Below are 114,117 nucleotides of genomic sequence, written 5' to 3' on the forward strand. Positions count from 1 at the left end.
GGATCGCCGGGCTCGCCCGGGTCGACCAGCAACACGCCGATCCGGCGGTCCGGATCGGTGGCCTTGGGACGGGCCACCGCAAGATCGAACGTCTCACAGGACGGGAACCCGACATCCCGGAGGGCTACACCGAGGTCACCTGGTTCCAGGAAGAAGTATTCCGGGGTATGCGGCGCCGGTGTCCGGAGGGCTGGGGCGAGGACTACCAGAAGCAGGCCGAGTACGAGATGGGCGTCATCATTCAGGCGGGGGTTCCCCGGCTACTTCCTCGTGGTCGCCGACTTCATCATGTGAGCCAAAGAGCAGGGCTTCGCCGTCGGTGGATGCTTCCTCCGGACGGGGACCACCTCGTCACCACCACGTGGCATGCCCTGTCGGCCCACCTGGTTCGCGACAGCGTGCGGACCGACCAAGGAGTACGGCCGGGACGGAAGGTGATCCCTGGTCAGTGCCGCCGAGCGCCATCCCGTCCTGGCCCAGGATGAGGACCTGGGGGCTCTCCTGCGACCTGTCGTTCCTCGGCATCTCCATGCCGCCGTTCTCGCGCACGCATGCTTTCCCACACGGTGTGCCCCTGCACGGTGTGCCCCTGGACGAGGGTGATCCGCCCTCGTCCAGGGGCACGGTCCGGCAACGGAGGCTCAGTGCGCGGCGCGGCGGGCCAGCGCCCCGCGCGAGCGGGTCACCAGCGCGGCCAGCAGGGCGGCGCCGAGGGGCACGGCGACCAGGAGGGCGGCGAGTGTCTCCCAGGGGACGACGATCGGCACGTACGGCGGGGCGTCACCGACGCCGACCCACCCCTGGTCGAGAGCCTCCTGGTAGGAGCGCATCTGCTCGCGCTCCTCGGTGAGCCGCAGCCCGACCGCGGGCAGGACACCGGCCGCCGAGCCGAGGACCACACCCATCGCGGCGACCACACCGCACTGGAAGCCGCTGAGCATGCGGCGCACCCGGGGCGGGGCGCCGACCGCGGCGAGCGTCTTGAGATCGGCCTCCGCGTCGGCCTGGGCGAGACCGGTGGCTATGCCGGCCGCACCGATGGTGACCAGGCCGGCGAAGACGGTCAGCGCGAGCAGGACGAGCCCGTTCTCGTCGACCCAGCCCTGCTCCACGGTCAGCTCGACGTTGCTGCCGAGCTTGGCGATCTCGGCGTCGAGCCTCTGCCGCTGCTCGGAGCTGGGCATCCGGTCGGTGCTGAAGACGGCGCCGAGAGGGACGGTGGTCAGTCCGGCGGCCTTGGCGGCGGCGGGGCTGAGCACGCTCTCCACTCCGTAGGAGTCGGGCGAGCCGGGCACCTGGTAGGCGGGGAAGGACTTCAGCTCGCCCGGGACCGGCTTGTTCTGCTCGACGGCGCGGTCGGCGGCCTTCGGGTCGGTGATCAGCTTGATGCCGACGGTGCCGTTCCTGTCGACCTGGGGCCTGTGGAAGCTGAGGAGCTTTCCGTCGGCGAGGGCCTTGGCCGCATCCGGGTCGTCGATGCCGAGGACCTTCAGGAGCGGGGCGTCGGCGACGAGGAGACCCTCCTCGACGTAGAGGCCGTTGCCGTCGTGCGAGAGGCAGCGCCAGTCCTTGGCGAGGGCGCGCCGCTGCTCCTTCGTGTACTTCTCCACCACGTCGGAACCGTCGGGGGCGACGGCCCACAGCGGGCACTCGTTGGCCGGCGGGATGACGACGTCGAAGCGGCCACAGCCCTCGCCCTCGCCGTACGGGGCGCAGCCGGGCTTGCCGACGACGATCCGGAACACGTCGGCGCGGACGTCGACGGGCAGCGTCCGCTGCACGGCGTCGCGGACCGCGGGGACGTCCCGGCCTCCCTCCTCGGTGACGAGCGCGGCGCCGGCCCCGTACGGCAGGCTGGCCCGGTACTCGGCCAGACTCTGGGCGTCGCGGCTCGCGGCGTACGTCGAGACGGCGACGGTGCCCGCGACGGCGGCCAGGACGGCGGCGACAGCGGGTGCCGTACGGCCCCGGTTGCGGACGGCGTCCCGCAGGGCGAGGCGCGGCGAGAGCGGCAGCCAGCGGCTGGCCCGGCCGAACAGGCCGACCAGGGCAGGCGTCATGGCGACCACACCCAGCTCGGCGATGGCCGAGCCACCCGCGACCAGGACGAACTGGTCGGAGACGACCGAGCCGTACAGGGCGATGGCCGCGCCGAGCAGGACAGCGCCGAAGCCGATCAGCGGCAGCACGCGGTTGCTGCGGCGCACGCCGCGACGGCCGGTGAGGGAGGCCAGGACGGTCTGCCGGGAGGCGGTGACGGCCGGGATGACCGCGGAGAGCAGGCCGGTGAGGACGGCGAGCGCGGCGATGGCGAGCAGTTCCAGCGGCCTGACGGTGAAGCCGCCGAACCGCTGCCCCACGTAGTCCTCGAGGAGCGGCCGGAGGGCGAAGGTCAGGACCAGGGCGAGGACGATGCCGACCAGGGCCGCCGCGACGCCGATGACCAGGCCGCCGCTCAGCACGATGGCCCGGATATGGCTGCGGGCACCGCCGTTGGCGCCGACCAGGCCGAGCTGGCGGCGGGAACGACGGGCGCCGACGGCGAAGGCGGGACCGGCGAGCAGGCAGATCTCCAGCATCGCCAAGCCGACGACCGTGCCCACGGCGGCGAGCGCGGCGGCGTCGGCACCCCCGCTGTTCTTGGCCCAGTCTTTTCTCTGGTAGAGCGGCACCTCGGAGTCGGCGGGCGGGTCGAGGACCACGACGCGCGAGGTGACCAGGACACCCTTGACGTTGATCGCCTGGACCATGTTCCACGTGAAACCACCGGCCTTCTTCACCAGGTAGGTGGTGGAGACGTCTGGCTTCGGCAGTCCGGCCTTCTCGACCGCTTTGGCGTACGGCGCCAGGAAGGCCCCCGGCAGGGCGTTGACCTGCTGTGCCGTGAGGTCGCTGGGCAACTCGTACGAGCCGCTGATCACATAGGTGCGGTCGAAGCCGCGGGCGGTGAGGGTGGAGCCGACGGACAGCCCGCTGCTCTCCAGGAACCGGGTGGTCGCGGCGATCTCGTCGTTCTTCTCGGGGAAGCGGCCCTCCTGCAGCCGCATGATGCCCCGGGTGAGGGGATCGGCGGCGGCCAGCTCACGGACCTCGGTCTGGAGCAGACCGTGAGTGGTGGTCAGCTTGGCGGTGCCGCTGCTGTCGGTCAGCACCGTCGAACCGGCCGGGATGGACTTGGTGACATCGGTCGGGCCGTCGGGCCAGGACGTGCCCGGCGAGTAGTAGTCCCCGGCCGGCGTGTTCTGCTCGCCCTCGGGATCCTGCAGGATGGCCACGCCGCCCGTCCGGGCGTCGGAGAAGCGAGCGTCGGCGGCACCCAGGGTGCGCTCCACCCGCTGCGCGGGGGTGAGTTCGGCGCTGCGCAGGGTCAGGTCCAGGGCGCTCACGCCCAGGATCGGCAGCGCGATCATGGCGAGGACGAGGAAGCTGCGGCCCTTGGAGCGCCAGGCGTCACGGCGGGCGATGCGGACCGCGGCCCGCCAGGAGTGGAACCAGGTCGTCACCGCTGGGCCGCCCGGCCGGTCAGGAGCGAGTCGGCGTCGCTGCGTAGGGTCTGGTCGACGACGGCGCCGTCCCGCAGGAAGACGACCCGGTCGGCCCAGGCGGCGAACCGCGGCTCGTGGGTGACCATGATGCCGGCGGCTCCGGCGTCGCAGCGGGAGCGCAGCAAGGCCAGCACGGACTCGCCGGTCTCGGAGTCGAGGGCGCCGGTGGGCTCGTCGGCGAGGACGAGCCGGCGGTCGCCGACGAGGGCGCGGGCGATGGCCACGCGCTGCTGCTGGCCGCCGGACATCTCGTCGGGGAACCGGTCGGCGAGTTGGCCGAGGTCCATCTCGGCGAGGGCGGCGAGGGCCTCGGTGCGGGCCTTGCGGGCCGATATGCCGTCCAGTTCGCGGGGCAGGGCCACGTTCTCGGCGGCGGTGAGGGCCGGGATGAGGTTGTAGTCCTGAAAGACGTAGCCGATGCTGCGGCGGCGCAGGGCGGCGAGCCCCTTGATGCCGAGGGCGGTGATGTCGGTGCCCTCGACGAAGACCTGCCCGGAGGTGGGGTTGTCGAGGCCGCCGGCGATGGTGAGCAGGGTGGACTTGCCGGAGCCCGACGGGCCCATGACGGCGACGAGTTCACCGGGGTGGACGTCGAGGTCGATGCCGCGCAGGGCGTGCACCTCGGTGGCGCCGGAGCCGTGGACGCGGGTCAGGTTCCGCAGACTCAGCACGGGCTGCTGCTGTTGTGTGGACATGGTTTCCCCTCGGGCGTACGCCGGCGAGCGGCCGGACGTCGGTGCGACGGACGGTCGTTGGCAGCGCCGTGCGTACGGTATGGGTCTGGTCGGGTGGTTCGGAGTCTTCAGGTGCTACGAATGGGTCGGGTGGAGCCGGTGGACTCGGTCGGCCCTGTGGGGCCGGTCGTTCGGGCGCTCAGGGCCGGTCGTTCGGGCGCTCAGGGCCGGTCGTGAAGGTCGGACGTCACGGGCGGTGGCGTGCGGCCTCCTCTGCCCCGGCCGTCGCCCCCGTCCCCGCCGCTCCCGCTACCGCCCCCGGCGAGACCGGCTCCGGCCCCGCCGCCTGGGCGGTCGACGAGAGACGGATCAGCCGGGACTCGCAGTGGTCGAGCCAGCGCGCCTCGGCCTCGGTCTGGAAGATCAGCTGCTCCAGGACGAGGAGCCAGGCGATGTCGTCCCGCTCCCCGTCCCCGTTCTTCTCCACGGCGGTGAGGGCCTGCGCCTTCAGCCGGGTGTAGTCCTGCATGGCCTTCACGGTGTGCCGGCGCTGGGACTGGATGACGTCACGGATGTCGACACCGGGCGCCCCGACGGCCATGGCCAGCTTGATGGCCAGCTCGTCACGGGCCGGGCTGGTGCGGTCGACGGGGTGCTCGAACCAGCTGCGAAGTTCGACGCGACCGCTGTCGGTGATCGCGTAGAGCGGGTGGCCGGCCTCGTCCTCACCGTCCTGCACGACCATGCCGTCGCGTTCGAGCCGGCTGAGCGTCGTGTAGACCTGACCCACGTTGAGCGGCCAGGTGGAGCCGGTGCGGAACTCGAACTCGGTACGGAGCTGTGAGCCGTAGCGCGGGCCGCGTTCGAGGAGAGGGAGAAGCCCGTGGCGGATGGACATACCGAGTATGCAATACCGAGTAAGTCCGCGTGGACAATCGTCCTGAGGCGGACGCCGGGGGTCCGACTCAAGGGGGACCCGGGCCGTCGCGAGCCGCTCAGGGGCGGCGCATCCGCGCCCCGAGGAAGCCGATGCCGAGGCCCACCAGAGCCAGCCCCACACCCAGTGTGAACACGGGAATCCGCCGGTCGGAGAGGCCGAAGGGGGCCTCGGTGCCGGTCCTATGAGCGGCCGCCGGCTGCTCCGCGGGCAAGCTCTCGGCGGCCGGGGCATCCGTCTTGAGTACCGCATCGACCCCCTCGTCCGGCTCCTCGGCGGGCTCCTCCTCTTGTTGCCGTTGCAGGTTGACATCTGAGCAGGTCTTCAACTCGTCACAGCGGGTGCCGGAAGCATCGTCCGGATCGAACGCGTCGTCACGGACAACGGTGCCTGCTACCGCGCCGGCACATTCGCCCGGGCCATGCTCGGTGCGCGGCCGGCGCTGGCAGGTCTCTCCTTGGCCATCGACGAAGCCCGACCGTTGGTTGGGTCCCGGGTCGTACCCCCGGGCCGCCCCCAGACAGAGCCGGGGATGCAGCTGCTCCACGGAGCTGGACACCTCGGAAGCCGGCCGCGCGACTGAGACCCTAGCCACGCCCACTGACAACGTGCCCTCTGACGACTTGCACCTTGAACACCGGCTGCACTACAAGCGCACCGGATCGAGCGGGGAACAGCGGGGAGCCACGGTGAAGGCGGCCCCTCCCCGCGAGACCCCACCGTGACCGTTCGCGCAGGTCAGTGCCCGAACAAACCACAAATGCCCGCAGCTTCCCAGGCTGAGAGCGCGAGTTCGCCCCTCGGCCTCTCGTCGTATCAGAGCGGGAGATCGTCGGGGAGTACCCGGAACGCCTTGTGGTGGCCCAAGGGGCGTACGGCCCGGAAGTCGCGTCGGTCGAGGGTGAGGATCGCGTCCGTGTCGTAGTCGGCGGCGAGCGCCACGTTGACCGCGTCGGCGAGGTCGAGGTCGAGCGCACGGTAGCGGACACGGACGGACTGGGCGGCGCCCAGGTGGTCCTCCGTGATCTCCGGCATGACGACACGTCCCCGGCTCATCCAGCGCCGGAGGTCGTCGACCGCGCTGAGGGCGGCCGCCCTGCCCAGCTCGCGCGTGGCGACGTGATCCAGCTCGGCCAGCAGCAGCGGGGACATGACCAGGAGGCCGGCCGCCATGATCGCCTCGTTCGCCGCCCGGTGCTCCGGGTGAGCCGAGTCCAGGGCCGCCAGGAGGCCGGACGTGTCGGCGATGACAATGATCACGCGGCGGTTCCGGAATCCGAGCCGGTCTCACGGCGGACAGCGTCGGCGACCGCTTCACGGACCTCCGGCCTGGAGGGCGTGCGTCCCGCCCCCTCGAAGGTGCGCGAGAACAGCGGCTCGTCCCAGACCCTGTTCGCCATGGCAGCGAGGTGGATGCCCTGGCGGATGATCTCGGCCTCGCTTATGCCCCGGCGCTTCGCGGCCTCCTTGATGATCGCCAGGTCTTCGGGGTCGGCGTAGACGTTCGTGCGCTTCATGGACATGTACCAAGGGTAGTCCATGTACCAACTTGACACCCGCAGGTGCCGTGAAAAATGACCGGCTCCTCAGCGTGCGGAATCCGGTCCTTCGGTGCCGGCGGCGCGTGGGACGGGCCGGTTTGGACGTCACACAGTTCCGTGAGGACGGCTTCGCGGCAGGACGCCCGACGCACCCGGTCGGTCTCGGGCACGACCCGCAGGTCGGCGGTGCGCTCGGTCAGGTGCCCGCAGTGCTCCTCCAGCCGGGAAATCCCGGCCCGGGCTTCCGCTTCCGCGCTGCAAGGACGGAGGCCCGCGAACCACGGCTGCGGCACGATCTTCGCGGGTCGCGCCACAAGCGCACCGGATCGGGCGGGGACGCTCGGGGATGCACGGGAGCACCGGCACCGCCGGCGACGCGGAGTCCAGCCGTTTGTCCGGTTCGGCGTTCCAGTGGACCTCGAATGGCCGCAGCCTCCCAGGCTGAGGGGCCGACCGCTCAACCAGGTAGCGGGAGTTCGTGCGGGCAGGTACGGGCGGTCTGTCGCGCATGCCGTACGAGGGCCCAGCGGCCCACAGGACGCCTCCCGGGATACCCTCGCAGCCTTGCCGCAGGTCGGACGCATGGAGCCGGGGGATTTGTGAGTACGGCAGAGCGAGGCTCCGTGCAGCGCAGAGTGACGGGCATGGCGCTCGCCGCCGTGCTGCTCGCGGGGGGAGCGGTTGCCTGCGGAGGGGACTCCAGGAGTGGCTCCGTGAAGGAGGAGCCGTCCGAGGTGACGCCCGTGGCAGCCGTGGCGAGGGCGGCGAAGAACTCCGAGGGCATCACGTCCCTCCGCTACCGGGTGACCGGCACCGTGCCGGAGAAGGGCCGTCTGAGGGCCGAAGCCTCCATGAGCACGGATCCGCTGACCATGAGCATGAAGATGACCGCACCCGGCAGGGACCGGGACGGCCGACTGGAGATCCGGTTCGTCGACGAGGTCATGTACGTCGGCGGGAGCGCGGTCGATTCCGGGAAGCTGCAGGGCAAGAGCTGGTTCAGAGCCGAGCCGGCCGTATGGGGACGCGGCGCGGCGGACAACAGGTCCTCCGGCGTGCTGCCTCGTCAGATCGAGGGAAACCCGATCGTGCAGTCCACGCTCCTGACGGGTTCCACGGACCTGCGGATGATCGAGACCGAGACGATCGACGGGACCAGGACCACGCATTACAGAGGAACGGTCACCGGCGACGGCCTGCGCGCCGCCCGTGAGGCCGCTGCGGACGAGACGTCCCGGGAGCGCCGGATCGAGGGTCTCGATCAGTTCATGGGGCTGGGAGTCTCCGACACGCTCACCATGGACCTGTGGATCGACGGTGACGACCGGGCCAAGCAGTTCCGCATGCGGGCCGCTCCCGGCGACACCATGGGTGGCGTCGGCGGCGGGCCGCTCGATCTGACCGTCACCTTCCTCGACATCGATCAGCCGGTGGCCGTCAAGACCCCTCCGGCCGAGGACACCGCGGCTCTTGCGGACGACACGCTGAAGAGCTGAGCGTCACCCTGCCCGGAACGGCAGCGCGGATTCCCGGCCCCGCACGGCGGGCGGCACCGACCGCGAGGAGCCCGGGGCCCCGCAGCCGGCGACTCGGGGCCGCTCGCGCCCGGGACGCTCACAGCATGAAGAAGGGCGTGTGCTCAGTGAGCAGCAGCCTCCGCAGCAGCGCGCGCAGGCGTGACGGCAGGGTGGTGCGTCGTGAAGACATCGCCGCGGACATGACTCCTCCATGGGTAAGGTACGGCTATCGACGTACCTGAAAGGAAGGTACGTCGATAGCCGTACCTTGTCGAGAGGGTGAGTGATGACGTCGAGCGAGCTCCCGCATCCGGCCGTGGAAGACCTGAGGATCGGGCCGATCCTCACGGCGCTGGCCGACGACAACCGGCGCCGGGTCGTCGTGGAACTCGCCGAGCGGCCGGACGAGGAGCGCCTGTGCGCCTCCTTCGACCTGCCGGTCGGCAAGTCGAGCCGCACCCATCACTGGCGGGTCCTTCGCGAGGCCGGCCTGGTCCACCAGCGTGACGCCGGGAACGGGCTCTACCTGCGGCTCCGCAAGGAGGACCTGGACCGGCGGTTCCCGGGGCTGCTCGAGGCCGTGGTCGCGGCGGGATGAGACGCCCCGGCGGGCTCGCGGGCGGTTCTCCGTCCCGCACGGGTCCCGGCCACGGGCGCCGGCCACGGGCGCCGGCAGGCCGCGTCCGTCCCGCCGGCCGGTCGTCACGCTGCGGCCACGGCCGCGTCGGCCGCGGCGGACCCCCACGGCGGGCGGCGCTCCCCGGGGGGCGTCGGACAGCGGCGTACGGGTCCGCCCGAACCTTGCGGCCGGCGGGAGCGGCCGGAAGGGCTCCGCCCGGCCGGCGGCGGGGGAACGCGAGCCCGTCCACGCGCCGCGCACGTCCTGGCCCCGTGGATCCGCTGCGCTACGCTCCCGCGCCATGAAGCTGAAGAGAGCGGTCACGCCGGTCCTCGTCGGCGCGGGCGGCATGACCGTCGTCGCGGCGACGGGCGTGTGGGCGTTGTCGGGCGGGCTCTACGGCTGCACCGACGCCGACCGGGAACTCGCCCCCGCCCTGGCCTCCTTGTCCATCCTCGACGCGCACCCCAACCGGACGCGGCCCGAGGACGGGCGGTACTCGGGCTGCGACGAGGACGACGGGTTCGCCTACGCCGGGCAGTCCTACCGGTTCACGACGTCCCGGGCCGACGTGCTCGCCTTCTACCGTCGGGCCGCCGCGGAGGACGGCTGGCGACTCGAGAGCGCCAACCCCTCGCCGGCCCCGGCGCCCGGCAGCCTCGCGGTCGACGTCTCGGCGCTCTGCTTCGACAAACCCGTCGCGGGCACCACCGCCCACCTCGCCGTGTGGTTCCCCGGTGATCTCGGGGACGGCGCCGGCGACTACGGCCTGGAGGTCACGGCCGGCCATGACGGATCCGCCTGGTGCTGACCCGCCGTCGCCGCGAGCCCGGCCCGCTCCGCTCACGCACCGGCGCACGGCGGTTCCGACGGGGTGCCGGGCGGGAGCTCCTCGCGTTCCCCGGCGGTGAAGGCGCGGCCCACGCGTGCGCAGAGGTGACGGAACCAGGTGTCGGGATCCAGGGCGAACGCCGTGCGGCGGCCCTTGTCCTCCACGACCAGCCGGGAGCCCCGCAGGACCGCCGTGGAGTACGGGCTGCTCGGGATCGTGCCGACGCGGACCCCGTCGAGGTCCCACAGCCCGTATCCGGTGCCGCCCTCGGTGGTGATCACCATTCCGCCGTTCGTGACGGCCAGGACGTCGTCACCCCCGGGGGCGGGAACGGGTGTGCCGACGGGGGTGCTCTTCCCCACGTCCCAGCGGTGCACCCTGCCGTCGCTGTGGGCCACGGCCAGGTACCGGCCGTCCGGGGAGAAGACCAGGTTGTCCGCGTCGTCCCCGTCGAAGGCCGAGCCGACCTCGTCGCCCTTCAGCGTCGACGTCCGGGTACGGGCGCGCAGGTCCCAGATCCGGACGGTGCCCTCGTCCGCGTCGTCGGGCGTCACCACGACGACCTGGTCCGGGTGGCCCGGACGGCTCACGACCCGGCTCCTGACCGGGGGGAAGACCGTGCCGCGCGGTGAGGGGTCCACCGTCAGCGGTTCTCCCGTCCGCACACCGCGCTCCGGGTCCACCCGGAGCAGGCCGCCGCTCCTCGTCAGGGCGACGACGTCGCCGTCGGGCAGGGGCTCGGCCGTGCCGGTGAGTTCCCGTTCCCCCGCGGTCGTCAGGCCCTCGCCCGGCGACACGTCGGTGGGGTCGGACAGCGCGTCGGCGTCGTACACGTACAGGTGTGAACCGCCCTCCTGCACGAGCACGAGGTACTCGCCGTCCTGCGTCCACACGAGGCTCGACACGTCCGGGTCGAGCCCGGCCGGCAGGCCGGCGGCCGTGGTCCCGCCGCGCACGAGGTCCACCACCCGCACCTCGTGCTGCGCCAACCGCGCGCTCCTGCCGCCGTCCGGCGACAGCAGCGACACCTCGTCGTTCTCCGAGGAGTCGGGCCGGGGCACGGCGGGTGCGTCGGCCACGACCAGGGTGTCCCCGACCGGGGACAGCACGGTCCGTCCGTCCCCCTCGCCCCGGGCGACGACGGTGAGCGTCGGGCCCTGGTATCCGGGCTCGTCGTCCATGGGCAGCCGGGTGGCGTACGTCTCGTGCGTGTCCCGCCTGCCGAGGGTGACGTCGGCGTAGCCGAAGTCGGCGTTCTCGGTCGTGTCGAACGCGTAGGCGCCCGTGGCGTCGGAGCCGGGCCAGTCGCCGAAGGCGCCGTCGGCCGGGAGGCTCCGCAGCACGCGTCCCGTGCCCAGGTCGCGCAGCACGGTGCCGTCGGGGGTTCCGGCGTCGTCGGAGTCGGTCGTCGTGACCTGGACGGTGCCGGCGTCCCGGCCGAAACGCACGGTCTGGTCCCCCGCGGTCGACACCACGGTGTCCGCCACCGGCAGCGGCTTCCGGTCCTCCAGGTCCCACACCCCGAGGAAGGCCCGCGGCTCCACCGCCGGCTCGCCGGGGGTGTGGATGTCGAGCCACCGCAGCAGCCGGCTCCCGTCCGCGCTGAAGGCCAGCCCGACGCTGACGCGGTCGCGCCCGCCCGTGAGCCGTCCGCCGAGCCGTGTCGGCCGGCCGCCCCGCCCCTCCAGTCGCCACAGCCACACCGTGCCGTCGGGCATGGCCGCGGCGTAGTGCCGTCCGTCGGGACTGATCGCGCCGCGCTGCTGCGTCGCGGGCACCCCGTCGAGCGTGTGGTGGCGCGGTGCGCCCTCCAGCACGCCGGTCACGACCGACACCTCGTACGGGTCCTTGCCGTCGGGCTTGGAGCGCACCGCGAGGGTGCGGCCGTCCGGGGTGGCGGCCAGGTCCTGGACCCGGCCCCGCCACAGGCCGCTGTGCAGGCCGCGGACGTACCGGGCGCGGGCGTACTGCGCGAGCAGGGCCTCCCGCGCCTGCGGCGTGGTGCGGTCGGCGTGCCAGGCGGCGAGCGCCCACTGCACCGCCGTGGCCGGCTGCCGGGCCTGCCGGCTGCCCGACTCCTCCGCGAGCGCGCGGGACGCCAGGGTCCGCAGCTGGGTCCTGAGCTTCCCGCCGGTGTCCCAGGCGACCGCTCCCAGTGCCGCGGCCACCAGCAGCAGCACCGTCAGCAGCGCGCCGCCCGCCAGCAGCCTGCGGACCGTCCGCCGCGCGTAGCGGCGGCCCGCCTCGATGTAGGCGCGCTCGTCCGCCGTCACGTCCTCGGGCAGCCGCTGGAGCCACTCCTCCCCCTCGGCGAGGGTCCTGCCGCGCTGCAGGGCTCCCGTCTCCCGGCCCTTCTCCTCCCAGCGCGCCATGTCCGTGCGCAGTTGCTCCTGCCACTGGCGGAAGTCCCTGCTGTCGTCCAGCCAGGTGCGCAGCCGCGGCCACAACCGGGTGAGGGCCTCGTGCGCGAGGTCGACGATCTCCGTGCCCTCGGCCGTCTCGCCGAGGACGACCAGCTTTCCCCGCGCGAGGCGGCGGGCGAGCGCCGCGGCGGCCGGGTCGAGCCGGGCGGCGGGTACGGCGCGGCGGATGTACCCGCCCCGGTCGTCGGGACGGGCCAGCTGGACGAACAGCCTGCGGGCCGGGCCCTCGTCGGCGACGGGCACGTGCGTCCGGTAGGCGTCGTCCGCGTAGCCCACCAGTGTTCCGGCGACGCCGCCGAGGTCGTCGTAGGCCGCGTGGGTGAGCATGGAGCGCTCGCGCCGCTCCCACAGCCTGGTGAGGGTGAACTCCACCAGCGGCATCCGGCCGGGCTCGTCCGCGGCGTCCTCGACGACGCGCTCGGCGAGCCCCGGCTCCAGCCACAGCCCCGGCACGGCGTCGACGGGACCCGTCACCGCGCGGTGCAGGTTCTCCGCGTCGAGCGGGGCGAGGAAGAGGACGGCGTCGCTCAGGGAGCGGGACGTCCGGGAGGTCAGCAGGACGTCGAGGGACTCCTGGCGCGCGGTGGCCACGACGCGCACGCCGCGCCCCGGGCCCGGGCCCGGGCCCTCGGTCAGCGCGAGGAGGAGGTGGAGCAGGGTGCGCGCGGCCGCCGGTTCGGCGCCGGCGTACTCCTCCAGCTGGTCGACGACGATCAGGTGACCGGCCCGGCCGGCCCGCTCCTCGAGCGAGGCGCGCAGGGCGGCGACGGCGGGCGGGGTCCGCCCGCCGTCCGCCCCGGCCGGCTCCCCGGGCCCGGGGCGGTCGCCGGACCCGCCGCCCAGCATGCGCGCCAGTCTTCCCGCCTCGCCGATGCGGTCGACCTCCCCGCCCCCCGGTTCCAGGACGGGTGCGAGCGCGTGCGCCAGCAGCGTCTCGGGCGGTGTGCCGGGCACCGGGCGCAGCACGGTCACCCCCGTGCCGTCCGCGCGCACCCGCGGCAGCAGGCCGGCGCGGATCAACGAGGACTTGCCGCATCCCGAAGGGCCGACGACCACGGTGAGGGGGCGTGCGGTGACCGACGCGAGGAGCCGCCCGGTGTCGTCCTCGCGTCCGTGGAAGAACGCGCCGTCCTCCTCCTCGAACACGTCGAGGCCGCGGAACGGGCACGTCGGGCGCAGCACCTCCTCGTCCACGAGCGCGGCGGACGGGACGAGGAACGCGGTGCCCGCCAGGTCGCCGCGACCGGCCGCCACGGCCATCCCGACGACCCCGCCCTGCACGTCGTCCCACACCGCCGCGCCGCTGTAGCCGTTGGTCACCCGTGGCGCGCCGGGGCCGGTGTCCATCTGCACCCAGCCCGCGCCCTGGACGCCCCGCAGCGTGCCGGCCGCCCACAGCCCGTGGTCGCCGCCGCCCGGGAACCCGTACGCGCGGAAGGAGTGCCCCCACACGGACGTCCCGTCCACCAGGGGCACCGGGCGGACGGCGGGGACGGGCGCGTCGAGACGCAACAGGGCCACGTCACCCCCGTCGTCCCGCCGCAGCGGCTGCCAGGAGACGACCCGGACGCGGCGGGCGGGGACGTTCCCCTCCGTGTCACGCGCGAGCGGGAACTCCACCCGCAGGGTGCCGGGGGGCGCGGTCACGGTGTCCCGCGGCAGCCCCAGCGCGTCCGCGACGACATGGGCGCAGGTGCAGACGACGTCGGCCGCGACGAGGAAACCCGCCCCCGCGATCCCGTCGGTGCCCTGCACGCGGGCGAGGCCCGACTCCAGCGCCGCTTTTTTCCCCCGTAACGCCGTCATGCACCGGATTATCGGGGTTCCGGGCGTCCCCCTTCCAGGCTTATTCCGGGCGTACGGCGAAGCCGGCCCCGCTCGCCGCCTCCGGCACCTTCTATGCCCCTGCGGCCGGTGGCCGGCCCCGCCCCTCGGTGTTCCCCCACCGTTCCCGTACCCGCTCGGCGACGGCACGGGGATCCCGCCGTACGCGTGCGTGAACGCGGGCCACCGGAAAGGGTGTCCAGCGGCGCCACCGTGGGTCCGCCGTGCCCCGACCCGGTCCGGTCAGCCCGGGCCGCCGCGGCCCGGCCCGGCCGGGGCGGCGGTCGAGGGCGTGGCCGTCGGCTTCGTGCCGGTCGTCACCGGGAGGGTGTCGCCGAGGCGGACCCGGGCGTGACTGGAACTGGCGCCCGGAGAACTGCTGGCGGCGGCCACGGGACGCGGGTCCCGGCTGGAGGGCATCACCGGCGTCCTGCTCCTCACCGACGAGGACGACTTCAACAGCCTCGCGTCGATGGTGCTGAGCAACGACGGAGAAGTCCCGGTCTTCCGTCTCGGACCACGCAGCGGCGACCACGGCGTCGTCGCCCCCTACGGCGGAGGCGGGACCCTGCTCGCCCGGCACTCACCCGCCTCGCCGTGGCCCAGCGGTACGCGCAGGGGGCCCGCATCGTCACGCGGCAGGTCGACGGTGCGGACGGCGCGCGCGACCGGCCATGACCTCGCCCGTGAACCGGGGGAACGCCCCTGCACACCGTCCGTCCCACCGCCGACACCGGTGGAAAGCGTGCGACTGCTCCCGCGGTGGCGCCGTGCTCGGTACGTCGCCGGCGCCGGCAGGTCTCTCCTCAGCCATCGGCGAAACCCGGCGGGTTCGGCCGTTGAGGCTTGCTCTGGCTGACGGACACGCGGACAGCGTGGCTGAGGCCGGTGGGGGTGCCGCGAGGCACACGCGTGCACCGTCCGCCGGCGCGCCCGCCGCCGTGGCCGACTGTCGTCGGCCGAGGCCCGGACGGGCCCGGGATCCGCCTGGTGTGGTGACCGTGCCGCAGATGCGCCACGAGGCAGGAGCAGCACTCGTCGGACGCGTGGCCGACGAGCCGGACCCCGTGTCTCGCCCGGGTCGACACGGCGGCCCGGAGCGCGTGACACGCCCCGGGGCCATGGGGGTGAAACCTGGCGGGTGGCCGATCGGGCGGTCTCGGCCCGGAAACGGTTCCGCTCGTCACGGGACGGAGGCGGCTCGGCCCCGCCCGCGGCCGCGCTCCGGCACGGCATCGCCGGGACACGCGCGCAGGAGGTTCCGCGCCGACCCGTGCGAACCTTTCCCAGGAATTCACTCCACGAAATTCGGTGCAGAATAAATCGCCCCCTCCCTTGCGGAAGTGCGCTTTCACACCGAAGGACTCCGAAGAACACAGGGCGATTAAACGTGCGCCTTCGTCTGCGCACCCCTCGATGAATCCGGCGGTCCGACATTCGCGAACAAGCCCATCATTCACCCGTCCGAGTGAGTCGAACCGGCAGTTCAAGCCCTTGGGCAAGCCGTCCGGAGAATCACTGGGAAACCACCCCTCACTCCTCTCGAACGAAACCGGGCAATGGCCTGGAATCAGCTTCCGTGACATCGGAAAAATTTGATGTAGCGTCAGATTCAACATGGGGTTGAAACCAGCCCCGATGTTCGAAAGGAGAGCATGTGAAAACCTTCGCCAAGGCAGTGGTAAGCGTAATTTTGGCGACCGGAACCGTAGCGGTGCCTCTCTCGGCCCAGGCGATCGCGGCACCGTCACAGTCGGGTCCGTCCGCCACTGCGTCGGTCGCCCCCTCGTTCCACGGGAGCGACCCGTCTTCCGTGCGCGACAGCGGGACCCGAGAGTTCCGCGACGACGACCGGTGGGACCACCGCCGCAACGACCAGTGGCGCCGTCACCACGGTGACCGGTACCGGCACGACCACAGGTACCACTGCAACTGGGGTCCCGACCGGTACCGGTATCGGTACCACCACCACCACAACAACCGCCACGCCTGGGACTGGGACTGCTCCCCCTACTGGCGTCGCTAGTCAGGCAGAGTCCGCGCCGTCCGTCGTCACCGTTGCCGACCGCGGGCGGCGCGACTGCCGTGGTGTCTCCCCGGACACGTCCGGCAGACGGGCGGGCGTCCGCGGGAGCAGAATGCGCGCCTCAGGAGCGCGCGGTGGCCCCGCGCCCGGACGTCCGCCCCTCTCCCGCGGGCGGTCGACGGCTCCCGGCTTGCGGACGTGAGCCTGCCGGGGGCCGCACCGGTCACTCTCCGGCCTGTCCGCCCGGCGCCTCGTCCCGCCCCGGCGACCGGCATCCGTCACGCCTCGTCACGACCGGGCGAGGCGTCGACGGCATCGGTGCGTGACGGGCCCCTGCGGCCGGCCGGGAAGGCCGCGTCCGCGCTCCCGTCGGGGCGCGGACGCGGCCCCTGCAACTACGCGCGAGGGGCTCTCGTACGCCCCTCCCGCGGAAGCGAGCGAGAACGCCTCGGACGGCCGGCCGCCGTCCGCCGGAGCGCACCACCCGCCCGACCGGGCCGGGTGAACGCCCTACCTCGGGGAGGCCGATCCCCCGCGCCCCGCGGACCGTGCGGCCGGGCGAGGCCGGCCCACCGTCCCGGAGAACACCGCCGCCCGGGAAGGACCCCCGACCGCTCGTCCTGGAGCGGCGGCATTCAGATCGTGCCCGTCACCTTGTACACGACCAGGACGGTTCCGTCTTCGGCGACATGAACGTTGGGAAAGTTTGCACTCAGTTTGTTGATTGCGTCCTTAAAAATTCGGAGCTCGTCCGAGTCGAGAACGACAAGCGCCGCCTTCACCAGGTCCTCAGAAAACCTTTCACTGCCTGTCAGGTAAGGCTTGCCGGGTAGCAGGATCACCGGTTCTCCGGTGCTGCCACGGACTACCGCGGTCATGGATGTACCCTGCACAAAGAGCACCTGCAACCCCTCTCGTCAGAGCAAGAGTCCAAAACTGCTGTCCTGGCATGACATGAGGATATCTTCAACTCCATCAAACTTTCGTGCATTCGCCGAGAGCGCGGAAGAGAACACCTGGGCGAGACCGGCCGACTCGGCATGACCGACGGCTATGGGGAACACTCCGCCGCTGCCGCGCTTCACACCACCGGATCCGCCGCCGCAGCGGCCCGCATCGCACGGCGGAACGCCGTTCCGCCGTCGGCGGGCCCGGTGCCGGAACGCACGAGCGGCGGGCTCTCGGGCATCCCCGCCGCGGAACCGCATGACACACCGCGGAGTTCCTGACGGACCGCGGGCACCTGACACAAGAGATCCCGGGCCACGGCACGAGGGGGACGAGCACGGCCGGAGCGGCTGATCGGCTTCCCGGCCGGCACGGAGGACACGGCTCCTCCGTGCCGTCCGTGCCGGAAGGCGTCACGCGGCCTCCGCGCCGTTCCTCGTTCCGTGGGGAGCGCACAGCGGACGAGGCGCACCGCCGGGTACGGAACACGGACCCCCGTGAGGTGCGGACCTTCACCGGCTGCGGCCGCCGTCGGCTCCCGGACCGGCGGGCGGGATGCCGCCGAACTCCGTTACGGGCAAGCCGGGTTCGAGGAGGCGCTGGGCCGACGCAATGCACGGCTGAGCCACGGGGCCTTCCGCGTCGGGAAGTGGCTGGAAAATCAGGCGTCGTGGCGGGCCGCGGCCGGCGGACCGTGCCCTTTTCCGCGGGTCGGACGTTGACCCGGCGTGAAGACCAGGCCGGTGAAGCCGCCCCGTCGACCGAAGGGCGCTCGGACGCCGCCGACCCCCCTCGACGGCGCGGGGCCGCGCCCGGGCCGGGCCGCGGGGAGGCCGGGGAGCGCGCCCCGTCCGGGAACCGCTGTACCCGACGGGCAGGTGCGACAGGGCGGACGTCTACGACTCGGGGGAGACCCCGGGGCCGTCATCACCGGCGAAGATGCGCACGATCGCTCCGGGAGGGAGGATCCAGCGCAGCCAAGAGCTACCTAATGGTAAGGCCGTTAGACTCCTTGACAAGGAACCCCTTCTCTTTCTGGAGGAAGTGCCAGCGGTGCCCAACGCCTTGCAGGAAATGATCAGGCACAAGTTGGATCAGAACGGCTGGTCCTACAACGACGTGGCCCGCCGCGGCGGCGTCTCCCGCTCGACGGTCCACCATTTGGCGACGTCGGAACGGCTGGCGCAGATGCCTCAGAAGACCACTCTGGAGGGTTTGGCCAAGGGACTCGGCATACCGGTGGCAATGGTGAAGCGGGCCGCGGCCGAGGCCGCGGGCGTCAACCTGTACTTCGAGGACGCACCCGAGATCACGGATCCAGAAGTGGAGATCCTCATCGCGAGTGTGCAGAAACTGAATCCGAAGGACCGCCGGCACGTGGCCGTCCTCGTCGAGTCCCTGCTGCGGGCCGAGGGGTCCGAGTAGCCGAGGGGCCCGACGTGGGCGGGGCCGTCCGGACACCCGGCGCACCAGCGCCGGCGGTCATCCGGTGAAGGCGGTCTTCGCCGTCCTCGTGCCGGTTATCCAGGCGATGACGGCCTGTACCGTGATGTAGTCGAGCTCGGCGACCTGGAAAACGGCCTGGACATCGACGACGTCGAGTGGGACGGCTGCCGTGTCCAGAGCGCAGTACAGCAAAACGCGATGCGACCGCGTTGCCGCTGTGTCTTTCTCCCCGTGGCCCCCGCAACCGGATGGACCGGCAATCGACAGGTGCGGCTTCATGTCCATTTATCCACCCTCACCAAGGGTCGGACGAGCTATCGATTCGTTCACTTTTCGCTGAAATTCTGGAAGATTTCCAGAAGCGCCGCCCCGAGAGCATGCGGTTCCGGGCGGAGATGTGGGGGCCCCAGTTCGCCGCCGACCTTCTTCCAGAAGATCTCGACCACACCGTGGTCGTACCAGTCCTCCGTCTCCCCGGAGGCGGGGGCGAAGCCCAGGGAGCCGGCACGCTCCGTGAAGGAGCACGTGGGCATCCTGGTGCTCCCGGCGTCCGCGGAAGGACTCATGGCGGCACCCCGCGCGACGGCCGCGTCGAGGGCCCGGCGGACGAGTGCGCCGTCGGCCGTCCCGGCGGTGCTCCAGCCGACCGGGCGACGCAATGCCGTGTCCAGGACGACTGCCGCGCAGAGATGTCCCCTGACCGTCTCGCAGACCTGCACATCGACGATCCAGCGGCGACCGGACGCCTCGACGGGAGGTCGGAGGATCCGGCGGTGCGGCCGTCCGGCTTCGCCCCGGATGCCGGCCCGGTGCATGAGGAGTTCCACGGTCGCGCGGCTGACATTGATTCCGTAACGGCGTTCGATCTCTTCCTTCACGCGGCGGTACCCGAATGTCGCATCGGAATCGCGATGGATTTCAAGGATCGCCCGGGAGAGCCACACGTGCCTGAGCGACCGGATCGACGGAGGGCGGCGGCGCCAAGAGTAGTAGCCGGATTCGGATACACCGAGGAGGGTGATGAGCATACGCGTCGAGAAACCCTGGCAAGCCATCCCGGAGATCACTTCGTAACGCCTTTTGGGGGCATCTCCTCCTTCATCGCCTCGATGATCCTCCGGTAGGTGAGGACTTCCTCCTCGAGCTCCCTGATCCGCATGCCGGCCTGCACCGGATCCGAGTCGGGGGAAGGGGAGACGCTCCAACGACGCACGGTCTGCTCCGAGATGCCGAGCTGCCGTGCGACCTCTGCTGCCGGCGTGCCCTCGGAGATCATCTCGAGAGCACGACAACGCATCTCTGCGACATGTGAATTGCCCACCGGTCCTCACTTTCCGGGTTCGGTTCTCCCACCGCGTGATGACGGCGGACCTCGTGCCGGCCCTGCCGTCGCCGGCGTGCCCCGGGCCGCGCCGGCGGTGCGCGGCCCGGGGCTCCGGCGGCTAACGGACGTGGCGGTGCATGGTCACGGTCGGCTCGAAGTCGGTGAGGGAGCTGTCCGTCCCTCCCCGGGGAGCCCGTTGCGCCTCCCGGTCGAGGACGTCTTTCACCTGGGCGGCCAGTTCGTCGGCGCGGCGCTTGACCTGTGCGATGGTCAGGCCGGACCTCCTCAGCAGTCCCACCTGGCTCTGGATGCTGCCGAGTTCCCCACGTGCCGCCCTGCTCAGGCTCATGGCGCGCGGAGTGGCCACCACGAACTGATAGGCACCGGAGAAGGTCTGGCACGAGGGGCAGTGACCGTTCGCCGCACGGCTGATGTTGGTCGCGTTGATCAGCCGGGCGTACCGGCCCGAGGCGGTGACGATCTGGAAGGACAACGCGATCGAGCGGCACGGAGCGTCGAGGGAGCACCCCACGGACTCCGCCATCGCGCGGTTGTTGGCCGTCACCGCGGCGGACGGACCGAATTCGTGGATCTCGAAGCTTTCGTCGAACTGGTTCACGTGCGTCCTGTCAGCGCGGCTGTGCGCCATGTCCACCGCGATGGCGGCGCCGTGGGAGATACCGGGGCCCGTGGTGGCCGAGGCCACGGTGGTCGTCATGGCGAGGCCGGCGGTGGCGACCATGCTGAGGCCGAGCGCCTTCTTCGTGACGGTGCCGGTACGCGGTTTGCGGTGGTTCACGTTTCTCTCCTGTGAGTAGGGGATGGTGGGCGTCAGGAAGGACTGGGGCTCGTCGACGCCGTCCCGGAGGGGGAGGGGGACACGGTCACGGACCCGGACGCCGTCGGGGAGGGAGAGACGGAAGCCGTCTCCCCGTCGGAGGGACCGGCGGTCGGGCGCGCGGACGTGCGGGTGGGCTGCGGCACGGTGGAGGCGGAGGCTCCGGCGGAGGCCGACGGAACGGCAGCCGCGCTCGTCGGCCGGGTGGGGGACGGGGCGGTGCCGGAGGAGGACACGGACCCGGAGGTGTCACGGTTGCCGGGGAGGTCGGTGTCGTGGCGCTCGGCCGTCGGGTGTCCTCCGGACGGGGAGGGCGTGGGCCGGCTGGTGGGCCCGGAGTCCGTGGACGTGTCCTGCGGGGAGCGGACCCAGGGGGCCGCGGGTTGCAGAGCGGGGGTCACGGGGGCCGCGGCGGGAAGCGGCTCGGGGGTCATCCCGTGCCACCACGCCCCGGCGAGGACCCCCGTGGCGGCGCAGGCCGCGACGGCCAGCACGAGGCGCTTCGCCGGCTTCCCCTCCGTGGCTCTCACCACCGCGCGGAACAGCCGGGCCGCCACCCGGCAGGCGAGATAGGCGCCGCCGAGCATCGGGCACAAGAGCATCAAGGTGCCGATGACTCCGACCAGTCCGGCGGCCGGATGGCCTTCGCTGAAGGCCGTGTAGGTGCCGGCGCACTGGTTGTTGAGGCTTCGCACCGCGGTCGCCAGCAGTCGCGGGAGATTCCAGACGACGTACGCCACCTCGGCCACGAGCAACGGAATCATCGTCAGCACCCAGACGGTGACGACGGTCCGGGCGGAACGCTTGAGGCCCAGGGCGGCGGGGCTCCGGCCGGGCAGCATGCTCCGGAGGATCGGCTTGACCTTGCCGTACAGGTCGGGAACACCCGCCAGGTCGCCCAGGATGTAGTAGCCGTCGAGCCGCACCACCGGCATCAGCTGTTCCAGGACCTCGAAGTGCACGAGGTAGATCGACGCGAGGAAGAACGCCTCGCCGGTGAGGAGATAGCCGGCCATCAGGAGCAGCATGAAGACGGCGTTGAAGTAGACGCCTCCCAGACCGGTACGCAGCCTTCCGGCCTTCGTGCTCCGGTAGACGTCGGTGACGTCCGTGTACATGGACGGCCAGATGAGGTAGATGCCGTACCCGATCTTGCCGGGGGCCGCACCGCTGTAACGGCAGGCCGAGGCGTGCCCGAACTCGTGGAAGAGGAGCGAGGCGACGGTGAGGGCGAACACGATGAGCATCCAGAGCGGCTGCTCGAGCACCTGCAGCACCGGGGTGATGGCGCCGTGGACCGTGAAGAGCCAGATGTCCATGGCCGCGGTGCCGGCGAGGGCCAGAGCCACCACCACGGGTCTGTGGAGCCAGGCGAAGGCGGCGGCGATACGGGCGACCTGCGCCTCACGGAAGATGACCCGATGACCGCGGAGGGACAGCAGGAGATCGGACGTGGGCGGGGCGTCCTCCTCCGAGGGGTCGCCCGAGGGCGCCGTGACGCCCATCGGAGCAAGTCTGTTCTCCAGCAGGTACACGACGTTCTGCGTGGTGACCTCGGCCCCGTACCGGCCGCTGACCCGGTGGGAGATGGCTTCGGCATCACGGATGCCGTCGACGGAGCACACGACGAGGTAAAGCAGTCGCGACAACAGGAGCACCTGTCCGTCCCCCCGGCGGACGATGTACTTGCGCTCGGTGAATCCGGATCCTCGGTACTCCCCGAGGATCTCGAGCCCGTCACCGAGCCTGGGCACGGGCGCGGGCGCGGGCGCGGGCGCGGGCACGGGCGCAGGCGCGGCGTCGGACGAGGGGGCGAGGGGCGTCGTGTCCTGAGTGCCGGCGCCGGGCGGTTCGAGGTACTGAGTCGGGGCCGTCGCCCAGGACGGTTCGTCGTGCGGAGGTGAGGCGTGATCGTTCCAGGCTCGGAAGGAGCCGTTGTCGTCTCCGGACAGCGTCATTCTCTTCTCCACAGCATGTGACGCTCCAGCGAGTACGCGGACCTTCTCCGCCGCAGGAGGAAGTACGGCGGTGGAGAAGGTCCGCGTTCCGAAACCACCGAGGAGCGTCCCCGTTGTCGGTGATGCCTGGCGCGGTGCTGCGGGGGCGGGTGTCGCGGCCCTGCCCCCGCAGCACGCGTGCGTTACTGCCGGACGCTGACGGCCTGGGTCGCCTGGGACTGCGCGACGGCCAGCGGGGAGAACTGGTTCGCCGCGGTGGACTCGTTGTGGACGCCCAGGTTCGCGACCTTCGTCGAGACCGTCGTCAGCTTGGTGAGGTTGAAGGAGAACCTCCCCAGGGCCTCCCGCCCGGGCAGCAGTTCCGCGGTCTCGCCCTCGAGCTGGTCCATGTTCATCAGAAGTGCCTTTCCTTTCGTGTGCGGAGGGACGGGACATCGCCCCTCCCGTCGTGTTCTTCCTCCTCCGGTGCAACCGGGTCCCGACGAACGGAGGTTCACCGGTCCGTCTGCACCGAGAAGGCGCGGACGACGGAACCGTCTCCTGCGTGGGGCCGGGGAACGGCCCTGCCGAGGAGACGCGCGGGGCCGGCCGGCGTGAAGCAGTCCGCAGGCACGCGCCGATCCCGTCGTCCAGAATCTCCGGACGTCTCGTCCGGAGATTCTGGACAGTAGCCGAAGGTGCAGGGAGTACGCAAACCCTCGATATCCGACATGCGTTCAAAAACTGTTCTCAGTTTGATTTTTTGTCATTAGGGGCGACCTGTCGCACGACGCCGGGGCCCGCCCGGAGCGGACGCCCACGGGCGCGGGACGCCCCCGAAGGGCAGCCCGCCGAGGGACGGCGGCACCGAGGGACGGCGGCGCCGAGGGGCGGCGGCACCGACGGCGGCACCGCCGCCTCGCCCGACGGCCCCGCCGGGGCGCCTCGGCTCAGCTCGCCGGCTCGTCGGACTCCCGGCCCTCCGGAGGGCGGCACCGGCCGGCCAGCCATCGGAACCCCGCCCCCATCTGGGCCTCGGTCAGCCCGGACCGCTCCAGCAGTTCGGGCGGCTTCATTCCCTCGGGGCTGGCGGCCAGGGCTCGTTTCAGTTTTCCGGCCCACAGCTCCTCGGGGACGAACGGGCGCCTCAGGAACCGTTCCTCGATGGCCCTTCGGCACGCCTCGGAACAAGCCGTCGCCATCCGTTGGCCGTCCATGTCGGAGGGATGGGCGCCGACCGCCGAGGAGTCCGGAAGGATCACCGGATGCGGGTAGCTGCCGCGCTGCGGCTCGACACACAGCGTCGTCCCGCATTCGTCACACTTGACAGGAAAATTCTTTTCGTCCGATTCATCGCGCATCTCCGGATGCATGCCGGGACGTTACCCGGCACCGGCGATCCACACACCGTCCGCCCCGGACTCGCCCCCGCGCGTTCTCGGCCGGAGGAAGAGAACGGGATTCCGCCCCGAGGAGGGCGCAGGAGCGCCACCCGTCTTCCGGCTGGAAGTGCTGATGATCGCAACAAGTCCGCACCCGGCCCTTCGGGCGTCGGGGGTCACCGGGCCGTCCCGCCTCCGAGGCGCCGCGAGAGCGCGGGGGCGGCGCCGAGGACCAGGGCGTCCACCGCACGGTGCGCGACTTCGAGTCCCGCGGTGTGCCCGTCGGCTGCGCCGGCCTCCGGTCCCACTCCGGCACCGGCGAGAACCCTCTGGCTCAGGGCGAGTTGCGGATCCTGGGCGGCACGTGCCCGGACGCGGCGGGCAACGGCGCCGAGGCGCGGATCCGCGCGTGCCGGGGCGGTGACGGCCAGAAGGGGCCGATCGACTCCGACGGCTTCGTCCTGAGCCGGACCGGACTGCCCCGGTCCGCCTCTGGAGGGCAGGGCTTCAAGGCCGGGCCTCAGTGCTCCCCGCGTGCGCCGGCGGCACGGGGGGATGCCGTGGCGCCGGGTGCCTGAACGGCGTCCGAGGGCGTGGCCGCCGGCTTCGTCGCGGTCGTCACCGGCACGGTGTCACCCGGGCGGGCCCGCGTATGAAACCACTCGGCGTCCTCGGCGCCGAGGCCGATCCAGCCGTCTTTGGTGTCGTCGTCGCTGAGGTCCTCGAGCTGCGGGGAGAAGAGGCCGACGTAGTGCGGCAGGCCCTCCCCGTCGCGCAGTTCGACCACGTACCGCACGCTCACCGTGGTGGGGGCTATGGTCGGGCCTTCACGGGGCACGTCGAGGGGCATCTCCTTCGGGTCCTCCTTCGCGACCACCGTCATCGGGCCCGTGGCCCGGAACAGGGCCTCGGACGCCGAGAGGATCCGCATCGCCCGGCCGCCGAACGTGAGGGTGCGCCCGTACAGGTCGAGCGTGCTCCCGACGACGGGCGTCGGGACGGCCGTGGACGGCGGGACGGAACGGGACGGGGCCACGGCCGCGGGACCGCTCCGGTCCGGGTGGTCGCGGTCCCCGTCCAGGTGCAGTCCCAGCGCGAGGCCCAGCAGCGCGAGGGCCGCGGCTCCCGCGCCGAGGGTCGCGGCGGCCCGGCGGCGGCGTGCGCGGCGCATCGCCCGGGCCCGTGTCGCGGGGCCGCCGACGACCGGAGCGGTCGCGTGCGCCGCGGCCAACTCGCGCAGCTTGGCGGAGAGTTCATCGGCCACGGCCGCTCTCCTTCCGCACCGGTCCACCGGCCTCGTCGATCCGCCCGTCCGCTCTGCGCCGGCCTCCGGCCCGGTCCGCCCCCGCGGCTTCGCCCCGCCCCTCGGCCTCGTCCTCGTACTCCGCCAGGCGCTTCGCCAGCTTTGCCCGTCCCCGGGCCAGTCTCGCCTTGACCGTCCCCACGGGCGCACGGGTCTCGGAGGCTACCTGCTCCACGCTCAGGTCGCACAGATGGTGCAGGACGATCGCCCTCCGCTGGGCCTCGGGCAGTTCGCGCAGGGCGGCCACGAGCGCGGCGTTCCCGGGGTCCGGCCCCGGCGCGGGTTCGGGCGGCGGGGTGCGCCGCACCAGTTCCAGCCAGCGCCTCGAACGCCGCCAGCGGCTCACCGCCAGCCGCATGGCCACCGTGCGGATCCACGCCTCGGGGGCGCTGTCGGCGAGGAACCGCCGCCGTCGGGCCCAGGCCCGTACGAACGCCTCCTGGACGACGTCCTGGGCCTCGCCGTGGTCTCCGGTGAAGGCGTAGAGCTGCCCGGTCAGCCGGGGGAACGCGCTCGCGTAGAAGGCGTCGAACTCGTCCTCGGTCATGCCCCCACCGGAATCTTCTTCCTTCTCTTGCAACCCGGCCGCCTCCGCCGTGCGTACAGGTCCCGTGGTCGCGCGGGTCGCACGGGCCACGCGGGTCGCACCGAACGGGGCGCGGCCCACCGGGAGGACGGCGCGCGGCGGTCGCGGGCTCCCTCCCCCGACGGTGACGGCTCGTCGGCTGCCCAACCTACCCGCACGACCCCGCAGTTGCCTGACCAGGACGGACGCCCGCACGTCCGGCCACGACCGAGTTCCCGAGCCTAAGGACCTCCCCCGTGCCACCCACCCCCGATGTGCTCCCCACCGGCGACGACGTCGCCGCGTGCACCCGCGCGGACTTCGCCGCCTACGCCCGCACGCACTGGCCCCGGCTGGTCGTGACCGCACGCCTGCTCACCGACGACGCCGGCGCGGCGGAGGAACTGGTGCGCGGAACCCTGGTGCGGATGTGCGCGCGGTGGCGCCGCGTTCCGCGCGACGACCGGGACTTCCACGTGCGGCGCTGTCTGGTGCGGGGTCACCTGCGCCGGCTGCGCGGACGGCGGGCCGCGCGAGGGCGGGCCGTACTGGTGCTGCGGATCTGGGAGGGGCTGGCGGACGCGGAGATCGCCCAGTTGCTGGGCTGCTCGCAGGGCGCGGTGCGGGCCCGCTTCCGGCACGGTCTGAAAGCGGCCGGGGCCGACCCGGGGCGGCTGCGCGAGGCGTACGCCCGTGCCGCCCTGGACGTCGTCCCGTCCGAGGTGCCGCTGGCCGCGCTCCGGGCCGCGGGCCGGGTCCGGCGCCGACGCCGTCTCGCCGTGGCCTCGGCCGCCGGCGCGGCGCTGCTCGTGCCCGCGGCCCTGCTCGCGGCCGGCCGGGCCGGGAGCGGCGGTGCTCGGGACGTGGCGTCCGCGGCGGGGGCGGGGAGCGGCGCCGGTCCGGCGACGAGCCCGGTCCGGGTCGTGGCGCCGGGCGAGCGGGTGGCCGTCGGCGAAGGGGTGCGGGTGTGGCTGACGGCCGACGGCGGCCACTGGTCGGTGCCCACGGACCTCCCGGGGGACAACAGCGACCGTCCGCGCGGCCGACCGGGCGTCTCCGTGCGGGTGGACAGCGTGCCCGGCGGGTTCTTCCTGTCGGGTCTCTTCCACGGTCTGCGCGGCGAGCCGGGCCGTGTCGAGGTGCGTGCCGGTGCCGGCGGGACCACCGCGAAGGTCCTCGTGCTGGCGGGCGACCCGGGCTGGGGCGTCTGGTACACGAGCGCGCCGGTGCCGGAGAAGAACGTGCGGATGCTCTTCGACGCGGGAGGGGACGAGCGGATCGTCACGGTGTACGACGCCTCGGGCAGGGTCGCCGCACGGTCGGACAGCACCTGGCGACGGATATGAACGGCGGGAACGGCACGAACGGCGGGAACGGCGGGAACGGCGGGGCGTCCGTGCCGCGGACGGCGCGGACGCCCTGGACGCCGCGGACGGCGGAGGAAGCGCCAGCGGCACCGACAGCGGAGGAAGCACCGGCGGCGGAAGCACCGCCGGCGGCGGAAGCGCGAGCGGCGCGGCGGCCGGGGAGGCGGACGCGGTCGGTGTCCCGTCGGCGCGAAGGGCGCGTGCCGCTCCGGATCCGGTACCGGCGCACCCGGGGCCGGCGGCTCCGCCGGCTGTTCCACGCCACGCTCGCGCTGGTCGCGGCCCTGTGCGCGGCGGCCGTCGTGGCGTACCACCTGACGACGATCCCGCAGCCGCACCCCGAGACCGTCACCCAGAGCACCGTGTTCCTCGACGCGGGCGGCGCCTACCTGGGCCGGCGCGGACCGGTCGACCGGCAGGACGTCCCGCTGTCCGCGGTCCCCCGGCACGTGCAGGAAGCGGTGATCGCCGCGGAGAACCGCTCCTTCCGCACCGACAGCGGGATCTCGCCGCGGGCCCTCGCACGGGCCACGCTGGCGGCGCTGACGGGCGGCGACCCGCAGGGCGGCTCCACCATCACCCAGCAGTACGTGAAGAACGCGCTGCTGAGCCCGGAGCGGTCGCTGTCCCGCAAGGCCCGCGAGGCGCTCATCGCGGTCAAGCTGGACCGCACCCGCACCAAGGACGAGATCCTCGAGGGCTACCTGAACACCGTGTACTTCGGGCGGGGCGCCGCCGGCATCCAGTCCGCCGCGCGCAACTACTTCGGCGTGGACGCCCGGGACCTGACGGTCGCGCAGGGCGCCGCGCTGGCGTCCATCGTCAACATCCCCTCGTACTACGAGAAGGCGGGCTCCGATCCGCGGGTGACCGCGAAACTGAGGTACCGCTGGGAGTGGGTGCTCGACGCGATGGCGGCGGGCGGGAGCATCACGGACGGGCAGCGGGCCGCGGCGCGTTTCCCGGCGTTCCGGTTCTATCCGCCGGGCGAGACCGAGGGGCAGCGGCAGTACCTGATCGACGTCGCCGCCAGGGAGGCGGCCGACCGGCTCGGCATGACCGAGGACCAGCTCGCGAGCGGCGGTTACAGCGTGACGACCACCTTCGACCTGGCGGCGCAGGACCGTGCCGCGCAACTGGTCGGGGAGCATCCCGGGGGCAAGGGCGTCCGGGTGCACACGGCCGTCGTGGGGGTGGTGCCCGGCGACGGGGCGGTACGGCTGCTGTACGGGGGCTCGGACTACGCGCGGCAGCCGTTCAACGACGCGGTGAGCGGGGCGGTGGAGGCGGGGACGGCCCTGGAGCCGTTCCGCGGGGTGAGGGGGGCGGGCGAGCCGCTGGGCGCGCTGCTGAGGACGGCGGCCCCGACCCCGCTGCGCCTGGCGGCGGCGTACGCGGCGGTGGCGGCGGACGGCGGGTACGCCACCCCGTACACCGTCGCGCGCGTCACGCGGGAGGGCCGCACCGTCTACCGGGCGCGTCCCGAGGTGCGGAGCGTGCTGGACGAGAAGGAGGCGGAGGCGGTGGAGGCGGCGGGCGCGCGGTCGGAGGCCGGGCCGGTGCCCGTCGCCGCGGGATCGCCGGGGGCGAAGGCGTTCGGCACCGACGGGGCGGGCGGCGGGATCACCCGGCGGACCGTGTGGGCCACCGGCTACGACGGCCGGCTCGCCCTGACGGTCGCGCTGTTCGCCGACCGGGTGCGCGCGGCGGGTGGCGGGAACGGCGCGACGGTGCCCGCGCAGTTGCCGAACGAGCCCTCGCCGACCGGGTTCGCGCAGCGCGTGGCGGCGGGGATCTGGGAGGCCGCCACCGCCGGGGGCGGGCCGAAGGGCACCGCGGAGAAGGACCGGAAGGAGGACGCGGAGAAGGACGGGGAGGAGGGCGACCGGTGAGAGGAGGCCGGGGAGGCGGCACGGTCCGCCCCGTGCGCCGGCCGGGGTGACCGGAGGGCGCCCCGCCGCGCGCGGTCGAACCGGGTGCGCGGGACGTACGCGGGAAGCGCGCCGTCCTCTCCCCGTGCGCGAGCGCTCCGGGCTGCCGGGGCGCTCGCGCACGGGGCGGCCGTCACGTCGCCTGTGGTTGCAGGAAGCGTGCCAGCAGGTCGTCCAGGCTCACCATGCCGGTGAGCCGGCCGGAGGCGTCGCGGACCACGGCGAGCGAGGCGCGGCGCCGGCGCAGGAGGTCGATCGCGTCGGCGACGGTGGCGTCCTCGGTCAGCTCGGGCACCGGCCGGGCCAGCGCGCGGGCGCCGGCCGTCCGTCCCCGGGCCCGGGCCACCAGGGCGTCACGGGCGTGCACCGAGCCGAGGACGGTGCCGTGTTCGCGGACCAGGAGCCGGGTGCGGCCGCTGTCCGCGGCCAGGCGCAGGATCTCGTCGAGACCGGCGCCGCCGTCGACCGAGGTGATCCCGCCGGCCGGTACCCGCACCTCCCGCACCGGTGTCTGCGGCTCGGTCAGGGAACGGGTCAGCAGCTCCGAGTCCGTCTCGCTGATCAGGCCGAGCCGCTCGGACTCCGCCACCAGGTGGGTGAGCTGCTCCCGGTCGTGGACGGGGGCCAGCTCGTCGCGCGGGCTGACCCGGCACAGCCGCACCAGTGCGTTGCTCATCCTGTTCAGCACCGAGATCAGCGGCCGGACGGCCTTGACCACGGCCCGGAAGGGCGGCGAGAGCAGCATCGCCGAGCGTTCGGGGTGGGCGATGGCCCAGGACTTGGGGGCCATCTCGCCGACCACCATGTGCAGGAACACCACCACGGTCATCGCGACGGCGAACGCGATCGCGTAGCTCAGCGAGGCGGGCAGGCCCAGCTCGTGCAGCAGCGGGTCGAGTTCGTGGGAGATCGCGGGCTTGGACACCGAGCCCAGGCCCAGCGTGCACACGGTGATGCCGAGCTGGGCGCCGGCGAGCATCAGCGACAGTTCGCGCATGCCGGCCAGGGCCGCCTTCGCGCCCTTGCGCCCCTCGGCGGCGGCCTTCTCCATGCGGTGGCGTTTGGCGGCGACCAGCGCGAACTCGGCGGCCACGAAGAATCCGCTGCCGATCAGCAGCAGGACGGTGACGAAGAGCGCCGTCGGGAAACTCATGCCTGCTCCTCCGTCCCGCGGGCCGGCTTCCGGGCCGGTTCCCGCGCCGGCTTCCGGGCCGGTTCCCCGGCCGGTTCCCGCGCCGGCCGCTCGATCCGCACGCGTCCGGGCACGTGCCGGTCGAGGGTGCGCACGTCGATCACCGCGGTGCCGCCCCGCGGCAGCTCGACGGTGAGCCGGTCCCCGATGGCCGGGAAGCGGCCCAGCCGGTCGACGATCAGGCCGGCCACGGTGTCGTAGTCCTCCTCTTCGGGCAGCTCGACGCCGGTGACCCCGGCCACCTCGTCCAGCCGGCGTCCGGCGTCCACCACCCAGCCGGTGCCGTCCGCGACGGCGATCTCGGTGACGGTGTCGGACTCGTCGGCGATGTCGCCGACCAGTTCCTCGGCGATGTCCTCGTACGTGACGATGCCCGCCACGCCTCCGTGCTCGTCCAGGACGACGGCGAACTCGTCGTCGCGCTCCCGCATCCGGGTCACGGCGTCGGGCAGCGGGAGCGTGTCCGGCAGCAGCAGCGGCCGCCGGGCGAGGGCGCCGGCCGTGGTGTCCGCGAGGCGGTCGGCCGGCAGGCGCATCAGCTCGGCCACGCCGAGGACGCCGCCGACGTCGTCGGGGTGGTCGCCGAGCACCGGGTAGTTGGAGTGGCCGTGCTCGGCGATCAGGCCGACGGCCTCGGCGGCGGTGGCGTCCCGGCGGACGAAGACGGCGCCGGCCCGCGGCACCATCACCTCGTCCAGCGTGCGCGCGGAGAACTCCAGGGCGTGGTCGAGCAGGGCGGCCGTGCCCTCGGGCAGGGCTCCCCGCTCGTGGGACTCGCCGATCAGGTGGCCCAGCTCCTCCAGGGTGGCGCCGTGGTGCAGCTCCTCCACCGGTTCGATGCCGGCCCTGCGCAGCAGCCGGTTCGCCGCCCCGTCGAAGACGCGCACGAGCGGGCCGACGACCTTGAGGTACGCCAGCGTGGAGGCGGCCAGCGACTTCGCCAGCCGCTCCGGCACGGCGATGGCGAGGTTCTTCGGGGCCAGCTCGCCGAGCACCATCTGCACGACCGTGGCCAGCACGAAGGCCAGCACGACGGAGATGCCGCTCACGGCGGCGCCGGGGAGGCCCAGGCCGGACAGGGCGGGCCGCAGCAGCGCGGACACCGACGGCTCGGCGACGAAGCCGACGACCAGTCCGGTGACGGTGATGCCGAGCTGCGCGCCCGACAGCATGAAGGACAGGCGCTCCAGCACCTTCAGGGCGCGGGCGGCCCGGCGGTCCCCGGACGCGGCCTCACGGGCGAGGGCGAGGCGGTCGGCGGAGACGTAGGCGAATTCCTGGGCGACGAAGTAGCCCGTGCCGGCGGTCAGGAGGAAGACGGCCAGCAGGCCCAGGAGGGCGTTCGCGGCACTCATCGAACACCATCCCGCCGCGTGCCGTGCTCAGGAAGTACCTGGCGGGATGGTCCGGGACTGTGTCCCGGGGGGTCCGTCGATCTGGCGGACAACTGATGGCTCCTCGTCTGGTGCGGGTGGCTGGTACGGACGCCCGGTACGGGTGCCCGGTACGGACGCCCGGTACGGACGCCCGGTACGGGTGCCCGGTGCGGACGCCCGGTACGGGTGCCCGGTACGGGTGCCCGCGGGCGTACGTCGTCCGGGCGCAGGCCTCCGGCGCGTACGTCGTCCGGGCGTACGTCCGGACAACGATCCTGGCCGAAACCTTGTTCCCGGAGCCCGTCCGGACACCGTGTCCGGTCGGACTGCCGGCGCCGGCGTCCGGGCGTCCCGCGCCGTCTCCCGGCGGCCCGCGGCCACCGGACGGAGGGGACCCGGACCGTCGGCGGCGGAGCGGGGCGAGCACTCGTTTCCGGCCTTTCCCGGCGGGCCGGCGCCGACCGTGATCTTCCCCGTCCGCGACGACCCTATGATTCTACTCGCTTGTAGAAGGTCCGCGGCAGGGCCGGACCTCGACGTACGCGGAAGAGGACATTCATGGCTTCGATCGACCTGGACAAGGTGCTCGACAGGGCCTGGGCGGACAAGTCCCTGCCCGAGATCCTGGCCGCCCCGGTGGGGGCGCTCAAGGGCGTCTCCGACCGTGACGGCGAACTGCTCCGGGAGGCGTTCGGGGTCAGGACCGTGGCCGACCTGGCCGAGCTGAAGTACGCGCGCTGGGCGCAGGCCCTCGCCGCGCTCGCCGCGGCCGAGTAGGCCGCTCCCCCGCACGGCCGCGGTGCCGCGCGCCCACCCCGGGGCACGGCACCGCACCCGGACCGGACACGCACGCACGCACGCACAAACACACGTACACACGCACGTACAAGGAGCGGACGCCCTCATGGTGTTCAAACGACTGCTCGGCTCACTCGGCGTGGGCGGACCCACCGTCGACACGGTCCTCGACCCGGGAGCCGCCCGCCCCGGTGGCGCGCTGACCGGACAGGTCCACCTCGAGGGCGGGAACGCCGACTTCGACATCGAGCACATCACCCTGGAGCTCGTGGCCCGGGTCGAGGCCGAGCACGACGAGGGCGAGAGCGAGGGCGCCGTCACCTTCGGGCGGTTCACCGTCGGCGGCGGCTTCCGGCTCGGCGCGGGGACGCGGCACAGCGTCCCGTTCACGGTGACGCTGCCGTGGGAGACACCCGTCACCGAGCTGTACGGGCAGGGCCTGGGCATCGTGCTCGGCGTGCGCACCGAGCTGGCGGTGGCGGGCGCGAAGGACAAGGGCGACCTCGACCGGCTCGCGGTCGCCCCGCTGCCCGCCCAGGAGGCGGTCCTGGAGGCACTGGGACAGCTCGGCTTCGGCTTCAGGTCCGCCGACCTGGAGCTGGGGCGCATCGGCGGCACCGGCCAGCAGCTGCCCTTCTACCAGGAGATCGAGCTGACCCCGGCGCCGCAGTACGCGCACCAGGTGAACGAGATCGAGGTGACCTTCCTCGCGGGTCCGGCCGGCATGGAGGTGGTCCTGGAGGCCGACAAGCGCGGCGGCATCCTCTCCGGCGGCCACGACGCCCTGACCCGCTTCACCGTCGGCCATCACGACTCCCGCGACTGGAACACCGAGGTCGACGGCTGGATCCGCCGGCTGGTCGAGCACCGGGCGTCGTACGCCCCTCACGGCGCGTACGGCGCCCACGGCCACGGCGACCCGTACGCCGGGCACGGGCACGACGACCACCGCGGACACGGCGACCACCACGGGGACCACCACCGTTCCGGCCCCGGCACGGGCGCCGTCGTCGCGGCGGGCGCCGCCGGGCTCGCGGTCGGCGTCGTCGGCGGCATGGTCGCGGCCGAGGTCGTCGACGAGGTCGGGGACTTCTTCGAGGGCGACGAGGAGGGCGAGGAGGACGAGGGCTGACGGCGGCCCGGCTCCGGGGGCGGACGGGTCCGGCTCACCGCCCCACGGGTCCGGCCTCCGGCCGGCCCGGCCCGCGCGGCGGGGTCTCCCGCGGCGGCCGCGTCCGGGTCACAGGGGTGTGGCCGCGTGCAGGATGAGGACCATCGTCACGGCGGAGTTCGCCGAGGACATCGCCGACACGGCCGTTCCCACCGCGGCGCCCCACATCGCCACGCCGACCGACGTGAACAGCGAGGGCCAGCTGCGCACCGCCGGGGCGGGTCCGAGCAGGGCCGCCACCCGGCGCGGCACCGGGCCCGCCGCGGCGAAGCCCGCCAGGGCCGCCGCCGGGGCGCCGCGGGAGACCAGGGCCGCCTTGCCGATCGCGCGCGCCACGGCCCGGCGGCTGCCGACGGCCCGGGCCGCGTCCTCGTCCGCCCACCGCTCCGCCGCGTACACCACCGCCGTCCGCAGCGGCCGCAGGAACGGGTTGGCCCGCGCGGCCAGCTGGACCGCGAGGAGGAAACGGTGGTGACGGGCGGCCAGGTGGGCCCGCTCGTGGGCGAACAGCGCCCGGCGCTCGGCCGGTTCGAGGCACTCCAGCAGGGCAGTGGTCACGACCACGCGGTCCCGCCGGCCGCCCGGCAGCGCGTACGCGTAGGGGACGTCGTCCCTGAGGACGGCCACCCGCGTCTCCCGCAGGCCGGCCAGCGCCCGGTGGGCACGGCGACGCACCCGCCCGTGCCGCCACAGCGTCCTGCCGCACGCCACCAGCACCGCGCCGAGGGCGGGGATCGCCGCCTTGCCGACGACCTCGTCGTACGGGACCGCCGCGCGCACCTCGGGGTCCGACCAGCCGTCCGGCAACGGGTTGCCGGGCAGCTGGGCGGTGCCGACCACCATCACCAGGCCGAGGCACAGCGTGCTGCACGCGGCCATCAGGGCCGCCACCCCGGTCAGCAGCCGGGTCGCGGCCCGTGGGTGCAGGTGCTGCTCGGCGAGGCGCGCGATCGGCCACGCCGTCAGGGGCAGCACCAGCGGCAGGAAGACGAACACCCCCATGAGGCCTCAGACTTCCCCTTCGTCCCCCGGCCGACCCAGCAGCTCCCGCAGCAGCCGCTCGTCGTCCGGACCCAGGCCGGTCACGAAACTGGCCAGCACCGCCTCCCGGTCGCTCTCGGAGTCCAGCACCTTGCGCATCCGGTGGGCGGCCAGCCCCGCCTGGTCCGACGCGGACGTCCAGGCGAAGGAGCGGCCCGCGCGCTCCCGGGTGACCGCCCCCTTGGCCAGCAGCCGGGTCAGGATGGTGATGACGGTCGTGTAGGCGAGGCCGCCGCCGAGGCGCTCCTGCACCCACCCGGCCGTCGCCGGCCCGTCCGCCTCCCGCAGCGCCGACAGGACCAGCGCCTCCAGCTCGCCCTGCCCCCGCCGGGGGCCCTGCCGCCGCTCCGTCACGCCCTGTCTCCTCTTCCACCGCCGCCCGTTTCCCGCGCGGACATCGTATAGACGCCCCGAGGACCCGCACGGTGCCCGGACGTCACGGGGGACTCCCGGGAGATCCCGCCGCGTCCCGCACGGAACCGTTCGGGATGGCCGGGGGGGGCGGCGCGCGCGGAGCGGGCGGGTCAGAGGGGCTTCGCCGGCCAGTCGAGCAGCCGCGCGCCGATCACCGCGGTCTGGAGGCTGTAGCGGTGCACCGGGTCGGACGGGTCGGCGCCGGTGAGCTGGTGGATGCGCTCCAGACGGTAGGTGAAGGCGCGCACGCTCAGGGAGAGCCGCCGGGCCGCCTCCGCGCGGACGCAGCCGGAGTCGAAGTAGGCGGTGAGGGTGTCCAGGAGCGGCTGGGCACCGCCGCGGGCCCGGCGCAGGGGGCCGAGGGCGTTCTCCACCAGGTCGGCCATGGCCTGCCGGTCGCGGGTGAGGACGGGGTAGACGAGGAGGTCGGCGGCGCGCAGCACGGGTTCGTCGAGTTCCAGGCGCTCGGCCAGGTCCAGGGCGTTCAGCGCCTCCTCGTACGACTGGACGACGCCCGCCGGGCCGGCGTGCGGACGGCCGATCGCCACCTGGCCGCCGCCGGTCGCCGCGAACGCCTGCTTGGCGAAGTGCGCGAGGACGTCGCCCTGGTCGCCGGGGGCCACGCACACGAGCCGGCCGTCCTTGGTGGTGAGCAGGACGCTGCGGTCGCCGAACCGGCCTATCAGGGCGCGCTCCACCTCCCGCAGCACCGGGTCGCCCTCGTCGTAGGCGGCCGGGCCGCGGGCCACGGCGACCGCGTGCTCGTAGGAGAGCCGCAGCCCGTAGCGTTCCGCCCGCTGGGCCAGCCGCCCCAGGTCGCTGCGGCCGTACAGCAGGTCGTCGATGAACTCCCGCCGGGCGGCCTCCTCCTGCCGGACCGCGTGCCGCTGGGCCCGCTCGTAGCCCTCGGCGAAGGCGTCGACGGCCTGCGCGACGGCGGACAGCACGTCGTCCACGGACGCGCCGCTCCCCGTGGGCCAGTGCGCCCGGGTGGCCGCCAGGTGGGCCCCGACCAGGGCGCGCAGCGCGACCCCCGTCTCCGCGGCCTGTTCGCCCAGGGCGCGGCGCGAGGCCAGCTCGTCCCGGGAGAGCCGGCGGCCGGTCGCCGAGGCGTCGGCGAGGATGCGGGCGTACCCCTCCAGGTACGCGTCGCAGCCCTCGGGCCTCCCCGGCACGTCCCGTCCCGCCATGCCCGTCCCCCCGGAGTCGAATGCGCGGTCGATGTCCTCCCGACGCATGATCGCAGGAGATCCGTGGACGCAGGAGGGCGTTCCGCCCGCGGCGGGCCTACTGCCGGTGCTCAGGTCCGCTCCCGGTGGTCCCCGGCCCCTGACCGTTGGCGGGGACGCGGGGCCCGGCCGCGCCGGAAACGTACCGCACGCGCCGGGGGCACTTCAGTGCTCCCCGGTGCGGTGGGCCGGGTGGGCCGCGTGCCGGCCGTTCGGGTGCGCGAGCGGGGCGCGCGGGTCGGCGGCCCGCGCGATGGCCGACTCCACGGCGGCGATCCGGTCGGCCAGGAGGCCCAGGGCGGCGACCGCGCGGACGAGGGGGGCGTCCTCCGGGCCGCCGAGGGCCCGGGCGCGGACGTGGGCGGCCTTCACCTCCGCCCAGCGGGAGGCCTGTCCGGGCGTGAGCGTGCCCCGCAGTTCCGCCAGCTTGAGCAGGGCGGCCTCGGCGCCGGTGGTGAGGGTCTGGGCCTCCGCCCGGTAGTGGTCGTCGATCAGGGCCGCCACCTCGGCGGCGTCCATGACGGGCTGGACGCGCTGGGCGATCTTGTTCATGTTGCGGTACGAGCCCTGGAGCCGGAAGGGCGGCTCGGTGCGGGCGTCGTCGGACCGCGCGGCGGAGGCGAGGTACGCGGCGTTCACCGCCAGGACCGTCTCGCGGACCGTGAGCAGGTGGCCCAGGACCGCGAGGACGCGGTCCAGTTCCGCGGGGGCGTACGGGTGGGTGAGGCGGTCGGCGCGGGCCGCGGGGTCGTGCCGGGCGAGCCGGACGAGCAGGTCGAGGTCGGCGCGGGGGCGCCCGGCGAGCGGGGCGAGGACCGGGTGGGCGGTGAGGGCGTTCTCCACGAAGCTGGCGGCGAAGGCGTCCTCCTTGCCGGTCAGGACGTCGCCGAGGTTCCACACGTCGGCCCGGTTGGCGAGCATGTCGGGCACCTGGAAGCGGCCGCCGGACTCGGTGTAGGGGTTGCCGGCCATGCACACCGCGAAGCGCTTGCCGCGCAGGTCGTACGTGCGCGGCTCGCCGTCGCGCACTCCCTCGACGCGCCGGGTGGCGTCGCACAGCGGGATGAACCTCTGGAGGAGTTCGGGCGAGGTGTGCTGGATGTCGTCGAGGTACAGCAGGGTGTTGCCGCCCGCCTCCAGCGCGAAGTTGATCTTCTCGACCTCCCGGCGGGCGGTGGCGTTCGGGGCCTCGGCGGGGTCGAACGAGGTCACCGCGTGGCCGAGGGCGGGGCCGCTGACCTTCACCAGCATCAGGCCGAGGCGGTCGGCGACGTACTCCACCAGGGTCGTCTTGCCGTAGCCGGGCGGGGAGACGAGCAGCAGCAGGCCGCCGGTGCCGGGGCGCCCGGACTCGCCCGTGGTGCCGAGCTGCTTGGCGAGGCTGTCCCCGACGAGCGGCAGGTACACCTCGTCGACGAGCCGGTTGCGGACGAACGCGGACATCACCCGCGGGCGGTGCTCGTCCAGGCGCAGCCGGGCGCGCTCCTTCGCCGCCAGGGCCGTACGGCGGCGCCGGTGGTCCCGGTGGGCGGGCACCTCGTGCCTGCGGAACGCCTCGGTCCGCGCGAGGAGTTCGTCGACCCGGACCGTGAGGGTGCCGCCGGTGAGGCGGGGGTGGGAGCCGAGCAGGCCCTCGACCGTCTCGGTCAGGGGCGCGTCGGATGCGTACCGGGTCAGGTCCGGGCACAGCTCGGCGGCCACCGCCTCCGCCAGGTCGCCGGGGTCGGCGTCCGTGCCGGTGGAGGCGGCGTACGCGGACAGCCACGCCTCGGCCAGCTGCCGGCGCGCGTCCAGGTCCCCGAGGGCGGCGAGGTCCTCCTGGTAGGCGGGGGTGCCCGCCGTGCGGCGGAACGCGTCGAGCAGGGCACGGGCACCGGCGCCGAGGACGAAGCCGTCGGGTCCGCCGGTCAGTTCCTCGAAGAGGTAGGCGGAGGCGGCGTCCGCGGACGGCCCGCCGATCGCCTCCGCCAGTTCCCTCCGCAGGTCGGGGATCGCGGGCGCGCGCCCGAACGCCTCCCGGGCGCGGGCGAGGGACACCGCCCGGCGGGTCCACGCCTGGCGCTCCCCGGCCGTCGTGCGGTGCGCCCAGAACAGCTGGGCGGCGGCGCGGGCCGCCGGCTCGTGGCGGAGCGGGCCCGCGCCCTCGTACAGGCGCAGCAGCGCGGCGAGGATCAGGACGGCGTCGTGGTCGTGGACGCCGCGTTCGTACCCCTCGTCGTACGCCTCCCGGGCCGCCCGGCCGACGAGGTCGGGCAGGTCGGCCCCGGCGAGCGCGGCCGGGCCGTGCTCGTCGAGCAGCCGGGCGGCGAGGTGTTCGGCGCGGTAGACCTCCGGGGACTCCGAGGGCAGCGGGCGGTCCGCGTACGGGTCGGTCGCCCCGAAGCCGGGCTCGGTGACCGGGGCACGGTAGTCGGTGCCGGTGACCGCGAAGGCCAGTCCGTCGCCGTGCGGGACGAGGGTGAGGTCGAGCGGCTGGGTGTTCACCGCGAAGCGGTGGGTGCCCAGGCGGACGGTGCGGCCGTCGTCGCTGTACAGGTCGGTGCGGTCGCGCAGGGCGCGTCCGGCCTCCTGGCGGGCGGACTCCAGGCGGCCGTCCAGCTCCTCGGCCCGGACCGGGTCGCCGAGTGCGCGCAGGTCGCCGGCGATGCGGCGGACCTTGGCGGGCATCGGGTCGGAGCCGAAGTAGGTGGCGACGGCGTCCTCGTCGGGGAGGGCGCGGGCCCGGCGGGCGACCGTCGTCAGGACCCGGTCCGCCGAGTCGGCGAGGCGCTCGGCGCGGCGGGCCCGGGCGTCGGCGAGGTCCTGCTTGCGGACGGCGAACGCCTCGTGGATCTCCTCGCGCCGGTCGGCGAGTTCGCCGAGGAGGTCGTCGAGGCCGTCGGACTCCGCGAACCGCGCCTCCAGGTTCTCCACCTGCAGGAGCAGGCGGGCGAGGTGTTCGTCGCAGGCGTCGGGGGTGTCGGCGGACGCGAGGGCGCCGGTGACGGCCTGGCCGAGCAGGGCGGACTCGGCGGCGAACCCGGCGCGTCCCTCGTGGCCGTGGAGCTCGCGGCGGCGGCCGTCGAGGACGGCGCGGGCGCGGTTGACGCCGGCCAGGACCTCGGAGATCCGCTCCAGGACGGCCGTACGGACGGTCGCGTCGGCGATGTCGAGACCCGCGACGACCTCGGTCACCGTGCCCAGCGCGCCGGCGAGTTCGTCGACGCGGGCCGCGACGGGCGCGGCCCCGGCGACGGTGGTGACGGCGGCCGCGTCCGCGACGAGCCGTTCGACGTCCGCGTGCTGGTCGGCGAACGCGTCGTCGCGGGCCAGCTGCGCGACCGCCCGCTGCCCGAACGAGGCGAGGTCGGCCTCGACGTCCGCGGCGAGTTCGTCGATCCGGGCCGTGTCGGCGTACCGCAGCTCCTTGAGCGTGAGCAGGTGGCCGTGCGCCCGCCGCAGTTCGGTCAGGCCGGACACCCAGGCGGCGGCGCCGCGCGGGACCTCCCCCCGCAGCCGGCGCACCACCCGGGCGGCCCGGTCCGCCCCCTCGTCGAGCGCCTCGGCGGCCTGCCGGGTCAGCGCCCGCACGGTCCCGAACTCGGCCAGCACCTGAGCGGCCGTCGCCCGCACCCGCGTGAGCGGCTCCCGCAGGTCGCCGAGTTCGGGGTCCCCCAGCCAGTGGCGCGTGTCGGCCGTCCGGTCGCAGGCCGCGACCAGCGCCTCGTACGCCTCGCTCGTCGGGGTGGTCACGGCGGCCGCCCCGGCGATGGACAGGCAGTCGGAGATGCCCCGTACGAGATCGGCGTTGCCGACGCGGGCGAGCGGGCCGCCGACGGGCCGGGCGGCTGCGGCACGGGTGTCGGAGAGGTGGGGGGAGCTCCACAGCTGGACGGGGTGGACGCGTCGCGGCTCGTCCTCCTCGGCGCGCAGCAGGACCAGCGTGCCGTCGTCGAGGAGGGCCCAGCCCCGGCAGGTCAGCGGGGCCGCGACCTCCTCGCGGATCACGTTGTACGGCAGCAGGAGGGCGCGGCCCGCCGCGGGCGCGCGGAACGCGAAGAGGACGTCCTCGCCGTTCGGCGAGCGGACCGTCCGCTCGAACTCCGGCGCCGCCGGGTGCCCGGGGCCGACGGTGCCGTCGATGCCGATGGCACCGTCGAAGGTCTTGTGCGTGCCGCCGGCCAGGCAGTAGCCGCCGGGGAAGACGATGCCCCGGTCCTCGGGCAGGCGGCGGCACGCCTGCCCGATGCCGTCGAGGCGGACGACGCTCCTGGTGAGCGTGTCGAACACCAGGTACCGGTGGGCGTCCTCCTTGTAGGGGCGGACCCGCAGCAGGATCAGGGCGCCCACCCGCGCGTGGGCGATGTCGGCGTCGGCGAGCGCCTGCAGCGGCTCGTCGACGGGCTCGGAGTGGATGCCCTCGCCCGTCTCCGTGTCGTCCTCGGTCTTGACGGTGAGGGCACCGCCGACGGTGGTGACGAAGAGTTCACCCCCGACGGACACGTGCGGGTGGCGGCCGGGGACGTGGTCCTCGCGGGTCGTCGCGGTCCAGGTGAAGTCGTGGGCGGGCGGCGGGACGTGGTCGCGGTCGCCGCGCGCGTCCAGGAAGGTCACCCGCCCGTCGTCGGCGAGTGCCCAGCGCAGGACGCGGATGTCGCCCGCCTCGACGCCGGTCCGGAACACGGCGAGGAGCCGGCCCTCGACGCGGCTCAGCCGCAGCAGCCGGGCCTGGTGGTAGTAGCGGTGCAGGGCCGTGAACTCCCGTACGAAGCCGGGGTCGTCGAGCAGGCCGGGCACCGCGTCGTCGGGCAGCCCGCCCAGGTCGCGGTCGTACAGCGCGAAGACGTCGCCGACGGCCGTGTCGGGCCCCCGGCCGGTGGGCGCGTGGTGGCCGAGGAGCAGGACGTCACCGACGGCGACGAGGTCGCGGGGCACGCAGGTGCGCTCGGTGCGCAGCAGACCGGTGCCCGTGAGTTCGAGGCGCGTCGCGCCGAACTCCTCGGTCCGGCGGGCGTTGAGCTCCTCGGCGCGGCGGGCGAGTTCGGCGGCCTGCGCGGTGAGCCGGTCGCGCAGCACCTCGTACGTGCCGGTGTCGAGCGCGTCGTGCGGGCTCGTGTCGGGCGCCTCGCGCGGGCCGGTGGCCGGGCCGGTGGTCATGGGGGTCCCTCTCGGAAAGTCGGAGAAAGCGGTCCGGAGCTGCCGTCCCCTGCGCGGCAGCTCCGGACCGCGGCCTGTCAGACCTCGGCGCTGCCGTTCAGGGCGGCGAGCGAGGCGTCCGCGACGCCCAGCTCCCCCGCCCTGTCGAGCAGTTGCCGCAGGGCGTCGGAGTCGGCCCCGCCCGTCTTCATCAGCTTCATCAGCAGCGCGGAGACGGACAGGTTCCGCACGTCGGCCGTGGAGACCTGGCCGAGGACGCGGCCGAGGTCGTCGGTGAAGCTCGACGAACCGTCCAGCCAGGGCCCCGCCAGGGCCTGTGCCGTCTCGGAGTGCCGGACGAACCCGTCGACGCTCCTGCCGAGCGAGATCGAGGAGACCAGGCGGTCGAGGAAGACGGACTCGCCGCCCACGATGTTGATGTCGGCGTTCTCCAGTCCGGTGGCGAGGACGGTGGCCTGCGCCTCGGCGACGTGCCTCTGCGTCTCCAGTCCGGCCAGCCGGATGTCCTTCTCCGCCTGGAGCCGCAGCCGGTACTCCTCGTGGCCGCGGGACGCCTCGTCGAGCGCGGCCATCGCCGCCGCCTTCTCCGTCAGGCCGGCCGCCTCCGCCTTCAGCTTCTCGCCGACGCCCTCGGCCTCGGCGAGCGCCTTCGCCCGCGCGCCCTCCGCCTCGGCCCGCATCCGCGCCTCGGCCGCCCCGGCCTCGGCACGACCGGTCTTCTCGACGACCTCGGCCTCCTTGTCCCGGACCTGGACGGCCGCCAGGCCCTCCGCGGCGGCCTCCGCCTGCACGCCCTCCGCCAGCCGCAGCTTGGCCCGGGCGTCGAGGTCGGCGCTCTTCAGCCTGGCCTCGGCGAGGGTGAGTTCCTCGGCGGCGCGGTGCACGGCGGCCTGCTCGGCGGCCTCCGCGGCCTTGATGTCCTTGACCAGCCTCTCCTGCGCCTCGGCCTCCGCCGCGATGACCACGGTCCGGCGCCCGCGCTCCGCCTCCTCCACGGCGCGCAGCTTCTTGATCGACTCCTCCTGCTCGGCGACCGTGCGGTCCACGGCGATCCGCTCCCGGATCACCTCGGCGATCTCCCGCCGCTCCGCCTCGACCTCCTTCTCGGCGGCGATCCGCGTCAGCCCCGTCTCCCGCTCGCGGGCGATGACCTCGAGGAGGCGGTCCTTCTCGATCCGCTCGCTCTCGACGGCGATGACCCGCTCGCGGTTCTTCGCGGCGACGGCGACCTCGCGGGCCTGGTTCTCGCGCTGCACCCCGAGCTGCTCCTCGGTCCTCAGGAACGCGCTCTGCGCCCGCAGCCGCTCCTCCTCCACCACCCGCGCCGTCTCGGCCTCCTCCCTGGCCCGTACGGTCTCGATCTCCCGCCGCTGCCTGATCTCGGCGTCGGCCTGGCGGCGCTCCAGCTCCAGGACGGCCTCGCGGGCGTCGACGTTCTGCCGGGTGATCTCCTTCTCCTCGGTGCGCCGGAACTCGTTGGTGCGCACGTGCTCGATCGCCGTCAGCTCGGTGATCTTGCGGATGCCCTGGGCGTCGAGGACGTTGGCCGGGTCGAGCTGGGTGATCGGCGTCTGCTCCAGGTAGTCGATCGCCGCGTCCTCCAGGTGGTAGCCGTTGAGGTCGACGCCGATGACCTCGATGATCCGGTACCGCAGTTCCTCGCGCTTGGTGTAGAGGTCGGTGAAGTCCAGTTGCTTGCCGACGGTCTTCAGGGCCTCGGAGAACTTCGCGTGGAACAGCTCCTGCAGCGTGTTCCGGTCACTGGCCCGTGCCGTGCCGACGGCCTGGGCGACCTTGACGACGTCCTCGACGGTCTTGTTGACCTTCACGAAGAACGAGATGCGGATGTCGGCGCGGATGTTGTCCCGGCAGATCAGCCCCTCCTTGCCGGCCCGGGTGATCTCGATGGTCTTCACCGAGATGTCCATCACCTCGGCCTTGTGGAGCACGGGCAGCACGACCTGCCCCGTGAAGGTCACGTCGACCTTGCGCAGTTTGGAGACGATCAGGGCCTTGCCCTGCTCCACCTTGCGGAACAGCACGGAGACGGCGAGGAAGAGGAGGAGCGCTGCGAGCAGGCAGACGCCGACGCCCACGGTGATGACGGTCATGGGAAGCATCCTTGGCAGGTGGGGTGCCCGAGGCCGGGAGGACCCGGAGTCGCTCGGGAGTCGGAAGATTCGGGAGGGGGCGCGTGCCGGGGTCCGGAAGCGCCCGCGCGCTTCCGTGCTCCCCGGAGGGCGTCCCCCGCGGGCCGGAACGGGGTGCGGCCGCGGTGGCCTCCGCGGCCGCGGCTCAGGCGGTCCGGCCGCGTGCGGCGGTCCGGCCGTGTGCCCGGTGCGCCGTGTCGGGGCGGTCGCCCCGGCGGGGGCCGCCGTCCGCCCGCTCCGGGCGGACCGTGCGACGCGGCCCGGCGAAGCGCGGTGGGGGCGGCCCGGGTTCGTCGGGGCGCAGCCGCCGCGGCAGCCGCAGCAGCGTCCGGGCCGCGCACCACGAGAGCGCGGGGGCGGCGGCGAGGACGGCGAGCCCCGTCAGCGCACGCGCCAGCCCCCGGGAGGCGAGCGGTTCCAGCAGGACGGCCGCGCCGAGGCTGCCGGACCAGGCGAGGGCCGTCCACAGGGAGACCGCGACCGCGACCGGTACGCCGCCCAGCCCCAGCGCGCCGAGGTCCGCGTCCTCGTCGAACGTGCGCGGTCCGGCGGCGCCCACCGCGACCAGCAGCCAGAAGCCCGCGGCCGCCAGCAGGGGGACGGTGAACAGGAAGGTCGGAAATCCCGCGGCGGCCATGAAGAACGTCCGCATTCCCCACCCCCGATCGGTTCCGTCCCGTGCCGGCCTCGGCACGCCCGGGCAGCCCGACGCCGGGCACCTGCCGGTGCTCGGCATCGAGGCTTTTCCCCCGTGCTTCCCTCACCCCCATCCTGTCGGCGCGGGGCCTTCGGCGCATTGCCGGATCCCGGCAGTCTTGGCCGGACCGTCCATGCCGGTGCCCCGCCAAGAAAGCGTCAGGAGGACGCCGGGGCGCCCCCGTCGGAGTCCGGGGCCGAGCCGGAGTCCGCGTTCGCGTACGGCTCCGGCTCCGGCTCCGGCTCCGGTGGCCGGCGTCGGTCGCCGGGCGCGGGGGTGGCCCCCGGCCGGCCGGGGACGGTGATCATCAGCAGGGTCACGTCGTCGTCGTGGGCGGCCGGGTCGGGGAGGAGGGTGGTGATCAGGCGGGACGCCGTCCGTTCGAGGGTCTCCGGGTCCGTGCGGGTGTCCTTCGGGGTGCCGTCGAGGGTGCGGGTGAGGAGGTCGATGCGGGCCTCGATGTCGGCGCCGGGGCGTTCGACCAGTCCGTCGGTGTAGAGCACCAGGGTGCTGCCCGGCGGCAGCGGCCGGGTCGCCTCCTCGAACGGCACCCCGCCGCCGCAGGCGTCGTTGACGCCCAGCGGCACGCCGACCGGTGCGGGCAGCCGGCGGGCGGGCCCGTCGGGGGGCAGGACGATGACGGGCAGGTGCCCGGCCGAGCACAGGCTGACCTCGCCCGCCTCCTGGTCGATCACCAGGTAGACGCAGGTGACGAGCTGGTCCGCCAGGTCGGCGACGAACGCGTCCAGCCCGCTCATCAGGCCGCCGGGCGTCGTGCCGGTGCGGGCCAGCGCGTGCGAGGCGGCGCGCAGCTGCCCCATGACGGCCGCCGCCTCCAGGCCCCGGCCCATCACGTCGCCGATGACGACGCCGGTGCGGCGGCCGTCGAGGGGGATGACGTCGAACCAGTCGCCGCCGACGCCGGGGTCCTGGACGGACGCCAGGTAGCGGTGGGCGCTGGGCAGGTACGGCAGGCGGGGCGGCTCGCCCATGAGGCTGTGCTGGAGGGTGTAGGCGATGTGCCGGTGCTGCTCGTAGCGCTCGGCGCGTTCCGCCTCGGCCCGTCTGCGTTCGGTGATGTCCCGCACGCTCAGGAACACCAGGTCCTCCTCCTCGGTGCGCAGGCTGCTGACGCTCACCTCGACGGGGAACTCGCCGCCGTCGCCGCGCAGCCCGTACAGGTCGCGGTCCGTGACCGTCGGCTTCGGGTCGCGCAGGCCCAGGTAGGCGTCGAGGAGGGCGCCGTGCCGCCGGCGGCGCGGACCGGGCACCAGGTCGACGACGCCGGTCCCGACGAGGTCGCCCGGCGCCCGCCCGAACAGGCGTTCCACCTGTGCGTTGGCCATGACGATGACGCCCCGGCCGTCCGTGATCAGGGTGGCGTCGGGCGCGGACTCCAGCAGCGCGCGGAAGCGCCGGTGGGAGCGCTGGACCTCGCGCTGCGCCGCGGCGCGCTCGGTGACGTCGGTGACCACGCCGCACAGCGCGTACGGCGCGCCGTCCCCGTCGTTGAGGGGGAACAGGGAGGTGAGGAGGTCCCGGGGGCCGCCCGGGAGGGTGAGCGTCTCCTCGCGCTGCACGGAGGTGCCCGCGGCCAGCACGGCGCGGTCGGCGGCCCGCACCTGACGCGCCAGGACGGGGGACAGGACGTCCCTGTCCCGGCGGCCCAGCGTCCGGTCCCGGGACAGGCCGGTGGTCTCCTCGAACCGCGTGTTGACCGCCAGGTAGCGGCCGTCGAGGTCCTTGATGAACACCACGGCCGGGGTGTGGTCCATGAACGCCTGCAGCAGCGCGTTCTGCCGCACCTGCCACTCCGCGCGCGCGTGGGCCACCTCGATCCTGCGGCCCACGGCCAGGGCGGTGAAGACGACCGCGGTGAACACCGCGACGTGGCCGCACACCAGCAGCGCGGTGCCCAGCCGCTCCCCGAACACCCCCGCGTCCTCGCCCGCCAGGACGGCCCAGCCCAGCAGCGGCGGCACGACCGCGGCGGTGGCGAACAGCCACCGGCCCAGCGTGCCCGTGGTGCCCGCGTTCGTCAGCAGTCCCGCGGGTCCCTGGTCCGGCCGGACCAGGAAGGCGGCCGTGCCCAGCAGCACCAGGGCGAGCGCGGTGTGCAGGGCCATGCCCGTGTAGGCGCCGAACCGCTCCAGCTCGGGCACCGCGTAGAAGGCCCCGTACAGCCGCAGCATGCCGAGGGCCGCGACGGCCAGGCCCGGGATCTGGCTGATCCAGGCGGGGACCCGGGGCGTGGCGGCGCACAGCGCCGCCAGGGCCCCGAGGGTCAGCGCCGCGGCCGTGTTGGGGGCCATCCGGCCGGGCGTCTCCGCCGCCGTCGCCGTCCCCGTGCTGTCGTCGGTGAAGAGGAGCTCGTCGATGCCGAGACGCGCCCCGGTCGTGTACTCCAGCAGGGTGAGCACGCCGATCAGGGCCGCCAGCGCCGCGGCGGCCCTGGCCACGGCGGACCGGGCCGGGACGGACCGGGCCGGGACGGACCGGGCGCGGCCGGGACCGGTGGCCACCAGGCCCAGGGAGATCCCCAGGGCCAGCACGGCCACGGCGGTGTTCGCCTTCATGGCCACCGGGTCGCCGGGCAGCACGCTCTTCAGCGCCTCGACGTCGGCGATCCACCCCGTCAGGCTCACCGCGCCGAGCAGGGCGGCCGTCAGGGCCGCGGCCCGGGCCACCGTGCGGGCGGCGGTCAGGACCGACGCCCGGAACGGCAGGCCGTCGGTCTGCACCGCTCCCCGTGCACCGGGCAGCTCGGGCGCCTGCTGCTCTCTCGTCACCGCGTTCCCTGGGGATGGAGGACCGATCCGCATCTTTCAGATTAAGAGCGGCAAAGGGAAAATGTGTGATGACGTGCTTTTCCGTTCCGTCCCGCCCGGCCCCTCGGCCTCACGCCTCCGTGTCCGCGCGCCTCCACGCCTCCGCGTCCGCGCGCCGCGGGATCCCCGGCGCGCAACGGTGAAGCCCGCCCCGCCGCCCGTCGGGAGGACGGGCGGCGGGGCGGGCTCGGGGGTGCCGGTTCGGCTGCGGCTGTCAGCCGGCTGCGGCTGTCAGTCGGCGGCGGGCACCGGCGGGCGGGTCCCCGGCACCGCTCCGTAGCCCATCTGGCTGGGCATGTCGCCGTCCTGGCCGTAGACCTGCACCTGGTAGTGGGACGTGGTCCCGGCCGGTGCGGCCGTGTCCAGGTAGGACACGGCGGTGCCGGGCAGGGTCGAGGTCAGCTCGTCCCACACCTGGGTGGCGGGGTTCCAGCGCTGGACCGCGACCGAGGACGGGGCGGGACACCACTCGTTCCGGCAGGACCACTTCCAGGTGAGCAGCACGCCGTCCGCCGAACCGCTCGCGGCCAGGGTCATGGAGGCGCCGTAGCCGTCGCTCGTCCATGGCAGCACCGCGGCCTCGGAGCGCACGCCGTCGGCGCCCACGGCGACCACCGCGTAGTAGGCGTTGGAGGACGGGGAGGGGGCCGCGGTGTCGGTCACGGTGGTGGCGGTCGCCGGCTGGTCCTGGACCGGGGTGCCGGGGTGGGCGGCGTCGCCCCAGTACCGGTACACGAGGTAGCCGGTGGCGCCGGGGACGGGCTGCCAGGACAGCACCGCGTGATCGCCGTCCGGCCGGGCGGCGAGTCCCGCGGGCCGGTCCGGGCGCGCGGTGCCCGCGGGGTACGGGCGCAGCGCGCAGGTGTCCTCGGACAGGCCCGAGCGGCCGCCCGTCGCGTTCACGGCGACGGTCCGGTAGCAGGAGGGCACGCCGGCGGGTGCGCCGGTGTCGGTCCACTCCGGGGAGTCCGTCGCGGGGATGTCGGCCTGCTCGAGGTACTCGGGGTCGGTCTCGGTGCGGCGCCAGATCTCGTAGCGGGCCGCGGCCGGGTCGTTGACGGGCCAGGTCAGCCGGATGCCGTCGGCGGTGCCCGTCGCGGCCGGCATCCCGGGCGCCTGCGGGGCGGGGGCGGGCTCGTTGCTGACGTCGATCCAGACGGGGTCGCTGTAGTTGCCCTGGAAGCCGCGCACCGTCAGGCAGTACCGGGCCATGCGCCAGGGGCTGGTGTCGACGTAGTACGAGTCGGCCGTGTGGAAGGTGTCGGCGCTCGCGCAGGGGCTGCCGTAGGTCGTGCGGTACAGGTAGTAGAGGTAGACCTCCGACGCGGGCGAGTCGTCCCAGTCGAGGAGGATGCCGGCGTCGACGCGGGTGGCGGTCAGCCCGGTGGGCGTGGGCGGCTTGGGCACCGGCGGGAGCGGCCGCTGCAGCCGCACCACGGTGCCCGAGGAGCGGTTGCCCGCCAGGTCGACCGCGACGACCCGGTAGTACGGGGTGGCGTCGGCGGCGATCGGGCCGTCGGTGAGGGTGCAGCGGACCCGTTCCTCGGTGTCCGGCACGGCGGCGCACTGCGGGGTGCGCAGGGCGCCGACGTCGGTGAACGGGCCGTCGGGGGACGTGCCGCGGGTGACCTGGTAGCCGGCGAAGTCCTCGTCGTAGCCCGGCCATCCGTTGGTGGTCCAGGCCAGGGTGGCGGTGGTGCCCCCCTCGGGAGCGGTGACCTCGGGCGTGCCGGGCGCGGCCGGCGCGGTGGTGTCCGGCGGCAGCGGGCGGCTGACCTCGACCGGCTCGGTCCAGGCCGAGTACGCGGGCGGGGTGTCGGCGTCGACGGCCCTGCCGACGGCGCGCACCCGGTAGTGGCGGGTGCCGCCCTCGGACAGGGTGGTGTCGGTGAACCGCGAGGCGGTCAGCGGCGCGTCGCCGCCGCGCGGGGTCCAGGGGCCCGAGGCGGAGGCGGCGGACTGCACCTGGTAGCCGGCGGTCAGGCCGTGCACGGGGCTGCCGACCGGGTTGTCGGCCCAGTCCAGCGCGACGTCGCCGCCGTTCAGCCCGGCGGTGAGACCGGTGGGCCGCTGCGGCGGGCGGAGTCCGGTGTCGGGACGGAGCGCGGAGGCGACGGTCGGGGCGTACTCGCCGGGCTCGGTGGTGGCCGGGGCGGACTCGTTGCCGGCGGTGTCGACGGCCGTCACCCGGTAGTACGCGGTGACGCCGATCGGGGCGTCCTCGTCGGCGTAGGCGTTGTCCTGGACGACGCGGGCGTCGGCGCTGCGGATCCTGGTCCACGGGCCGCCGGGGGCGGTGGCGCGGTAGACGTGGTAGCCGGCGAACGCGTCCCGCGTGCTGTGGTCGTCGTCCCAGCTCGGGCCCCAGCTCAGGTGGTTCTCGCCGAGGTCGTCGCCGGGGCCGGGCAGGCCGTCGCCGTCGAGGTCGAGGTCGCCGTAGCCGTCGGCCCCCAGGAGGTCGGGGGCCTTCGGCGCGGTGGTGTCGGCCGGGACGGCCGACACGGCGGCCGAGGCGCGGGACTGGTTGCCGGAGCGGTCCACGGCGGTGACGGCGAACCGGTACGTGGTGCCGTTGCGCAGCCCGGTCGAGGTGAACGAGGTGCCGGTGAGCAGGCCGGAACCGCTGACCCGGTGGGCGGTGTCGATCGCCACGGGGGTGGTGGTGGAGCGGTAGACCCGGTAACCGGCGATGTCCGCCTCGGCGTTGCGGGCCCAGCCGACGGTGACCCGGCCGTCGCCGCGTGCCGCCTTCACTGCGGTGGGGGCCAGCGGGGCGGTCCGGTCCGGCGTGGTCGGGGTGAGACCGGCGGAGACGTTGGCCGGGCCCGTGAGCGCCACGTAGTCGACGCGCACGGTGTGCGTCCCGGCGGGCACGGTCACCTTGACGCTCGTGCGCTGGGTGGAGGTGTAGTCGCGCCACAGGCTGACGTACCGCTTGCCGTCGATCCAGACCCGGACGCCGTCCTGGGCGGCGGTCTTCAGCAGGAAGGGACCGCCCCCGCCGAAGTTGCGGCACATCGTCCAGCGGACGCCGAAGCGGTCGTCGGGCAGGGAGACGCCGGTGGGGTGGCCCCGGCCCCAGTTCTCGTTGACGGAGGTGTCGCACAGGGACTTGCGGGGCGTGCCGGTGAGGGTGGTGTTGGCGTAGTAGTCGGCCTTCCACACCCCTGCGGAGCAGGTCACTGACGCGACCGGAGCCGCGTCCCGCGGAACCTGGGACGGGGGGTGCACGGTGGCGGCGACGAGCGCGGCTCCGGCGGCGGCCGTGACGGGCCACAGCAGCCGGTGCGACGCGCGGGACTGCGGGGGAACGGGTCTGCCCATCCGGGGCGTCATCCTTCCTCGGACCGGGCACACCACCTCGACACGACGGCTCGAGTGGTCCCCCCGGATGATCGGCCTCTGCCTCGTGATGATCGCACGCGAACAGCAGTTCGTGTGCGAAATCATGGGGAACGCGTGTACAAATCGCGTCTTGTCAGCAGGAGTTGGCCGCACCGGAGGGACGGGAGGCCTCACATCGGCCCGCGAGGAAGAAAAGTGACGATACGTCACATCATCCGGTGCCGGTTCGTTCGGATCCGGCCGGGTCCCGGATCCGGTCGGGTCCCGGCGCGGCCACCCGTCCCGCCCCGTCCCGTCCCGTCCACCGGACACCTGGCCGCCCCGCACCGCCCACCCGCCGCCCGCCGAGGACCGCCCACCGGGCACCCGGCCGTCCCGAAGGCCGTCCGGCCCTGCCGGGCGCCCCACTCGTTCCGGACACCGACCACGGCCGCGCGGGCCGGACGGCCCCGCACCGGGATGTACGGGGACGTACGGTTGCCTACAGCGACGTACGGTTTCCTATGGGGACGTATGGGGATGTACCGGGACTTGAGTGCCCGGCGGAGCCTGCCGAAGACGTGGGCACGGCGGGACCGGGGCCGCGGCCCGCGCGGGGCCGGGACCGGGACCGGTCATCACGAGTGGCGGGGAGATCCGCATGGACGTCAACGAGGTGCTGCTGCCCGGTGTGGGACTGCGCTACGAGTTCGTCAACCACGAGGGCGACCGGATCGGGGTCGTCGCCCAGCGTTCGGGCGACTTCGAGCTGGTGGTGTATCCCGGTGACGACCCGGACGAGGCCCAGCCGGTCGTGCGGCTCACCGGCCAGGAGGCCGACGCCCTCGCCGAGATCCTCGGCGCCCCGCGCATCGCGGAGCGGTTCGCCGACCTGACCCGCGAGGTGCCCGGCCTGAGCGCCGGCCAGGTCTCCGTGGGGCCGGGCAGCCCGTTCGCCGGACGCCTCCTGGGCGACACCCGGGCCCGAACCCGTACCGGCGCCTCGATCGTGGCCGTCGTCCGCGGCGAGGACGTGATCGCCTCGCCGGGGCCGGGCCAGAGCCTGCTCGCCGGGGACGTCCTGGTGGTGATCGGCACCCACGAGGGCATCGCCGGGGTCCAGCGCATCGTCCAGGGCTGACCGGTGCGCACACCCGTCGCCCTGCTGCTGGAGCTGGGCGTCATCCTGACCGTCCTGAGCCTGCTCGGCACGGTCGCGCGGCGTTTCGCGCTCTCGCCCGTGCCGCTGTACCTGGTGGCCGGGCTGGCCCTGGGCGACGGCGGCCTCGCCCCGGTCCCGGCCGCCCGGGACTTCGTCGACACCGGCGCCTCGATCGGGGTGGTCCTGCTGCTGCTGACGCTGGGCCTGGACTTCACCGTCCGGGAGTTCACCGCCAGCGTCCGCCGGCACCGCACCTCCGCCGCCCTCGACCTCGTCCTCAACGCCGTGCCCGGCGCCGCGGCCGGACTGCTGCTCGGCCTGGACGCGGGCGGGACCCTCGCGCTCGCGGGCGCCACCTACGTCTCCTCCTCGGGCATCGTCGCCCGCCTGCTCGGCGACCTGCGGCGGCTGGGCAACCGGGAGACGCCGGCGGTGCTGTCCGTGCTGGTGGTGGAGGACTTCGTGATGGCCGCCTACCTTCCGCTGCTCGCGGTCGTCGCCTCCGGGGGCACCTGGTGGCAGGCGCTGCTCGCCGTCGCGGCGGCGCTGGCGGCCGTCACCGCGGCCCTGGGGGCGTCCTGGCGCTGGGGTCACCACGTCGGCCGGATCCTCGCCCATCCCGATCCCGAGCAGGTGCTCCTGAGGGTCCTCGGCATCACCCTGGTCGTCGCCGCGCTGGCCGAGATCGTCCACGTGTCGGCCGCCGTGGGCGCCTTCCTGATCGGACTCACCCTGACCGGAGCCGCCGCCGACCGGGCCCGGGCCGTGCTCGGGCCGCTGCGCGACCTGTTCGCCGCCGTGTTCTTCCTGGCCCTCGGCCTGTCCGTCGACCCCGCCGACCTGCCGCCGGCGCTGCCGGCCGCCCTCGCGCTGGCGGCGGTCACGGCGGCCACCAAGGTGGTCTCCGGCTGGTACGCCGCCCGCCTCGACGGCGCGGGACGGCGCGGCCGGCTGCGGGCCGGGACCGCGCTCATCGCCCGCGGGGAGTTCTCGGTCGTCATCATCGGCCTGGCCGCGCCCGGCGAGAGCCGCCTCGCGGCCCTCGTGACCACCTACGTGATGCTCCTCGCCGTCTGCGGCCCCGTCCTCACCCGGTTCGCCCCCACCCGGCCGCCCGCACGGCCGTCCACCCGGCCGCCCGTCCGGTCCGCGGCCCCCCGCCCGTCCGCACCGCGGGACGGCGCGCGGGGGCGCGGGCCGGGCCCGGTCAGGGGGACGCCTCCGCTCCCCGCACCACCGCGACCGGGCAGTGGGCGTGATGCAGCAGGGCCTGGCTGACGGAGCCGAGCAGCAGGCCGGTGAAACCGCCGCGGCCCCGGGCGCCGACCACGAGCAGCTGCGCGGACCGGCTCGCCTCGATCAGCGCCTCCCGTGTCCCGCCGTGCACCACCCTGTGGTCCACCACCACACCGGGATACCGCTCGCGGCAGCCGGCGAGCGCCTCGGACAGCAGGCGCTCCTCCTCGCCGGCGAGGGCGCCCGGCGGGTTCGCGTACGGCTCCGACGCGTCCTGCGGCGCGGGCAGCGGAGCGTTCCACGTGGTCCAGGCGTGCAGCGCCACCAGCGGCGCCTTCCGCAGCTCCGCCTCGGCGAACGCGAAGTCCACCGCCCGCCGGCCCGCCGCCGAGCCGTCGACGCCCACGACGACCGGGCCGTCGGCGTGGGCCGGCTCGCGCACCACCAGCACCGGACACCGGCCGTGCGCCGCCAGGTGCACCGCGGTCGACCCGACCAGGAGCCCGACGAACCCGCCCATCCCCCGCGACCCGACGACCACCAGCTCCGCCTCGCGCGACTGCGCCTCCAGGACCGTCAGCGGTTCACCGGGCACCACCGCGTGCCGGACGTCGACGTCCGGCGCCGTCGCCCGCGCGCGCTCGACCGCCTCGGCCGTCAGCCGGTCGACCATGTTGCGGATCCCGCCCCCGGGCGGCCCCAGCGGCGAGGGACCCGTGGGCACGTGCATCGCGGGCCAGACGAACGCGTGCACGATCCGCAGGACCGCGCCACGTGCCCGCGCCTCCCGCGCCGCCGCCTCCACCGCGGCGAGACTCGACGCCGCCCCGTCCACACCGACGACCACCACACCGCTCATCACGCCTCCCGCCGTACGCCTGCCTCCCGGGGAACGGGGTCGCTCCCCCCTCCAGGGTCGCCCCGCCGCCGCCCTTCGGCGCGGGGCCGGGTGGTGCCGTCACCGGGGCCGACCGGCACATCTCCACGGCGCTTCTCCGCGGCGGCGAGGCGTCGCGCGTCGCGTTCCGCGCCCGTGCCGGTGCCCGTCCGGCCCCGGGCGGGGGGCCGGACGGCCCTTCTGCGCGCGGGGCACCCGTGGTCTTCTGTAGGTGACGGGGAGGGCCCGTACAAGGACGCGGAGAAGCAGCCGGGAGCTGCGCACCGCGTGATCAGGATCCGCGAGAAGCGGGTGGGCCCTCCTCGTCCACTCGTGTCCGCGGGGCCGCCGTGCGACGCCGGCGGGTGAGGTCGCACGCCGTGCGGCAACGGCGGCGGCGTGCGACGACGTGCGACGGCTTTCCCGGCGTCGGACCGCCCGGACGCCGGTGACGGTGCGTGTCCGGACGATTTGCGGCGGCTCCGGCCGCATCACAGACTGAAAGCCGCCCTCACCTCGGTGAGCAGGCGGTTTCCGGTTTCCCGCCTTCCCCCTCCGCCTTCCTCCCCGACGAGCAGGTGACAGCGTGTACAGAAGTCTCTCCTCCACCGCGGCGGCCGGCCTGGCGGTGCTCGCCCTCGTCACCACGGGCTGTGGCGACTCGGACGGGCAGCCGGACTCGGCCCGGACGGTCACGGCGACCACCACCATTCCCGGCACCCCGGCCGCCTCCCCCGGGGAGCGGACGGCGAGTCCGGCCCCGACGACCGGCAGCCCCGACGAGGACGAGAGCACGGGACCGGTCCGCAAGTACCCGGGCGCCGAGGTCGTCACCGACTCCAAGGGCTTCACCATGCTGCACACCGACGACTCGGTGGAGAAGGTGGGCGACTTCTACATCGACCTGCTGAAGGACGAGGACTGGAACATCACCTCCAAGTATGAGGGGGAGACGAGCGTGCACCTGCTGGCCACCAAGGACGGCGACGGCCTGACCGTGCAGGTCAGCCCGACGGGATCCGGCACGTCGATCTCGCTCTCCTACTACGGCGTGTAGCCCGGGCCCGGGCCGGCGAAGGACTCCGCGGAGAAGGCGGTCACGGCGGAGTCCCGCGTCCGGTGAGTGGACGGGGACCGGATCCCTCCCGTACCTCCGCGATCGTCTCCACCGACCGGTCGGGGCCCGGACCGGTCACGGGCCCGGCCCGGTCGGGACCCGGCCCGGTCGGGACCCGGCGTCCCGCGCGCCGCCCGTCAGGCCGGCGTCCCGGCCGGGGCCGCCGCGCGCGCCGCCGTCCCCACGACCCGGCGGCGGCGGGCCGGCAGGCCCAGGGTGGGGTTGGCCACTCCCCAGGCCGCGCCCTTGCAGACCAGTTCCTTGTAGAGGGCGGCGGTGCGTCCGGTCAGGGCCGCGCGGACGGCCCGGTCGTCCGCGGTGACGTACTGGATCAGGCCCTGCCTGCGGCCCAGGGAGACGCACTGGTTGAAGTAGCGGATGGACACCTGGGGGATCTTCGCGCCGGTCAGACGGGCCGCGATGGCGTCGGCGGCCTGCCAGGCGGTGGGCACGCCCGAGGCGCACGACATGCGCAGCGGCTTGCCGGCGGGACCCGTCACCGCGGCCGCGTCGCCGACGGCGTACACGTCCGGGTGGGAGACCGAGCGCATGGTCCGGTCGACGACGATCTGACCGGTTCCGGTGACCTCCAGGGTGGTGGCCCGCGCGACCGGGTGGACGGCGAAACCGGTGGTCCACACGGTGACCGCGGCCGGTACGGACGTGCCGTCGGCGGTGGTGACGCGGTCGGCGGCCACGGCGGTGACGGGGGCGTGCTCGTGCACGGTGATCCCGAGGCCGTCGAAGACCTTCCGCAGGTGCCCGCGGCCCTTGGGCGAGAGCCAGTCGCCGAGGCCGCCGCGGACGGCGAGGGCGACGTCGAGGTCGGGGCGGGCCTCGGCGATCTCGGTCGCGGCCTCCACGCCGGTGAGGCCGCCGCCGACGACGACCACGGGCCGTCCGGCGTCCAGGCCGGCCAGGCGCGCGCGCAGCCGGAGGGCTCCGGGGCGGCTCGCGATCTCGTGAGCGTGCTCGGCGGCGCCGGGGACGCCCTGGTCGTTCCAGGCGCTGCCGAGGGCGTAGACGAGGGTGTCGTACTCCAGTTCCTCCTCCGCGGCGGCCTCCGGGCCGGCGTCCGCGCCGACGCCGGTGACGGCACCCGTGCCGGTGCTCGCGTCGGCGCCGGTGACGGTGACGGTCCGGCGGTCGGGGTCCACGGCGGTGACCCTGGCGAGCTTCAGCTCCACTCCGGTGCCCGCGAACATCTCGGCGAAGGGCCGGGGCCGGAGGTCCTGGCCGACCGCGAGCTGGTGCATCCGCACGCGCTCGACGAAGTCGGGCTCGGCGTTGACGAGGGTGATGGCGACGTCTTCGCGGTGCAGCCGCTTGGCGAGGCGCCCGGCGGCGACGGCTCCGGAGTATCCGGCTCCGAGGACGATGATGCGGTGCTGCATCTCCATGCTCCTGTCTTGAGCGGGTTCGCCCCTTGAACCGGGCGGCCCCGCGTTTCCTGACGGGAACGGGATGTGAAGCAGCTCACATCCGCGTCAGAACGTGACGCGGACGGGATCGCCGTGGCCGGTGGCCGCCCAGTGCCGCGTCGCGCGTCCGAGCTTGTCGGGGTTGACCTGGTTGCGGAGCCCGGCGATGCCCTCCGGGGTGACCTCCAGGCACATGACGCCGATGACGCGGCCGTCGACGACCACGACGACCGCGGGATCGCCGTTGGCGACCGTGGCGTACATCTCGGCCGCGTCGCCGATCAGGTCGCGTTTGGCCTTGCCGGGCCGGAACAGGCCGCGCAGGAACTTCGCGACCGCGAGCGCGCCCTCGAACGCCCTGGCGCGGGCCGGGACCTTGCCGCCGCCGTCGCCGATCGAGACGGCGTCCTGGGTGAGCAGCCGCACGAGCGGCTCGGTCCGGCCGCTGGTGGCGGCCGCGAGGAACTCGTCGACGATCCGCCGGGCGGCGGCCTCGTCGATCTCGGTACGGGTCCTGCCGTCGGCGACGTGCTTCTTGGCGCGGTGGAACAACTGCTGGCTGGCGGCCTCGGTGATGTCGAGGATCGCGGCGATCTCCCGGTGCGGGTAGTCGAAGGCCTCCCGCAGCACGTACACCGCCCGCTCGCCGGGCGACAGCCGCTCCAGCAGCGTGAGCACCGCGTACGACACCGACTCGCGCTGTTCGGCGGTGTCGGCGGGGCCGAGCATCGGGTCCCCGGAGAGCAGCGGCTCGGGGAGCCACTGGCCGACGTACGTCTCGCGCCGGGCGCGGGCCGAGGTGAGCTGGTTGAGGCACAGGTTCGTGAGGACCTTCGTCAGCCACGCCTCGGGAACCTCGACGCGCCCGACGTCGGCGGCCTGCCAGCGCAGGAACGTCTCCTGCACGGCGTCCTCGGCCTCGCTCGCCGAGCCCAGGAGGCGATAGGCGATGGCCTCCAGGCGTGGCCGGGAGGCCTCGAACCGTTCCACGTCGTCCACGGTCAGGGCCATGTCCCGGATCCTAGCCCGCACGGCCCCGGGGGGCGCACGCCCGGGGACTGATCCGCCCGGGGGCGGCCCGGCAGGGCGGCCGCTGGGGCCGCTGGGCAGGCGGCCGGGGCGCCGGAGCGCCGGGTTACCGGAGCGCCGGGTTACCGGAGCGCCGGGTTACCGGAGCGCCGGAGTGCCGAAGTGCCGCGGCGTCAGAAGTCCGGCGCCGTGGCCCGCGGCCGCCCCGGCACGGCCCGGCACGCCCCCGGCCCGGTCCCGGCCCGGCGCAGTCCCGACGCCCCAGCCCGGCACGGCTCCGCGCGGCGGCCTGTTGCGGCCCGCCGTGGCGTGGAACTTCGGCGCCTCGGCGGCCGTTGACGAAAGGACGCGCGCGGGCCGCGCGTCGGACCGGAACGACAGGGCTGAAGCCGAGGATGGCACGCGTGGCGATGTGGGATCGGATCAAGGACCAGGCCAAGGGGCTCCAGCAGGCGCAGGGCGCGCGGGGCGCCGGCGGCCACGGGCGGCCGGGGGCCGCGGGCGGTTCGCGCGCCCAGCTGGTGAACACGCTCAAGTCCCAGCTCACCTCCCTCAAGACCGAGTTGAAGAGCGGCGCCTACCGCGACGCCAGCATGGCGATGTGCGCCCTGGTCGCCGCCGCCGACGGGCACGTCGACCCGGCCGAGCGGCAGCACGTGGAGTCGCTCATCCTGCACAACGACGTCCTGCAGAACTTCCCGCCGGAGCAGCTGCGCCAGCGCTTCAACCAGCACGTCGACCGGCTGGCGTTCGACTTCCCCCAGGGCAAGACGGAGGTCCTCCAGGAGATCGCCAAGGCCGCGAAGAAGCCGACGGAGGCCAGAGCCGTCGTCCAGACCGGGTTCGTCGTCGCGGGTGCGGACGGGTACGTCGCGCCGGCCGAGGAGCAGGTCCTGCGCGAGGCCTGCTCGGTCCTCGGCCTGTCGGCCCAGGAGTTCGGCCTCTGAGCACCTCTCAGGACCGGTAGCGGTCAGGCTTCGGGGATCAGCGGCAGTGCCGTCGTGACCTCGAAGCCGCCCTCCGGCCGGGGGCCCAGGCGCAGTTCGCCGCCGATGGAGCGGGCGCGTTCGCGCATGCCCAGGATGCCGAAGCCGCGGCCGGGCGCGGTCGCGGACTGCGCCGGGGCGGCCGGGCCGTCGTCGCTGACCGTGATCACCAGCCGGGCCCCGGAGTACACCAGCCGTACGCGGGCGCAGTGACTGCCCGCGTGCTTGGTGACGTTGGTGAGCGCCTCCTGCACGATGCGGAACGCGGTCAGGTCCGCCCCCGGCGACAGCGGCCGGGGCTCCCCCTCGGTGGTGACCGTGACGGTGAGCCCCGCGGACTCGCACGCCGCGACCAGCTCGGGCAGGCGGGCCAGGCCCGGGGCCGGTTCCAGCGGGCCGCCGGCCGGGTCGTCGTTCTGGCGCAGCAGTCCCAGCGTCGCCTTCAGCTCGCGCAGCGCGGAGGACGTGGTGCCGGTCAGGTCGGTGAGGATCCGCTTCGTCTGCTCCGGGCGGGTGAGCGCGAGGTGGGCGGCGGTGCCGGCCTGGGCGTTGGCCAGCGCCAGGTGGTGCGCGACGACGTCGTGCAGTTCCCGGGCGATGCGCATGCGCTCCTCCGTGACGCGCAGCCGGGCCTCCTCCTCGCGGGTGCGTTCGGCGTGCTCGGCGCGGGCCTGGACGGACCGGAGGTAGGCGCGCCGCAGCCGGGTCGTGTTGCCGGCGGCGAGCGGCAGCATCAGCCAGAAGACCGGGCCGATCGTCCTGAGCAGCAGGGAGAGGTCGTCCATGCTGTCGGAGAAGACGGCCGCGGCCGTCACCGCCGCGGTCGTGACGACGCCGAAGGCGCGGGTCGTCGCGGGGGCGCTGAGCGTGGCCAGCCAGTAGAGCGCCGCCATGACCGGGCCCAGCAGCAGCGGGGTGACCAGGTACCCGAGCGCGACCGCGACCACCGTGCAGACCGCGGTGACGACGACCGCGGTGCGCGGACGGTCGCGGTACCGCAGCAGGGCGAGGCAGGAGACGCCCATGAGGGCGGTGGCGGTCCCGGCGTGGTCGGGCGGCGTGATGCCGGGCATGGTGAGGGAGCCGCCGAGGCTCGCGCAGCCCATCAGCCCGAGGACCACCGCCAGGTCGATCAGGCGGGAGTGGCGGTCCGCGTACTTCCCGACGCGTTCCGAGTATTTCTCGAGGCGGTCCGTGTAGCGCTCGAGGCTGCTGCTCATCGGGGTTCGGCTCTCCGGTCGGCGGTGCTGGCTCCATCGTGGCCTCCGCCCCCGCGGCGGGGCGACGGGACCGCCCGTGGCGTTCACCACGAACGGTCCCGGTCGGACGGTCCCGGCCGGACAGTCCCGGTCGAACGGTCCCGCTCGGACGGGCGAGGAGGGTGAAGGCCCGAGTGCGGGCGGGCCCGGATGCGCGCAGGCCCGGATACGCGCGGGCTCAGGTGCGGGCGGGCTCCAGTCCGGCGGCGGCCGGCTCGCCGGCCGGGTCCCGGTCGCCGGGGCCGGGCCGGTGGGCGAGTGCCTCGCCCTCCACGTCGACGCGGGGCAGGATCCGGTCCAGCCACGCGGGCAGCCACCAGGCCTTGTCGCCGAGCAGGGCGAGCACGGCGGGCACGATCGCCATCCGGACGACGAAGGCGTCGAAGAGGACCGCTCCGGCCAGCCCGAACCCGATCATCTTGATCATGGAGTCGTTCTCGCCGACGAACCCGGCGAAGACCGCGATCATGATCAGCGCGGCGGCCACGACCACCCGGGCGCTGTGCCGGAAGCCGGACGCCACCGCCTGGCCGGGCCGCTCCCCGTGGACGTACGCCTCGCGCATGCGGGAGACGAGGAAGACCTCGTAGTCCATGGCGAGGCCGAACACGATGCCCACCAGGAAGATCGGCATCAGGCTCATGATCGGGCCGGTCTGCTCCACGCCGAGGATCCCGGCGCCGTGGCCCTGCTGGAAGACCACGACGACCGCGCCGAGGGAGGCCAGCACCGACAGCAGGAACCCGAGGGCCGCCTTGAGCGGGACGAGCAGGGACCGGAAGACCAGCATCAGCAGCACGACCGCCAGGCCGACCACGACGATCAGGTACGGGACCAGCGCGGCCTGGACCTTGTCGGCGATGTCGATGTTCAGCGCGGTGCTGCCGGTGACCTCGAAGGTCGCGCCGGTCTCCGCCTCGACGCCGGGGCGCTCGCCCCGGATGGTCTTCACCAGGTCCTTGGTGCGCTCGTCGGTCGGCGCGGTGGACGGCACGACCGAGAAGACGGCGGTGTCGCCGGCCTCGTTGAACCGGGCCGGGGAGACGGAGACGACGCCCTCGGTGCCGCCGACGCGGTCGGCGACGGACCGGACGGCCGCCTCCGGGCCGTCGTCGCCCCGCGCGTCGACGACGACGGTCAGGGGCCCGTTGAAGCCGGGCCCGAAGCCGTCGGCGAGCGCGTCGTAGGCCCGGCGCTCGGTGGTGGAGGCGGGCTTCGCCTCGTCGCCGGGCATGCCCAGCCGCAGGTCGGCCACGGGCAGCGCGAGCGCGCCCAGGCCCGCCACGCCGAGCAGCAGCACGGGCAGCGGGCGGCGCAGCACGAACCGCGCCCAGCGGGTGCCGCCGTTGTCGCCGGCGCGGCCGCCGGCACGATCACCGGCGCGGGCCCCGGCGCGGGCCCCGCGGGCCAGCACGGCGTGCGGCCAGAACCCGAGGAACGCAGGCACCAGCGTCAGCGCGATCAGTACGGCGAGGACGACCGCGCCCGCCGCGGCCAGGCCCATCTCGGTGAGCATCGGGATGCCGACGACGGAGAGTCCGGCCAGGGCGATGACGACGGTGAGGCCCGCGAAGACGACCGCCGACCCGGCGGTGCCGGCCGCGAGACCGGTCGCCTCCTCGGGCGTGCGGCCGTGGCCCCGTTCCTCGCGGTAGCGGGAGACGACGAACAGGGCGTAGTCGATGCCGACCGCCAGACCGAGCATCATCGCCAGGGTGCCGGTCGTCGTGGACAGGCCGAGGGCCGCGGAGAGGGCCGTGATCGCGGCCATGCTCACGCCGACGCCGATGATCGCGGTCAGCAGGGGCAGTCCGGCCGCGGCGAGCGAACCGAAGGTGACGAGCAGGACGACCGCGGCGATCGCGACGCCGACGATCTCGGCGACGCCGCCCGGCCCCGCGCCGTTCTCCAGCGCGTTCCCGCCGGCCTCGACGGTCAGCCCGGCGCGACGGGCGTCGTCGAGGGCCCGGTCCAGACGGGCCCTGCTGTCGTCGGTGAGGTCGTTCGCCGCGACCTCGTAGGTGACGGTCGCGTACGCCGTCGAGCCGTCCGCGCTGACCGCCCGCGCCTGGAACGGGTCGGGGGCGCTCGCCACCTGCGGTCCGCCGGCCAGGCCGGCCACCGCGTCCTGCACGGCCCGCCGGTTCCCGGCCGCGGTCACCTTCTGCCCGTCCGGCGCGACGAAGACGACCCGCGCGGTGGCGCCGTCGGCCGAGGCACCGGGGAAGCGCTCCTCCAGCAGGTCGAACGCCTTCTGGGACTCGATGCCCGGCATCGAGAACCCCTCGTCGGAGGACGCGGGCGCGTTGAGGGCGCCTAGCCCGACGGCGGCCAGGACCGCCGCCCAGACCAGGGCGACGTACCAGCGCCGCCGGAAGGCCAGGCGGCCCACGCGATAGAGGAAAGTAGCCACGACAGGGGGTCTCCGCATCTGGTGCCGACTGTCCGCCCAGCCTCCCCGCGCCACCCCCCGCCCGTCGTCGTCCGCCTGCCGACAATTCCTCCTACTGAGAACGCAGTACGGCCGGCCCCGCGGGATCCACCGGCAGGACTACGGACCGGTCCGCGCATCGGACTCTTGTTCCCGCCGATGTGTCCTTCGTCGCACTCGGGGGGAATTCGAGGCTGCGCGGGTTTCGCGCGGGACGGCGCCCGCGGCGGCCGTCGCACGAGGTCACGAGGGTGCTCCGGGCCTCTCCGGCCGGAAGGCGAAGGCGTCGGCGGAGCAATATCTGTGGTCACCGGATGAGAAATTGACGCAGTGCCCGGGGAATATTCCCGCACCCCGCTCACCAGGGGAAATTGCACCGCCCACTCGGCCGAACGCACCGTGCTAGTGTCGTCGCCAGTTGCAGTTGTGGTTGCCAGAAGGTTTTTCCATCGGGGTGATCATCACGGCGACCGGAGGCACACAGGGTGACTCCGAACCGTCCCGAAGGAGAACAAAATGGCCAGCGGCACCGTGAAGTGGTTCAACTCTGAAAAGGGCTTCGGCTTCATCGAGCAGGACGGCGGCGGTCCCGACGTCTTCGCTCACTACTCGAACATCGCGACCCAGGGCTTCCGTGAGCTCCAGGAAGGCCAGAAGGTGTCGTTCGACATCGCTCAGGGCCAGAAGGGCCCGACGGCGGAGAACATCGTTCCCGCCTGACCCTGCCTGACGCGTGACGCAGCCGGGGCCCGCACCGTGGGGTGCGGGCTCCGGCTCGCCGCTTTTCCGGGTGCCGCGCGGGATGACCTGATTTCCCGCAGGACGGTGACGCGTTTCCCGTCCACCTGTTCCGGCCCCACCCACTCCGGCTCGTTCTCGCAATTCCCCGTGCCTTTCACGTGTTCCGGGAATTCCTTGATACGCGCCGCATCAAGGAAGGTTCCCCGCATGAACCGTGCACGTTCCGGCGCCCGCTCCTACGGCCGCTCCGCAGGCGCCCCGCAGCGCTCCTCCGGCAACCGCTCCTCCGCGCCCCGTCGTTCGCAGGGCGGCGCCGGCCGCCGGCCGATGGCGCAGCAGGGCGAGTTCGCGCTGCCGGAGACGGTGACGCCCCCGCTGCCCGCCGTCGAGTCGTTCGACGACCTGGGGCTGCCCGCGCCGATGTCGGCCGCGCTGGCCGGCGAGGGCGTGACCGTCCCGTTCCCCATCCAGGGCGCGACCCTGCCGAACTCCCTGGCCGGCCGTGACGTCCTGGGCCGTGGCCGCACCGGCTCCGGCAAGACCCTCGCGTTCGGTCTCGCGGTGCTGGCCCGTACCGCCGGACAGCGGGCCGAGCCCCGTCAGCCGCTGGCCCTCGTCCTGGTGCCGACCCGCGAGCTGGCCCAGCAGGTCACCGACGCGCTCACCCCGTACGCCCGCTCCGTGCGGCTGCGGCTGGCCACCGTCGTCGGCGGCATGTCGATCGGCCGCCAGGCGAGCGCCCTGCGGGCCGGCGCCGAGGTCGTCGTGGCCACGCCGGGCCGGCTGAAGGACCTCATCGACCGGGGCGACTGCCGCCTCGACGAGGTCGCCATCACCGTCCTCGACGAGGCCGACCAGATGGCCGACATGGGCTTCATGCCGCAGGTCACCGCGCTGCTCGACCAGGTGAAGCCCGACGGGCAGCGGATGCTGTTCTCGGCCACCCTGGACCGCAACGTCGACCGGCTGGTCCGCCGCTACCTCTCCGACCCGGTCGTGCACTCCGTCGACCCGTCGGCCGGCGCGGTCACCACGATGGAGCACCACGTCCTGCACGTCCAGGACGCGGACAAGCAGCGCACGACCACCGAGATCGCGGCCCGCGAAGGCCGCGTGATCATGTTCCTGGACACCAAGCACGCGGTGGACAGGCTGACCAAGCACCTGCTGAACAGCGGGGTGCGCGCCGCCGCCCTGCACGGCGGCAAGTCCCAGCCGCAGCGCACCCGGACGCTGGACCAGTTCAAGACGGGCCACGTGAGCGTGCTCGTCGCGACGAACGTGGCCGCGCGCGGCATCCACGTCGACAGCCTGGACCTGGTCGTCAACGTGGACCCGCCGACCGACCCCAAGGACTACCTGCACCGCGGCGGCCGTACCGCCCGTGCGGGCGAGTCCGGCAGCGTGGTCACCCTGGTGACCCCGGACCAGCGGCGCGCCATGAGCCGGCTGACCGCCGCCGCCGGTGTCACCGCACGGGTGACGACGGTCCGCTCGGGCGAGGAGGAGCTGAGCCGCATCACCGGTGCGCAGGCTCCGTCCGGCGTCCCCGTCGTGATCGCCGCGCCGGTCGTGGAACGTCCCCGGCGCTCCGCCTCCGCGGGCGGCTCGTCCTCCCGCGGCCGCCGCGGTCGCGGCGGCGGCGGTGAGCGCGGCGGGGAGCGGGGCGCGCGCGGTGGCGAGCGCGGTGGCGAGCGGGGCCGGTCCTCCGGCGACGCGGCGTCCTCGCGCGGCCGGTCCCAGCGCCGCTCCTCCTTCGGTTCGGCGGCCTGATCCGCCTCGGACACCACGCCCCGGGGCGTGCGGGAACGGCCGGAAAACCGCCTCCCACCTGTACGGAAGGGCCCCGTCGGCAGTCGTCGGCGGGGCCCTTCCGCATGCCCGGCCGGGGGCGGTCCGACGCGGGGTGCCCCGGAGCGGGACACCCGTAACGGCGGACCGGCACGGCGGCGGGAGCGGTGGACGGTGTTGAATCTCCTAGGGGCCCGCGTGCCGGACAGCGGCAGGGGCCCCTTCTACGCGGCGATCAACGAGGTGACATGACAGCAGACAACCCGCTCAGCGGTCGTCTGGACGACGACGACTACCCGGCGTACTCGATGGGCCGGGCGGCCGAGATGCTCGGCACCACCCCCGGTTTCCTCCGGGCCATCGGGGAGGCCCGCCTGATCAGTCCGCTCCGCTCGGAGGGCGGGCACCGCCGGTACTCGCGCTACCAGCTGCGGATCGCCGCCCGCGCCCGCGAGCTGGTCGACAAGGGCACCCCGATCGAAGCCGCGTGCCGCATCGTCATCCTGGAGGACCAGCTCGAGGAGGCCCGGCGGATCAACGACGAGTACCGTCGGGCCGCGGGCCGGGCGCCGGGTTCCGCCGCGCCCGAGCCCTCCCGCTCGGGTCCGCCCCCGGGTTCCGGCCCGGGACGGGGTTCCGGCTGACCGGTGCGAACACGCCCCCGGCCGGTGCGAACGCGGCGCGGACCACCGCCCCGGAGGAGGCCGCTTCCCCGGAGGGGGCCGTGCCGTCCGCCACGAACCGCCGGGACCGGTGCCCGCCCGCCCCGTGGACGACGGACAATGGGGGCATGAGCATCGTCAAGATCAACGTGCTGACCGTTCCCGAGGAGCAGCGCGAGACGCTGGAGAAGCGGTTCGCGGCGCGGGCGGGCGCGGTCGAGAACTCGGACGGGTTCGAGTGGTTCGAGCTGCTGCGCCCCGTGGAGGGCACCGACACCTACCTCGTCTACACGCGCTGGCGCAGCGAGGAGGACTTCCAGAACTGGATGTCCGGGCGGGCGCAGGCGGCGCACGGCGGCGGGGGCGGCGCCGAGGGCGCCGAGCAGCGGAAGCCGGCCGCCTCGGGTGCCACGCTGTGGTCCTTCGAGGTGGTCCAGCAGGCCACCCCCGGGCGGAGCGGAGCCGCCACCGAGTAGGCTTCACACTCATGGCGCACGCTGATGACCTGCTCGTCGACATCGCCGCAAGGGTGGAGTCGGAGCACGACAGCCGGATGTCCCTCACCGTGGTGGTCCCCGGAGCCGTGATCACGGGCCGGCTCGCCCCGGAGACCCTGTGGAAGCAGAGGGTGGCGGAGGTGCTCGAGGCCTCCGACCAACTCGCGGGGTTCTCCTCGGTGTTCACACCCCCGCGGGCGACCGGCGAACCCCCCGAACCGCGGGCCGCCCGGCCCACCCACCTGCACTTCCACGTGGCACGCATCCTCCAGGGCAACGTCGGCCTCCCCGACACGGGCGGCATGTACCGCGTCGCCCTGGAGGACGTGAGCGCGTGGACGATCGGGGACCTCAGGTACGCGGATCAGTGAGGCGACGCTGAGGACGCCGGGTGCAGGGGGCGCCGCCGCCTCCTGCACCCGGCGCGGACCCGTCGGTCCGCCGCACCCGGCGCGGACCCGTCGGTCCGTTACGCCCCGTCGGACACCGTGACGCTCCCGGAGAGCGTGATCCCCGCTCCCGTGCCGTCCTCCGGGGCCGCCGTCAGTTCCCAGGTGTACGTCCCCGCCGGGACGGGGGTGCCGTCGGCGAGGGTGCCGTCCCAGGCAGCCGTCAGCGCGGCGCCGGCCGGCGCCGCGTCGAGGGTGCGCAGGATCTTCGTCCTGCGCTTGATCACCAGCTTCGCGCCGGTCGCCGGCCTGGACAGCTGCCAGGCCGGGGTCCAGGCGGCGCCGGCGGTCCGGGTGTACGCCGCGGGGGCCTGGGACGCGGTCACCGCGAGCGGCTGGACGGGGACGCCGCTCGGTACGACGTGGGCGGTGCCGTCGGTCTCCAGCCAGGCGACGCCTCCGCCGAACTTGTCGACGTCGTGGTTCTTCCAACCCGGCACGGTCGGCAGGCCGGTGAGGGTGCGCGGGGCGGCCGCGGTGCCGGTGTGGAAGTCGGTGAGCCGGAGCAGGCCGGCGTCGGTGTCGTGGTTGACGACGAAGCCGTCCCCGAGCGTGCCGCGCACGGGCAGGGCGATGTCGGCGCCGGTCACGAGGTCGTGCACGCCGAAGGGGGTGGTGGGGTCGCCGCCGACGATGTCCTGGCCGAGGCAGTCCCAGTACACCCAGCGGCCCACGGTCCGCAGGTCGCGGATCTGGCAGGAGGCGTCGACGGTGTGCGCGGTGACCTGACCGGTCACCAGGTCGCGGGCCTCGATGCGGCCGCCGGTGCCGTCGGTGGTCCACAGGGTGGAGCCCCACAGGGCCGCCGCGGGGGTGGTGAGCCGCTGGACGACGGCCGGTCCGCCGGGGGCCTCGAAGTCGACGACGGCCCGTTCGTCGCCGCCGCCGTAGACCGCGTACCGGCCGGAGGCGTCGCGCAGGCCGCGGCCCGAGGTCGAGGGGGCGGCACGGTCGAACGGCACGGCCTCGGTGCGGGCGCCGTCGGCGGTGGCGCGGACGAGGACGTCGCGCTGGGTGGCGTCGTCGTGGCGGACGTGCACGACGGAGCCGTCCCCGGCGGCGAGGGGCTGGCCGTAACTGTCGCCCAGGGGCGCGGTGGTGACTTCCGAGCGGGGTCCGGCGGCCGGCGCTCCGGCCAGGGTGACCTTGCGGGTCAGGTAGGCGGGGAGCGGCGCGCTGTCCTCCTCCTTGGTGACCAGCATGCCGACGCCCAGGGCGATTCCGCGCAGGGTGGCGGGCCGGGCGGGCACCTCGGACAGGGTGCGCAGGACCGGTGCGCCGTCGGCGCCGGTCTCCACCCGGCGGACGGCCCAGTCGCCCGCGTCCGCGCCGCCCACGGCGACGGCTCCGCCGCCGGGGACCTGGAACAGGTCGGGCTGGGCGGCGGCGAGCAGGGTGACGGGTGAACCGCCGCTGATCGGGGTGGCCTTGAGGGGGCCTCCGTCGCGCAGCGGCGGGTTCTGCCCGGTGGGCGCGGCGAGCCGGTAGGAGGTCAGCAGCCAGTCCCCGGCGAGGCCGACGACGGGGATGTCCGCGCCGGAGGCCGGCACCGCGACGGAGGTCTGGGCCCCGGCCGGGTCGTCGCGGCGGACGACGCGGGCGGTGCTCATGCCCTCCTGGTACCAGGCGATGTGGGTGGGCGAGACGGCGGCCTGGATGTTCCAGGACTCGTCGACGGCGACGCGGGAGGTGACGGGCGTGAGGGTGCCGGTGGCCAGGTCGAGGACGCCGATCGTGCGGCCGCGCGCGAACCGTACGACGGCGGTGGTCCCGTCCCCGGCGACGACCGGGTACCGGTCGAACCGTTCGCCGGCCGCCGGGTCCACGGCCGTGTCGGTGGTGACGCCGTCCCGGACGCGGAGGATGTGCAGCTTGTCGACCTGCCAGACGTCGTTGTACGAGACGGTGAGCACCGTCCCGCCGAACGAGCCGACGGTGTACTGGCCGTCCGGCACGGTCAGCGGGGTCGACCCGCCGGTCGCCGGGTCGCGCAGTTCGACGACTCCGCTCGCGTCGATCGGCACGGGCAGCAGGTCGGTGCCGGCGCCGTAGTAGCCCTGCTGGCCCGGCACCTTGCCGGTGAAGCCGTCGACCGTGCGCTCGGTGCCGTCGTAGCCGTGCCACCGGTACGTCGCGGCGGAACCGTCGGTCGTCTCGCGGCGGTGCAGGTAGCCGGTGTCGCCCGCGGCGTACAGCGTGTCCTGGACCGGGACGTGTCTCGCCGGGGCGGGCAGCACGAGGGCAGCGGGGTCCTCGGCGCGGGCGGTGGCCGGGACGGCGAGGCCGGCGAGGACGGGCACGGAGGTGACGGCGAGGAGGAGTGCGAGACGACGGGCGATATCGGGCGTACGTTCGAATTCGAAGCTCATGTCGATCACAGCGCGCGGGGTGGCGGAAACGTCACCCCCGGCGCACGGCGTGCGAGGGCGACCTCACGCCCCGGTTACATTTCGTTCAACCCCTGGTAGCCGGGCGGTGATCGAGCGACCATGGGCACATGACTCTGGCCGATCGCGCCATGGCGCGACTGGAAGTCTGGCCCGACCTCAGTACAGGACAGGCCAGTTGCGGCGCAGGACGGGCCCTGCGCTCCGTCCACAGCGAGATACTCCACTTCCACTCCGACCGGGACGTCGACCTGCACCTGACCGTCCCGGCCATCCAGCGGATCCACTCCGACCTCATGGACTCCACGGCGGTACGGGTGGTTCCCGGTTCCCGCTGGGTCACCGTCCACCTCGACTGCGACACCGACGTGGACCTGCTGATGAGCCTGGTCAGCGTCGCCCTCAAGGCCCACCTGTCCCAGGGCCCGGTCGCCTCCCCCGTACCGTCCCCCTTCACCTGCAACCTGCACCGGGTCACGCTGGTGCCGCGCGACGACCCCGACGGCCGCTGAGGCGCGGGGACGGCGGACCGGCGGCCTTCCCCCGGAGGCCGCGGGGTTGCGGGCGCCGGGTGCCCGCTTCCGTCACGTGGCCGCCAGGAGGATGGCCGTGTAGTGCGCGGCGAAGGCGGCGATGGTCAGGGCGTGGAAGACCTCGTGGAAGCCGAACCAGGCCGGGGACGGGTCGGGGCGCTTGAGTCCGTAGACGACGGCGCCCGCGGTGTAGAGCAGGCCGCCGGTGATGACGAGGGCGACGACCGCGGTGCCGCCGGTGCGCGCGAAGTCGGGCAGGTAGAAGACGGCCACCCAGCCCAGCAGGATGTAGCACGGGGTGTACAGCCACCGGGGAGCCCCGATCCACAGGGTGCGGAAGGCGATGCCGGCCAGGGCGCCCGCCCACACCGCGGACAGCAGCACCCGCTGCTGGTCCGCGTCCAGCAGCAGCACCGCCAGTGGGGTGTAGGTTCCGGCGATGATCAGGAAGATGTTCGCGTGGTCCAGCCGCCGCAGGACCGCCTCCCCGCGCGGGCCCCACGTCCCGCGGTGGTAGACGGCGCTGGTGCCGAAGAGCAGGCAGGCCGAGAGCGCGTACACCGAGCAGGCCGCCACGGCCGCCGCCGAGCGCGAGACGGCGACCAGGACGATGCCGCCGGCCAGGGCGAGGGGGAACACGCCGGCGTGCAGCCAGCCGCGCATCCTCGGCTTCAGTGCGGCCGCCGCGCGCTCGACACCGTCCTCCAGGGCGGCGGCGGCCGCGGCCGCCCGGCCGGTCGGGGCGGCCGGCGCGTCGGTGGCCGGGGGGCGGAGGGGATCGGGCGGGGTGCCGGGGCGGGGCCGGGCTTCCCGTTCGCGGGCCGGCGGCTGGGGGTCTTCGGCGATCATGCGCTCGTCTTCCGAGGTCGGCGGGAGGGTACGTACGGTCCCGCGCATCGTCGCGGGGTGCGGGTCGTCCGCCGTCACCCGCACCTCCGCGTGGGACGCGTCGAGGGCCCTGGCGCCGTGCGGCGCCAGGGCCCGAAGGAACTGCTACACCATCTGCCGGCCCGGTTGTCGCGCCGGCCCTCTGTTTCCGCAGACCCGCGGGGGACACTGTCGGGGCTGCTGGGATCGCGGTTGCTCGACCGGAGACCACCTCACTATCGATGTCCTGCGGTACCCGGGCTCGAGACGTCCGCCCGGGCGATCCTGATGGCGTTCTGCTCCTCCGTCCTTCCCTCGGTGATCAACTGAGTACCGCACCTGCGGGTACTGCCACTGCTTCCACCGCGGTACCGCTCATGGCGGCCCCTGATCACTGCGGGCCACCCGGTCCGGTCGTCAGTCCCGTCGCCGTCCTGCGACAACCCTGGCTTCGGCACTCCACCACCGGACCGTGCTGCGTACTGCGTCCTTCGTCTGCGGTACCGCGCCCGGCAGTCCGTGTCTGCCGGGCCCTTGGATTCTTCTGGCTACGAGAGAAACCATAGCCGGACCGCGCCCCAATGTCTACGTTGGCCACCACAGATTTTTGCTTCTACGAGGGTGAGGTAATCGGCCCCTTCCCGCCCGGTCCCTTCCCTGCCCTCGCGGAGGCCTCGGCGACCATGCGGCGTACGGGCTCGCCGGGCACGCGTTCGCCGCCACCACGCTCGCCACCGTCGCCGGGCACCGCGACGAGACGATCGCCGACATCGTCGCCGGGCCGGCCGGCCGCCCCGAGGGTTCGTACGGGCAGGGCCGCGCCGCCGCGCCTTCGCCGTCACCGGACCGAAGGGCCGGGACCGCTACGACGTCACCGTCACCCCGACCCCCGCCGCCGGCGACGACCGGCCCGGCGCGGCGCGGCCGAGCAGGTCGCCGTCACGGAGACCGAGTTCTTCGGCCGGTCCAGCGCGAGCACGTCCTGACGGTGACGGGGGCGGCCACCGCACGGCCGGCCGCTCCCGAACTCGTCGGCCACGAGGGGGAATCGAGGAGGGGGCGAGGTGGGGGCGGGGAGATCCGGGGAAAGCCGGGGAAAAGCAACGAGTCCCACCCCGTTCGACACGGGATGGGACTCGTCTGCTGGAGCGCCGGGCAGGCCTTGCACCTGCATTTCCCCGCAGGAAGCGGGGCGTCTTTCCTTGGACCACCAACGCAGAACCTTTTCACCGTTGTTGCGGTGACCGGCTCATGATCAATGTTACATGGTTACCCGCGCCCCGCCAACCCGGCCGCGGGCCGTGTCCCCGTACGGCCCCGACGGCGGTCCCTAGGAGCCCTTGAGTCCCAGTTCGTGGACTTCCCTCAGCCACCGTTCACGTCGTTCCGGGGTAGCCGACTGCATGTTGGCCAGGAGGGTGCGCCGGGCCGGACGGAACCCGCAGTGGCGGAGGAAGGCCCTGCGCATGTTCCGCCAGAACAGGTCCTCCCGCGCAAGGACCGCCAGCGCCTGCGGGGAGTTCTGCGTATAGATCACCCGCGCCGAGCGCCCCTTCATGAGTTTGCGGATGTAGGGGGGACCCTTGAGGTACTCGACCCCGACGCCCGGCAGGAAGAGCCGGTCGATGAATCCCTTCAACAACGCCGGGACATGCCACCACCAGCAGGGGGTCACGATCACCAGGTGCTGGCACCAGCGGACGTCGTCGCGTGCCTCGATGAGATCCGGCTCCAGCGGTTGTGGACGGGTGAAACCGCCGTGGAGGATCGGGTCGAACCGCATGTCCCTGAGGCGCAGGAAGCGGACCTCGTGGCCGCCCGCGCCGGCGCCTTCCACATACGCACGTGCCAGGGCCGCGCAGTAGCTTCCGGCGTCCGGGTGGCCGTCGATGACGAGAATGCGTCTCATTCGTGCTCCAGGTGAACGGACCGGTCGCATCCAGTGGGATCTACCACCGTGCCGGCGTCCTGCCCGTGCCCGCGGGGCGGAGTCGCCTGTTCGGAGGCGTCACGGGCTCCTCCCGGGGCGACGGCACGCCCGGACGGCGATGGGCGGGCGCCAGGATGCCGGAACGCCGTCGGCCGGAAACGGGAACGGGGACGGGGACGGGGATCACGGTTCAGGTGAGGCTGGCGACCAGCAGGAGTACTGCCGAGACGGTCAGCAGCACCGGACAGATCTTGAACCAGACGACCTCGGTGCGGGCACCGGTGAGAGCCGTCAGCACCGCGAGGACGAGCAGCGTTCCGGCGACGACGCGGTACGACCAGTCGGCCGTGGACGTCCCGCCGCCGACCGCGGTGACGACGACGATCAGCGTGGCGAGGGACCACATGGTCACCGCCTCGGCCAGCCACTCCTGCACCAGCACGCGACGGTTGTCCACGGAGATCTCCCCGAACCCGGCGACGACGGACCGGGTCGGGATCGCGTGCGAGATCCCCCACAGGCCGACCAGGCCCGCGGCGACGTACGGGAGAACCTCTTCCATGCCACCAGCGTCGCCTCGCGGCCCCGCCCCCGCCACTCGGTCCCGCCCGCGCCACTCGGACCGGAGGGCACCGAGCCGGTCAGCCCATCTCGCCGATGTCCAGGTCCGGTCCGACGACCAGGGTGACGACTCCGGCCTGCGCGTCCGCCGCCGCGGCCGACCGGGTCTTCGGCAGCCGTGAGGAGAGCACCGCGGCCTGCTTCTCCAGCCCGGCCGGGAAGCTGACGGAGGTGCGGTCCACCGTCTCGGGGGCGTTGCCCGTGCCGCTGACGGTGAAGCCCATCGTGCGGAGCTTCTCGGCGACGGCCGCCGCGCGTCCGGACCGTCCGGTGCCGTTGAGGACCCGGACGCTGACCTGCGAGGCGTACACGAGGTCCTTCGCCGCGGCCTGCAGGCGGGCCTTGCTCACCTCCTTGTCCTTGGCCAGGGAGGTGAACAGGTCGGCCGCCTGCGGGTACTGCCACACGACGTTGGCCTTGTCCGTCGGGACGTCCGCCTCACGCGGGTAGTTGGGCACGGTGAGGAAGGCGAGCCGGTCGCTGGGGATGCCCTTGAGTTCGTCGGCCAGCCCGTAGACCTGCTTGATGCCGGCCAGATCCGGGTCCGTGGTCAGCGACTTGGTGGCGGACTGGAGGAAGCCGTACAGGGCGTCGGGGCTGGTCAGCTTCGACTGGGCCTTCTCCGCGAGGGCGTCCATGAACTCCTGCTGGCGGCCGATGCGGCCGATGTCGGAGCCGTCGCCGACGCCGTAGCGGACCCGGACGTAGCCGAGGGCCTTCTCGCCGTCGACCGTCTGGCAGCCGGCGTCCATCTCCAGCTTGGCCTTGTCGGACTTGATGGGCTCCTTGGGGCAGACCTCGATGCCGCCGAGCGCGTCGACCATGCCCTTGAATCCGGAGAAGTCGACCGACATGAAGTGGTCGATGCGCAGGCCGGTGTGGGCCTCGACGGTCTTGATGCTGCACGCGGCGGCCCCGGCGACCTCGCCGCTGCTGCCGCCGATCGCGAACGCCTCGTTGATCTTGGCCTTGTGCGGGGTGGAGGTCTTGCCGCCGCCCATCTCGCAGGTGGGTATGTCCACCCAGGAGTCGCGCGGGAAGGACACCACCGCGGCCCATTCCCGGTTCGCCGGTATGTGCAGCACCATGAGCGTGTCCGACTGCATGGTGGTCAGGTCCTTGCCGTACTTCGCGTTCGCGCCGTCCCGGCTGTCGGAGCCGACGATCATGATGTTCTTCGAGCCCGGGCTGAGGTTCTCGGGCCGGTCGCCGCCCAGTTTGTCGTCCACGTCGGCGGAGTCGATGTTGTTGTTGAGGTCGTTGTAGACCCACGCGCCGACGCCGCCGACACCGAGGACGACCACGGCGGTCACCCCGGCGCCCCAGGCCACGATCCGCCCGCGCCGGGTCAGCCGCGTCCCGCCGGATCCGCCCCGGCCGCCGCCCCGCGCCGCCCCGCTCCCGCGGCCGGCCGCCTCCGCCCGGACGTGCCCACGCCTTCTCGTCCCGCTCACCGGCGCTCGCCTCCGCCTCGGCCGTTCTTCACCCCGTACACCCTGCTCGGATCGTCCGGTGCTGGATCTTCGTGGACGACGAAACCCTACATGCGGGTACACATACGTCCCCGATACCCCTGACGTCTCACCAGACTCCCGGGGGAGCACGATGGTTGCCTTCCGCGGTCAGGCCGGGCAGGCGTGCCCGTCGCCCGGCAGACCCAGCGAGTGCAGCCGTGACCGGCCGTCCCCGGACACGGCGAAGACGAACCGGGCGGAGGTCGCGGGCACCCTCAGGCCGCGCTGTCCGCCGAAGGTGTGCGCGGCGTCGGCCTCCCAGGGGCAGCCGGCCCGCTCCAGCGCGGCGACCACCTCGGCCTCGTCAGGACCGCCGGGGAACACGCCTTCGCACCAGGGCAGTTCGACCGTCTCTCCCCCCGCCCGCACGGTCACGAGCAGCACCCGCCCGCACCGGCAGACCAGGACCTCCAGGTCGCCGTGGCCGTACGGGCGGGGCCACCGCCGGCTCCGGAGCACCTCGCGGGGCTCCCCCGGCAGCGCGGTGACGTCCGCCCAGGACGCCCCGACCCGGACGGGCCCCAGCCGGGCGGTGAGCGCCACGCGGGCGAGGAGATCGGGGAGGGAGGACGGCACGCGGTGAGCGTGGCAGCGGGCCGGGGGGCCTGTCCAGCGGGCTCTCCCGGGCCGCCCGCCCCGCGGCCCGCTCCCCGGAAGGCGACCGGGGCTGCCGGGGCTGCCGGGGCTGCCGGGGGCGGCGCTCCCGTACTCCAGCCGTGGAGCGTCATGCGCCCCGGCCCCGGGGCTGTCCGCCACCGGCGGAAACCCAGGTGGCCTCAGCGCACGATCCGGTTAGAGTCGCGCGATGCCCGAGCTGAAGCAGCTGCGTCCCGGCCACGCCCCGGCGGTTCTCGCCTTCGAGCTGGCGAACCGCGCCTACTTCGCCGCCTGGATCCCCGACCGCGGCGACGACTACTTCGACCGGTTCACCGAGGGGTACGACGCCCTGCTGGCCGAGCAGGAGGCCGGCGTCTGCGCCTTCTACGCGCTCGTCGCCGAGGACGGCCCGGTGCTCGGCAGGTTCAACCTGTACGACCTGGAGGACGGCACCGCCGGACTCGGCTACCGGGTCGCGGAGCGGGTCGCCGGCCGCGGCGTGGCGACCGCGGCCGTCCGGGAGCTGTGCCGGACGGCGGCCGCGAGACACGGCCTGCGCACACTGCGGGCGGCCGCCTCCCACGAGAACGCCGCGTCCCGGAAGGTCCTGACCAAGGCCGGGTTCGTCCCGGTCGGCCCCGCCGCCCCGGCCGACCTCGGCGGCAGGTCGGGCACCTGGTACCGGCACGACCTCCAGCCGTAGACCCCGATCTCGCTCGCGGGCCGGCCGCCGAAGTTCGACAAGGTCGATCACAAGGAGCGCCACGCGGTGGAATGCGGCATCAACCGCCTCAAGCGCCACCGCGCGGTCGCCACTGGATACGACAAGCTCGCCGTCCGCTACGAGGCGACCGTGCTGATCGCAGCCCTCAGCGAATGGCTCCGACCGGCAGATGGCCTTCCGGTCGTCGCTCACCAGTCCCGGGTGGCGATCAGCTCCTCTACATCCGCGTTCGTGAACCCATATGCCGACGCGACGAACCAGAAGTCCTCAGCGATCACCTCGCGCGCAACCGTCTCGATCTCACTCCCGGCTGCCTCGAACTCCGCTTCCAGGCTGTTGAACTCCTCCGTTGCGGCCTGGGTGAGCGCATACAGAGCCTCCAGATTCGACGGCTGCTCAGCCTCGATCCGCTCGCACAGCCGCAACAGGATCGCCCTTCCCCGGTCGACGACGTGATCGGGGAAGTACGAGTCCGCATACATCTGCCGCAGGAACACGTGTCCTGCTACCTGCTGGTTCGTGATCGGCATGGCGCTTCCCCATCCCCGTGGAAGAACTGACGCGCCGATCATGCACGACACCACTGACAACGACGCTGCCCATGCACGCCGGGCCGCTCGCGCCCAGCGCTTTCACCACAGGCCCTAGGTGAGCCGCAGCACCGCGGGACTGCCGGAGACGGCGTCGTCGGACATCACCTTGACGTCCTTCGTCCACGAGGTTCCGTCGAAGGACGTGAGCCAGATGTCATGGCTGCCACCACTGCCCCGGTGCAGGCAGTACACCTTCTCGGGACTTCCCGGGTGCACCACGAGGGCCGGGCCGGCCGTCGTGCCGACATCGGCCATCTGCTGGTCCTCCAGCCAGTAACCGCCCGGATCCCGGTATCCCCACCAGGTCGTCCCGACCTCCCCCCTTCCTTGGCGCACGACGAGGATGTTGTTCCGATAGACCACCGCACCGGGACTCTTCGACATTCCGTAGTGGGTGGCCTTGTCGCTCTCCCATTTCGCGCCGTCGAAGGACGTGCACCAGAGCCACCCGTCGTTGGCCGCGCCCTGGTGCAGGCAGAAGAGCTTGTCCTGGTACACCACCGCGGCCGGGCTCTCCGTCACTCCGACCTCCGGATCGACTTTCGTGGCCCCGCCCCAGTCGAGTCCGTCGAAGGTCGTGTACCACAGGCAGCCGTCGGTGCCGCGGTACAGGCAGTAGAGCGTGTCGTCGAACACCACCGCGGTGGGGCTCTCCGTCATCCTGGGAGCCAGGACCACGACCTCCTCACCCCAGTCGAGGTACGAGTGGGGCCCAGGAGCGTAGGGGAGGATCTTGTCGGCCAAGGCAGCGCCGCCCCACCACCGATGTCATGCCCCGTCCCCTTCGGCCGGCGGAGAACGCACACCACCGCTTCACCACAGAGCAGTGGTCCGGTAACCGGCCACGCACCACGATCGCCCGTCGCGCTTCGCATTCCGAAGACCCGGCGTTCAAGATCGAACGACCGCGACACGCCTTCTGCCGGCGGGTCCGTTCGACTGAACCGGACGAACCGGCGGCGTGCCGTCCCGCACGGTGTGGTCGGCAGTCCGATGATCCCGAAATGCGACGAGAACACCACGCGCGCCTTCCGTGGACGTGCCTCGCCCCCGTGCGCGGGTCCCTGGCCGCCCTCCCGTCCACCCTGGCGGCCGCGCTCGTCGCGGGTGTGCTGGTCGCGCTCACCGCGGTGCCCGCAGGGGCGGCGGGCACCGCGGTGCCGGCCGCCGCACCGCCCACCGGGGCGGCAGGCCACGCGGTCCCGCCCGGGGCGGGAAGCGCGGCGGTCCGCGGGGAGACCGCCCGGGCGGCCGTACGGGCCCACGAGGAGGCCCGCGCCCTCGTCGACCGGCTGCGCGCGCGGGACGCCGGCGCCACGGAGGTCCGGGCCGCCGAGCGCCGCCGCAAGGCCATCCGGGCCGGGCTGTGGGACGCGCTGTGGTCGGTGGCCCGCGCCACGGGGGACCCCGTCGCCGTCGACCCCTCCGGACGTGCGGGCCGCTGCCCGGCAGCCCGCGCCCCCGCCCGCAGCCGGGCGCCCGAGGGCCGGGACGGGGACTGGACGGCGCCGACCCGCCGCTTCCGGCTCTCCGCCGGTTACGCCGCCCGCGGCTCCCGCTGGGCCCACCGGCACACCGGCCAGGACTTCGCGGTGCCCGCCGGGACCCCCGTGTACGCCGTCGGCCCCGGCACCGTCCGCGTGACGACCTGCGGCGACGGCTTCGGCAACCAGGTCGTCGTCCGCCACCCGGACGGCTACTTCACGCAGTACGCCCACCTGTCCCGCATCGACGTCCGCAGGGGCGGGCGGGTCGCGGCGGGCCAGCGCCTCGGCCTCGCCGGCGCGACCGGCAACGTCACCGGCCCGCATCTGCACTTCGAGGTGCGGATCACGCCGTACATGGGGTCCGCGGTGGCACCGCTGCCGTGGCTGCGCAGGAAGTCGGTCGACGTCGGCGGGTGACGGGCGGACGTCCCGGCGCCTTCGAACCCGCCCTCCCGGCCGGCGTCCTCAGCCCGCCCGTCCCGGAGCCGCCGGCCGGTACACCGCGAGGGCCCAGATCACGAACACGTCGATGGCGATCAGGACGATCGACCAGACGGGGGCGTACGGCAGGAACAGGAACTGCAGGACGAGGCTGACGGAGGCGAGGACGATGCCGGTGACGCGGGCCCAGGCCGCGCCCTTGAGGATGCCCCCTCCGGCCACCGCGGCCACCACGCCGACGATCAGCAGGATCCAGCCCCAGCCGGTGAGGTTGATCTTGTAGACGTAGTCGCCGATCCGGCCGTACACGTCGTCCTCGGCGATCGCGGCGATGCCCTGGAAGACGGCGAGGACGCCGTTGACCAGCATCAGCACACCCGCGAAGACGACTCCGCCGGCGGCCAGGCCGCTCTCGGCGGACGGCCCCGGGGGCCAACCGCCCGCACCGGTGGGGCCGGTGCCCTGGTGCGAGGGGTCCCAGACGGGAGACCCCGGGCGATTTCCGGACTGCGACGCTTCGGCCATGGCCGCGCCCCACCTCTCTGTCGGACTGCAGCGTTCTGTCGGACTGCAGAGTGCTGCACTCCTCCCGACCATCCGCCCGGGTGACGGCCGCCACCACGGGAGCTGCGCCGTGCGGGTGAGCCGGCATGCGCGGCGGGACGGGCGGGCCTTCACTGGGTGGGAAGACCCGCCGACCCCCGACCGCCCCACCCCGACGCCGGAGGCACCATGCCCGCCCACCGCACCCGCCCGGCCAGGCCGGCCCCGCTCACCGCGGTCTGCGCCGCCGCGCTGCTCGGCCTCACCGTCCTCACGGGCTGCTCGGACGAGGACAGCCCCTCGGGGGTGGCCAGCCGGGCCGCGTCCGCCGCGGAGTCGGCCCGCGACGAGGCGACCGCCGCCGCGTCCTCGCTCGCCTCCCGGGCCACGGAGGGCTTCGCGTCGGCGACCGCGGAGGCGGGCCGCAAGCTGGACGGGATCAAGGGCGGGACGGAGGTGAAGGGGGACGTGAAGGCCGGCACCCCGAAGACGGACGGCGACCGCACCGCGGTCGAGGTGACCGCCACCAACACCGACGACACGACGAGGTCCTTCTCCGTCCAGGTCGACTTCACCGACCAGGACGGCACCTGGCGCGACACGGTCGTCGTCACCGTCCCCGACGTCCCGGCCGGAAAGTCCGGCACGGCGACGGCCCGCAGCAACCGTCAGCTCCCGGGCGAGGTGAAGGCGGAGGTGGAGCGGGCGGTGCGGTACTGAGCGCCGTGTCCGAGGACGTGCCTCGGGGTACTGAGCGCCGTACCCGAGGGCGTGCCTCGGGGGTGCTGAGCGCCGTACCCGAGGACGTGGCGGTCGCGGGGCGCCGCGTCGTACGGACGGCGGCCGTCGCCGGGCCCCTACCTCGCGGGGGAGGCCTCCCGCTCGCTGACGTCGAGCGTCAGGTGCGCCGGCAGGGCGCGCAGGAAGTCGGGGGCGTCGAAGAGGGCGCCGGCGGAGGCGACGCCGGTCGTCCGGGTGCGGCCGGTCAGGATGCGGTGCACCGCCTCGACGACGAGGGGCGCGGTGACGGCGTAGATGTCCCGGCCGCGTGCCACGGCCCGCCGCTCGGTGGTGCCGGAACGGACGACGACGTCGACGAGGAAGGTCTGCGCGGACCGGCCGCGTTCGTCGACGGCGGTCGGCGCCGGGGTGTCCGAGGACGCCAGGTCCCTGGCCGCCTCCAGGGCCATCGCGGTGCGCACCTCGGGGACGGACAGGTGGCTGGGGAGGGTGACGACGTCGGCCATGGTGAACTCGTCGACGACGGTCCGCCGGCCCAGCGGGGCCGGGAACTCCCACTCCAGCAGCGGCTGTTCGTCGTGGTGGTACTCCAGCCGGCCGCCCGTGTGGCGGACGTGACGGCCGTCGCGGCGCTCGCGGGAGACCCGGCCCGCGGCGCGCGTCCCGGCGGTGGGGTGCCAGCCGCTGAGGCCGTAGGCGACGCGCGCCTCGTCCGCAGCCGCCCAGTCGCCCATGGCCGTGGTGGCGAGCAGGTCGCCGAGGCCGCCGAAGAACGCCATCGCGGGCAGGACCACCGCTCCCTGGGCGCGGGCCCGGTCCCCGTACCGCTCGAAGGTGTCGGCGTTGGCCTCGATCTCCGCCGCCACGTCCACGTAAGGGATCCCGGCGCGCAGGGCCGCCTCGACGACGGGCCCGGCGGTCGTGGCGAAGGGCCCGGCGCAGTTGACGACGGCCGCCGCACCGGCCAGCGCGCGGTCGAGCGAGACGGGGTCCTCGGCGGTGGCCGGCCGTACGTCGAGTCCGGCGGGCCCGCGCGCCGCCAGTTCCCGCAGTCTGTCGGCGTTCCGTCCGGAGAGCACGGGAACGAACCCCCGGTCCAGCAGTTCCGCCACGACGAACCGCCCGGTGTGCCCGTACGCACCGAACACCGTCACCGTCTGCCCCGATCGCATGCATCTCCCCGTCCGCCACGTGCCCCACGTACTCGACGTGGTGCTGTCCCCGGCATCCTCGCCCGCGGGGCGGCCCGCCCACGAGTGTCCGGAACGACACGCCCCGTACACTTCCGGACATGGACACCGGGGGAGCCGGGCGGACCGGCGGCACCGTCGCGCTGGCCGTCACCGACGGCATGCTGCACTTCGAACTCTCCATCGCCCAGGAGGTGTTCGGCTCCGCACCCGCCGACGTGACCGTCCCCTGGTACGACCTCTCGGTGTGCGGGACGGACGCGGTGCGGGTCGGCCGGTTCCGGCTGGAGCCCGACCGGGGCCTCGACCGGCTGCCGTACGCCGATCTCGTGATCGTCCCCGGCTGGGCGGACGTCGACGCGGCCCCGCCCGCCGAGCTGGTCGAGGCGGTGCGGGCCGCCCACGAGGCCGGTGCGCGCGTGGCCTCCCTGTGCACGGGCGCGTTCGTACTGGCCGCCGCCGGACTCCTGGACGGCAGGCGGGCCACCACCCACTGGGCCCACACCGACGTCCTCGCCGCCCGCCACCCGGAGGTGGAGGTCGACCCGGACGTCCTCTACGTCGACGGCGGCACCGTCCTCACCTCCGCCGGCAAGGCCGCCGCGCTCGACCTGTGTCTGCACCTGGTCCGCCTCGACCACGGCTCCTCGGTCGCCAACTCCGTCGCCCGCCGTCTCGTCGTGCCGCCCCACCGGGCGGGCGGACAGGCCCAGTTCGTCGCCGCGCCCGTCCCCGACCGGGACGACCACCCCCTCGCCGCGCTGCTCCCCTGGATCGTCGCCCGCCTCGACCGGCCGCTCACCGTGGAGGACCTGGCCCGCCAGGCGCGGATGAGCTCCCGCCACCTCGGCCGCCACTTCCGGACGGCGACCGGCAGCAGTCCCCTCCAGTGGCTCCTCACCCAACGCATCCGCCGCGCGCAGGAGTTGCTGGAGACCACGGACCACAGCGTCGAGGCCGTCGCCGCCGCCACCGGCATGGGCACGGCGGCGACCCTGCGCCGCCACTTCAACCGCACGCTCGGCGTCCCGCCGGACACGTACCGACGGACCTTCCGCGCGGGGTGACGCAGGTCACCACGCCCCGGTGTCAGGACGGCGGGCGCCGTCCGGTCAGGGAGGTGCGGGCACACACACCGCACCACCCACCACGACACAGGAGCCCAGCATGGAAGCACGGTTGAACGTCATGGCCGGCCCCGTCGCGGCCAAGGCGATGAAGCACATCGTCGCCGCCGCCACGGCCCTCGGGGAGTCGACGCTGCCCGCCTCGACCCGCGAACTGGTCATGCTGCGCGCCAGCCAGATCAACGGCTGCGCGGGCTGCGTCGACATGCACACCAAGGACGCCGCGGCGGCCGGGGAGACCGCGCAGCGCCTCCACCTGGTCGCGGCCTGGCGCGAGGCGAAGGTCTTCACCGACGCCGAGCGCGCGGCCCTCGCGCTGGCGGAGGAGGGCACCCGCATCGCCGACGCGGCCGGCGGCGTCCCCGACGAGGTGTGGGCCGACGCGGCCGAGCACTACGACGACGACCAGCTCGCCGACCTCGTCGTCCAGATCGCCCTCATCAACGCCTTCAACCGCGGCAACGTGATCACGCGGCAGCCCGCCGGGGACTACGTGGTGGGCCAGTACCACTGACCGGCCCGGACGATGTCCGTCCCCCCGGGTGGCGGATGCCCGGGGGACGGGCCGTCTGCCGGTGGTCCGGCACGAGGCCGAGGTCCGAGCAGAAGCCCGGCTCAGTCTGCGGCGAAGAGATCCTCGGGTCCGGCGACGTGATAGGCACGCTCCCGCCAGGCCTCCAACTGCGCCAGGTCGTCGGTCTCCCGCAGTCTCCGCCGGACGGACACCGGCACCTCGATCCCCCGCCAGAAGAAGAGCCGCAGGATCACCGACCGCTCCAGGTCCACCCGGACGCTCTCCTCGTACCCCTCCCTGAAGGCTTGCTCCGCCGATTCCAGCCAGTACCGGCGCATGGGGTCCTGCCAGATGTACGAGGGGAGCCGCCAGCGGGGGCGCCCCTCGCCCCGCGCGTCGGCGGCAGTGTCCGGCGCGTCAGGAACCGTCGGCATCGAACAGGTCCTCCGCCCGGCTCACGTCCATGGCCCGTCGCGCCCAGAGCTTGAGCAGATCCTCGTCGGTGCACGTCTCCACGCGGTGCCGAATCGCGTCGGAGACGGGGACACCCCGCCACTCGAGGATGTTCAGGGTCATCTCGACGCCCTTCTCGACCCTCCCCTCTTCGCGCCCTTGGCCGCGTACCTCCTCGGCGAGCGGGTGCCGCCAGAAGTACTGGATCGTCGTCATCATGTCCCTCCACATCTGCCGGGCCCGGCTGTCCGCCAGGCAGGAGTCGACGAACTGCACGAAGACCGCGGCGCTGTCGCGGTCGATGGTCCGCAGGGCGGCTGCCAGCGATTCCAGTATGGCGGGAGCCTCCCGGCCCCGGCCGTGCGTCATGGCCGACAGCACCGCAAGGGGTACGTCCCGCTCGGCCTCCCGCTCGTCCGCGATCACCGGCACGTTGTCCGGGCCCAGCACGAACGGGCGCACCGTCAGCGACGGGCACCCCCGCACCCCGAGGTGGATCGGCTCGGCCGCCCACCGGGCCGTGGCACTGTTCTGCGTGACCACGATCAGCACCGGCTCGCACCGGTACTTCTCGTACAGGTAGCTCAGGTAGTACGGCCAGCTGCCCCGCTTCCTCTCGTCCGGCTTGCCCTGCGACTCCACGACCAGCAGGTACGCGCCCTCGTCCGTCTCCGCCCGCAGCAGCGTGTCCACCCGCCGCTCGACGGGCTCGATCTCGGTGAGGTCGACGTTCATCCCCGCGAAGTCGTACGGCTCGGGGAACGGGACGCCCAGCACTTGTTGCAGGGCACGTGTCAGCAGCGCGGGATCCTTCTGGAAGATCCGGTGCATGGCCTCGTGTGACGAGCCGACCATCGGCTCTCCTCTCTGTGCGACAAGATCAACGAGCTATGCCACCGGCAGGTCACACCAGACGTATTTGCCGCGGTGCCCGAAGCGGGACAGCGGGTGCCAGCCCCACACCTGCGCGCAGGCCCGGACGAGTACGGTGCCGCGCCCGCGCTCGGCGTCCGCCGGGTCGGCCACCTCGCGCGGCGGGTCGGGCGGCTCCGGGTCCGCGTCCCACACCCCCACCCGCAGCACACCGTCCGCCCAGCGGATCCGCAGCGCCGCCGGACCCTTCGTGTGCAGGACGGCGTTGGACACCAGCTCCGAGGCGATCAGCTCCGCGGTGTCCACCAGACCGATCAGCCCGTGCACGGTCAGGATCAGACGCAGCGTGCGGCGGCAGACCGGGACGGCTCTGACGTCGTTGGGGATGTGAAGGGAGTACTCCCACGTGTCGGGGGTGCTTTCGGGCATGCGTCAACTCCGGGTGAGGGGCGGGTGGGTGAGGGCGCGGTGGCAGTGCCGCGGCCGTCACGGCAGGACGGGGCGGTGCGCTTCCGCAGTGTGTTCAACGCATCACTGACGGTAGGGCCACAATTTGGGACTACGCAAGCTGTTGCGTAATCTGCTCCCCGAACGAGTCAAGGAGGACGTCGTGGCCCGCAGAACGTACGTGACTGCTCGCCAGGCCCGACTGGGCGCCGAGCTGCGAAAGCTTCGCGAAGCCGCCGGGTTGAAAGGACGTGAGGCCGCCGCGCTTCTCGGCACGGACTCTGCGCAGATGAGCCAGATCGAGTTCGGTACCGCAGGCGTCAGCGAGGCACGCGTTCGGCGGCTTGCGGCTCACTACTCGTGCACGGACGCCGATCTCGTCGAAGCACTGGTGGCCATGGCCACGGACCGCACGCATGGTTGGTGGGAGGAGTACAGGGGCAAGTTGCCCACTCCGTTCCTCGACATCGCCGAACTGGAGCATCACGCGGCGTACCGGCTCGACCTGGAGTTTCTGAACATCCCGGGCCTTCTCCAGACCGAGGACTACGCCCACGCGGTGTTCTCGTACCGAGTCCCGGAACTCCCGGAAGACGACACGGAAATGCGTGTGGAGCACCGCATGCGGCGAAGGGCGGTCATCGCGGAGGGGCCCGCGCCTATCCCGTACGAAGCGGTGATCCACGAGGCCGCACTGCGCATCAGGGTCGGCGACCGCGCCGCCGCACGTGTTCAGCTCACGCGCGTCCTGGAACTGTCGGAGGCCGACAACGTCACCGTCCGCGTCATTCCCTTCGACCTGGACGGTTTCGCCGGCGCATGGAGCACGATGATGTACGCGGGCGGCGCCGTCCCCAAGCTGGACACCGTCGTGCGCGATGTCACGACCAACGGCACGGCCTTCGTGGACTCCGAGGCTCAACTCGGCGCCTTTCGAACGCTCTTCCGTAAAATCGAGGCTGTGTCACTCGACCCTGATCGTTCGCGTGACTTCGTCCATCGACTTGCGAGGGAACTGTGAGGCACCCTGTGACCGCTCCGGAGAACTGGCAGAAGTCGTCCTTCTCCGGCGGCGGAGACGGCTCCAACTGCCTCGAACTCGCCGCCACCCCCGCCACCCTCCACCTCCGCGAGAGCGACACCCCCGCCACCGTCCTCACCACCACCCCCGTCCCCCTCACCCACCTCCTCGACGCCATACGCGCCCGGGCCCTCTAGCCTTCCGCCGTATCCGCGACCTCCACCGCGTCCCCCACCGTCACCCTCCCCTCCCGCACCACCCTGAAGTAGGCCCCGAAGACCGTGCCGCCGCCGTCCTCCGCGCGGCGGTGGTCCGCCAGGGTGCGCAGGGGTTCCGGGCCGGCCCGGCGGCCCGTCTCCTGGTCGACCATCGTGATGGCGCAGCGGACCGTCAGTTCGGTGAGGGCCAGTTCGGTGCCGCCGATCAGGAGGCGGGCGGCGGTGTCCTCCGTGTGCGGGGTGTCCCAGCCGTCCACGACGAGGTTGGGGCGGAAGCGGTTCATGGGGAGCGGGGCGACGCCGCGCTCGGCCAGGCGCCGGTTCAGCAGGTCCAGGCTCGCCCGCGAGACCACGTGCACGCGGTTGTCGTTGGTCGCGGTGCCGCCGGGGGACGTACGCACGCGCAGCAGCCGGCTCGGGCGGCCGAGGACCCCGCTCACCCACGCGGCGGCCTCCTCGCCCTGGTCGACGGCGCCGTACGGCTGCCCCGGCACCTTCGTGACCTCCTCGCCCTCCCCGGTCACCCCGGTCACCCGCAGTTCGCCCCGGCCCGGCGCGCGCAGGATCATCCCGGCGCCGTCGTCAACAAGCTGGGGAGTGATCAGCGCCATCCGGGGGTCGCCCCCCTGCCAGCGCGGCCCGCCCGCCTCGTCGGTGATCACGTACGCCCGGTCGTGCGGCAGTCCGCCGGGCGTGATCAGCGCCTCGGACACCGTGATCCCGGCGCAGCTCTTCACCGGGTAGTACGTCAGTGCGCTCACCTTCGCCCGTCCTGACACCGCGACTTCCTTCCCCCGTCGGCCGATGCGACAAGTTTTGCCGGAAGCGGTGAGTTCCGGCGGCCGTTCGTCCGTACTCCTGTGTGTTGGACCCCGCCGGGCACGGACGAGTACGGGCGGTGTGCCCGATCAGGCAGGAGGAACGGTGCGCTTTTCGCGGAACGCGATGGGAACGGCCTTCGTGGGCGGCGCCCTGAGTTTGACCCTCGCGGCTCTGGCCTATCCGTCGATGCTGGGGCTGGACACGGTGTCCACCTCGAACGACCGGATCATCGCCAACACCCAGTGGGGCCCCCTGACGGAGGGCGACCGGGACTTCGTGGTGAAGGTGCGGGCGGCCGGACTGTGGGAGTACCCGCTCGGGGTGATCGGGCTGCAGAAGGGGCAGAGCCCGGCGGTCAAGACGGCCAGCGAGCACCTGATCGACGGTCACGCCGCCCTGGACACGACCTGCCGCAAGATGGCGCCCATGCTGAACATCACCCTGCCCAACGTGGCCAGTCCGCAGCAGGTGGCGTTCGTCAACCAGATCAACGCGAAGACGGGCAAGGACTTCGACGTTGACTTCGCGAACATCCTCCGCATGACGCACGGTTCGATCTTCAACACCATCGCGAAGGTCCGCTCCACCACCAAGAACAGCCTCATCCGGGCCCTGGCCGACCAGGCCAACGACACCGTCCTGGACCACATCACGGTGATGGAGAAGACCGGTCTGGTCGACTTCGAGCAGACCCTCTTCCAGCAGACCACCCCGCCGAAGCTCCCCAGCTCCGACCTGACCCCGCCGCCACCGCCCGCGGGCCAGCCGATGGTCGTCCTCACCCCGCCGCCCACCGCCACGGCCGTGCCCGTGGACATCGACGCCGCGGCGGCGGGAGCCGGGGTCGCTCCGGTGCCCGCCCCCACGCCGACGGGGTGAGGCCGCCCGGCCCCGGGCCCGTGCTACGCCAGCCAGACCGTGGTGTCCGGGCCGATCCGGCCGTCCCCGGACGGCGGGGCGCTGCTCAGCAGCACCTCACCGGGCGGGCACGGCACCGGCGCGTCCGACAGGTTGGTGACGCACCGCCAGCCGTCCGTGCGGGCGAAGGCCAGCACACCGGGCGGGGTGTCCTCCGCCCAGGTGAGGCCCTCGCCGTCCAGCAGCTTGCGGCGCAGGCGCAGCGCGGTGCGGTACAGCTCCAGGGTCGAGCCGTCCGTGCCGTCCTGGGCCTGGACGGCGTACCGCGCGAAGGACTCCGGCTGCGGCAGCCACGCGCCGCCCGCGCCGAAGCCGTACGAGGGGCCCGTGGCCGTCCACGGCAGCGGCACCCGGCAGCCGTCGCGGCCCTTGCGGACGCGGCCCGTCTGCTCCCACAGCGGGTCCTGGAGGACCTCCACGGGCAGGTCGGCGACCTCGGGCAGGCCGAGTTCCTCCCCCTGGTAGAGGTACGACGAGCCCGGCAGCGCCAGCATCAGCAGCGTGGCCGCGCGGGCCCGGCGCAGGCCGGCCTCCTCGTCGACGTGCGGGGCGCGGCCGCCGGACAGCAGCCAGGCGTTCTCGTCCGTGCCCGGCGGGAGCATCAGGCGCGAGGCGTGGCGCACGACGTCGTGGTTGGAGAGCACCCAGGTCGCGGAGGCGCCGACCGTGCGGGCCGTGGCGAGCGAGGACGTGACGACCTCGCGGATCGACTCGGCGTCCCAGGGGGTCTGGAGGTACTCGAAGTTGAAGGCCTGGTTCAGTTCGTCGGGGCGGGCGTACAGGGCGCGGCGGGTGCCCGGCACCCAGGCCTCGGCGACCGCCGTGCGGGGCGGGGAGTAGGAGTCCAGGACGCGGCGCCAGTCGCGGTAGATGTCGTGGACCTCGTCGCGGTCGTAGAAGGGGTGGCTGCCGGGGGTGAGGGTCGCCAGCACGTCCTCGGCGGCCGCCCCCGCGGCGCCGAGGTCGCGGAGCGGCTCGGTCAGGTCCTTGGCCAGGGCGTGGGCCACGTCCACGCGGAAGCCGTCGACGCCCCGGTCCGACCAGAAGCGCAGGGTGGTGCGGAAGTCCTCGCGGACCTCGTCGTGGTCCCAGTTGAGGTCGGGCTGCTCGCGGGCGAAGAGGTGCAGGTACCACTGGCCGTCCGGGACGCGCTGCCAGGCGCTGCCTCCGAACACCGACTGCCAGTCGGTGGGCGGCAGTTCGCCGTGCGCGCCGCGCCCGTCGCGGAAGACGTAGCGCTCGCGGGCCGGGGAGCCGGGCCCGGCGGCCAGCGCCTGCCGGAACCAGGCGTGCCGGTGCGAGGTGTGGTTGGGGACGATGTCGACGATCACCTTCAGCCCGAGGCGGTGGGCCTCGGCGACCAGCGCGTCGAAGTCGGCCAGGGAGCCCAGGCGCGGGTCGACGCCGCGGGGGTCGATGACGTCGTAGCCGCCGTCGGCCAGCTCGGACGGGTAGAACGGGCTGAGCCAGAGCGCGTCGACGCCGAGCGCGCCGAGGTGGGGGAGGCGCCCCGTGATCCCCCTCAGGTCGCCGAGACCGTCGCCGTCGGCGTCGGCGAAGCTGCGCGGATAGACCTGGTAGACGACGGCCTGACGCCACCAGTGGGGATCGTGGGCGGAGAAGTCGGGGGCGGACGGCTGGTCCGCCCCGGGTGCGGGCACGAAGTCGGGCACGAAGTCGGTCACGCCCACCAGCCTGTCCACTTTGCCGGGAAGACGAACGTCCGCCCCTTGCGGATTGGATCATTCCGTACGTGGGGGAGATGTGACGGAATCTTGAACTGACCTGTGTTTGCCGCAGGTTGACAGGCCTCCGCCCCGCGACCCACGATGAGCGCACGCCGTGGCGCATGTGACCGATGGGCCCGGTGTTTCTTCCGAACAGCCGCTCTGCGCCGTCACCCGGGCATCGCCATGCCGCGACCCCGCCGTGACGGGCACGCGCACTCGCCAAGATGGGAATCGCATGTCCATAGCGAGACGTGTTTCCGTACGCCGCCTGCTGGGGACGGGCGCCGTGTCACTCGCCCTGTGCACCGCGTCCGTCGCCGCCGCCTCCGGGGCCTGGGCCGGCACCGGGACGCCCGGCGGCGACGGCTGGAAGTCCGGCGGCCAGTACCAGCCGGGCACCGGCGCGGGCACCGAGACGGGGACCGACCGCTGCCAGTTCTCCCTCGACGGCACGAACTTCCACGACTCCGTCAGGGTCGACGACCAGAACCTGAGGCCGAGCGCCGACGGCAAGATCCACCTCACCGTGCGGGCCGCCGACAAGGCCGCCACCTGCACCGCCTCGCTCGCCTCCTACCTGGCCCACGGCCCGGACTTCCGGACCTCGGGCGAGCAGGTCTTCGTCGACTTCGACACCGTGACGGTCAAGCCCGGCACCACCGACACCCTCGACATCGCCGTGCCCGACGCGGGCTGCTACGCGCAGATCGACCTCTACCGGGGCGCCGTGAAGTTCGACGGCAGGCTCGACGCGAAGGACGGCTTCGACCACGGCGACCTGCCCAAGGGCCCGGACCGCCCGGTCATCAAGGACAAGCTGATCGCGGCCTGGAACGGCGGCACGAAGTACTGCGCCCCGTCCGAGGAACCACCCGCCGAGGAGCCCCCGGCCGAGCAGCCGCCCGCCGAGCAGCCGCCCACCGACGAGCAGCCGCCGGCCTCCCCGTCCACGGAGGCACCGCCGACGACGCCGTCGACGCCGTCCACCGGGACGCCCTCGGAGACCGCCCCCGCGACGCCCCCGTCGCCCTCCGCGCCGGAGCCCTCCGCCTCGCGGTCCACCCCGGCCGCGGCCCCCACCCCGAACGGCGGTGGCGGCGACCTCGCCGAGACCGGCGCCGACGGCAACACCCCCGTCGTCGCGGGCGGCGCGGCGGCCCTGCTCCTGGGCGGCGCGGCGATCGTCGTGGCGACCCGCCGCCGCAAGGGCAGCCGGGCCTGACCCCTGTCGGGATCCGCAGTCCGACCGCCCCGCCTCGGCACCCTGTCCGGGGCGGGGCGGTCGGACACGGCTCCCGGCTCCGTCGGCCAGGACATCCATCTGCCACGGCGAGCGCGGACAGGTCGCGCAGCCGTGCAGGACGGGACAGGAGGACCGCCCCTCACCCCTAGCCCACCGTCTCGGTCTCGGTCTCGGTCAGCCGTACATCGCCACGCGGTACAGAGTCACCAGCGCGTCGTCGAGGGGATGGGGCTGCGGTTTACCGGAGGAATCGAGCCTGTTCCACCTCTGCAGGTTCAGCGCGACGGCCATCTGCCGCTTGCCGTCGGCGCGGGTCATGGCCAGCGCTCCGCCGCCCCAGACCGTGCCTCCGTGGCCCCAGAAGGTGGCCCGACCGGGAGCCTCCGTCGGGTGGAGGCCGAGACCGTAGTCGATCACCTTCCCTTCCTGGGACACGACCGGGACGGTGCGTTGCATCTGGGCCAGCGACGAGGGGCTGACGATCTCGCCGGCCAGCAGCAGGCGGTAGAAGCGGTTGAGGTCCGCGACGGTCGATATCAGGGAGGCCGCCGGGCCCACCCATGACATGTCGTAGACGCTGTAGTCACGCGGCGGGTCGATCATGCCGAACCACGACTCGTAGAGCTGCGAGTGCGGCCCGTCGACGTACGGCCCGGTGGGGAATCCGGTGTCCCGGAGCCCGGCGGGTTCGATGACGTTCCGGGTGACGCACTCCTCGGCCGTGGTGCCGGTCACCTGTTCCAGGAGCTGCGCGAGGAGCAGGTAGTTGGTGTTGGAGTACACCCCCGGCGTACCGCCCGGGGCGCCGACGGCAGGTGCGGTGACCCCCATCTCGATCAGTTCGGTGGGGGCGAACCGGGTGAGCCGGTGGTCGTCCAGGCTCTGGGGTCCGGTGTCCGCGAGGGCGGGGTACGCCTTGAGGGAGGGATACGCGTACGGGAGGTACTCGGCGAGGCCGCTGGTGTGGTTGATCAGCATCCGGACCGTGATCGTGTCACCGCGTCCTCCGGGAACCAGCCTCGGAAGGTACCGGCCGATCGGTGTGTCGAGACCGATCCGGCCGCTCTCGACCTGCTGCAGAACCGCGGCGGCGGTGAAGGTCTTGGTGGTGCTGCCGACGCGGTGCCGCATGTCGGCGGTGACGGGGCGGCCGGTGGCGACATCGGCGACCCCGGCGGCGCCGCGCCAGACCCGGTCGCCGTCACGCACCTCGGCGAACAGGCCCGGCATCCCGGCACGGTGGACGTTCTCGATGGCGGCGTCCAGCTCCGCGGGGTCCAGTGGGTTCCTCACGACATGCGTCCTTTCGCCATGCTCGGGGTGAGCTCCGCGTCGGTCGCCCGACCCGGGTGACAGGGCACGCGCGGCACGTCGGCCCGCCTGTGGCCGGGTCACCCGGAACGGCCATGCCCTCATTATGCACGCGGTGCGTGCAACACCAAGTGCACAGATAGACTGAGTCGGACGAGAGGGGCGAAATGGCAGGTCGAAGGCGCTGGTCGACCGAGGAAATCCTGGACGCGGCAGCGGAGTTGCTGCGCACGAGCGACGCGGAGTCGTTCAGCGTGCGCAAGCTCGCCGCGGCCCTCGGGACCGATTCCTCCAGCCTCTACCGGCACTTCCGCAGCAAGACGGAACTGCTGCGCGCGGTCGCCGACCGGATCCTCCTGGCCTCCATGGACGGCTACCGTCCCGAGGGGGACTGGAAGCAGCGCATCACCGCCCTGGCCCTGCGCATGAGAGAGGCGTTCGGCGAGCAGCCCCAGCTCGCCGCGGTCTGGGGACGGTACGCGTCGGGCGGCGCCGGTTCCCGGCTGGTCATGGAAGAGGTGCTGCAGGCCCTGCGCGCGTCGGGGCTGCCCGACGAGGAGATCCCGGGGCGCTACCACCGGCTCGCGGTCCTCATCGCCGCGCTGATCGCCTCCGAGGCCGGAGTCAGCACCATCACCCCGGAAGAGCACGAACAGGGCATGGAACTGTTCCGCGTCGCGGTACTCGGCGCCGACCCCGAACGCTTCCCCGCCCTGGCCCACTTCGCCCGCGACGTCCGCCCCCTCGGGGCGGACCGCCGCGCCGCGTTCGAAGAGATCCTCGCCGCCCAACTCGCCCACGTCGAGGCCGCGATCCGCCCGAACTAGACCGCTTCTTTCGGATCATCCGACCGCTGGTTGATGTGCGTCGTCGACGGGTGCCCGGCAGGTACGCATTGGGCCGTTCCTGCCGGGTCGGACTCCGGAGCGGGGAGGACGACGGCGTGATCACCGGCAGGTGATCACGCCATCACGTTCAAGTACCGCACCGGGACACCGCGGAGGGATCCGCCCGAGCACCTCGGCTCGTGGAAAAGCGCCCACAGCCGCCTCACGCGGACCTGCCACGAGCTGGGCACCAGCCCCCGCCGGAGCAGGCCCTGGACGAAGCCCCCTCAGGCCCCCTCGACGACCGTCAGCCACAGCTTCACGTACCGCTCCGCGTCCACCCCCAGCGCCACGTCCACCAGGGCCTGTTCGCGGGGGCCGTGGTGGATCTCGGACTCGCCGTGGCGGGGGCGGCGGTCGACGACGGTCTGGCCGCGGGCGGGGCCCGGGGCCAGGCTCACCTCGACGGGGAGGGGTTCGGTGGTCAGGCCGCCGGGGTCGACGACCGCGCAGACCGCGCCCGCGTCGCCCAGGCCGCCCGTGGGGGTGGGGTCGCCCGAGGTCGCCGGGTCACGGTGGGCGAGCAGTTCGCCCGCCATGCGCAGGCGGGGCTCCGCACTCGCCCGCAGCCGCTGGACGTCGGCGGCCGGGACCAGGACCCTCGTGAAGACGTCCAGGCCGTACATCGTGATCGGGACCCCGGCCGTGAGCAGGATCGCGGCCGCCTCCGGGTCGTGCCACACGTTGAACTCCGCGACCGCCGTCGCGTTGCCGGCCCCCGCCGCGCCGCCCATGAACACGATCCGCTCGATGTTGCCCACCACCTCGGGATGCGTGCGCAGCAGCAGGGCGATGTTCGTCAGGGGCGCCATCGGGATGAGGGTCACCGGCCTCGGCGAGGCGAGGATCTCGCGGCGCAGCAGCGTCACCGCGTCCACGTCGACCGGGCGGCGGGTGGGCGCGGGCAGCCCGAGGTCGCCCATCCCGTCCGCCCCGTGCACGTGCCGCGCCGTGCGCACCGGCTCGATCAGCGGGCGCTCGGCGCCCCGCGCCACCGGGATGTCCCCGGCCCCGGCCTGCTCCAGCACCGTCAGGGTGTTGCGGACGACGCCGTCCACGTCGGTGTTCCCCGCCACGCAGGTGATCGCCCGCACGTCCAGCCCCGGATGCCGTACGGCGAACAGCAGGGCCAGGGCGTCGTCGACGCCGGTGTCGCAGTCGATGATCACCGGAATGGGCTGACCGGTCACGAGGGTGCTCCTCTGCGTGCGGGATACGGGACACGGGATGCGGAACGGTTGCACCGGTGACCCTACGCAGCGGACTCACGTGGCGGGCCAGTGAGCCGGTAGACCGGCGGTTAACCCGGACGGACCGCCGCGCTGGTCGGCCGGCGGTGGTGGTGGTGCCGTGGGAGGGAGCACCCCCGCGGTGCCGGGGCGGACGCCGCGCCCGGGTCCCGTACGCCGTACCCCGGGCCGCGGAACCCGATCCGGTGCGCACCGGCCACTCCAGGAGGCACCCCCGATGACCCGCCGTACCCTCCTCGCCTCCGCCCTCGCCGTCGCCGGACCGGTCGCCGTCACCTCCTGCGCCACCCTCGGGCTGGAGCACCCGCCCACCGCCCGGCCCGCCCTGCCCACCGTCGAGAAGTCCGGCCCGGCCCGGCCCAGCGCACCGGCCGCCTCCCCCGTCCTCACCGACGCGCAGGCGCGCGCCGCCCTCCTCACGGGCACCGACCTCGGCGAACCCTGGACCCCGACGCGCGGCGCCGCCACCTGGCGGGACGGCATGCTCAAGGCCACCACCCCCACCGCCGACTGCCAGAAACTCCTCGACGGCCTCTACAGCGACGAACTGCTCGGTGCCCCGCCCCGCGCGGTCGTCGCCCTCGACGACGCCGACACCGGCGCCCAGCTCCGCTACCAGGTCGCCGGCCGGCGGCCCGCCGACGTGGACCGCACCCTCGCCTGGCTGAAGACCCTGCCGCAGAAGTGCGCCCGCTTCACCGCCAAGGCGCCGGACGGCACGGTCCTCGACGCCACCGTCACCGAGCAGCCGCTGCCCGAGGTGGGCGACGCCCGCCAGGGCCTGCGCGTCACCCTCACCGACTGGGACACCGACGGGGAGCCCGTCGCCCTCGCCCTCGACGTCGCCGCCGTCCGCGCCGGCCAGGACGCCTTCGCCCTCACCAACGGCGGCCTCGCCGACGTCCCCAACGAGGCGACCCAGGCCGCCGTCCAGCTGGGCGTGCAACGCCTCACGGAGGTACGCAAGCAGGGGCGGGTGCAGGTGTGAGGAGGGCGGCCGGGACCGACGGGCCCCGCCTCAGTCCGGGTCGAAGCGGGTCGTGCCGTCCACGACCTCGTGGGCGACGTCCGCGACCGTGCGGCCCTGCGCGAAGGCGTGGGCCCGCAGGAGGGCGAGGGCCTCGTCGGGGTGGACCCCCTGCTGGGCCATGACCATGCCGACCGCCTGGTGCACGCCGTCGTGGCCGGTGGCCAGGGGACTCAGCCAGACGCCGTCGCCGTACCGGCCGGCGTCCTCGTCGTGGGGCAGGGCCATGAGGGCCACCGTCAGCACGTCCGCCACCAGCCTCGCCGTACGGACCTCGTCGGCGGCCAGCTCACCGGGGACGTCCCGGTAGAGGTCCAGGGTGCCCACGCACACCGCCGGGTCGCCGAGGGGCAGCGCGTACACCGCCCGGACCCCGGCGGCCGCAGCCTGCTGCGCGAAGACCGGCCAGCGCGAGGCGTCCCGGCCCGCCGTGAGGTCGGCGGCGAACACCGGCGCGCCGGTCTCCGCCGCCCGCAGGCAGGGACCGTCGCCCAGCGTGGCCTGCACCTCCATCAGGTGCGCGGCCCGCTCGCTGCTCGCGCTCACCGGCACCGGCACCCCCTCGCCGCGCAGCGACACGCTCGCGCCGATCACCGGCAGCAGGCGCACCGCCGCGACGCACAGCCGCTCCGGCACGTCCCGGGGTTCGGCGCCGCGCACCTCCTGGGCGATCACCTCGGCGGCCCGTTCCCGACCGCGGTCCTCCGGCACGGCGATCACCTCCCTCCGGGAGTCCGGCTCCGGACTGCTCACAACCCGCCGGGTACCGCCCGACCGGCCCCGGAAACCAGCCCGGCTCGGGCCTTCCCGGACTTCCTCGGGTCTCCTCTGATCCCCTCGGACCTCCTCGGACCTCCTCAGGCCTCCTCGTACGGGTCGGCGGGCTGCCGCACCCGGGTGACCGTCACCGCGTCGGGGACCGGAGGCCGGGCCGCCTCCGAGCCGAGGGCGCCCTCGGGCCGCAGGACACCGGACACCGGTGCCGGTGCCGGTGCCGGTGCCGGTGCCGGTGCCGGTGCCGGTGCCGCACGCGTCGGCGGAGAGCGACCTGCGCGGGCCGGAACCCGTACCGGACGAAACCTGTGCCGGCCGGGACCTGTGCCGGCCGGGACCCGGCGGAAGGCCCCGCGGGGCTACAGCGGCGGCTGGGCCGGCGCCGCTCCCAGGGTCGTCGTGCCGGGGGCCGTGCGGTGGCCGAGGCCCGTGCGGTAGGCGTCCAGGGCGGCCTCCACCCGGCCGGTACGGCGCAGCAGGTCGCCGAGGAGACGGCACAGGTCGGCGAGGTCGCCGGCGGCGCCCGCGCGTTCCAGCAGGCTCAGGGCGCGGACGTAGTGCTCCTCGGCGGCCTCGGTGTCGCGGGCGTCCTCGGCGATGATGCCGAGGAGGCGGTGCGCGCCGGCCGCGTGCACGGCGCCGCGCTCCGAGGACAGGTCCCCGAGCACCCCGTGCAGCAGGGCGGCGGCCTCCCCGGACTTGCCGCGACGGTGCAGGACGTCGGCCAGCTCGACGGCGACCTGGCTGGTGTAGAGGGCGGCGCGCTGGGCCGAGAGCATGGTCTGCGCCTGCTTCAGCTCGTCCTCGGCCCGCTCCAGCTCGTCGTTCTGGGCGTAGACGTAGCCGCGCATCCAGTGGCAGTTGGCGAGTTCGGTGCGCAGCTGGAGCTGACGGTAGAGCTCGGCGGCCTTGGCGAGGGAGGCGTCGGCCTCGGCGAGACGGCCCTCGGCGAGGAGGGTGCGGGCCACCGAGCGGTGCATCCGGGCGACGAGGGCGGGGTCGCCGGCCTGCGGCGCGAGCGCCAGGGCGAACTCGGCGGCCTGGGCGGCGCGGGCGTGGGCGCCCATGTCCATGTAGGGGCCGATGACGGAGGCGTAGAGCAGCAGCAGCGCGTCGGGGTCGTGCAGGCCGCCGCGGTTCAGCTCGTCGAGGGTCGACTCCAGCAGGTAGACGGCGTACCGGAGCTCCCCCGCCAGGTAGTGGGCGACGGCCCGGCCCCGCAGGGCGGGGACGCGGGCCGGGAGCGGGGCGTGCGCCAGGCACCGCTCCGCCCGCTCGAAGTGCCCGCGGGCCGCCTCCAGCTCGCCGGTGTCGATCCCGCACTCCCCGAGCCCCAGCAGGGCGGTGGCCTGCTCCTCGGCGAGGCCGTGCTCCTCGGCCTCCGCGAGCAGCTCCGCGAACTGCCGGGCCGCCTGCTCCGCCTCCCCGGTGGCCAGGGCGCGCTGGGCCTCGGTGAGCCGCAGCCGCAGACCGGTGACGAGCCGGGCGGAGCGGCCGGTGGCCAGCTCCTCGAAGTCGACGCCGAGCCGCTCCGCGATGTGCCTGAGCGCCTCGTCGGAGGGCCGCACCCGGCCGGCCTCCAGCGTCGAGACGTAGGCGGGGGTGTAGGTCGGCTCGGCCAACTGGCGCTGAGTGAGCCCCCGTTCGACCCGCAACCGCTGCACCCGGCGTCCGACGACCTCCGGTTCGTCCCGCTCACCCACGGCCCGAATCACCCTCAACTACCCCTGACCCTCTTGCCGTTCGGCTGGCGCAGCCCTAGGTTAAACGGCGTGTTAAGCATGCTTAATACACGGTTGACGCGGCGGCCGCTGCCGTTCCCGCTTTTTGTCCACCGCCGCTTTTCGCCCCTGGTCGCCGCCGACGTTGCGAGGTTGCCGTGCAGGAACGCACATCCGCACCCTACGGGCGCCCCTCCTGGCGGTACGCCAGAGCCGTCGCGGCGGCCGTCATAGCCGTGGCGGCCCTCGTCACCGCCGCCAACGCGGTCCCGGCCGCCACCGCGGACGACCCCCGGCTCTCGACCGGCGTGGAACGCACCGGCAAGTAGGCGGTACGGCCCCGAACGGGCGGCCCCGGCCCCCGGCCCTCGGAGGGACACCGGCCCGACCGCCCGGGAGCGGAGCCGGCCCGACATCCGGAGACGAGGCGGGCCGACACCCCGAGACGGGACCGACGGACCACCCGGAAGCGAGGCGGTCCAACGTTCGCAGACGGGGCCGACAGACCACCCGAAGGCGGTGCGGACAGTCCCGGGGCCGGTCCGGTGGGCCGGTCCGGTGGGCCGTGCCGGCGAGCCGCGGGGCACCGTCGGCCTCCCCCGGCTCCACCTCCGCGTCACCCCTGCGTCTGGAGCTGGCGGAGCTGCTCGCGGACGTGGTCGAGGGCGCCCTGGCGGCGGCCAGGCACCCGGCCGCGCAGCTCGGCGAGCGCCGGGCCGAGGTCGCGGGCCCTGCTCCGGTCCGTGATGCACCCCCACTGGTGGTGGGCGCGGTCCACGGCCGCCTCGACCGGCGCCGCGTCGACGGGCTGGCCCGCGGCCAGTCTCGCCGCCGCGACCGCCATCCAGGTACGGCAACTGCGCTCGGCGTCCCCCGCGAACATCGCCAGGTCCGCCCGCACCTCGGACCAGTGCAGCGCCTCCTCCGACCCGGCCCCGTGCGCGACGAGCGCGGCCTGCTCCAGGCGGGCGGCGAGGGCGTCGGCGGCGGGGTGGTCACCGGTCTGGACGGCCGCCGTGATGCGGGCGTGGGGGTCGTCCACCGGCCCGTCCGGCGTTCGGGGACCGGGCCCGTCCAGGGCCGCCGGCGGGGGTCCGGGGGTCTCGCCCCCGGGGACGACGGGGGTCCCCCCGCCCGAGCGGGGCCGGGGGTGGGGGAGGGCGGCGGGGGCGAACCCACCGGGGACACCCGCACCCGGCACGGGAGCCGCACCCGGCACGGCGCCCGCACCCACATCCGGCACGGGAGCCGCACCCGGCAGGGGACCCGCGCCCGCACCCCACAGCACCAGGTCCCCCACCTCCCCCTCTCCCGCGATCCGCGCCAACGCCGTCTGGTGCAGCTGCTCCGGCCCCGGCCGCCCCCCGCTCCGCAGCACGGTGGCGATCGCCTTCATGTACGTCGGCGCGGCCACCCTCCGCCGCCCCGCCGGAGGCGCGACCCTCCCGTACACGGCGACCCCCGCCCCGCACTCCAGTCCGCGCCCCCGCAGCCATCCCCAGGTCTCGGCGTCCGCGTGCAGGTCGAGCAGCAGCGTCGTCGTCCCGGCCGCCCGCAGCCGCAGTTCCTCACGGAACCAGTGCCAGGGGAAGCCGGTGTAGCGCACGGTCGACGGTGTCGTACGGGCCAGCGCCAGGTGCGGCAGCCGCTGCCGGCGGTCGAGCTGGAGCTGTCCGGTGACGAACACGGTCAGCGGTCCGGGCGCCGCCGCGGCGGCCCGCAGCCGGGTCAGCACGGCCTGCGGCTCCAGCGGATCGGCGAGTTCGACGACGTTCGCCGTGTCGGTGCCGGCCAGGACGGCCGGCGGCACGGCCGCGAGCACGGGGAGCACGGACGCCGCGTCCACCAGGCACCCCTTGCCCACGGGCGAGGCCGCGAGCAGCAGCACGGTTCCGGGCATGGTCCCTCCCCCTCGATCACTCACGTCAGCACCGTAACCGCTGCTGCTGCGAACGGGGACCTCAGGCCCGCAAACGTCCCCCTACGGGGCCTTCGTCTCCGTCCGTTCCCCGCGGCCCGCCCCACCCGGCCCGCTCTCGGCGGCCCCCGCCCCACCCGGCCCGCGCTCCGTGGCCCCCGCGCCCCGCGGCCGTACCGCGAAGATCGTCGTGTCGTCGTCGAGGCGGCCGCCGCAGTGCCGCAGCGTGCGGTCGCGGACGTAGGCGACCAGGCGGCCGGGGGCGGCGGTGCGCGGATCGAGGACGAGGCCGTCGGCGACGTCGTCGACGAGCGGGTAGAAGGCGCCGGTGCGGTCCCGCGCCTCGGTGACGCCGTCGGTGACGAGCAGCAGCGTCTCCTCGGGGGCGACGGCGGCGCGCAGCACCGGCGGAGGGCCGCCGCGGGTGAGTTCGGCGAGGCCGAGGGGGAGTCCGCCGCCGTGGGGCAGCGGCCGCACCCCGCCGCGGCCGACGGCGAGCGGCGCCTCGTGACCGAACACGACGACGTCGACCACCCCGTGCTCCCCCTCGGGGAAGCCCAGCAGGACGGCCGTGGCGAACCGGTCCCCGTCGTCGCGGCCGAGGGCGGCGGTGTGGGCGCGGTGGCGCCGCATCCGGGTCTCCAGCCGGTCGGCGACCGTCGCCAGGTCCGCCTCGTGGTAGCCGGCCTCCCGGAAGGTGCCGAGGAGGGCCGCCGCCGCCTCCACCGCGCCCAGCCCCTTGCCCTGGACGTCGCCGAGGAGGACGCGGGTGCCGTGCGGTCCGGGCTGGATGTCGTAGAAGTCGCCGCCCATGCGCGCTTCGGCGTCGGCGGCGAGGTAGACCGCGGCGTGGTCGAGGCCGCCCCAGCCGGGCGGCAGCGGCCGCAGCACCGTACGGCGGGTGGTCTCGGTGACGTGCCGCATGTGCAGCATCCGCCGCTCGCCGCGCACCCGGAGCGCGGCGGCCAGGACGGAGAGGAGTCCGCCGACCAGGACCAGGAGGAAGTCGCCCGCGCCCTCCCGGTACTGGGCGGGCCAGGCGGAGTCCGCGCCGACGTAGGTGACGAGGGCCAGGACGGCGAAGAGGGCCGTCGTGCGCACCCCGCACAGGACGGCGGCCAGCGCGGCGACGAACACGCACCAGGAGACGACGCGGAAGTCCCCGCTGGTGCTCAGGTCGACGGCGGCGACGACGAGCAGCGTCAGCAGCGGCACCAGCCAGGTGACGCTGTGGCCGCGGAACTGCAGCAGCTTCTGCCGCTCCAGTGCGTCCCGGCGCCCGGCGTACGGGTGGCGGGCGTACGGGGGGCGGGCGTACGGGTGCCCGGCATGCGGGTGGCGGGCGTACGGGTGGCGGGCGGGCAGCCTCCGGCCCCCTCGGTCGCTCACCGCCCCAGCGAAACACGCCCGCGCGGGGGCCGCATCCCGGTCCGCACCGCGCGCGTCCCGGCCCGCACACGCGCCGCACGCCTCCCTGCCCGCGCCGCGCGAAAGGCGCCTCCCACCGACTTGCCGCCGCCCCCGCCCAGGTGTGCCCTGGAAGCGGGGGCCCAGCAGACGGGGGCCCAGCAGAGAGGAGTGCTCCCATGGCTCATGCGGCACCCACCCCGGGCATGCGGACACCGGGCATGGGGACACCGGCCCTGACCGGGTCCCGTGCGGGCGGCACGCCCGACGTCTTCGGCGAGCGGACCCACCTGGTCATGAAGTGGGCGGTGCCCGTCGCGCTCGGGCTGGTCTACGGCTACTGGGCCGCGGCGAACCGGCGCAGCGGCGGGCCGATCACCGGCTGGAACGTCCTGTTCGGCTTCGTGACCACGCTCGTGTTCATCGCGCTGTACGTCGCCGTCCGCGCCGTGGCCCCGAAGCTGCGGCGCGAGGTGCACGCCCTGCTGTGGGCGGCGTTCGCCGGCTGCGCGATCGGATTCCTCGTCAACCAGAGCGGATCGAGCACGCTGTACTCCACGGGCGTCGCGCTCGCGGTCGCGGCGGGCTTCTTCGCGGTGATGTTCTACCGCTACTACACGCACGAGGACGCGGAGGGGCACCGCATCACCTAGTGCCGCGGCAGGCAACGTTTGCCCGTCAAGGAGCGGCGTCCGGTGCGTGCTCTCGGCGTGCCGGCCGGAAGTCCTCGTACTGGACGTACTCGGGCTTTCGGCCGGTGCGGCGGGAGTGCGTGCCGGGCGTCGCGACGGGGCGAACATTGCCTGCCGCGGCACTAGCCCCCCGCCCCCTGCCGCACGTGGGCCCCGGCGGTTCTCGCCGGGGCCCACGCCTACCCTCATCCCTCAACTCACCGGACGAGCGGGACCCACTCCCACTCCTCCGACGAGGTTCCGGTGGCACTTCCGGTGCCGCTGAAGCTCCACGAGCCCGAGAATTCACGGGGCGGGGGTCCGCGAGGCGGTCGTCCGCAGGGCGGTCGTCCGCAGGACCGGAGTGATGCGCATGATCGCCTCCTTCTCCCCAGATCCATGAGACACCCGTTCGGGTGATCGCTCCACCGGAGGACGGAATCCCCAGGTCCGGCCGAGGGCCACCCGGGCGGCCGCACCCGTCCCGCCGGAGGTCACCCGGGCGGCCGCAGCCGTCCCGCCGTGGGTCACCCTGGTGGCCGTACCCGTCCCGCCGCGCCCCACCCGAGTGGCCTCCCCCCGCTCGCGCGTCCGGCGCGCACGGCCTTGCCTGGAGGTGTGACCCGACGTCTGCGGACCGCCGTGTCGGCCGTCCTCATCGCCCTGTCCTGCCTCCTGATGCCCTTCGGCGCACTGGCGGCCTGGGCGGCGTACGGCCTCACGGACACCGGCCGGTACGTCACCGCCATGGCGCCGCTCGCCGCCGACCCGGCCGTACGGGACATCGTGGTCGACACGGTCGGTGACGGCATCCTGCGCGAGGCGGCCGCCGAGCGCGGCCCGCTGCGCCCCGAGATCACCCCCTTCGTGCACGACGCGCTGCGCTCCTTCGCCCGCAGCCGCGCCTACCGCACCGCGTGGGACGCGGGCAACGAGGCCGCGCACAGCGCCGTGATGTCGGCCCTGCACGACGACCGCGACCGCGACGTCACCGTCGACCTGGCCCCGGTGGCCGCCCGCGTCCGTGCTCAACTGGCCACCGACCACGTGGTGTTCGCCGACCGCGTGCCGCTCGCGCACACCCGCGTCGCGGTGCTCCCGGCCGATGAACTGGCCACCCTCCGGAAGGGCTACCGCGTGCTCGACCTCGCCGGTTTCTGGCTGCCCCTGGCCGCCGTCGTCCTCGCCGTGACCGGCATCGCCGTCGCGGCCTGCCGCCGCCGCGCCCTCACCGCGGCGGCGCTGGGCACGGCGCTGGGCGGCGCGTTCCTCGGACTCGCGATCGGCGTCGCCCGCCACCTCACCCTCACCGGCCTGGCCGAGGGAGCCGGCCGCCCCGCCACGGCCGCCGTCTACGACGCCCTCACCGCGCCCCTGCGCACCGCGTCCTGGTTCCTGCTGGGCGTGGGCCTGGCGGTGGCGGCGGGGGTGTGGCTCACGCGGTACGTGCGGGCGGGACTCCTGGTCCACCGACGCCGGGTGACGGCTGTGACGACTACGGCGGCTACGGCGGCTACGGCGGCTACGGCGACTGGGACGACTACGGCAGCCGGGACGGCTGCGGCGGCCGGGGCGGCTGCGGCGGCCGGGGCGGCTGCGGCGGCCCCGGCGGTCCCGCCGCGATCCGGGCCAGTACCCGCAGCGCCCGCTCCAGCTCCCCCTCCGCCGCGGACGCCAGGCCGAGTCTGACCGCGTCCGGGGTGCGGTGCGGGTCGACGGTGAAGGCGGTGCCGGGGGTGACGGCGATGCCGTGCGCGGCGGCGGCGGCCGTGAAGGTGTCCGCCCGCCACGGCGCGGGCAGCTCCCACCAGGCGAAATAGGCGTGCGGGTCGGTCCGTACGGCGAACGCGCCCAGGTGGGCCGCGAGGATCCGCTGGCGCCGGGCGGCGTCCGCCCGCTTCGCCGCCACCAGTCGCGCGACCGTCCCGTCCCCGGCCCACCGCACCGCCGCCTCCAGCGCGAACCGCCCCGCGCTCCACCCCCCGGACCGCACGGCGGCGGCCACCGCGTCCGCCCGCTCCGGCGGTACGACGAGGAAACCGGCCGTCAGCCCCGGCGCGACCCGCTTGGACAGGCCGTCGACGACGTGGGTCAGACCGGGCGCGTGGGCGGCGAGCGGAACGGCGTCCGGCCGGAGGAAGGACCAGACGCGGTCCTCGACGACGGGCAGCGCCGACTCGACCGCCGTACGGGCGAGTTCTCGCACGCGGCGCTCGCTCGTGGTCAGCGACGTCGGGTTGTGCAGGGCCGGCTGGACGTACAGGGCGGCGAGGGGAGCGGTCCGGTGCGCGGCGCGCAGGGCGTCCGGCCGCAGTCCCTCGCCGTCGCCGCCGATCGGCACGAGCACGATCCCCAGCCGGCCGGCGATCTCCTTGACCAGCGGATACGTCAGCTCCTCCACGCCGACGCGGCCGCCCGGCCGGACCAGGGAGGCGAGCGCGGCGGCGATGGCCTGGCGGGCGTTGCCGGTGAAGAGGATCTGTGCGGGCTCGGGGCGCCAGCCGGGGACGGTGAGCAGCCGGGCCGCCGCGGCACGGGCGGCCGCGGTGCCGTCGACCGCGGCGGTGCGCATCGCCTCGGTCAGCACGTCGGCCCGCAGCAGCGGCGCGAGACCGGGCGCGAGCAGCTCGGACTGGCCCGGCGCGGTGGGGTAGTTGAGCTCCAGGTTGACCGGCGCGGACGTGGCCGCTTCGACCAGGGCGCGCCCCTGGGGGGCGGGCGGCGCGGCCCGCACGAAGGTGCCCCGGCCGACCTCGCCCACCACCAGCCCGCGCCGCACGAGTTCGCCGTAGACCCGCCCGGCCGTCGAGGGGGCGATGCGGTGCGTGCGCGCGAACCACCGCTGCGGCGGCAGCCGTTGGCCCGGCACCAGCCGTCCACGTGCGATGTCGTCGGCGACACGGTCGGCGATCTCCCGGTAGTCGCTCACGGCCCCTCCTCGCCCTCGCCCTCTCCGCCTTCTCCTCCGTCTTCCCTCTTCTCTCCCCGCGCCTCCCCGCGCCTCCGCCCTCTCCTCGCGCCTCCCCGCGTCCCGGCATTGCACCGAGAGCAAAGATCTTATTGCACCGAGGAGTTGGGCGACCCTAGGGTCGACACATGGCTCCCTTCCTCGCATACGAGGACAAAGGCGCGGATACCTCCGGACGTATCCCCCCGGTCCCACCGGTCCCCCCGGTCTCCCCGGTCTCCTTGGTCCCTCTGGTCCTCATCCACGGCCACCCCTTCGACCGCACGATGTGGGCCCCGCAACTCGAGGCCTTCGCCCCCACCCGCCGCGTCGTCGTCCCCGACCTGCGCGGTTACGGCGCCTCCCCGGTCGTCCCCGGCACGACGCCCCTCTCCCGCTTCGCCCGGGACGTCGAGGACCTCCTCGACGACCTGGCGGTGGACGCGTTCGTCCTCGCCGGCTTGTCGATGGGCGGCCAGATCGCGATGGAGTGCCTGGACCGCCTCGGCGACCGGGTCCGGGGCCTGGTCCTCGCCGACACCTTCGCCGAACCCGAGACCCCCGCCGGCCGGGCCGCCCGCAACGCCCTCGCCGACCGCCTCCTCGCCGAGGGCATGCGCGGCTACGCCGACGAGATCCTCCTGAAGATGGTCGCCCCGCACGCCCCGCACGCCGTCCGGGCCCACGTCCACCGCATGATGACGTCCGCGCCGCCCGAGGGCGCCGCGGCGGCCCTGCGCGGCCGGGCCGAACGCCCCGACTACCGCCCGTCGCTCCGCCGCTTCACCGCCCCCGCCCTCGTCGTCGTCGGCGCGGACGACGCGTTCACCCCCGTCCGCGACGCGGAGACCCTGCACGCCCTCCTGCCCGACTCGGTCCTGCGGGTGATCGACGGCTGCGGCCACCTGCCGAACCTGGAGCGGCCCGCCGAGTTCAACGCGGCGCTGGCGGAGTTCCTGGAACGGGTGGACGGGAACGGAGACGAAGACGGAGACGAAGACGGAGACGGAGACGGAGACGGGGACAGGAAAAGAGACCGGTAGGGGGACGGATACGGAGACGGACACGAGGAAGGAGGTGAGGACGAGGAAGGAGGTGAGGACGGCAGGTGACACGCCCGGCGGGACGGCAAACCCTTGGCCCGGCGGACGTCCCCGCCTCTACCGTCACCTCATGAGCAGCACGACGACAACGACCCTCTGGCGGCCCACCGGCCCGGAGGAACTGGCACTGGTCGAGGCCTCCGGATGGCGGGGGTGGCCGCCGCGCCTGCCCGAGCAGCCGATCTTCTACCCGGTGCTGAACGAGGACTACGCGATCCGCATCGCCCGCGACTGGAACGTCCCCGCCTCCGGGGTCGGCTACGTCACGCGGTTCGAGGTGGAGAGCGACTTCCTCGCGCGGTACCCGGTGCGGCGGGCGGGCGGGGCGACCATCCTCGAACTCTGGGTACCGGCGGAGGAAATGGATGAGTTCAACGCGCACATCGTCGGAACCATCGACGTCGTACGGGAGTTCCACTGACGTGCGGCCACGGCGCGGGCGGGTCCTCGGGGCGTGGTGCGCCGGACTGCTGCTCGCCGGGGTGAGCGCCGTCGTCGCGTGCCGCGCGGCCGACACCGACCTGCGCACGCCGGTCCCCCAGCTGCTCGCCTTCCTGCCCTGGCTGCTCGTCCCCACCGGGGCCGCCCTGCTGCTGTCACTGCTCGCCCGCTGGTGGACGGGGCTGGTGTGGGGCGTCGTCGTGCTCGGGATGCTCGCCTGGTTCATCGAGCCGTACGGCAACGGCGACGAACCCGCGGGGCCCGCCGTCGCGCGGCTGCGGGTGCTCACCTCCAACGTGGAGTTCGGCGGGGCGACGGACGCCCTCGTCGGCGCCGTCCGCCGGGAGGAACCGGACGTGGTGTTCGTCGCGGAGTGCGAGTACGGCTGTCAGGCCACCGTGCGCCGGGAACTCGGGACGGCGTACCCGTACCGGCGGGCCGTCGAGGGGGGCACCTCCGTCGGGTCCGTCGTCCTCAGCCGGTTCCCGCTGACGCCCGCCCCCGCCGTGCCCGGCCGGATGGGCATGCCCGGGGCCGTCGCCGACGTCGACGGCCGGCCCGTACGGCTCCAGCTCGCGCACCCCGAGCCACCGCTGCCCCGGCAGGTCGCCGTGTGGAAGCGCGAGCTGGGGCGGCTGCGGGACTTCGCCGACGCCCACCGCGACGACGGGCCGCTGATCCTCGCCGGGGACTTCAACGCCACCCAGGACCACGCCGCGTTCCGCCGGATCATCGACACCGGACTGCGCGACGCCGCCCGGCTCGCGGGCAGCCCCCGGGAGCCGACCTGGCCCAGCCGCACCACCCCCGTCCTGGGCGCCCAGATCGACCACGTCCTCGTCTCCGGGGAGTTCTCCGCGACCCGCGCCCGCTTCCTCGACCTCCCCGGCACCGACCACCGCTCCCTCCTGGTCGACGTCACCCTCCACCAGCCCGGCTGAGCCGGGGCGGGGACCGCGGGGTCCGTCCGTGGACACGACGACGGCGGTGAGGCCGACCGCCTCACCGCCGTCACCGCCCGCAGCCGTGGCCTCCGCCCCGGCCGCTTCCGTCTCAGACGCCGATGTCCTGGCCGTCCTCGCGCCACACCGACACGACCGCCGGACGGACGATCTTGCCGGGTCCGTCGGGCCAGGTGCTCTTCGGGTTCTCCACGGAGGCGCCGTCCAGCTCGCCCGGGTGCTGCACGGCGATCAGCACGCGCCGCTCCTGGATGAGCGGACCGCAGGTCTCGGCGCCCGACGGCACCGTCAGGAACTGCTTCAGCTCACCGCGGCGCGAGCCGCGGGTGGCGACCCCGAACAGTCCGTCGTGCGAGCCGAGCTGCGCGCCGTCCGTGGAGATCCACAGGTTGCCGTGCGCGTCGAAGGCCACGTTGTCCGGGCAGGAGATCGGGCTGACGGAGTCCTTCGGGAAGCCCGCGAAGTACGTCGCCGGGTCCTCCGGGTCACCGGCCACCAGGAACAGCGACCAGGCGAACCGCGTCGACTCCGGACGGTTCCAGCGCTCGGTCAGCTCCAGGACGTGCCCGTGCTTGTTGGCGTTGCGCGGGTTGGCCTCGTCCGCCTTGGCGTTCGCGTCGACGCCGCGCTTGGTGTTGTTCGTGAGGGCCACGTACACCTTGCCGGTGACCGGGCTCGGCTCGATGTCCTCGGGGCGGTCCATCTTCGTCGCGCCGACCTTGTCACCGGCGAGACGGGTGAAGACGAACACCTCCTCGGCGGTCATGCCCTCGACGTGCGAGACGGCGCCCTTCGCGGTGGCGGTCGCCAGCGGGATCCACTCGCCGGCGCCGTCGAACTCGCCGTCGGCGGGGAGCTTGCCCGTGCCGTCGATCTCGATCGCGGGGGAGTCGCCGGTGAGCCTGGCGACGTACAGCGTGCCCTCGTCCAGCAGGGAGAGGTTGTGCTCGCGCACGGACCGGCTGGTGCCGTGCCGCATCCGCTTGCTGCCGACGAACTTGTAGAAGTAGTCGAAGCGCTCGTCGTCACCGGAGTAGACGACGGGACGGCCGTCGTGCGTGAGCCGCACGGTCGCGGCCTCGTGCTTGAAGCGGCCCAGCGCGGTGTGCTTGCGCGGCGTGGACGTCGGGTCGTACGGGTCGAACTCGACGACGTAGCCGAAGCGGTGCACCTCGTTCGGCTCCTGGGCGACGTCGAAGCGCTTGTCGAAGCGCTCCCACTTGCGCTCGGTGGCCCCGGTCCCGATGCCGTAGCGCTTGTCCGTCGCCCGGCCGGCGTTGGCGAAGTACTGGTTGAAGTTCTCCTCGCCGTGCAGCGTCGTGCCCCACGGGGTGGTGCCGCCCGAGCAGTTGTTGAGCGTGCCGTACACCTTGGTGCCGGTCGGGTCGGCGGAGGTCTTCAGCAGGTCGGACCCGGCGGCGGGCCCGGTCAGCCGGAACTCGGTGGTGGCGGTGACCCGCCGGTTCAGGTGGTGGCGCGGAACGGCGACGAGCTTGCCGGTCCTCCGGTCGCCCTCGACCACGACGGCGGACAGGCCGTGCGCGGCCCAGGCGACCTCGACCTGCTGCCGGGTCGGGGCGGCGGGGTCGTAGCCGCGGAACATGAGCACCTCGTCGGTGTACTCGTGGTTCGCGACCAGCAGCTGCCGGTTCCGCTCGCCCGGCAGCGGCAGCAGCGCCAGGAAGTCGTTGTTGTAGCCGAACTGACCGGCCTGGGCGGCCGCCGTCTGGTTCTCCGGGTCGAAGGCCGGCGCCCCGCGCAGGATGGGCTCACCCCAGCGGATGACGACGTTCTGGGTGTACCCGTCCGGTACGACGACGGCGTCGACGGTGTTCGGCGCGACGCTGCCGTAGCGCAGCCCGCGCGCACCGGACGGCTTCGCGGGCTTCGACGGCTTCGACGGCGTCCCGTGGCCGGGCGTGGCCGCGGTGGCCGGGCGCGCCCCGGCGACACCGGCCGCCCCGGCGGCACCCGCCACCGTGACGACGGCGGCGGCGCGCATCATCGAGCGGCGGCTGAGGGCCCCCGCGATGACGTCGCCGACGTACTCGTTGTCGCTGGTGTTGGGCACCTCGTGGAAGCAGGCGTCACCACACCGGAAACGACAGGTCATGGCGGAGCGTCCGCCCGGATGCGACGGGGACGGCGTTCCGATGAGCGGCAGCAGCTTGCGCACCTTTGATCTCCCTTGCGTGCCCTTGGTATGGGCGTGACGGTAGGGGCACGCATGTGCGCAGGCGCTGACGCTGAGTGAACGGGAGGTGAATCCCCGACTGCCGCCAGGGTGTTCACGGAGCCGGGAGGCGGTGTTGACACACCCGCCGGACGCCCACTCACCCCTGCCGAAGATCACCCCCGGAGGCCGCTAACCTTACGTGTCCGTCCTGGCCAGGGATTGACGGGATCAACTCACGCGAAGGGTTGCGCACATGGGCATTCTCACTCTCCTGCGGAACGCATTCGGCCGTTCACGCAAGGGGCGGACCGCCGAGGCGGAGGGTGCGGCAGGGATTCCTTCGCAGCCGGAACCCGCCACCCACCCCGAACCGCAGCCGACCACCACGACCGAAGCGGCCGCGCCCGAGCCGGCGGCCGCCTCCGCCCCCGCGCCCGAGCCGGTGGTCCAGGTCCCCGAGCCCCGCACGGCGGCCGAGGAACACGACCTGGTCGCGGCGGCCTTCGACAACATCACGGTCCCGACCCCGACGACCTCCCCGAAGACGACCCCCGACCCCACCCCGACCCCGGAAGAGCCCGCCGCGGAGAAGCCCGCCGCGGAGAAGCCCCTGGTCTCGGAGGAGCCCGCCGCTCCGGAAAAGCCCGCTGCCGCGGAGGAGCCTCCGGTCGTGGAGGAGCCCGCTGCTGCGAAGCCGCAGGAGTCGGAGGCGGAGCCGGTGACGGAGGAGCCGGCGGCCGAGCCGGTCGCCGAGAAGGTCGCCGAGCCGGTGGTTGAGCCGGTCACGGAGAAGGACGCCGAACCGGTGGTTGAGCCGGTCACGGAGCAGGTCACGGAGACGGCCGCGCCTGCGGTCGAGGAACCCGTCACCGAGGAACCGGCCGAGACCGTGGCCGAGCCGGCCGCCGAGGACGAGACCCCGGAGGCGACGAAGCCCACGGAAGCCCCCGAGGCGGAAGCGGAGGCCGAAGCCGAGGCCGAGGTCGCCACCGAGCCCGAGGCGGAGACCGCTCCCGAACCCGAGGCCGAAGCGGAAACCGAGCCCAAGGCACAGGCACAGGCGGAGTCCGAGACCGTGCCCGAGCCCGAGGCGGAGACCAGGGCCGAGACCGTGCCCGAGGCGGAGACCTCCCCCGAAGCCGCAGGGGAGGCGGAGACCGAAGCCAAGGCGGAGCCCGAGCCCAAGGCGCAGGCGGACTCCGAACCCGAGCATGGGGCGAAGGCCGAGCCTGAGGCGGAGGCCAAGACCGAGGTCGAGCCCGAGGCGGAGACCGCTCCCGAACCCGAGGCCGAAGCGGAAACCGAGGCCGAGGCGCAGCCCGAGCACGGGGTGCAGGCAAAGTCCGAGCCCAAGGCGGATGCCGAGGTCGAACCCGAGCACGGGGCGAAGGCCGAGCCGGAAGCGGAGGCCGAAACCGAAGCCGAGGTCGCACCCGAGCCCGAGCCCGAAGCCGAGGTCGCACCCGAGGTCGAGGCGCCCGCCGCCGAGACCGACACCACGGAGGCCGTCGAGGCCGAGGCCCCCGAACCCGAGGCCGCCGACGGCGAGGACGCCCCACAGGAGTCACCCGCGGACGACGTCGAGACCCGCACGGGTGGTGCGGGTGGGAACACCCCGGCCGAAGGCGAAGCCGAGGCCGGAGCCCCCGAGCCGGCGACGTCGATCCCCCCGCACCTCACCACCGCCCACAGGGCAGCCGCGGCCACCCTCGCCAAGCTGGACCTCGCCTCCGCCCGGGCGGACGTCTACCTCGTCCTGGACCGCTCCGCGTCCATGCGCCCGTTCTACAAGGACGGCTCCGTCCAGGCCCTGGCCGACCAGACCCTGGCCCTCGCCGCCCACCTCACCGCGGACCAGGACCAGGACCAGGACGGGGACGGGGACGGGGACGGGGACGCGACCGTCCACGTCGTCTTCTTCTCGACCGAGCTGGACGGCACCGCCGACCTCGCCCTCACCGACCCCGAGGACAGGATCGACGACCTGCACGCGGGGCTGGGCCGCATGGGCCGTACCAGCTACCACGCCGCCGTGGAGGCCGTGGTGGCCCACCACGAGAAGCGGAACGAGAAGCACGCCGCATCCCCCCGCCGCCCCGCCCTGGTGGTCTTCCAGACGGACGGCGCGCCCGACGCCAAGACCCCCGCCACCCAGTCCCTCGCGGACGCGGCGGAGAACCACCCCGCCCTCTTCTTCTCCTTCGTCGCCTTCGGTGAGCACGACAACAAGGCGTTCGACTACCTCCGCAAGCTGAAGACCGGCAACACGGCGTTCTTCCACGCGGGCCCCACCCCCCTGGAGCTCACGGACCAGGAGCTGTACGAGGGCGTACTGGCCGCCTGGCGCCCGTAGCCCCACCGGAGGGAGTCCCCGCCGGGCCCCTCCCCCTCCCACCCCGACGCCGCCCGCTTCTCACCCCGTAAAACGGGAAGCGGGCGGCGTACCCGTGTCGGCTACGATTTGAAGGATCCGTACATAGCAACCTGGGAGCAGCCCCCGATGGCTCGACACCTCATCACCAGCGCCCTTCCGTACATCAACGGAATCAAGCACCTGGGCAACATGGTGGGGTCCATGCTCCCGGCGGACGTGTACTCCCGGTACCTCCGCCAGCGCGGCCACGACGTCCTGTACATCTGCGCGACGGACGAGCACGGCACGCCGGCCGAGCTGGCGGCGAAGGAGCAGGGCCTGCCGGTGGCGGAGTTCTGCGCGCGGGCGCACGACGCCCAGAAGGCGGTCTACGACGGCTTCGCGCTGGCCTTCGACCACTTCGGCCGCAGCTCCTCGCCGGAGAACGTCGAGATCACCCAGCACTTCGCCCGCCGCCTGAACGAGAACGGCTTCATCGAGGAGCGGGCGATCCGTCAGGTGTACTCGCCCGCCGACGGCCGTTTCCTCCCGGACCGCTACGTGGAGGGCACCTGCCCCCACTGCGGCTACGACAAGGCCCGCGGCGACCAGTGCGAGAACTGCACCCGCGTCCTGGACCCCACGGACCTGATCGACCCGCGCTCGGCGATCTCCGGCTCCACGGACCTGGAGGTCCGCGAGACCAAGCACCTCTTCCTCCTCCAGTCGAAGCTCCAGCACGAGGTCGAGGAGTGGGTGTCGCGGCACGAGGCGCAGTGGCCCCAGCTGGCCTCCTCCATCGCCCGCAAGTGGCTGACGGAGGGCCTGCACGACCGCGCGATCACCCGCGACCTGGACTGGGGCGTGCCGGTCCCGGCCGACACCTGGCCGGACCTGGCCGCCGAGGGCAAGGTCTTCTACGTCTGGTTCGACGCCCCGATCGAGTACATCGCGGCGACGAAGGAGTGGGCGGACGCGGCGCCCGACGGAGAGGTCCGCGACTGGAAGTCGTGGTGGTACGAGGCCGACACCGGCGAGAACCCCGTCCGCTACACCGAGTTCATGGCGAAGGACAACGTCCCGTTCCACACGGTGATGTTCCCCGCCACCGAGCTGGGCGTGCGCGAGCCGTGGAAGATGGTCGACTACGTCAAGGCCTTCAACTGGCTGACGTACTACGGCGGGAAGTTCTCCACCTCCCAGAAGCGCGGCGTCTTCACCGACCAGGCGCTGGACCTCCTGCCCGCCGACTACTGGCGCTACTTCCTCATCGCCAACGCCCCCGAGTCGGACGACTCGTCCTTCACCTGGGAGCACTTCACCGCCACGGTCAACAAGGACCTCGCCGACACCCTCGGCAACTTCGTCAACCGCGTGCTGTCGTTCTCGAAGAAGCGCTTCGGCGAGGAGGCCCCGGCGGGCGGCGCGCCCGGCGAGGCCGAGGCGAGGCTCGGCACGGAGATCGCGCGTCTCCTCGCCGAGTACGAGGAGCAGATGGAGGCGCTCCAGTTCCGCAAGGCGGCCGCCGCGCTGCGCGCGCTGTGGTCGGCGGGCAACTCCTACCTGGAGGAGAAGGCCCCCTGGCTGGAGATCAAGACCGACCAGGACGCCGCGGCCCTGACGCTGCGCACGGCGATGAACCTGATCCACCTGTACGCGGTGGTCTCGGAGCCTTTCATCCCGGCGACGGCGAAGGTCATGCGCGAGGCGTTCTCCCTCCCCTCCGACACGGCCGCCTGGGTCACCGAGGCGGAGGCGAAGGCCCTGACCGCGGTCCCGGCCGGCACCCCCTTCACGGTCCCCCCGGTCCTCTTCGCCAAGCTCACGGACGAGGACCTGGAGACGTACAAGGAGCGCTTCGGCGGCCAGGAGGCCTGACCCCGACGGCGTGACACGTCACGACGCCCCCAGAACCATCACCGGACCCGCTCCCCCACCGGCACCGCCGAGGGGCGAGCGGGTCCGGTTCTTCACCGGCACCGACGAGCACGGTCGTTGAACGTTTCTTCGCCCCTCGAAAGGGTGAACCCCTCCGCATCGGGCCGATAGTCGGCCATAGGTCGATCTACGGTGCGCACATGGTCACATCAACCCACGAGGCCGCACACCGGATTTTCCAGGACCATCCGGAAGCCCTCGACCTCGTCTTCGAAACGCTGGGAGTCCCGCCCCCGGCCAAGGAGGACTACAAGGCGCTCAGCCCCGACGCCACGGAGATCCGGCCGCTGGAGCGCCGTGTCGACACGGTGCTGAAGGTCGAGCCACCCGAGGGAGAGAGCTATCTGCTCGCCATCGAGTCCCAGACCAAACAGGACCCGGACAAGGCGACGAGCTGGTCCTACTACGTGGCGTACCTGAGCGCGAAGTACGCCATGCCGGTGCTGCTGGTCGTGGTCTGTCGCGACCGGCCGACGGCGAACTGGGCCGCGGGCCCCTTCCCGTGCGCCGTCGGCACGTGGACGACTCAGGTCACGCACCCCTTCGTGCTGGGGCCGGACACCGTCCCGGAGATCACCGACGAGTCGACGGTGGCCCGGCAGCCGGCGCTGGCGGTGCTCTCCGCGATCGTTCACAGCGAGAGCCGCAGGGCCCCCGCCATACTGGAAACGCTGGCCCGCGGATTCCAGTCGCTCGGCCGGGGCCCCACGAAGTACTGGTGCGAGGCAACCGAAGTCGGCCTGGAGAACACTCCGGTCAAAGTGAAATGGAGAGAGCTGATGTCGAAGGTCATCACCTACTTCCCGGGGCACGGGACGCTGTTCGAGGAGACGTACCTGGAGGGGAAGGCCGAAGGCAAAGCCGAGGGTCTGACCGAGGGCAAGGCCGAGGACCGTGCCTCGCTCGTCCTGCGCGTGCTCGACAAGCGGGGCGTCGACGTCCCGGAGGGTACGCGCGAGCGCATCACCTCCTGCACCGACCTCGACACCCTCACCCTCTGGTTCGACCGGTCCCTCACCGCGACCACGGCCGAGGACCTGTTCGCCGAAGCTCCCGGGGACGACTCGCCCAGGGCCTCCTGACCGCGAAGCCGCGGCACGCGGGCGAGGGACCGGCCGTGTCCCTCGCCCGCGCCCGCGTCCACGTCCGCGCCCGCCCGGAGCGGAGGCCGATCGGGACAGGACGTGACGGAACAGGCGCAGGGGTGGTCCCCCGCTCCGCCGTGTTCCCGCCGAGCCGTATGGTTTCCGCCATGGCAGTTCCCGAGGTCGTTCCGATCGCCTACCAGCCGAAGCACCGCACCGAGTCATCGGGCGGTACGCGGACGGCCAGTTCCTCGCGTCGGTCACGTACGCCTTCCCGCAGGGCTTCCGTCCCGACGACGGCTGGGAGGAGCACAAGCGCCTCTACACCGTGCTGCACACCTTCGACGCCGAGGGCCGCTACCGGGACTCGGACATCTGGTGCGCCGGCACCTGGGCGCAGCAGCAGCGCGACCCCCACGGCGACGACTCGCCCCTGACCCGCGCCCGCGTCCGTCTGGCCGGCCTCCTGCGCAGCCTGCCCCGCCGCTCGTACACGGACATCGCCGTCCGCCCCTTCCAGGTCACCCACGAGGACGTCCTGTTCGGCTTGGTGGTCCGCAAGGACGAGGACGGCGACGAGGACGAGGACTGGGCAGAGCTGTACCCGGACCGGCTCGGC

At 73.9% G+C, this 114,117-nt stretch carries 94 protein-coding genes and 3 pseudogenes (2 of these 97 only partly in view); 40 read left to right on the forward strand and 57 right to left on the reverse strand.

Annotated features, from left to right (window positions below; genetic code table 11):
- Positions 1–77, reverse strand: the 5' portion of a protein-coding gene (locus ACF09K_RS09285) for a hypothetical protein (protein ID WP_392242467.1). The gene continues 61 nt to the left of window position 1, outside the view; 77 of the gene's 138 nt are visible here — the first part of the coding sequence; its start codon is at positions 75–77; its stop codon lies beyond the left edge, outside the window.
- Between the two features lie 33 nt (positions 78–110).
- On the opposite strand from ACF09K_RS09285, the pseudogene ACF09K_RS09290 reads away from it, so the two are divergent.
- Positions 111–291, forward strand: a pseudogene (locus ACF09K_RS09290) (hypothetical protein); the annotation flags it as partial.
- Positions 292–447: 156 nt separating this feature from the next.
- On the opposite strand, the pseudogene ACF09K_RS09295 reads toward ACF09K_RS09290, so the two are convergent.
- The 7 genes and pseudogenes from ACF09K_RS09295 to ACF09K_RS09325 form a co-directional block, all read right to left on the reverse strand.
- Positions 448–531 (reverse strand): annotated as a pseudogene (locus ACF09K_RS09295) (DUF2587 domain-containing protein); the annotation flags it as partial.
- A 110-nt stretch (positions 532–641) separates the two neighbouring features.
- Positions 642–3,503: an ABC transporter permease gene (locus ACF09K_RS09300; protein WP_392241899.1), complete on the reverse strand. Its 2,862-nt coding sequence runs from the start codon at positions 3,501–3,503 to the stop codon at positions 642–644.
- Positions 3,500–4,240 carry an ABC transporter ATP-binding protein gene (locus tag ACF09K_RS09305; protein ID WP_030856708.1) on the reverse strand — a complete coding sequence of 247 codons (741 nt, stop codon included), beginning with the start codon at positions 4,238–4,240 and terminating at the stop codon, positions 3,500–3,502. Before ACF09K_RS09305 ends, ACF09K_RS09300 begins: the two co-directional genes overlap by 4 nt.
- 226 nt (positions 4,241–4,466) lie before the next feature.
- Positions 4,467–5,117, reverse strand: coding sequence for a PadR family transcriptional regulator (locus ACF09K_RS09310; protein ID WP_392241901.1), 651 nt, complete (start codon positions 5,115–5,117; stop codon positions 4,467–4,469).
- A 97-nt stretch (positions 5,118–5,214) separates the two neighbouring features.
- Positions 5,215–5,703, reverse strand: a complete 489-nt coding sequence (locus ACF09K_RS09315; RefSeq protein WP_392241903.1) for a hypothetical protein — start codon at positions 5,701–5,703, stop codon at positions 5,215–5,217.
- A 269-nt stretch (positions 5,704–5,972) separates the two neighbouring features.
- Complete coding sequence (locus ACF09K_RS09320; RefSeq protein ID WP_392241905.1) at positions 5,973–6,416, reverse strand: PIN domain-containing protein; 444 nt, start codon at positions 6,414–6,416, stop codon at positions 5,973–5,975.
- Positions 6,413–6,679, reverse strand: a complete 267-nt coding sequence (locus tag ACF09K_RS09325) for a CopG family transcriptional regulator (RefSeq protein WP_392241907.1) — start codon at positions 6,677–6,679, stop codon at positions 6,413–6,415. Before ACF09K_RS09325 ends, ACF09K_RS09320 begins: the two co-directional genes overlap by 4 nt.
- Positions 6,680–7,341: 662 nt before the next feature.
- On the opposite strand from ACF09K_RS09325, the gene ACF09K_RS09330 reads away from it, so the two are divergent.
- From ACF09K_RS09330 to ACF09K_RS09340, 3 genes are all read left to right on the forward strand, one after another.
- Positions 7,342–8,193 carry a hypothetical protein gene (locus tag ACF09K_RS09330; protein WP_392241908.1) on the forward strand — a complete coding sequence of 284 codons (852 nt, stop codon included), beginning with the start codon at positions 7,342–7,344 and terminating at the stop codon, positions 8,191–8,193.
- Between the two features lie 307 nt (positions 8,194–8,500).
- Entirely contained in the window at positions 8,501–8,812 is a 312-nt protein-coding gene (locus ACF09K_RS09335) for an ArsR/SmtB family transcription factor (RefSeq protein ID WP_392241910.1), read from the forward strand.
- Positions 8,813–9,134: 322 nt separating this feature from the next.
- A complete protein-coding gene (locus ACF09K_RS09340) occupies positions 9,135–9,644 on the forward strand; it encodes a hypothetical protein (RefSeq protein ID WP_392241912.1) in 510 nt (169 codons plus the stop codon).
- A gap of 32 nt (positions 9,645–9,676) precedes the next feature.
- On the opposite strand, the gene ACF09K_RS09345 is transcribed toward ACF09K_RS09340, so the two are convergent.
- The gene (locus ACF09K_RS09345; RefSeq protein ID WP_392241914.1) at positions 9,677–13,894 is read right to left on the reverse strand and encodes a trypsin-like peptidase domain-containing protein; all 4,218 of its coding nucleotides are present in this window, start codon (positions 13,892–13,894) and stop codon (positions 9,677–9,679) included.
- A gap of 1,831 nt (positions 13,895–15,725) precedes the next feature.
- On the opposite strand from ACF09K_RS09345, the gene ACF09K_RS09350 reads away from it, so the two are divergent.
- A complete protein-coding gene (locus tag ACF09K_RS09350) occupies positions 15,726–15,938 on the forward strand; it encodes a hypothetical protein (protein WP_392241916.1) in 213 nt (70 codons plus the stop codon).
- Positions 15,939–16,573: 635 nt separating this feature from the next.
- Here the strand turns inward: ACF09K_RS09350 and ACF09K_RS09355 are convergent.
- Positions 16,574–16,816 (reverse strand): hypothetical protein, encoded by a 243-nt coding sequence (locus ACF09K_RS09355; RefSeq protein WP_392241917.1) that lies wholly within the window; start codon positions 16,814–16,816, stop codon positions 16,574–16,576.
- 1,144 nt (positions 16,817–17,960) lie between these two features.
- Here ACF09K_RS09355 and ACF09K_RS09360 point away from each other — a divergent pair.
- Positions 17,961–18,311, forward strand: a complete 351-nt coding sequence (locus ACF09K_RS09360; protein ID WP_392241919.1) for a helix-turn-helix domain-containing protein — start codon at positions 17,961–17,963, stop codon at positions 18,309–18,311.
- Positions 18,312–18,368: 57 nt separating this feature from the next.
- Here the strand turns inward: ACF09K_RS09360 and ACF09K_RS09365 are convergent, their stop codons facing one another.
- The 9 genes from ACF09K_RS09365 to ACF09K_RS09405 all read right to left on the reverse strand — a co-directional run bounded on the left by ACF09K_RS09365 (position 18,369) and on the right by ACF09K_RS09405 (position 25,663).
- Positions 18,369–18,617: a hypothetical protein gene (locus tag ACF09K_RS09365; protein WP_392241921.1), complete on the reverse strand. Its 249-nt coding sequence runs from the start codon at positions 18,615–18,617 to the stop codon at positions 18,369–18,371.
- A 41-nt stretch (positions 18,618–18,658) separates the two neighbouring features.
- Entirely contained in the window at positions 18,659–19,360 is a 702-nt protein-coding gene (locus tag ACF09K_RS09370; protein WP_392241922.1) for an IS3 family transposase, read from the reverse strand.
- Positions 19,361–19,395: 35 nt separating this feature from the next.
- A complete protein-coding gene (locus ACF09K_RS09375; protein ID WP_392241924.1) occupies positions 19,396–19,629 on the reverse strand; it encodes a helix-turn-helix domain-containing protein in 234 nt (77 codons plus the stop codon).
- Between the two features lie 145 nt (positions 19,630–19,774).
- Positions 19,775–20,455: a hypothetical protein gene (locus ACF09K_RS09380; protein ID WP_392241926.1), complete on the reverse strand. Its 681-nt coding sequence runs from the start codon at positions 20,453–20,455 to the stop codon at positions 19,775–19,777.
- A 32-nt stretch (positions 20,456–20,487) separates the two neighbouring features.
- Positions 20,488–22,452, reverse strand: coding sequence for a hypothetical protein (locus tag ACF09K_RS09385; RefSeq protein WP_392241927.1), 1,965 nt, complete (start codon positions 22,450–22,452; stop codon positions 20,488–20,490).
- 182 nt (positions 22,453–22,634) lie between these two features.
- Positions 22,635–22,847, reverse strand: a complete 213-nt coding sequence (locus ACF09K_RS09390) for a hypothetical protein (protein ID WP_392241929.1) — start codon at positions 22,845–22,847, stop codon at positions 22,635–22,637.
- Between the two features lie 534 nt (positions 22,848–23,381).
- Positions 23,382–23,804, reverse strand: coding sequence for a hypothetical protein (locus ACF09K_RS09395; RefSeq protein ID WP_392241931.1), 423 nt, complete (start codon positions 23,802–23,804; stop codon positions 23,382–23,384).
- A gap of 529 nt (positions 23,805–24,333) precedes the next feature.
- The gene (locus ACF09K_RS09400) at positions 24,334–25,077 is read right to left on the reverse strand and encodes a hypothetical protein (RefSeq protein ID WP_392241932.1); all 744 of its coding nucleotides are present in this window, start codon (positions 25,075–25,077) and stop codon (positions 24,334–24,336) included.
- Positions 25,067–25,663: a SigE family RNA polymerase sigma factor gene (locus ACF09K_RS09405; protein ID WP_392241934.1), complete on the reverse strand. Its 597-nt coding sequence runs from the start codon at positions 25,661–25,663 to the stop codon at positions 25,067–25,069. The genes ACF09K_RS09400 and ACF09K_RS09405 overlap by 11 nt, the downstream gene beginning before the upstream one ends.
- A 275-nt stretch (positions 25,664–25,938) precedes the next feature.
- Between ACF09K_RS09405 and ACF09K_RS09410 the strand changes: the two genes are divergently transcribed.
- On the forward strand, positions 25,939–27,027 hold the full coding sequence (locus tag ACF09K_RS09410; RefSeq protein WP_392241936.1) for a sigma factor-like helix-turn-helix DNA-binding protein: 1,089 nt from the start codon (positions 25,939–25,941) through the stop codon (positions 27,025–27,027).
- 221 nt (positions 27,028–27,248) lie between these two features.
- Complete coding sequence (locus ACF09K_RS09415; RefSeq protein ID WP_392241938.1) at positions 27,249–28,940, forward strand: transglycosylase domain-containing protein; 1,692 nt, start codon at positions 27,249–27,251, stop codon at positions 28,938–28,940.
- A gap of 172 nt (positions 28,941–29,112) precedes the next feature.
- Here the strand turns inward: ACF09K_RS09415 and ACF09K_RS09420 are convergent, their stop codons facing one another.
- Positions 29,113–30,132, reverse strand: coding sequence for a hemolysin family protein (locus ACF09K_RS09420; RefSeq protein ID WP_392241940.1), 1,020 nt, complete (start codon positions 30,130–30,132; stop codon positions 29,113–29,115).
- Positions 30,129–31,526, reverse strand: a complete 1,398-nt coding sequence (locus tag ACF09K_RS09425) for a hemolysin family protein (RefSeq protein ID WP_392241941.1) — start codon at positions 31,524–31,526, stop codon at positions 30,129–30,131. The genes ACF09K_RS09420 and ACF09K_RS09425 overlap by 4 nt, the downstream gene beginning before the upstream one ends.
- A 579-nt stretch (positions 31,527–32,105) precedes the next feature.
- Between ACF09K_RS09425 and ACF09K_RS09430 the strand changes: the two genes are divergently transcribed.
- Both ACF09K_RS09430 and ACF09K_RS09435 read left to right on the forward strand, forming a co-directional pair.
- The gene (locus ACF09K_RS09430) at positions 32,106–32,324 is read left to right on the forward strand and encodes a hypothetical protein (RefSeq protein WP_392241943.1); all 219 of its coding nucleotides are present in this window, start codon (positions 32,106–32,108) and stop codon (positions 32,322–32,324) included.
- Between the two features lie 127 nt (positions 32,325–32,451).
- Complete coding sequence (locus ACF09K_RS09435) at positions 32,452–33,477, forward strand: sporulation protein (protein WP_392241944.1); 1,026 nt, start codon at positions 32,452–32,454, stop codon at positions 33,475–33,477.
- A 108-nt stretch (positions 33,478–33,585) separates the two neighbouring features.
- Here ACF09K_RS09435 and ACF09K_RS09440 read toward each other — a convergent pair whose 3' ends face one another.
- From ACF09K_RS09440 to ACF09K_RS09475, 8 genes are all read right to left on the reverse strand, one after another.
- A complete protein-coding gene (locus ACF09K_RS09440; protein WP_392241946.1) occupies positions 33,586–34,518 on the reverse strand; it encodes a M56 family metallopeptidase in 933 nt (310 codons plus the stop codon).
- Between the two features lie 6 nt (positions 34,519–34,524).
- Positions 34,525–34,911, reverse strand: coding sequence for a BlaI/MecI/CopY family transcriptional regulator (locus ACF09K_RS09445; RefSeq protein ID WP_392241948.1), 387 nt, complete (start codon positions 34,909–34,911; stop codon positions 34,525–34,527).
- A 170-nt stretch (positions 34,912–35,081) separates the two neighbouring features.
- The gene (locus tag ACF09K_RS09450; protein ID WP_392242426.1) at positions 35,082–36,161 is read right to left on the reverse strand and encodes a PucR family transcriptional regulator; all 1,080 of its coding nucleotides are present in this window, start codon (positions 36,159–36,161) and stop codon (positions 35,082–35,084) included.
- Positions 36,162–36,365: 204 nt separating this feature from the next.
- Positions 36,366–41,336 (reverse strand): DNA repair ATPase, encoded by a 4,971-nt coding sequence (locus ACF09K_RS09455; protein ID WP_392241949.1) that lies wholly within the window; start codon positions 41,334–41,336, stop codon positions 36,366–36,368.
- Positions 41,337–41,413: 77 nt separating this feature from the next.
- Positions 41,414–43,447 (reverse strand): flotillin family protein, encoded by a 2,034-nt coding sequence (locus ACF09K_RS09460; protein WP_392241951.1) that lies wholly within the window; start codon positions 43,445–43,447, stop codon positions 41,414–41,416.
- Positions 43,448–43,631: 184 nt separating this feature from the next.
- Positions 43,632–44,138, reverse strand: a complete 507-nt coding sequence (locus tag ACF09K_RS09465) for a hypothetical protein (RefSeq protein WP_392241953.1) — start codon at positions 44,136–44,138, stop codon at positions 43,632–43,634.
- A 203-nt stretch (positions 44,139–44,341) separates the two neighbouring features.
- Positions 44,342–46,972: a SpoIIE family protein phosphatase gene (locus tag ACF09K_RS09470; protein ID WP_392241954.1), complete on the reverse strand. Its 2,631-nt coding sequence runs from the start codon at positions 46,970–46,972 to the stop codon at positions 44,342–44,344.
- Between the two features lie 270 nt (positions 46,973–47,242).
- A complete protein-coding gene (locus ACF09K_RS09475) occupies positions 47,243–50,335 on the reverse strand; it encodes a fibronectin type III domain-containing protein (protein WP_392241955.1) in 3,093 nt (1,030 codons plus the stop codon).
- 661 nt (positions 50,336–50,996) lie between these two features.
- On the opposite strand from ACF09K_RS09475, the gene ACF09K_RS09480 reads away from it, so the two are divergent.
- Complete coding sequence (locus ACF09K_RS09480) at positions 50,997–51,476, forward strand: cation:proton antiporter regulatory subunit (protein ID WP_392241957.1); 480 nt, start codon at positions 50,997–50,999, stop codon at positions 51,474–51,476.
- Between the two features lie 3 nt (positions 51,477–51,479).
- Positions 51,480–52,775, forward strand: a complete 1,296-nt coding sequence (locus ACF09K_RS09485) for a cation:proton antiporter (RefSeq protein WP_392241958.1) — start codon at positions 51,480–51,482, stop codon at positions 52,773–52,775.
- Here ACF09K_RS09485 and ACF09K_RS09490 read toward each other — a convergent pair.
- Complete coding sequence (locus tag ACF09K_RS09490; protein ID WP_392241959.1) at positions 52,705–53,592, reverse strand: universal stress protein; 888 nt, start codon at positions 53,590–53,592, stop codon at positions 52,705–52,707. The two genes, ACF09K_RS09485 and ACF09K_RS09490, sit on opposite strands and share 71 nt — an antisense overlap.
- A gap of 604 nt (positions 53,593–54,196) precedes the next feature.
- On the opposite strand from ACF09K_RS09490, the gene ACF09K_RS09495 reads away from it, so the two are divergent.
- Positions 54,197–54,667: a hypothetical protein gene (locus ACF09K_RS09495; protein WP_392241960.1), complete on the forward strand. Its 471-nt coding sequence runs from the start codon at positions 54,197–54,199 to the stop codon at positions 54,665–54,667.
- A 197-nt stretch (positions 54,668–54,864) separates the two neighbouring features.
- Here ACF09K_RS09495 and ACF09K_RS09500 read toward each other — a convergent pair whose 3' ends face one another.
- Both ACF09K_RS09500 and ACF09K_RS09505 read right to left on the reverse strand, forming a co-directional pair.
- A complete protein-coding gene (locus tag ACF09K_RS09500) occupies positions 54,865–56,121 on the reverse strand; it encodes an NAD(P)/FAD-dependent oxidoreductase (protein ID WP_392241961.1) in 1,257 nt (418 codons plus the stop codon).
- 93 nt (positions 56,122–56,214) lie between these two features.
- Positions 56,215–57,159 (reverse strand): RNA polymerase sigma-70 factor, encoded by a 945-nt coding sequence (locus ACF09K_RS09505; RefSeq protein ID WP_392241963.1) that lies wholly within the window; start codon positions 57,157–57,159, stop codon positions 56,215–56,217.
- A 422-nt stretch (positions 57,160–57,581) separates the two neighbouring features.
- Here ACF09K_RS09505 and ACF09K_RS09510 point away from each other — a divergent pair, with 422 nt between their 5' ends.
- Positions 57,582–58,124, forward strand: coding sequence for a tellurite resistance TerB family protein (locus tag ACF09K_RS09510; protein ID WP_392241965.1), 543 nt, complete (start codon positions 57,582–57,584; stop codon positions 58,122–58,124).
- A gap of 23 nt (positions 58,125–58,147) precedes the next feature.
- Here ACF09K_RS09510 and ACF09K_RS09515 read toward each other — a convergent pair whose 3' ends face one another.
- Positions 58,148–59,383, reverse strand: a complete 1,236-nt coding sequence (locus ACF09K_RS09515; RefSeq protein ID WP_392241966.1) for a sensor histidine kinase — start codon at positions 59,381–59,383, stop codon at positions 58,148–58,150.
- A gap of 217 nt (positions 59,384–59,600) precedes the next feature.
- Positions 59,601–61,835 (reverse strand): MMPL family transporter, encoded by a 2,235-nt coding sequence (locus ACF09K_RS09520; protein ID WP_392241968.1) that lies wholly within the window; start codon positions 61,833–61,835, stop codon positions 59,601–59,603.
- Between the two features lie 534 nt (positions 61,836–62,369).
- On the opposite strand from ACF09K_RS09520, the gene ACF09K_RS09525 reads away from it, so the two are divergent.
- The 5 genes from ACF09K_RS09525 (at position 62,370) to ACF09K_RS09545 (ending at position 65,915) form a co-directional block, all read left to right on the forward strand.
- Positions 62,370–62,573: a cold-shock protein gene (locus ACF09K_RS09525; protein ID WP_363087555.1), complete on the forward strand. Its 204-nt coding sequence runs from the start codon at positions 62,370–62,372 to the stop codon at positions 62,571–62,573.
- Positions 62,574–62,801: 228 nt separating this feature from the next.
- Complete coding sequence (locus ACF09K_RS09530) at positions 62,802–64,367, forward strand: DEAD/DEAH box helicase (protein ID WP_392241969.1); 1,566 nt, start codon at positions 62,802–62,804, stop codon at positions 64,365–64,367.
- Positions 64,368–64,633: 266 nt separating this feature from the next.
- On the forward strand, positions 64,634–65,029 hold the full coding sequence (locus tag ACF09K_RS09535; RefSeq protein ID WP_392241970.1) for a MerR family transcriptional regulator: 396 nt from the start codon (positions 64,634–64,636) through the stop codon (positions 65,027–65,029).
- 146 nt (positions 65,030–65,175) lie between these two features.
- Entirely contained in the window at positions 65,176–65,523 is a 348-nt protein-coding gene (locus tag ACF09K_RS09540) for an antibiotic biosynthesis monooxygenase family protein (RefSeq protein ID WP_392241972.1), read from the forward strand.
- 11 nt (positions 65,524–65,534) lie between these two features.
- Positions 65,535–65,915 carry a hypothetical protein gene (locus tag ACF09K_RS09545; protein ID WP_392241973.1) on the forward strand — a complete coding sequence of 127 codons (381 nt, stop codon included), beginning with the start codon at positions 65,535–65,537 and terminating at the stop codon, positions 65,913–65,915.
- Between the two features lie 98 nt (positions 65,916–66,013).
- Here the strand turns inward: ACF09K_RS09545 and ACF09K_RS09550 are convergent, their stop codons facing one another.
- On the reverse strand, positions 66,014–68,362 hold the full coding sequence (locus ACF09K_RS09550) for a FlgD immunoglobulin-like domain containing protein (protein WP_392241975.1): 2,349 nt from the start codon (positions 68,360–68,362) through the stop codon (positions 66,014–66,016).
- A gap of 128 nt (positions 68,363–68,490) precedes the next feature.
- Here ACF09K_RS09550 and ACF09K_RS09555 point away from each other — a divergent pair, with 128 nt between their 5' ends.
- On the forward strand, positions 68,491–68,892 hold the full coding sequence (locus ACF09K_RS09555) for a luciferase family protein (protein ID WP_392241977.1): 402 nt from the start codon (positions 68,491–68,493) through the stop codon (positions 68,890–68,892).
- 72 nt (positions 68,893–68,964) lie between these two features.
- Here the strand turns inward: ACF09K_RS09555 and ACF09K_RS09560 are convergent, their stop codons facing one another.
- From ACF09K_RS09560 to ACF09K_RS09580, 5 genes are all read right to left on the reverse strand, one after another.
- The gene (locus tag ACF09K_RS09560; protein ID WP_392241978.1) at positions 68,965–69,762 is read right to left on the reverse strand and encodes a hemolysin III family protein; all 798 of its coding nucleotides are present in this window, start codon (positions 69,760–69,762) and stop codon (positions 68,965–68,967) included.
- Between the two features lie 1,348 nt (positions 69,763–71,110).
- Complete coding sequence (locus tag ACF09K_RS09565; protein ID WP_392241980.1) at positions 71,111–71,689, reverse strand: NAD(P)H-dependent oxidoreductase; 579 nt, start codon at positions 71,687–71,689, stop codon at positions 71,111–71,113.
- Between the two features lie 211 nt (positions 71,690–71,900).
- Positions 71,901–72,272, reverse strand: a complete 372-nt coding sequence (locus ACF09K_RS09570) for a hypothetical protein (protein ID WP_392241982.1) — start codon at positions 72,270–72,272, stop codon at positions 71,901–71,903.
- A gap of 79 nt (positions 72,273–72,351) precedes the next feature.
- Positions 72,352–73,662 carry an LCP family protein gene (locus tag ACF09K_RS09575; RefSeq protein WP_392242428.1) on the reverse strand — a complete coding sequence of 437 codons (1,311 nt, stop codon included), beginning with the start codon at positions 73,660–73,662 and terminating at the stop codon, positions 72,352–72,354.
- A gap of 291 nt (positions 73,663–73,953) precedes the next feature.
- Positions 73,954–74,421: a hypothetical protein gene (locus ACF09K_RS09580; protein WP_392241983.1), complete on the reverse strand. Its 468-nt coding sequence runs from the start codon at positions 74,419–74,421 to the stop codon at positions 73,954–73,956.
- A gap of 229 nt (positions 74,422–74,650) precedes the next feature.
- On the opposite strand from ACF09K_RS09580, the gene ACF09K_RS09585 reads away from it, so the two are divergent.
- On the forward strand, positions 74,651–75,145 hold the full coding sequence (locus tag ACF09K_RS09585; RefSeq protein ID WP_392241985.1) for a GNAT family N-acetyltransferase: 495 nt from the start codon (positions 74,651–74,653) through the stop codon (positions 75,143–75,145).
- A 209-nt stretch (positions 75,146–75,354) separates the two neighbouring features.
- Here the strand turns inward: ACF09K_RS09585 and ACF09K_RS09590 are convergent, their stop codons facing one another.
- Together ACF09K_RS09590 and ACF09K_RS09595 are read right to left on the reverse strand one after the other, a co-directional pair.
- On the reverse strand, positions 75,355–75,696 hold the full coding sequence (locus ACF09K_RS09590; protein ID WP_392241987.1) for a DUF5713 family protein: 342 nt from the start codon (positions 75,694–75,696) through the stop codon (positions 75,355–75,357).
- A gap of 114 nt (positions 75,697–75,810) precedes the next feature.
- Entirely contained in the window at positions 75,811–76,503 is a 693-nt protein-coding gene (locus ACF09K_RS09595; protein WP_392241988.1) for a hypothetical protein, read from the reverse strand.
- 260 nt (positions 76,504–76,763) lie between these two features.
- Between ACF09K_RS09595 and ACF09K_RS09600 the strand changes: the two genes are divergently transcribed.
- Positions 76,764–77,663 carry a M23 family metallopeptidase gene (locus ACF09K_RS09600; protein ID WP_392241989.1) on the forward strand — a complete coding sequence of 300 codons (900 nt, stop codon included), beginning with the start codon at positions 76,764–76,766 and terminating at the stop codon, positions 77,661–77,663.
- 48 nt (positions 77,664–77,711) lie between these two features.
- Here ACF09K_RS09600 and ACF09K_RS09605 read toward each other — a convergent pair whose 3' ends face one another.
- Positions 77,712–78,212, reverse strand: a complete 501-nt coding sequence (locus ACF09K_RS09605; protein ID WP_392241991.1) for a hypothetical protein — start codon at positions 78,210–78,212, stop codon at positions 77,712–77,714.
- Positions 78,213–78,419: 207 nt separating this feature from the next.
- Here ACF09K_RS09605 and ACF09K_RS09610 point away from each other — a divergent pair, with 207 nt between their 5' ends.
- The gene (locus tag ACF09K_RS09610; RefSeq protein ID WP_392241993.1) at positions 78,420–78,950 is read left to right on the forward strand and encodes a hypothetical protein; all 531 of its coding nucleotides are present in this window, start codon (positions 78,420–78,422) and stop codon (positions 78,948–78,950) included.
- A gap of 137 nt (positions 78,951–79,087) precedes the next feature.
- Here the strand turns inward: ACF09K_RS09610 and ACF09K_RS09615 are convergent, their stop codons facing one another.
- A complete protein-coding gene (locus ACF09K_RS09615; RefSeq protein WP_392241995.1) occupies positions 79,088–80,143 on the reverse strand; it encodes a saccharopine dehydrogenase family protein in 1,056 nt (351 codons plus the stop codon).
- A gap of 119 nt (positions 80,144–80,262) precedes the next feature.
- Here ACF09K_RS09615 and ACF09K_RS09620 point away from each other — a divergent pair, with 119 nt between their 5' ends.
- Positions 80,263–81,228, forward strand: coding sequence for a helix-turn-helix domain-containing protein (locus tag ACF09K_RS09620; protein WP_392241996.1), 966 nt, complete (start codon positions 80,263–80,265; stop codon positions 81,226–81,228).
- 100 nt (positions 81,229–81,328) lie between these two features.
- Positions 81,329–81,802 carry a carboxymuconolactone decarboxylase family protein gene (locus ACF09K_RS09625; protein ID WP_392241998.1) on the forward strand — a complete coding sequence of 158 codons (474 nt, stop codon included), beginning with the start codon at positions 81,329–81,331 and terminating at the stop codon, positions 81,800–81,802.
- Between the two features lie 101 nt (positions 81,803–81,903).
- Here ACF09K_RS09625 and ACF09K_RS09630 read toward each other — a convergent pair whose 3' ends face one another.
- The 3 genes from ACF09K_RS09630 to ACF09K_RS09640 are packed head-to-tail and all read right to left on the reverse strand — an operon-like array spanning position 81,904 to position 83,557.
- Positions 81,904–82,236, reverse strand: coding sequence for a hypothetical protein (locus ACF09K_RS09630; RefSeq protein WP_392242000.1), 333 nt, complete (start codon positions 82,234–82,236; stop codon positions 81,904–81,906).
- Positions 82,220–83,110 (reverse strand): hypothetical protein, encoded by an 891-nt coding sequence (locus ACF09K_RS09635; protein ID WP_392242002.1) that lies wholly within the window; start codon positions 83,108–83,110, stop codon positions 82,220–82,222. Before ACF09K_RS09635 ends, ACF09K_RS09630 begins: the two co-directional genes overlap by 17 nt.
- A gap of 33 nt (positions 83,111–83,143) precedes the next feature.
- Positions 83,144–83,557 carry an ATP-binding protein gene (locus tag ACF09K_RS09640; RefSeq protein ID WP_392242003.1) on the reverse strand — a complete coding sequence of 138 codons (414 nt, stop codon included), beginning with the start codon at positions 83,555–83,557 and terminating at the stop codon, positions 83,144–83,146.
- 181 nt (positions 83,558–83,738) lie between these two features.
- Between ACF09K_RS09640 and ACF09K_RS09645 the strand changes: the two genes are divergently transcribed.
- Positions 83,739–84,596 carry a helix-turn-helix domain-containing protein gene (locus ACF09K_RS09645; protein ID WP_392242004.1) on the forward strand — a complete coding sequence of 286 codons (858 nt, stop codon included), beginning with the start codon at positions 83,739–83,741 and terminating at the stop codon, positions 84,594–84,596.
- A gap of 8 nt (positions 84,597–84,604) precedes the next feature.
- Entirely contained in the window at positions 84,605–84,793 is a 189-nt protein-coding gene (locus tag ACF09K_RS09650; protein WP_392242006.1) for a DUF397 domain-containing protein, read from the forward strand.
- Here the strand turns inward: ACF09K_RS09650 and ACF09K_RS09655 are convergent.
- Entirely contained in the window at positions 84,790–85,575 is a 786-nt protein-coding gene (locus ACF09K_RS09655; RefSeq protein ID WP_392242007.1) for an MOSC domain-containing protein, read from the reverse strand. The genes ACF09K_RS09650 and ACF09K_RS09655 overlap by 4 nt on opposite strands.
- Before the next feature lie 184 nt (positions 85,576–85,759).
- Between ACF09K_RS09655 and ACF09K_RS09660 the strand changes: the two genes are divergently transcribed.
- A complete protein-coding gene (locus tag ACF09K_RS09660) occupies positions 85,760–86,515 on the forward strand; it encodes a DUF4142 domain-containing protein (RefSeq protein ID WP_392242430.1) in 756 nt (251 codons plus the stop codon).
- 23 nt (positions 86,516–86,538) lie between these two features.
- Here the strand turns inward: ACF09K_RS09660 and ACF09K_RS09665 are convergent, their stop codons facing one another.
- Positions 86,539–88,239, reverse strand: coding sequence for a glycoside hydrolase family 13 protein (locus tag ACF09K_RS09665; RefSeq protein ID WP_392242008.1), 1,701 nt, complete (start codon positions 88,237–88,239; stop codon positions 86,539–86,541).
- Positions 88,240–88,519: 280 nt separating this feature from the next.
- Here ACF09K_RS09665 and ACF09K_RS09670 point away from each other — a divergent pair, with 280 nt between their 5' ends.
- On the forward strand, positions 88,520–89,506 hold the full coding sequence (locus ACF09K_RS09670) for an LAETG motif-containing sortase-dependent surface protein (protein ID WP_392242010.1): 987 nt from the start codon (positions 88,520–88,522) through the stop codon (positions 89,504–89,506).
- A 195-nt stretch (positions 89,507–89,701) separates the two neighbouring features.
- Here the strand turns inward: ACF09K_RS09670 and ACF09K_RS09675 are convergent, their stop codons facing one another.
- On the reverse strand, positions 89,702–90,820 hold the full coding sequence (locus ACF09K_RS09675) for a serine hydrolase domain-containing protein (protein WP_392242012.1): 1,119 nt from the start codon (positions 90,818–90,820) through the stop codon (positions 89,702–89,704).
- Positions 90,821–91,005: 185 nt separating this feature from the next.
- Between ACF09K_RS09675 and ACF09K_RS09680 the strand changes: the two genes are divergently transcribed.
- Positions 91,006–91,665 carry a TetR/AcrR family transcriptional regulator gene (locus ACF09K_RS09680; protein ID WP_392242014.1) on the forward strand — a complete coding sequence of 220 codons (660 nt, stop codon included), beginning with the start codon at positions 91,006–91,008 and terminating at the stop codon, positions 91,663–91,665.
- Between the two features lie 287 nt (positions 91,666–91,952).
- Here ACF09K_RS09680 and ACF09K_RS09685 read toward each other — a convergent pair whose 3' ends face one another.
- The gene (locus ACF09K_RS09685) at positions 91,953–92,915 is read right to left on the reverse strand and encodes a nucleoside hydrolase (RefSeq protein WP_392242015.1); all 963 of its coding nucleotides are present in this window, start codon (positions 92,913–92,915) and stop codon (positions 91,953–91,955) included.
- Between the two features lie 277 nt (positions 92,916–93,192).
- Between ACF09K_RS09685 and ACF09K_RS09690 the strand changes: the two genes are divergently transcribed.
- Positions 93,193–93,963, forward strand: coding sequence for a hypothetical protein (locus tag ACF09K_RS09690; protein WP_392242016.1), 771 nt, complete (start codon positions 93,193–93,195; stop codon positions 93,961–93,963).
- A 30-nt stretch (positions 93,964–93,993) separates the two neighbouring features.
- Here ACF09K_RS09690 and ACF09K_RS09695 read toward each other — a convergent pair whose 3' ends face one another.
- Positions 93,994–94,755 carry a GAF and ANTAR domain-containing protein gene (locus ACF09K_RS09695; protein WP_392242017.1) on the reverse strand — a complete coding sequence of 254 codons (762 nt, stop codon included), beginning with the start codon at positions 94,753–94,755 and terminating at the stop codon, positions 93,994–93,996.
- A 380-nt stretch (positions 94,756–95,135) separates the two neighbouring features.
- Positions 95,136–96,479 (reverse strand): helix-turn-helix domain-containing protein, encoded by a 1,344-nt coding sequence (locus ACF09K_RS09700; protein WP_392242018.1) that lies wholly within the window; start codon positions 96,477–96,479, stop codon positions 95,136–95,138.
- Between the two features lie 176 nt (positions 96,480–96,655).
- Here ACF09K_RS09700 and ACF09K_RS09705 point away from each other — a divergent pair, with 176 nt between their 5' ends.
- The gene (locus tag ACF09K_RS09705) at positions 96,656–96,826 is read left to right on the forward strand and encodes a hypothetical protein (RefSeq protein ID WP_392242020.1); all 171 of its coding nucleotides are present in this window, start codon (positions 96,656–96,658) and stop codon (positions 96,824–96,826) included.
- A 287-nt stretch (positions 96,827–97,113) separates the two neighbouring features.
- Here ACF09K_RS09705 and ACF09K_RS09710 read toward each other — a convergent pair whose 3' ends face one another.
- Both ACF09K_RS09710 and ACF09K_RS09715 read right to left on the reverse strand, forming a co-directional pair.
- Positions 97,114–98,397 carry a hypothetical protein gene (locus tag ACF09K_RS09710; RefSeq protein WP_392242022.1) on the reverse strand — a complete coding sequence of 428 codons (1,284 nt, stop codon included), beginning with the start codon at positions 98,395–98,397 and terminating at the stop codon, positions 97,114–97,116.
- A gap of 81 nt (positions 98,398–98,478) precedes the next feature.
- Positions 98,479–99,681, reverse strand: a complete 1,203-nt coding sequence (locus ACF09K_RS09715) for a PP2C family protein-serine/threonine phosphatase (RefSeq protein WP_392242432.1) — start codon at positions 99,679–99,681, stop codon at positions 98,479–98,481.
- Positions 99,682–100,001: 320 nt separating this feature from the next.
- Between ACF09K_RS09715 and ACF09K_RS09720 the strand changes: the two genes are divergently transcribed.
- Entirely contained in the window at positions 100,002–100,475 is a 474-nt protein-coding gene (locus tag ACF09K_RS09720) for a hypothetical protein (protein WP_392242023.1), read from the forward strand.
- Positions 100,476–102,033: 1,558 nt separating this feature from the next.
- Here ACF09K_RS09720 and ACF09K_RS09725 read toward each other — a convergent pair.
- On the reverse strand, positions 102,034–103,422 hold the full coding sequence (locus ACF09K_RS09725) for a PLP-dependent aminotransferase family protein (protein ID WP_392242025.1): 1,389 nt from the start codon (positions 103,420–103,422) through the stop codon (positions 102,034–102,036).
- Between the two features lie 167 nt (positions 103,423–103,589).
- Here ACF09K_RS09725 and ACF09K_RS09730 point away from each other — a divergent pair, with 167 nt between their 5' ends.
- From ACF09K_RS09730 to ACF09K_RS09740, 3 genes are all read left to right on the forward strand, one after another.
- Complete coding sequence (locus ACF09K_RS09730) at positions 103,590–104,483, forward strand: alpha/beta fold hydrolase (RefSeq protein WP_392242026.1); 894 nt, start codon at positions 103,590–103,592, stop codon at positions 104,481–104,483.
- Positions 104,484–104,613: 130 nt separating this feature from the next.
- On the forward strand, positions 104,614–104,964 hold the full coding sequence (locus tag ACF09K_RS09735; RefSeq protein ID WP_392242027.1) for a hypothetical protein: 351 nt from the start codon (positions 104,614–104,616) through the stop codon (positions 104,962–104,964).
- Positions 104,909–105,925, forward strand: a complete 1,017-nt coding sequence (locus ACF09K_RS09740) for an endonuclease/exonuclease/phosphatase family protein (protein ID WP_392242028.1) — start codon at positions 104,909–104,911, stop codon at positions 105,923–105,925. The genes ACF09K_RS09735 and ACF09K_RS09740 overlap by 56 nt, the downstream gene beginning before the upstream one ends.
- Positions 105,926–106,037: 112 nt before the next feature.
- On the opposite strand, the gene ACF09K_RS09745 is transcribed toward ACF09K_RS09740, so the two are convergent.
- Positions 106,038–108,122: a PhoX family protein gene (locus ACF09K_RS09745; RefSeq protein WP_392242030.1), complete on the reverse strand. Its 2,085-nt coding sequence runs from the start codon at positions 108,120–108,122 to the stop codon at positions 106,038–106,040.
- A gap of 253 nt (positions 108,123–108,375) precedes the next feature.
- Between ACF09K_RS09745 and ACF09K_RS09750 the strand changes: the two genes are divergently transcribed.
- The 4 genes and pseudogenes from ACF09K_RS09750 to ACF09K_RS09765 form a co-directional block, all read left to right on the forward strand.
- The gene (locus ACF09K_RS09750; protein ID WP_392242032.1) at positions 108,376–110,475 is read left to right on the forward strand and encodes a VWA domain-containing protein; all 2,100 of its coding nucleotides are present in this window, start codon (positions 108,376–108,378) and stop codon (positions 110,473–110,475) included.
- Between the two features lie 147 nt (positions 110,476–110,622).
- Positions 110,623–112,353, forward strand: a complete 1,731-nt coding sequence (gene metG / locus ACF09K_RS09755; RefSeq protein ID WP_392242034.1) for a methionine--tRNA ligase — start codon at positions 110,623–110,625, stop codon at positions 112,351–112,353.
- Positions 112,354–112,553: 200 nt separating this feature from the next.
- Positions 112,554–113,495: a hypothetical protein gene (locus tag ACF09K_RS09760; protein WP_392242036.1), complete on the forward strand. Its 942-nt coding sequence runs from the start codon at positions 112,554–112,556 to the stop codon at positions 113,493–113,495.
- A 170-nt stretch (positions 113,496–113,665) separates the two neighbouring features.
- Positions 113,666–114,117 (forward strand): annotated as a pseudogene (locus ACF09K_RS09765) (hypothetical protein) (it continues 36 nt past the right edge of the window).

The organism is Streptomyces sp. NPDC014882 (assembly GCF_043081325.1).
Classification (GTDB): domain Bacteria; phylum Actinomycetota; class Actinomycetes; order Streptomycetales; family Streptomycetaceae; genus Streptomyces.

Excerpts from the sequence above, each read along its gene's own strand:
- ACF09K_RS09305 (WP_030856708.1), bottom strand. The coding sequence starts at position 4,240 with ATGTCCACACAACAGCAGCAGCCCGTGCTGAGTCTGCGGAACCTGACC.
- ACF09K_RS09310 (WP_392241901.1), bottom strand. The coding sequence starts at position 5,117 with ATGTCCATCCGCCACGGGCTTCTCCCTCTCCTCGAACGCGGCCCGCGC.
- ACF09K_RS09325 (WP_392241907.1), bottom strand. The coding sequence starts at position 6,679 with ATGTCCATGAAGCGCACGAACGTCTACGCCGACCCCGAAGACCTGGCG.
- ACF09K_RS09330 (WP_392241908.1), top strand. The coding sequence starts at position 7,342 with ATGGCGCTCGCCGCCGTGCTGCTCGCGGGGGGAGCGGTTGCCTGCGGA.
- ACF09K_RS09335 (WP_392241910.1), top strand. The coding sequence starts at position 8,501 with ATGACGTCGAGCGAGCTCCCGCATCCGGCCGTGGAAGACCTGAGGATC.
- ACF09K_RS09340 (WP_392241912.1), top strand. The coding sequence starts at position 9,135 with ATGAAGCTGAAGAGAGCGGTCACGCCGGTCCTCGTCGGCGCGGGCGGC.
- ACF09K_RS09345 (WP_392241914.1), bottom strand. The coding sequence starts at position 13,894 with ATGACGGCGTTACGGGGGAAAAAAGCGGCGCTGGAGTCGGGCCTCGCC.
- ACF09K_RS09355 (WP_392241917.1), bottom strand. The coding sequence starts at position 16,816 with ATGACCGCGGTAGTCCGTGGCAGCACCGGAGAACCGGTGATCCTGCTA.
- ACF09K_RS09360 (WP_392241919.1), top strand. The coding sequence starts at position 17,961 with ATGATCAGGCACAAGTTGGATCAGAACGGCTGGTCCTACAACGACGTG.
- ACF09K_RS09365 (WP_392241921.1), bottom strand. The coding sequence starts at position 18,617 with ATGGACATGAAGCCGCACCTGTCGATTGCCGGTCCATCCGGTTGCGGG.
- ACF09K_RS09370 (WP_392241922.1), bottom strand. The coding sequence starts at position 19,360 with ATGCTCATCACCCTCCTCGGTGTATCCGAATCCGGCTACTACTCTTGG.
- ACF09K_RS09375 (WP_392241924.1), bottom strand. The coding sequence starts at position 19,629 with ATGCGTTGTCGTGCTCTCGAGATGATCTCCGAGGGCACGCCGGCAGCA.
- ACF09K_RS09385 (WP_392241927.1), bottom strand. The coding sequence starts at position 22,452 with ATGACGCTGTCCGGAGACGACAACGGCTCCTTCCGAGCCTGGAACGAT.
- ACF09K_RS09390 (WP_392241929.1), bottom strand. The coding sequence starts at position 22,847 with ATGAACATGGACCAGCTCGAGGGCGAGACCGCGGAACTGCTGCCCGGG.
- ACF09K_RS09395 (WP_392241931.1), bottom strand. The coding sequence starts at position 23,804 with ATGCATCCGGAGATGCGCGATGAATCGGACGAAAAGAATTTTCCTGTC.
- ACF09K_RS09405 (WP_392241934.1), bottom strand. The coding sequence starts at position 25,663 with ATGACCGAGGACGAGTTCGACGCCTTCTACGCGAGCGCGTTCCCCCGG.
- ACF09K_RS09420 (WP_392241940.1), bottom strand. The coding sequence starts at position 30,132 with ATGAGTTTCCCGACGGCGCTCTTCGTCACCGTCCTGCTGCTGATCGGC.
- ACF09K_RS09425 (WP_392241941.1), bottom strand. The coding sequence starts at position 31,526 with ATGAGTGCCGCGAACGCCCTCCTGGGCCTGCTGGCCGTCTTCCTCCTG.
- ACF09K_RS09430 (WP_392241943.1), top strand. The coding sequence starts at position 32,106 with ATGGCTTCGATCGACCTGGACAAGGTGCTCGACAGGGCCTGGGCGGAC.
- ACF09K_RS09435 (WP_392241944.1), top strand. The coding sequence starts at position 32,452 with ATGGTGTTCAAACGACTGCTCGGCTCACTCGGCGTGGGCGGACCCACC.
- ACF09K_RS09440 (WP_392241946.1), bottom strand. The coding sequence starts at position 34,518 with ATGGGGGTGTTCGTCTTCCTGCCGCTGGTGCTGCCCCTGACGGCGTGG.
- ACF09K_RS09450 (WP_392242426.1), bottom strand. The coding sequence starts at position 36,161 with ATGGCGGGACGGGACGTGCCGGGGAGGCCCGAGGGCTGCGACGCGTAC.
- ACF09K_RS09455 (WP_392241949.1), bottom strand. The coding sequence starts at position 41,336 with ATGACCACCGGCCCGGCCACCGGCCCGCGCGAGGCGCCCGACACGAGC.
- ACF09K_RS09460 (WP_392241951.1), bottom strand. The coding sequence starts at position 43,447 with ATGACCGTCATCACCGTGGGCGTCGGCGTCTGCCTGCTCGCAGCGCTC.
- ACF09K_RS09465 (WP_392241953.1), bottom strand. The coding sequence starts at position 44,138 with ATGCGGACGTTCTTCATGGCCGCCGCGGGATTTCCGACCTTCCTGTTC.
- ACF09K_RS09475 (WP_392241955.1), bottom strand. The coding sequence starts at position 50,335 with ATGGGCAGACCCGTTCCCCCGCAGTCCCGCGCGTCGCACCGGCTGCTG.
- ACF09K_RS09480 (WP_392241957.1), top strand. The coding sequence starts at position 50,997 with ATGGACGTCAACGAGGTGCTGCTGCCCGGTGTGGGACTGCGCTACGAG.
- ACF09K_RS09490 (WP_392241959.1), bottom strand. The coding sequence starts at position 53,592 with ATGAGCGGTGTGGTGGTCGTCGGTGTGGACGGGGCGGCGTCGAGTCTC.
- ACF09K_RS09500 (WP_392241961.1), bottom strand. The coding sequence starts at position 56,121 with ATGCAGCACCGCATCATCGTCCTCGGAGCCGGATACTCCGGAGCCGTC.
- ACF09K_RS09505 (WP_392241963.1), bottom strand. The coding sequence starts at position 57,159 with ATGGCCCTGACCGTGGACGACGTGGAACGGTTCGAGGCCTCCCGGCCA.
- ACF09K_RS09515 (WP_392241966.1), bottom strand. The coding sequence starts at position 59,383 with ATGAGCAGCAGCCTCGAGCGCTACACGGACCGCCTCGAGAAATACTCG.
- ACF09K_RS09525 (WP_363087555.1), top strand. The coding sequence starts at position 62,370 with ATGGCCAGCGGCACCGTGAAGTGGTTCAACTCTGAAAAGGGCTTCGGC.
- ACF09K_RS09530 (WP_392241969.1), top strand. The coding sequence starts at position 62,802 with ATGAACCGTGCACGTTCCGGCGCCCGCTCCTACGGCCGCTCCGCAGGC.
- ACF09K_RS09535 (WP_392241970.1), top strand. The coding sequence starts at position 64,634 with ATGACAGCAGACAACCCGCTCAGCGGTCGTCTGGACGACGACGACTAC.
- ACF09K_RS09540 (WP_392241972.1), top strand. The coding sequence starts at position 65,176 with ATGAGCATCGTCAAGATCAACGTGCTGACCGTTCCCGAGGAGCAGCGC.
- ACF09K_RS09545 (WP_392241973.1), top strand. The coding sequence starts at position 65,535 with ATGGCGCACGCTGATGACCTGCTCGTCGACATCGCCGCAAGGGTGGAG.
- ACF09K_RS09550 (WP_392241975.1), bottom strand. The coding sequence starts at position 68,362 with ATGAGCTTCGAATTCGAACGTACGCCCGATATCGCCCGTCGTCTCGCA.
- ACF09K_RS09555 (WP_392241977.1), top strand. The coding sequence starts at position 68,491 with ATGACTCTGGCCGATCGCGCCATGGCGCGACTGGAAGTCTGGCCCGAC.
- ACF09K_RS09560 (WP_392241978.1), bottom strand. The coding sequence starts at position 69,762 with ATGATCGCCGAAGACCCCCAGCCGCCGGCCCGCGAACGGGAAGCCCGG.
- ACF09K_RS09565 (WP_392241980.1), bottom strand. The coding sequence starts at position 71,689 with ATGAGACGCATTCTCGTCATCGACGGCCACCCGGACGCCGGAAGCTAC.
- ACF09K_RS09570 (WP_392241982.1), bottom strand. The coding sequence starts at position 72,272 with ATGGAAGAGGTTCTCCCGTACGTCGCCGCGGGCCTGGTCGGCCTGTGG.
- ACF09K_RS09585 (WP_392241985.1), top strand. The coding sequence starts at position 74,651 with ATGCCCGAGCTGAAGCAGCTGCGTCCCGGCCACGCCCCGGCGGTTCTC.
- ACF09K_RS09590 (WP_392241987.1), bottom strand. The coding sequence starts at position 75,696 with ATGCCGATCACGAACCAGCAGGTAGCAGGACACGTGTTCCTGCGGCAG.
- ACF09K_RS09600 (WP_392241989.1), top strand. The coding sequence starts at position 76,764 with ATGCGACGAGAACACCACGCGCGCCTTCCGTGGACGTGCCTCGCCCCC.
- ACF09K_RS09605 (WP_392241991.1), bottom strand. The coding sequence starts at position 78,212 with ATGGCCGAAGCGTCGCAGTCCGGAAATCGCCCGGGGTCTCCCGTCTGG.
- ACF09K_RS09610 (WP_392241993.1), top strand. The coding sequence starts at position 78,420 with ATGCCCGCCCACCGCACCCGCCCGGCCAGGCCGGCCCCGCTCACCGCG.
- ACF09K_RS09615 (WP_392241995.1), bottom strand. The coding sequence starts at position 80,143 with ATGCGATCGGGGCAGACGGTGACGGTGTTCGGTGCGTACGGGCACACC.
- ACF09K_RS09620 (WP_392241996.1), top strand. The coding sequence starts at position 80,263 with ATGGACACCGGGGGAGCCGGGCGGACCGGCGGCACCGTCGCGCTGGCC.
- ACF09K_RS09625 (WP_392241998.1), top strand. The coding sequence starts at position 81,329 with ATGGAAGCACGGTTGAACGTCATGGCCGGCCCCGTCGCGGCCAAGGCG.
- ACF09K_RS09630 (WP_392242000.1), bottom strand. The coding sequence starts at position 82,236 with ATGCCGACGGTTCCTGACGCGCCGGACACTGCCGCCGACGCGCGGGGC.
- ACF09K_RS09635 (WP_392242002.1), bottom strand. The coding sequence starts at position 83,110 with ATGGTCGGCTCGTCACACGAGGCCATGCACCGGATCTTCCAGAAGGAT.
- ACF09K_RS09640 (WP_392242003.1), bottom strand. The coding sequence starts at position 83,557 with ATGCCCGAAAGCACCCCCGACACGTGGGAGTACTCCCTTCACATCCCC.
- ACF09K_RS09660 (WP_392242430.1), top strand. The coding sequence starts at position 85,760 with ATGGGAACGGCCTTCGTGGGCGGCGCCCTGAGTTTGACCCTCGCGGCT.
- ACF09K_RS09670 (WP_392242010.1), top strand. The coding sequence starts at position 88,520 with ATGTCCATAGCGAGACGTGTTTCCGTACGCCGCCTGCTGGGGACGGGC.
- ACF09K_RS09680 (WP_392242014.1), top strand. The coding sequence starts at position 91,006 with ATGGCAGGTCGAAGGCGCTGGTCGACCGAGGAAATCCTGGACGCGGCA.
- ACF09K_RS09690 (WP_392242016.1), top strand. The coding sequence starts at position 93,193 with ATGACCCGCCGTACCCTCCTCGCCTCCGCCCTCGCCGTCGCCGGACCG.
- ACF09K_RS09710 (WP_392242022.1), bottom strand. The coding sequence starts at position 98,397 with ATGCCCGGAACCGTGCTGCTGCTCGCGGCCTCGCCCGTGGGCAAGGGG.
- ACF09K_RS09720 (WP_392242023.1), top strand. The coding sequence starts at position 100,002 with ATGGCTCATGCGGCACCCACCCCGGGCATGCGGACACCGGGCATGGGG.
- ACF09K_RS09730 (WP_392242026.1), top strand. The coding sequence starts at position 103,590 with ATGGCTCCCTTCCTCGCATACGAGGACAAAGGCGCGGATACCTCCGGA.
- ACF09K_RS09735 (WP_392242027.1), top strand. The coding sequence starts at position 104,614 with ATGAGCAGCACGACGACAACGACCCTCTGGCGGCCCACCGGCCCGGAG.
- ACF09K_RS09740 (WP_392242028.1), top strand. The coding sequence starts at position 104,909 with ATGAGTTCAACGCGCACATCGTCGGAACCATCGACGTCGTACGGGAGT.
- ACF09K_RS09750 (WP_392242032.1), top strand. The coding sequence starts at position 108,376 with ATGGGCATTCTCACTCTCCTGCGGAACGCATTCGGCCGTTCACGCAAG.
- metG (WP_392242034.1), top strand. The coding sequence starts at position 110,623 with ATGGCTCGACACCTCATCACCAGCGCCCTTCCGTACATCAACGGAATC.
- ACF09K_RS09760 (WP_392242036.1), top strand. The coding sequence starts at position 112,554 with ATGGTCACATCAACCCACGAGGCCGCACACCGGATTTTCCAGGACCAT.